This is a genomic window from Klebsiella sp. CTHL.F3a (assembly GCF_019890895.1).
GTDB lineage: Bacteria > Pseudomonadota > Gammaproteobacteria > Enterobacterales > Enterobacteriaceae > Klebsiella > Klebsiella grimontii.
Window position 1 is genome coordinate 1 of record NZ_CP082360.1, and the last position, 112,828, is coordinate 112,828.

Annotated in this window: 102 protein-coding genes, 1 tRNA gene, 3 pseudogenes and 1 other annotated feature (1 of these 107 cut by a window edge); of the genes and pseudogenes, 65 read left to right on the forward strand and 41 right to left on the reverse strand. The window is 56.5% G+C overall.

Going from position 1 to position 112,828, the window contains the following annotated elements; all coding sequences use genetic code 11:
* The 4 genes from dnaA to gyrB all read left to right on the forward strand — a co-directional run bounded on the left by dnaA (nt 1) and on the right by gyrB (nt 6,171).
* Nucleotides 1–1,401, forward strand: a complete 1,401-nt coding sequence (gene dnaA / locus K7H21_RS00005) for a chromosomal replication initiator protein DnaA (protein ID WP_004126950.1) — start codon at nt 1–3, stop codon at nt 1,399–1,401.
* Between the two features lie 4 nt (nt 1,402–1,405).
* Nucleotides 1,406–2,506, forward strand: coding sequence for a DNA polymerase III subunit beta (gene dnaN, locus K7H21_RS00010; RefSeq protein WP_004107206.1), 1,101 nt, complete (start codon nt 1,406–1,408; stop codon nt 2,504–2,506).
* A gap of 148 nt (nt 2,507–2,654) precedes the next feature.
* On the forward strand, nt 2,655–3,728 hold the full coding sequence (gene recF, locus K7H21_RS00015) for a DNA replication/repair protein RecF (protein WP_004126948.1): 1,074 nt from the start codon (nt 2,655–2,657) through the stop codon (nt 3,726–3,728).
* A gap of 28 nt (nt 3,729–3,756) precedes the next feature.
* Nucleotides 3,757–6,171, forward strand: coding sequence for a DNA topoisomerase (ATP-hydrolyzing) subunit B (gene gyrB, locus K7H21_RS00020; RefSeq protein WP_004126944.1), 2,415 nt, complete (start codon nt 3,757–3,759; stop codon nt 6,169–6,171).
* Between the two features lie 32 nt (nt 6,172–6,203).
* Here gyrB and K7H21_RS00025 read toward each other — a convergent pair whose 3' ends face one another.
* Nucleotides 6,204–7,139 (reverse strand): LysR family transcriptional regulator, encoded by a 936-nt coding sequence (locus K7H21_RS00025; RefSeq protein ID WP_049113428.1) that lies wholly within the window; start codon nt 7,137–7,139, stop codon nt 6,204–6,206.
* Between the two features lie 110 nt (nt 7,140–7,249).
* Between K7H21_RS00025 and K7H21_RS00030 the strand changes: the two genes are divergently transcribed.
* The 8 genes from K7H21_RS00030 to K7H21_RS00065 all read left to right on the forward strand — a co-directional run bounded on the left by K7H21_RS00030 (nt 7,250) and on the right by K7H21_RS00065 (nt 15,549).
* Nucleotides 7,250–8,275: a zinc-dependent alcohol dehydrogenase family protein gene (locus K7H21_RS00030; RefSeq protein ID WP_223035497.1), complete on the forward strand. Its 1,026-nt coding sequence runs from the start codon at nt 7,250–7,252 to the stop codon at nt 8,273–8,275.
* 115 nt (nt 8,276–8,390) lie between these two features.
* Nucleotides 8,391–9,203 (forward strand): sugar-phosphatase, encoded by an 813-nt coding sequence (gene yidA, locus K7H21_RS00035; RefSeq protein ID WP_004126934.1) that lies wholly within the window; start codon nt 8,391–8,393, stop codon nt 9,201–9,203.
* Nucleotides 9,204–9,446: 243 nt separating this feature from the next.
* Nucleotides 9,447–10,136 carry a D-galactonate utilization transcriptional regulator DgoR gene (gene dgoR / locus K7H21_RS00040; protein WP_004126932.1) on the forward strand — a complete coding sequence of 230 codons (690 nt, stop codon included), beginning with the start codon at nt 9,447–9,449 and terminating at the stop codon, nt 10,134–10,136.
* Nucleotides 10,133–11,008, forward strand: coding sequence for a 2-dehydro-3-deoxygalactonokinase (locus tag K7H21_RS00045; RefSeq protein ID WP_112167110.1), 876 nt, complete (start codon nt 10,133–10,135; stop codon nt 11,006–11,008). The genes dgoR and K7H21_RS00045 overlap by 4 nt, the downstream gene beginning before the upstream one ends.
* Nucleotides 10,992–11,609, forward strand: a complete 618-nt coding sequence (locus tag K7H21_RS00050; RefSeq protein WP_087828623.1) for a 2-dehydro-3-deoxy-6-phosphogalactonate aldolase — start codon at nt 10,992–10,994, stop codon at nt 11,607–11,609. The genes K7H21_RS00045 and K7H21_RS00050 overlap by 17 nt, the downstream gene beginning before the upstream one ends.
* Nucleotides 11,606–12,754, forward strand: coding sequence for a galactonate dehydratase (gene dgoD / locus K7H21_RS00055; protein ID WP_004126926.1), 1,149 nt, complete (start codon nt 11,606–11,608; stop codon nt 12,752–12,754). The genes K7H21_RS00050 and dgoD overlap by 4 nt, the downstream gene beginning before the upstream one ends.
* Nucleotides 12,755–12,933: 179 nt before the next feature.
* The gene (locus K7H21_RS00060; protein WP_157262005.1) at nt 12,934–14,271 is read left to right on the forward strand and encodes an MFS transporter; all 1,338 of its coding nucleotides are present in this window, start codon (nt 12,934–12,936) and stop codon (nt 14,269–14,271) included.
* Between the two features lie 51 nt (nt 14,272–14,322).
* Nucleotides 14,323–15,549 (forward strand): DUF3748 domain-containing protein, encoded by a 1,227-nt coding sequence (locus tag K7H21_RS00065; protein WP_004126922.1) that lies wholly within the window; start codon nt 14,323–14,325, stop codon nt 15,547–15,549.
* A 1-nt stretch (nt 15,550) separates the two neighbouring features.
* Here K7H21_RS00065 and K7H21_RS00070 read toward each other — a convergent pair whose 3' ends face one another.
* Nucleotides 15,551–15,883 carry a YceK/YidQ family lipoprotein gene (locus K7H21_RS00070; RefSeq protein WP_032742222.1) on the reverse strand — a complete coding sequence of 111 codons (333 nt, stop codon included), beginning with the start codon at nt 15,881–15,883 and terminating at the stop codon, nt 15,551–15,553.
* 298 nt (nt 15,884–16,181) lie between these two features.
* Nucleotides 16,182–16,257, forward strand: a sequence feature (ROSE (Repression Of Heat Shock gene Expression) occurs in the 5'-region of heat shock genes and acts as an RNA thermometer to modulate expression.).
* On the opposite strand from K7H21_RS00070, the gene ibpA reads away from it, so the two are divergent.
* The 4 genes and pseudogenes from ibpA to K7H21_RS00090 all read left to right on the forward strand — a co-directional run bounded on the left by ibpA (nt 16,251) and on the right by K7H21_RS00090 (nt 19,938).
* Entirely contained in the window at nt 16,251–16,664 is a 414-nt protein-coding gene (gene ibpA / locus K7H21_RS00075; protein ID WP_004126917.1) for a small heat shock chaperone IbpA, read from the forward strand. It overlaps the preceding feature by 7 nt.
* A gap of 118 nt (nt 16,665–16,782) precedes the next feature.
* Nucleotides 16,783–17,211 (forward strand): small heat shock chaperone IbpB, encoded by a 429-nt coding sequence (ibpB, locus tag K7H21_RS00080; RefSeq protein ID WP_004126915.1) that lies wholly within the window; start codon nt 16,783–16,785, stop codon nt 17,209–17,211.
* Between the two features lie 165 nt (nt 17,212–17,376).
* Nucleotides 17,377–18,178: pseudogene (gene dinD, locus K7H21_RS00085) on the forward strand (DNA damage-inducible protein D).
* 98 nt (nt 18,179–18,276) lie between these two features.
* Entirely contained in the window at nt 18,277–19,938 is a 1,662-nt protein-coding gene (locus K7H21_RS00090) for a putative transporter (RefSeq protein WP_004126911.1), read from the forward strand.
* On the opposite strand, the gene K7H21_RS00095 is transcribed toward K7H21_RS00090, so the two are convergent.
* On the reverse strand, nt 19,906–20,652 hold the full coding sequence (locus K7H21_RS00095) for a GntR family transcriptional regulator (protein WP_004126909.1): 747 nt from the start codon (nt 20,650–20,652) through the stop codon (nt 19,906–19,908). The genes K7H21_RS00090 and K7H21_RS00095 overlap by 33 nt on opposite strands.
* A 341-nt stretch (nt 20,653–20,993) precedes the next feature.
* Here K7H21_RS00095 and K7H21_RS00100 point away from each other — a divergent pair, with 341 nt between their 5' ends.
* On the forward strand, nt 20,994–22,616 hold the full coding sequence (locus K7H21_RS00100) for an alpha-glucoside-specific PTS transporter subunit IIBC (protein ID WP_004126906.1): 1,623 nt from the start codon (nt 20,994–20,996) through the stop codon (nt 22,614–22,616).
* Nucleotides 22,613–23,935 (forward strand): 6-phospho-alpha-glucosidase, encoded by a 1,323-nt coding sequence (locus K7H21_RS00105; protein ID WP_004126903.1) that lies wholly within the window; start codon nt 22,613–22,615, stop codon nt 23,933–23,935. Before K7H21_RS00100 ends, K7H21_RS00105 begins: the two co-directional genes overlap by 4 nt.
* Here K7H21_RS00105 and K7H21_RS00110 read toward each other — a convergent pair.
* Nucleotides 23,932–24,825 carry a helix-turn-helix transcriptional regulator gene (locus K7H21_RS00110; RefSeq protein ID WP_004126900.1) on the reverse strand — a complete coding sequence of 298 codons (894 nt, stop codon included), beginning with the start codon at nt 24,823–24,825 and terminating at the stop codon, nt 23,932–23,934. The two genes, K7H21_RS00105 and K7H21_RS00110, sit on opposite strands and share 4 nt — an antisense overlap.
* Before the next feature lie 175 nt (nt 24,826–25,000).
* Here K7H21_RS00110 and K7H21_RS00115 point away from each other — a divergent pair, with 175 nt between their 5' ends.
* The 5 genes from K7H21_RS00115 to K7H21_RS00135 all read left to right on the forward strand — a co-directional run bounded on the left by K7H21_RS00115 (nt 25,001) and on the right by K7H21_RS00135 (nt 29,669).
* Complete coding sequence (locus K7H21_RS00115; protein WP_004126885.1) at nt 25,001–26,716, forward strand: solute:sodium symporter family transporter; 1,716 nt, start codon at nt 25,001–25,003, stop codon at nt 26,714–26,716.
* Nucleotides 26,713–28,206 carry a sulfatase-like hydrolase/transferase gene (locus K7H21_RS00120; protein WP_223035498.1) on the forward strand — a complete coding sequence of 498 codons (1,494 nt, stop codon included), beginning with the start codon at nt 26,713–26,715 and terminating at the stop codon, nt 28,204–28,206. Before K7H21_RS00115 ends, K7H21_RS00120 begins: the two co-directional genes overlap by 4 nt.
* Nucleotides 28,207–28,442: 236 nt before the next feature.
* Complete coding sequence (locus K7H21_RS00125) at nt 28,443–28,790, forward strand: YidH family protein (RefSeq protein ID WP_004126880.1); 348 nt, start codon at nt 28,443–28,445, stop codon at nt 28,788–28,790.
* Nucleotides 28,780–29,142, forward strand: a complete 363-nt coding sequence (locus tag K7H21_RS00130; protein ID WP_004126877.1) for a DUF202 domain-containing protein — start codon at nt 28,780–28,782, stop codon at nt 29,140–29,142. The genes K7H21_RS00125 and K7H21_RS00130 overlap by 11 nt, the downstream gene beginning before the upstream one ends.
* Nucleotides 29,139–29,669 carry a radical SAM protein gene (locus tag K7H21_RS00135; RefSeq protein WP_049115575.1) on the forward strand — a complete coding sequence of 177 codons (531 nt, stop codon included), beginning with the start codon at nt 29,139–29,141 and terminating at the stop codon, nt 29,667–29,669. The genes K7H21_RS00130 and K7H21_RS00135 overlap by 4 nt, the downstream gene beginning before the upstream one ends.
* 53 nt (nt 29,670–29,722) lie before the next feature.
* On the opposite strand, the gene dsdA is transcribed toward K7H21_RS00135, so the two are convergent.
* Both dsdA and dsdX read right to left on the reverse strand, forming a co-directional pair.
* The gene (gene dsdA, locus K7H21_RS00140) at nt 29,723–31,051 is read right to left on the reverse strand and encodes a D-serine ammonia-lyase (protein WP_049115576.1); all 1,329 of its coding nucleotides are present in this window, start codon (nt 31,049–31,051) and stop codon (nt 29,723–29,725) included.
* Nucleotides 31,052–31,068: 17 nt separating this feature from the next.
* The gene (dsdX, locus tag K7H21_RS00145) at nt 31,069–32,406 is read right to left on the reverse strand and encodes a D-serine transporter DsdX (protein ID WP_004126868.1); all 1,338 of its coding nucleotides are present in this window, start codon (nt 32,404–32,406) and stop codon (nt 31,069–31,071) included.
* Nucleotides 32,407–32,629: 223 nt separating this feature from the next.
* On the opposite strand from dsdX, the gene dsdC reads away from it, so the two are divergent.
* Complete coding sequence (gene dsdC / locus K7H21_RS00150) at nt 32,630–33,559, forward strand: DNA-binding transcriptional regulator DsdC (protein WP_004126866.1); 930 nt, start codon at nt 32,630–32,632, stop codon at nt 33,557–33,559.
* Between the two features lie 125 nt (nt 33,560–33,684).
* Here the strand turns inward: dsdC and emrD are convergent, their stop codons facing one another.
* The 4 genes from emrD to tisB all read right to left on the reverse strand — a co-directional run bounded on the left by emrD (nt 33,685) and on the right by tisB (nt 36,694).
* A complete protein-coding gene (gene emrD / locus K7H21_RS00155) occupies nt 33,685–34,869 on the reverse strand; it encodes a multidrug efflux MFS transporter EmrD (protein WP_139529817.1) in 1,185 nt (394 codons plus the stop codon).
* A 314-nt stretch (nt 34,870–35,183) separates the two neighbouring features.
* Nucleotides 35,184–36,017: a DMT family transporter gene (locus tag K7H21_RS00160; protein ID WP_004126860.1), complete on the reverse strand. Its 834-nt coding sequence runs from the start codon at nt 36,015–36,017 to the stop codon at nt 35,184–35,186.
* Nucleotides 36,018–36,087: 70 nt separating this feature from the next.
* Nucleotides 36,088–36,534, reverse strand: coding sequence for a GNAT family N-acetyltransferase (locus K7H21_RS00165; RefSeq protein WP_142471528.1), 447 nt, complete (start codon nt 36,532–36,534; stop codon nt 36,088–36,090).
* Between the two features lie 70 nt (nt 36,535–36,604).
* A complete protein-coding gene (tisB, locus tag K7H21_RS00170; RefSeq protein WP_004107126.1) occupies nt 36,605–36,694 on the reverse strand; it encodes a type I toxin-antitoxin system toxin TisB in 90 nt (29 codons plus the stop codon).
* 587 nt (nt 36,695–37,281) lie between these two features.
* Between tisB and ivbL the strand changes: the two genes are divergently transcribed.
* From ivbL to ilvN, 3 genes are all read left to right on the forward strand, one after another.
* A complete protein-coding gene (ivbL, locus tag K7H21_RS00175; protein ID WP_004107123.1) occupies nt 37,282–37,377 on the forward strand; it encodes an ilvB operon leader peptide IvbL in 96 nt (31 codons plus the stop codon).
* A gap of 102 nt (nt 37,378–37,479) precedes the next feature.
* Nucleotides 37,480–39,168, forward strand: a complete 1,689-nt coding sequence (ilvB, locus tag K7H21_RS00180) for an acetolactate synthase large subunit (protein WP_049113098.1) — start codon at nt 37,480–37,482, stop codon at nt 39,166–39,168.
* 3 nt (nt 39,169–39,171) lie between these two features.
* The gene (gene ilvN / locus K7H21_RS00185) at nt 39,172–39,462 is read left to right on the forward strand and encodes an acetolactate synthase small subunit (RefSeq protein WP_004107116.1); all 291 of its coding nucleotides are present in this window, start codon (nt 39,172–39,174) and stop codon (nt 39,460–39,462) included.
* A gap of 51 nt (nt 39,463–39,513) precedes the next feature.
* Here the strand turns inward: ilvN and K7H21_RS00190 are convergent, their stop codons facing one another.
* On the reverse strand, nt 39,514–40,386 hold the full coding sequence (locus K7H21_RS00190) for a DUF6708 domain-containing protein (RefSeq protein WP_223035499.1): 873 nt from the start codon (nt 40,384–40,386) through the stop codon (nt 39,514–39,516).
* Nucleotides 40,387–40,713: 327 nt separating this feature from the next.
* Here K7H21_RS00190 and uhpA point away from each other — a divergent pair, with 327 nt between their 5' ends.
* The 5 genes from uhpA (at nt 40,714) to K7H21_RS00215 (ending at nt 46,302) form a co-directional block, all read left to right on the forward strand.
* Nucleotides 40,714–41,307, forward strand: coding sequence for a transcriptional regulator UhpA (gene uhpA, locus K7H21_RS00195; RefSeq protein WP_004126848.1), 594 nt, complete (start codon nt 40,714–40,716; stop codon nt 41,305–41,307).
* 17 nt (nt 41,308–41,324) lie between these two features.
* Nucleotides 41,325–42,806 (forward strand): signal transduction histidine-protein kinase/phosphatase UhpB, encoded by a 1,482-nt coding sequence (uhpB, locus tag K7H21_RS00200; RefSeq protein ID WP_162626104.1) that lies wholly within the window; start codon nt 41,325–41,327, stop codon nt 42,804–42,806.
* A gap of 9 nt (nt 42,807–42,815) precedes the next feature.
* The gene (uhpC, locus tag K7H21_RS00205; RefSeq protein WP_004126845.1) at nt 42,816–44,135 is read left to right on the forward strand and encodes an MFS transporter; all 1,320 of its coding nucleotides are present in this window, start codon (nt 42,816–42,818) and stop codon (nt 44,133–44,135) included.
* A gap of 145 nt (nt 44,136–44,280) precedes the next feature.
* Nucleotides 44,281–45,672 carry a hexose-6-phosphate:phosphate antiporter gene (uhpT, locus tag K7H21_RS00210; protein ID WP_004126843.1) on the forward strand — a complete coding sequence of 464 codons (1,392 nt, stop codon included), beginning with the start codon at nt 44,281–44,283 and terminating at the stop codon, nt 45,670–45,672.
* Nucleotides 45,673–45,849: 177 nt separating this feature from the next.
* Nucleotides 45,850–46,302: a DUF1198 domain-containing protein gene (locus K7H21_RS00215; RefSeq protein ID WP_004126841.1), complete on the forward strand. Its 453-nt coding sequence runs from the start codon at nt 45,850–45,852 to the stop codon at nt 46,300–46,302.
* Between the two features lie 82 nt (nt 46,303–46,384).
* Here K7H21_RS00215 and K7H21_RS00220 read toward each other — a convergent pair whose 3' ends face one another.
* Complete coding sequence (locus K7H21_RS00220) at nt 46,385–46,708, reverse strand: helix-turn-helix domain-containing protein (RefSeq protein WP_004126838.1); 324 nt, start codon at nt 46,706–46,708, stop codon at nt 46,385–46,387.
* Nucleotides 46,692–47,051 carry a type II toxin-antitoxin system RelE/ParE family toxin gene (locus K7H21_RS00225; RefSeq protein ID WP_049113103.1) on the reverse strand — a complete coding sequence of 120 codons (360 nt, stop codon included), beginning with the start codon at nt 47,049–47,051 and terminating at the stop codon, nt 46,692–46,694. Before K7H21_RS00225 ends, K7H21_RS00220 begins: the two co-directional genes overlap by 17 nt.
* A 213-nt stretch (nt 47,052–47,264) precedes the next feature.
* Between K7H21_RS00225 and nepI the strand changes: the two genes are divergently transcribed.
* Nucleotides 47,265–48,446: a purine ribonucleoside efflux pump NepI gene (gene nepI / locus K7H21_RS00230; protein WP_087828616.1), complete on the forward strand. Its 1,182-nt coding sequence runs from the start codon at nt 47,265–47,267 to the stop codon at nt 48,444–48,446.
* 120 nt (nt 48,447–48,566) lie between these two features.
* Here the strand turns inward: nepI and K7H21_RS00235 are convergent, their stop codons facing one another.
* The 4 genes from K7H21_RS00235 to K7H21_RS00250 all read right to left on the reverse strand — a co-directional run bounded on the left by K7H21_RS00235 (nt 48,567) and on the right by K7H21_RS00250 (nt 52,108).
* Nucleotides 48,567–49,946, reverse strand: coding sequence for a carbohydrate porin (locus K7H21_RS00235; protein ID WP_142471540.1), 1,380 nt, complete (start codon nt 49,944–49,946; stop codon nt 48,567–48,569).
* A gap of 102 nt (nt 49,947–50,048) precedes the next feature.
* Nucleotides 50,049–50,351, reverse strand: a complete 303-nt coding sequence (locus K7H21_RS00240) for a PTS lactose/cellobiose transporter subunit IIA (protein ID WP_004126831.1) — start codon at nt 50,349–50,351, stop codon at nt 50,049–50,051.
* Between the two features lie 108 nt (nt 50,352–50,459).
* A complete protein-coding gene (locus K7H21_RS00245; RefSeq protein WP_087828375.1) occupies nt 50,460–51,785 on the reverse strand; it encodes a PTS sugar transporter subunit IIC in 1,326 nt (441 codons plus the stop codon).
* A gap of 11 nt (nt 51,786–51,796) precedes the next feature.
* A complete protein-coding gene (locus K7H21_RS00250; RefSeq protein WP_004126827.1) occupies nt 51,797–52,108 on the reverse strand; it encodes a PTS sugar transporter subunit IIB in 312 nt (103 codons plus the stop codon).
* A 294-nt stretch (nt 52,109–52,402) separates the two neighbouring features.
* Here K7H21_RS00250 and K7H21_RS00255 point away from each other — a divergent pair, with 294 nt between their 5' ends.
* Nucleotides 52,403–53,344 carry a LacI family DNA-binding transcriptional regulator gene (locus K7H21_RS00255; protein ID WP_004126823.1) on the forward strand — a complete coding sequence of 314 codons (942 nt, stop codon included), beginning with the start codon at nt 52,403–52,405 and terminating at the stop codon, nt 53,342–53,344.
* A 22-nt stretch (nt 53,345–53,366) separates the two neighbouring features.
* Here the strand turns inward: K7H21_RS00255 and K7H21_RS00260 are convergent, their stop codons facing one another.
* Entirely contained in the window at nt 53,367–53,660 is a 294-nt protein-coding gene (locus tag K7H21_RS00260) for a YicS family protein (protein ID WP_004126821.1), read from the reverse strand.
* Nucleotides 53,661–53,870: 210 nt separating this feature from the next.
* On the opposite strand from K7H21_RS00260, the pseudogene K7H21_RS00265 reads away from it, so the two are divergent.
* Nucleotides 53,871–54,824: pseudogene (locus K7H21_RS00265) on the forward strand (Rpn family recombination-promoting nuclease/putative transposase).
* Nucleotides 54,824–55,081 (forward strand): hypothetical protein, encoded by a 258-nt coding sequence (locus K7H21_RS00270; RefSeq protein WP_004126815.1) that lies wholly within the window; start codon nt 54,824–54,826, stop codon nt 55,079–55,081. The pseudogene K7H21_RS00265 and the gene K7H21_RS00270 overlap by 1 nt, the downstream one beginning before the upstream one ends.
* Before the next feature lie 3 nt (nt 55,082–55,084).
* On the opposite strand, the gene K7H21_RS00275 is transcribed toward K7H21_RS00270, so the two are convergent.
* The 7 genes from K7H21_RS00275 to K7H21_RS00305 all read right to left on the reverse strand — a co-directional run bounded on the left by K7H21_RS00275 (nt 55,085) and on the right by K7H21_RS00305 (nt 65,577).
* Entirely contained in the window at nt 55,085–55,987 is a 903-nt protein-coding gene (locus K7H21_RS00275) for an EamA family transporter (protein WP_004126812.1), read from the reverse strand.
* Nucleotides 55,988–56,238: 251 nt separating this feature from the next.
* Nucleotides 56,239–57,672 carry a PTS N-acetylmuramic acid transporter subunit IIBC gene (murP, locus tag K7H21_RS00280; protein ID WP_112166081.1) on the reverse strand — a complete coding sequence of 478 codons (1,434 nt, stop codon included), beginning with the start codon at nt 57,670–57,672 and terminating at the stop codon, nt 56,239–56,241.
* A gap of 24 nt (nt 57,673–57,696) precedes the next feature.
* Nucleotides 57,697–58,599 (reverse strand): N-acetylmuramic acid 6-phosphate etherase, encoded by a 903-nt coding sequence (gene murQ, locus K7H21_RS00285; protein WP_004126810.1) that lies wholly within the window; start codon nt 58,597–58,599, stop codon nt 57,697–57,699.
* A 161-nt stretch (nt 58,600–58,760) separates the two neighbouring features.
* Nucleotides 58,761–59,927 carry a multidrug effflux MFS transporter gene (locus tag K7H21_RS00290; RefSeq protein WP_004126800.1) on the reverse strand — a complete coding sequence of 389 codons (1,167 nt, stop codon included), beginning with the start codon at nt 59,925–59,927 and terminating at the stop codon, nt 58,761–58,763.
* Between the two features lie 50 nt (nt 59,928–59,977).
* A complete protein-coding gene (locus tag K7H21_RS00295; protein ID WP_004126797.1) occupies nt 59,978–61,342 on the reverse strand; it encodes an efflux transporter outer membrane subunit in 1,365 nt (454 codons plus the stop codon).
* A 3-nt stretch (nt 61,343–61,345) separates the two neighbouring features.
* On the reverse strand, nt 61,346–64,453 hold the full coding sequence (gene eefB, locus K7H21_RS00300) for a multidrug efflux RND transporter permease subunit EefB (RefSeq protein ID WP_213223366.1): 3,108 nt from the start codon (nt 64,451–64,453) through the stop codon (nt 61,346–61,348).
* Nucleotides 64,453–65,577 (reverse strand): efflux RND transporter periplasmic adaptor subunit, encoded by a 1,125-nt coding sequence (locus K7H21_RS00305; protein ID WP_004126787.1) that lies wholly within the window; start codon nt 65,575–65,577, stop codon nt 64,453–64,455. The genes eefB and K7H21_RS00305 overlap by 1 nt, the downstream gene beginning before the upstream one ends.
* Nucleotides 65,578–66,028: 451 nt before the next feature.
* Between K7H21_RS00305 and K7H21_RS00310 the strand changes: the two genes are divergently transcribed.
* Complete coding sequence (locus K7H21_RS00310; RefSeq protein ID WP_123828636.1) at nt 66,029–66,445, forward strand: GNAT family N-acetyltransferase; 417 nt, start codon at nt 66,029–66,031, stop codon at nt 66,443–66,445.
* A gap of 216 nt (nt 66,446–66,661) precedes the next feature.
* On the opposite strand, the gene K7H21_RS00315 is transcribed toward K7H21_RS00310, so the two are convergent.
* Nucleotides 66,662–67,309, reverse strand: coding sequence for a TetR/AcrR family transcriptional regulator (locus K7H21_RS00315; RefSeq protein ID WP_004126785.1), 648 nt, complete (start codon nt 67,307–67,309; stop codon nt 66,662–66,664).
* A gap of 80 nt (nt 67,310–67,389) precedes the next feature.
* Between K7H21_RS00315 and K7H21_RS00320 the strand changes: the two genes are divergently transcribed.
* On the forward strand, nt 67,390–68,886 hold the full coding sequence (locus K7H21_RS00320) for an MDR family MFS transporter (protein WP_004126784.1): 1,497 nt from the start codon (nt 67,390–67,392) through the stop codon (nt 68,884–68,886).
* Here the strand turns inward: K7H21_RS00320 and K7H21_RS00325 are convergent.
* Nucleotides 68,883–69,797 (reverse strand): LysR family transcriptional regulator, encoded by a 915-nt coding sequence (locus K7H21_RS00325; RefSeq protein ID WP_112166077.1) that lies wholly within the window; start codon nt 69,795–69,797, stop codon nt 68,883–68,885. The genes K7H21_RS00320 and K7H21_RS00325 overlap by 4 nt on opposite strands.
* 102 nt (nt 69,798–69,899) lie before the next feature.
* On the opposite strand from K7H21_RS00325, the gene K7H21_RS00330 reads away from it, so the two are divergent.
* The 4 genes from K7H21_RS00330 (at nt 69,900) to K7H21_RS00345 (ending at nt 73,122) form a co-directional block, all read left to right on the forward strand.
* A complete protein-coding gene (locus K7H21_RS00330; protein ID WP_112166075.1) occupies nt 69,900–70,520 on the forward strand; it encodes a pyridoxamine 5'-phosphate oxidase family protein in 621 nt (206 codons plus the stop codon).
* Nucleotides 70,521–70,795: 275 nt separating this feature from the next.
* On the forward strand, nt 70,796–71,266 hold the full coding sequence (locus K7H21_RS00335) for a nuclear transport factor 2 family protein (RefSeq protein ID WP_049113163.1): 471 nt from the start codon (nt 70,796–70,798) through the stop codon (nt 71,264–71,266).
* A 161-nt stretch (nt 71,267–71,427) separates the two neighbouring features.
* The gene (gene nlpA, locus K7H21_RS00340; protein WP_032741986.1) at nt 71,428–72,237 is read left to right on the forward strand and encodes a lipoprotein NlpA; all 810 of its coding nucleotides are present in this window, start codon (nt 71,428–71,430) and stop codon (nt 72,235–72,237) included.
* A 24-nt stretch (nt 72,238–72,261) separates the two neighbouring features.
* Complete coding sequence (locus K7H21_RS00345) at nt 72,262–73,122, forward strand: DMT family transporter (RefSeq protein WP_004126758.1); 861 nt, start codon at nt 72,262–72,264, stop codon at nt 73,120–73,122.
* Here the strand turns inward: K7H21_RS00345 and K7H21_RS00350 are convergent.
* Nucleotides 73,114–73,668 carry an NUDIX hydrolase gene (locus K7H21_RS00350; RefSeq protein WP_112166073.1) on the reverse strand — a complete coding sequence of 185 codons (555 nt, stop codon included), beginning with the start codon at nt 73,666–73,668 and terminating at the stop codon, nt 73,114–73,116. The genes K7H21_RS00345 and K7H21_RS00350 overlap by 9 nt on opposite strands.
* Nucleotides 73,669–73,837: 169 nt before the next feature.
* Here K7H21_RS00350 and K7H21_RS00355 point away from each other — a divergent pair, with 169 nt between their 5' ends.
* Nucleotides 73,838–74,617 carry an MBL fold metallo-hydrolase gene (locus K7H21_RS00355; RefSeq protein WP_049113161.1) on the forward strand — a complete coding sequence of 260 codons (780 nt, stop codon included), beginning with the start codon at nt 73,838–73,840 and terminating at the stop codon, nt 74,615–74,617.
* Nucleotides 74,618–74,631: 14 nt separating this feature from the next.
* Nucleotides 74,632–75,585, forward strand: a complete 954-nt coding sequence (locus tag K7H21_RS00360) for a GlxA family transcriptional regulator (protein ID WP_004126752.1) — start codon at nt 74,632–74,634, stop codon at nt 75,583–75,585.
* On the opposite strand, the gene K7H21_RS00365 is transcribed toward K7H21_RS00360, so the two are convergent.
* The 4 genes and pseudogenes from K7H21_RS00365 to K7H21_RS00380 all read right to left on the reverse strand — a co-directional run.
* On the reverse strand, nt 75,582–76,631 hold the full coding sequence (locus tag K7H21_RS00365; RefSeq protein ID WP_004126751.1) for an NAD(P)-dependent alcohol dehydrogenase: 1,050 nt from the start codon (nt 76,629–76,631) through the stop codon (nt 75,582–75,584). The genes K7H21_RS00360 and K7H21_RS00365 overlap by 4 nt on opposite strands.
* A 160-nt stretch (nt 76,632–76,791) precedes the next feature.
* Nucleotides 76,792–77,094 (reverse strand): putative quinol monooxygenase, encoded by a 303-nt coding sequence (locus K7H21_RS00370; RefSeq protein WP_223035500.1) that lies wholly within the window; start codon nt 77,092–77,094, stop codon nt 76,792–76,794.
* A gap of 1 nt (nt 77,095) precedes the next feature.
* On the reverse strand, nt 77,096–78,103 hold the full coding sequence (locus K7H21_RS00375) for a zinc-binding alcohol dehydrogenase family protein (protein WP_223035501.1): 1,008 nt from the start codon (nt 78,101–78,103) through the stop codon (nt 77,096–77,098).
* Between the two features lie 112 nt (nt 78,104–78,215).
* A pseudogene (locus K7H21_RS00380) lies at nt 78,216–78,302 on the reverse strand (DUF3237 domain-containing protein); the annotation flags it as partial.
* A gap of 57 nt (nt 78,303–78,359) precedes the next feature.
* Here K7H21_RS00380 and K7H21_RS00385 point away from each other — a divergent pair.
* On the forward strand, nt 78,360–78,965 hold the full coding sequence (locus K7H21_RS00385) for a shikimate kinase (protein ID WP_123828639.1): 606 nt from the start codon (nt 78,360–78,362) through the stop codon (nt 78,963–78,965).
* Nucleotides 78,966–79,371: 406 nt separating this feature from the next.
* On the opposite strand, the gene K7H21_RS00390 is transcribed toward K7H21_RS00385, so the two are convergent.
* Nucleotides 79,372–79,466, reverse strand: a tRNA-Sec gene (locus K7H21_RS00390).
* 291 nt (nt 79,467–79,757) lie between these two features.
* On the opposite strand from K7H21_RS00390, the gene K7H21_RS00395 reads away from it, so the two are divergent.
* From K7H21_RS00395 to K7H21_RS00445, 11 genes are all read left to right on the forward strand, one after another.
* Nucleotides 79,758–81,152 carry a glycoside-pentoside-hexuronide family transporter gene (locus K7H21_RS00395; RefSeq protein ID WP_223035502.1) on the forward strand — a complete coding sequence of 465 codons (1,395 nt, stop codon included), beginning with the start codon at nt 79,758–79,760 and terminating at the stop codon, nt 81,150–81,152.
* A gap of 13 nt (nt 81,153–81,165) precedes the next feature.
* Nucleotides 81,166–83,484, forward strand: coding sequence for an alpha-xylosidase (gene yicI, locus K7H21_RS00400; RefSeq protein ID WP_049113155.1), 2,319 nt, complete (start codon nt 81,166–81,168; stop codon nt 83,482–83,484).
* A 795-nt stretch (nt 83,485–84,279) separates the two neighbouring features.
* Nucleotides 84,280–85,851 carry a BglG family transcription antiterminator gene (locus tag K7H21_RS00405; protein WP_004126745.1) on the forward strand — a complete coding sequence of 524 codons (1,572 nt, stop codon included), beginning with the start codon at nt 84,280–84,282 and terminating at the stop codon, nt 85,849–85,851.
* A gap of 10 nt (nt 85,852–85,861) precedes the next feature.
* Nucleotides 85,862–86,332 carry a PTS sugar transporter subunit IIA gene (locus K7H21_RS00410; protein WP_223035503.1) on the forward strand — a complete coding sequence of 157 codons (471 nt, stop codon included), beginning with the start codon at nt 85,862–85,864 and terminating at the stop codon, nt 86,330–86,332.
* A 21-nt stretch (nt 86,333–86,353) separates the two neighbouring features.
* Nucleotides 86,354–86,668, forward strand: a complete 315-nt coding sequence (locus K7H21_RS00415) for a PTS fructose transporter subunit IIB (RefSeq protein ID WP_087828387.1) — start codon at nt 86,354–86,356, stop codon at nt 86,666–86,668.
* 23 nt (nt 86,669–86,691) lie between these two features.
* The gene (locus tag K7H21_RS00420) at nt 86,692–87,783 is read left to right on the forward strand and encodes a PTS fructose transporter subunit IIC (RefSeq protein ID WP_004126739.1); all 1,092 of its coding nucleotides are present in this window, start codon (nt 86,692–86,694) and stop codon (nt 87,781–87,783) included.
* An 11-nt stretch (nt 87,784–87,794) separates the two neighbouring features.
* Nucleotides 87,795–88,646, forward strand: a complete 852-nt coding sequence (locus K7H21_RS00425; RefSeq protein WP_004126737.1) for a class II fructose-bisphosphate aldolase — start codon at nt 87,795–87,797, stop codon at nt 88,644–88,646.
* Nucleotides 88,647–88,726: 80 nt separating this feature from the next.
* A complete protein-coding gene (locus K7H21_RS00430; protein WP_004126736.1) occupies nt 88,727–89,587 on the forward strand; it encodes a ketose-bisphosphate aldolase in 861 nt (286 codons plus the stop codon).
* Between the two features lie 50 nt (nt 89,588–89,637).
* Entirely contained in the window at nt 89,638–90,570 is a 933-nt protein-coding gene (locus K7H21_RS00435) for an ROK family protein (RefSeq protein WP_004126734.1), read from the forward strand.
* Nucleotides 90,551–91,225: a D-lyxose/D-mannose family sugar isomerase gene (locus K7H21_RS00440; protein WP_142445870.1), complete on the forward strand. Its 675-nt coding sequence runs from the start codon at nt 90,551–90,553 to the stop codon at nt 91,223–91,225. Before K7H21_RS00435 ends, K7H21_RS00440 begins: the two co-directional genes overlap by 20 nt.
* Before the next feature lie 159 nt (nt 91,226–91,384).
* A complete protein-coding gene (locus K7H21_RS00445) occupies nt 91,385–92,116 on the forward strand; it encodes a MurR/RpiR family transcriptional regulator (RefSeq protein ID WP_004126732.1) in 732 nt (243 codons plus the stop codon).
* 91 nt (nt 92,117–92,207) lie between these two features.
* On the opposite strand, the gene K7H21_RS00450 is transcribed toward K7H21_RS00445, so the two are convergent.
* From K7H21_RS00450 to K7H21_RS00465, 4 genes are all read right to left on the reverse strand, one after another.
* The gene (locus K7H21_RS00450; protein WP_223035504.1) at nt 92,208–93,587 is read right to left on the reverse strand and encodes a family 4 glycosyl hydrolase; all 1,380 of its coding nucleotides are present in this window, start codon (nt 93,585–93,587) and stop codon (nt 92,208–92,210) included.
* Nucleotides 93,588–93,600: 13 nt separating this feature from the next.
* The gene (locus K7H21_RS00455) at nt 93,601–95,160 is read right to left on the reverse strand and encodes a PTS transporter subunit EIIC (RefSeq protein WP_004126730.1); all 1,560 of its coding nucleotides are present in this window, start codon (nt 95,158–95,160) and stop codon (nt 93,601–93,603) included.
* A gap of 194 nt (nt 95,161–95,354) precedes the next feature.
* Complete coding sequence (locus K7H21_RS00460; protein ID WP_223035505.1) at nt 95,355–97,070, reverse strand: AsmA family protein; 1,716 nt, start codon at nt 97,068–97,070, stop codon at nt 95,355–95,357.
* A 145-nt stretch (nt 97,071–97,215) separates the two neighbouring features.
* Nucleotides 97,216–98,607, reverse strand: a complete 1,392-nt coding sequence (locus K7H21_RS00465) for a nucleobase:cation symporter-2 family protein (RefSeq protein ID WP_004126728.1) — start codon at nt 98,605–98,607, stop codon at nt 97,216–97,218.
* A gap of 286 nt (nt 98,608–98,893) precedes the next feature.
* On the opposite strand from K7H21_RS00465, the gene gltS reads away from it, so the two are divergent.
* Nucleotides 98,894–100,096, forward strand: a complete 1,203-nt coding sequence (gene gltS / locus K7H21_RS00470; protein WP_004126725.1) for a sodium/glutamate symporter — start codon at nt 98,894–98,896, stop codon at nt 100,094–100,096.
* A gap of 217 nt (nt 100,097–100,313) precedes the next feature.
* Here gltS and glpK read toward each other — a convergent pair whose 3' ends face one another.
* Complete coding sequence (gene glpK / locus K7H21_RS00475; RefSeq protein WP_195322344.1) at nt 100,314–101,825, reverse strand: glycerol kinase GlpK; 1,512 nt, start codon at nt 101,823–101,825, stop codon at nt 100,314–100,316.
* Nucleotides 101,826–101,846: 21 nt separating this feature from the next.
* Entirely contained in the window at nt 101,847–102,698 is an 852-nt protein-coding gene (locus tag K7H21_RS00480) for an MIP/aquaporin family protein (RefSeq protein ID WP_004106970.1), read from the reverse strand.
* Between the two features lie 442 nt (nt 102,699–103,140).
* Here K7H21_RS00480 and zapB point away from each other — a divergent pair, with 442 nt between their 5' ends.
* The 8 genes from zapB (at nt 103,141) to K7H21_RS00520 (ending at nt 111,298) form a co-directional block, all read left to right on the forward strand.
* Nucleotides 103,141–103,386 carry a septal ring assembly protein ZapB gene (gene zapB, locus K7H21_RS00485; protein ID WP_009652751.1) on the forward strand — a complete coding sequence of 82 codons (246 nt, stop codon included), beginning with the start codon at nt 103,141–103,143 and terminating at the stop codon, nt 103,384–103,386.
* Nucleotides 103,387–103,537: 151 nt separating this feature from the next.
* Nucleotides 103,538–104,527 carry a sulfate ABC transporter substrate-binding protein gene (locus K7H21_RS00490; protein WP_004126718.1) on the forward strand — a complete coding sequence of 330 codons (990 nt, stop codon included), beginning with the start codon at nt 103,538–103,540 and terminating at the stop codon, nt 104,525–104,527.
* 202 nt (nt 104,528–104,729) lie between these two features.
* Nucleotides 104,730–105,491 (forward strand): CDP-diacylglycerol diphosphatase, encoded by a 762-nt coding sequence (locus K7H21_RS00495; protein WP_049123098.1) that lies wholly within the window; start codon nt 104,730–104,732, stop codon nt 105,489–105,491.
* Between the two features lie 264 nt (nt 105,492–105,755).
* On the forward strand, nt 105,756–107,090 hold the full coding sequence (locus K7H21_RS00500; RefSeq protein WP_004126712.1) for an MFS transporter: 1,335 nt from the start codon (nt 105,756–105,758) through the stop codon (nt 107,088–107,090).
* A gap of 10 nt (nt 107,091–107,100) precedes the next feature.
* Nucleotides 107,101–108,060, forward strand: a complete 960-nt coding sequence (locus K7H21_RS00505; protein WP_223035506.1) for an aminoimidazole riboside kinase — start codon at nt 107,101–107,103, stop codon at nt 108,058–108,060.
* Nucleotides 108,061–108,069: 9 nt separating this feature from the next.
* Nucleotides 108,070–109,110, forward strand: coding sequence for an ADP-ribosylglycohydrolase family protein (locus tag K7H21_RS00510; protein WP_004126707.1), 1,041 nt, complete (start codon nt 108,070–108,072; stop codon nt 109,108–109,110).
* Between the two features lie 62 nt (nt 109,111–109,172).
* Entirely contained in the window at nt 109,173–109,895 is a 723-nt protein-coding gene (locus K7H21_RS00515; protein WP_223035507.1) for a GntR family transcriptional regulator, read from the forward strand.
* A gap of 98 nt (nt 109,896–109,993) precedes the next feature.
* Complete coding sequence (locus tag K7H21_RS00520) at nt 109,994–111,298, forward strand: SLC13 family permease (protein WP_223035508.1); 1,305 nt, start codon at nt 109,994–109,996, stop codon at nt 111,296–111,298.
* A gap of 109 nt (nt 111,299–111,407) precedes the next feature.
* Here K7H21_RS00520 and tpiA read toward each other — a convergent pair whose 3' ends face one another.
* Both tpiA and K7H21_RS00530 read right to left on the reverse strand, forming a co-directional pair.
* Nucleotides 111,408–112,175 carry a triose-phosphate isomerase gene (gene tpiA, locus K7H21_RS00525; protein WP_004126701.1) on the reverse strand — a complete coding sequence of 256 codons (768 nt, stop codon included), beginning with the start codon at nt 112,173–112,175 and terminating at the stop codon, nt 111,408–111,410.
* 108 nt (nt 112,176–112,283) lie between these two features.
* Nucleotides 112,284–112,828: the 3' portion of a DUF1454 family protein gene (locus K7H21_RS00530; protein ID WP_004126697.1), read on the reverse strand. 55 nt of this gene lie beyond the right edge of the window; the window shows 545 of its 600 coding nt (coding positions 56–600); its start codon lies off the right edge, out of view; the stop codon is at nt 112,284–112,286.

Here is a 112,828-nt window from a genome sequence, read left to right on the forward strand (position 1 = left end):
GTGTCACTTTCGCTTTGGCAGCAGTGTCTTGCCCGATTGCAGGATGAGTTACCAGCCACAGAATTCAGCATGTGGATACGCCCTTTGCAGGCGGAATTGAGCGATAACACGCTGGCACTGTATGCGCCAAACCGTTTTGTGCTCGATTGGGTAAGGGATAAATACCTCAATAATATCAATGGACTCCTCAATGATTTTTGCGGTGCGGATGCCCCACAGCTGCGGTTTGAGGTAGGCGCTAAGCCAGCCGTTCAGATGCAGAGAGGTACGGTTAGCGTTGCGGCCGCAGCGCCCGCGCAGCCGATCCAGACGGCGCGCGTCGCGCCGACGATCGTGCGTCCGGGTTGGGATAACGTTCCGGCGCCGGCAGAACCGACCTACCGCTCTAACGTCAATGTAAAACACACGTTTGATAACTTCGTCGAAGGTAAATCCAACCAGCTGGCTCGCGCGGCGGCGCGTCAGGTTGCGGATAACCCCGGCGGCGCGTACAACCCACTGTTCCTTTATGGCGGTACCGGTTTGGGTAAAACCCACCTTTTACATGCGGTGGGTAACGGAATTGTGGCGCGTAAACCCAATGCGAAAGTGGTTTACATGCACTCAGAGCGTTTTGTACAGGACATGGTAAAAGCCCTGCAAAACAACGCTATTGAAGAATTTAAGCGCTATTACCGCTCCGTTGACGCCCTGTTGATCGATGACATTCAGTTTTTCGCTAATAAAGAGCGCTCGCAGGAAGAGTTTTTCCACACCTTTAACGCCCTGCTGGAAGGCAATCAGCAGATCATCCTGACGTCGGATCGCTATCCGAAGGAGATCAACGGGGTTGAGGATCGTCTGAAATCACGCTTCGGCTGGGGGCTGACGGTCGCGATCGAGCCGCCAGAGCTAGAAACCCGCGTGGCGATCCTGATGAAAAAAGCCGATGAAAACGACATTCGCCTGCCGGGCGAAGTCGCGTTCTTTATTGCTAAGCGCCTGCGCTCTAACGTACGTGAACTCGAAGGGGCACTGAACCGCGTTATTGCCAACGCCAACTTTACCGGCCGGGCGATCACCATCGATTTCGTGCGCGAAGCGCTGCGCGATCTGCTGGCTTTACAGGAAAAACTGGTCACCATCGACAATATTCAAAAGACGGTGGCGGAGTATTACAAAATTAAGGTAGCGGACCTGCTGTCTAAACGCCGCTCCCGTTCGGTGGCGCGCCCTCGGCAGATGGCGATGGCGCTGGCAAAAGAGCTGACCAACCACAGTCTGCCGGAAATCGGCGACGCGTTTGGCGGCCGCGACCATACCACCGTCCTGCACGCTTGCCGCAAGATTGAGCAACTGCGTGAAGAAAGCCACGATATCAAAGAAGATTTTTCCAATTTAATCAGAACATTATCCTCGTGACGCTATGAAATTTACCGTAGAACGTGAACATTTATTAAAACCGCTGCAACAGGTTAGCGGTCCTTTAGGTGGTCGTCCGACGCTACCGATTCTTGGCAACCTGCTCCTACAGGTTACCGATGGCGCGCTGTCGCTGACCGGTACCGATCTGGAAATGGAAATGGTCGCGCGCGTTGCGCTGATTCAGCCGCACGAAGCGGGAGCAACAACCGTTCCGGCGCGTAAATTTTTTGATATCTGCCGCGGCCTGCCTGAAGGCGCGGAGATCGCGGTCCAGCTGGAAGGCGAGCGCATGCTGGTGCGTTCCGGACGCAGCCGCTTTTCGCTGTCGACGCTGCCTGCGGCGGATTTCCCGAACCTCGATGACTGGCAGAGTGAAGTCGAATTCACCCTGCCGCAGGCGACCATGAAGCGTCTGATCGAAGCGACGCAGTTTTCAATGGCGCACCAGGACGTTCGCTATTACTTAAACGGTATGCTGTTTGAAACCGAGGGTAGCGAACTGCGCACCGTGGCGACCGACGGTCACCGCCTGGCGGTTTGCTCGATGCCGCTGGAAGAGTCGCTGCCCAATCATTCGGTGATCGTGCCGCGTAAAGGCGTGATTGAGCTGATGCGTATGCTCGACGGCGGCGATACCCCGCTGCGCGTGCAGATCGGCAGCAACAATATCCGCGCTCACGTTGGCGACTTTATCTTCACTTCTAAGCTGGTGGATGGACGTTTCCCTGACTATCGCCGCGTATTGCCGAAAAACCCGGATAAGCACCTGGATGCCGGCTGCGATATTCTCAAGCAGGCCTTTGCTCGCGCGGCGATTCTTTCTAACGAAAAATTCCGCGGCGTGCGACTGTACGTCAGTGAAAATCAGCTGAAAATCACCGCCAATAACCCGGAACAGGAAGAAGCGGAAGAAATTCTCGATGTCACCTATGCCGGGACCGAGATGGAAATCGGCTTTAACGTCAGCTATGTGCTGGACGTCCTGAACGCGCTGAAGTGTGAGAACGTGCGCATTCTGCTGACGGATTCCGTTTCGAGCGTGCAGATTGAGGATGCGGCCTCCCAATCCGCAGCCTACGTCGTCATGCCTATGCGATTGTAGAATCTGCAAAGGGGCTGGTTTACTTGCCATTTCGCCTTCCGGCAGTGCTCGAAATGCTCACGTACTTCGTGTACGCTCCGCTTTCTGCGCGCTGGCGGTAGACGAACTGGCTGCGACACCCACGCCCCTTGAATGATGACGAGCTGATATGTCGCTATCCCGACTCCTGATTAAAGATTTCCGCAATATTGAAAATGCGGATCTCGCCCTCTCTCCCGGCTTTAATTTCCTGGTTGGCGCCAACGGCAGCGGCAAAACCAGCGTACTTGAAGCTATCTACACGCTCGGCCACGGGCGGGCGTTTCGCAGTTTGCAGATTGGCCGCGTGATTCGTCACGAACAGGAGTCCTTTGTTCTGCACGGTCGCCTGCAGGGAGAAGAGCGAGAAGTATCTATCGGCCTGACGAAAGATAAGCAGGGCGACAGCAAGGTGCGTATCGACGGTACCGATGGGCATAAAGTGGCTGAGCTGGCTCATCTGATGCCGATGCAGCTGATTACCCCCGAGGGGTTTACTTTACTCAACGGCGGCCCCAAATACAGAAGAGCGTTCCTTGACTGGGGATGCTTTCACAACGAAGCCGGATTCTTTACCGCCTGGAGCAACCTGAAGCGTCTGGTGAAGCAGCGCAACGCCGCGCTGCGTCAGGTCAGCCGCTATGCCCAGCTGCGGCCATGGGATCTGGAGCTGATCCCGCTGGCGGAGCAAATCAGCCGCTGGCGGGCCGAATATAGCGCCGCTATCGTCGAAGACATGGCGGATACCTGTCGGCAGTTTTTGCCGGAGTTCGCTCTCACTTTTTCTTTCCAGCGCGGCTGGGAGAAAGAAACGGATTATGCCGAGGTGCTGGAGCGAAATTTCGAACGCGATCGCATGCTAACCTATACCGCCCACGGCCCGCACAAAGCGGATTTCCGCATTCGTGCCGATGGCGCGCCGGTAGAGGATACATTGTCACGCGGGCAGCTTAAGCTGCTGATGTGCGCCCTACGACTGGCGCAAGGCGAGTTTCTGACCCGCGAAAGCGGGCGGCGCTGCCTGTACCTGATAGATGATTTTGCCTCGGAACTTGACGACGCGCGGCGCGGGCTACTTGCCAGCCGCTTAAAAGCCACGCAGTCGCAGGTTTTCGTCAGCGCCATTAGCGCTGAACACGTTATGGACATGTCGGACGAAAATTCGAAGATGTTTACCGTGGAAAAGGGTAAAATAGCGGATTAACCTAAGATAAAATGAGCGAGAAACGTTGATGTCGAATTCTTATGACTCCTCCAGTATCAAAGTCCTGAAAGGGCTGGATGCGGTGCGTAAGCGCCCGGGTATGTATATCGGCGACACGGATGACGGCACCGGTCTGCACCACATGGTATTCGAGGTTGTGGATAACGCTATCGACGAAGCGCTCGCAGGTTACTGTAAAGACATCGTTGTTACTATCCACAGCGATAACTCCGTCTCCGTCCAGGATGACGGTCGCGGTATTCCGACTGGTATTCACCCCGAAGAGGGCGTGTCGGCGGCGGAAGTGATCATGACCGTTCTGCACGCGGGCGGTAAATTCGATGATAACTCCTATAAAGTTTCCGGTGGTCTGCACGGCGTAGGCGTTTCCGTGGTTAACGCCCTGTCGCAGAAACTGGAGCTGGTCATTCAGCGCGATAACAAAATTCACCGTCAGATTTACGCGCATGGCGTGCCGCAGGCGCCGCTCGCGGTTACCGGCGAAACCGAAAAAACCGGCACCATGGTGCGTTTCTGGCCGAGCTACGAAACCTTCACCAACGTGGTCGAATTCGAATACGAGATTCTGGCAAAACGCCTGCGCGAGCTGTCGTTCCTGAACTCCGGTGTGTCGATTCGCCTGCGCGATAAGCGCGACGGTAAAGAGGATCATTTCCACTACGAAGGCGGTATTAAAGCGTTCGTAGAATATCTGAATAAAAACAAAACGCCAATCCACCCGAATATCTTCTATTTCTCCACCGAAAAAGACGGCATCGGCGTTGAAGTTGCGCTGCAGTGGAACGATGGTTTCCAGGAAAACATCTACTGTTTTACCAACAACATTCCGCAGCGCGACGGCGGTACTCACCTTGCTGGCTTCCGTGCGGCGATGACCCGTACCCTGAACGCCTACATGGATAAAGAAGGCTACAGCAAAAAAGCGAAAGTCAGCGCCACCGGCGACGATGCCCGTGAAGGCCTGATCGCTGTGGTCTCCGTGAAGGTGCCGGATCCGAAGTTCTCCTCGCAGACCAAAGACAAGCTGGTCTCCTCTGAGGTGAAATCGGCGGTCGAACAGCAGATGAACGAACTGCTGAACGAATACCTGCTGGAAAATCCGTCTGACGCCAAAATCGTAGTCGGTAAAATCATCGACGCGGCGCGCGCGCGCGAAGCCGCACGTCGGGCGCGTGAAATGACCCGCCGTAAAGGCGCGCTGGACCTGGCGGGCCTGCCGGGCAAGCTGGCGGACTGTCAGGAACGCGACCCCGCGCACTCTGAATTGTACTTAGTGGAAGGGGACTCTGCGGGCGGCTCTGCGAAACAGGGGCGTAACCGTAAGAACCAGGCGATTCTGCCGCTGAAAGGTAAAATCCTTAACGTTGAGAAAGCGCGCTTTGACAAAATGCTCGCGTCTCAGGAAGTGGCGACGCTGATTACCGCGTTGGGCTGCGGCATTGGCCGTGATGAGTACAACCCGGACAAACTGCGCTACCACAGCATCATCATCATGACCGATGCGGACGTCGACGGCTCGCACATTCGTACGCTGCTGTTGACCTTCTTCTATCGTCAGATGCCGGAAATCGTTGAGCGCGGACACGTCTACATTGCCCAGCCGCCGCTGTACAAAGTGAAGAAAGGCAAGCAGGAACAGTACATTAAAGACGACGAAGCGATGGATCAGTACCAAATCTCCATCGCGCTGGATGGCGCCACTTTGCATACCAACGCCAACGCGCCGGCCTTAGCCGGCGAGCCGCTGGAGAGACTGGTTGCCGAGTATAACGCTACGCAGAAAATGATTACGCGTATGGAACGTCGTTATCCTAAAGCCCTGCTGAAAGAGCTTATCTATCAGCCGACGCTGGCAGAGGCCGACCTGGCGAACGAGCAGACCGTAACGCGCTGGATCAACGCCCTGGTGAGCGAGCTGAACGAGAAAGAGCAGCACGGCAGCCAGTGGAAATTTGATGTCCGCGAGAACGCCGAGTTGCAGCAGTTTGAGCCGATCGTTCGCGTCCGTACCCACGGCGTGGATACCGACTACCCGCTGGATCACGAGTTTGTCACCGGGCCGGAATACCACCGTATCTGCGCGCTGGGCGAAACGCTGCGCGGTCTGATTGAAGACGATGCCTTTATCGAGCGCGGCGAGCGTCGTCAGCCGGTGGCCAGCTTCGAACAGGCGCTGGACTGGCTGGTGAAAGAGTCCCGTCGCGGCCTTTCTATCCAGCGCTATAAAGGTCTTGGTGAGATGAACCCGGATCAGCTGTGGGAAACCACCATGGATCCGGACAGCCGCCGCATGCTGCGCGTGACCGTTAAGGACGCGATTGCCGCTGACCAGCTGTTCACGACCCTGATGGGGGACGCCGTTGAACCACGTCGCGCCTTTATCGAAGAGAACGCCCTCAAAGCGGCAAACATCGATATTTAATCGTCGTATACCGCCATACTCAGGCCGCGCATTTAGCGCGGCTTTTTTATGGGCGCAGGCCTATCCAGCGACATCACGGACGGTAAACGGCTGGCGAGCGTATCGACGGCAATTCTCACCCTCAGCGGCAGATGCGGCGTCTGTTGCCAGACCGCGTGAACGTCGAAGCGCACATCCGGTGCCTGCTTTAACAGCGGGATGAGTTTTCCCTCATGAATTTCTTTACTGACCATCCAGCAGGGCAGCCATGCAATACCGTGTCCGGCCAGCGCAGCGTCGCAGATCGCCTGCAAATCATCCATATTGAGCGATGAACGGGGAGTAAAGGTATGCGAGGCACCTTCGCTGTCCATCAGCTGCCAGGATAGCACTCTGCCTGCCTGCAGATAGTTAATGGCCGCATGATGGGGTAAATCATCAACGCTTTGCGGCGTCCCCTTCTTCTGCAGATAATCCGGCGCGGCGCACAGTACCATGCGGTGTTCTCCCAGCCTTCTGGCGACCAGAACGCTGCTGTCCTGAAGCGTGCCGTTACGTACCGCCATATCAAACCCTTCCTCGACGAGATCCACAACGCGGTCGCTGAATGACATCTCCAGCTCAAGGTCTGGATGTTCCTGCGCCAGCGCGATCAGCAGCGGGGCGACGCACTGGCGGCCAAACAGCACCGGCATGGCAACGCGCAGGCGGCCACTGACCTGCTGTTTCCCCGTTTCCAGTAGCGATTCTGCGCCCCGAATTTCCTCCAGCGCGCGCAGGCAGTGTTCATAAAAAAGGGCGCCGCTGTCGGTCAGGCTTTGGCTGCGGGTTGTACGTTGAAACAGACGTACCCCCAGTCGCTCCTCAAGGCGAGCGATGCTCTTTCCCACCGCCGAACGCGACAAATGCAAACGGATTGCGGCCTGCGCAAAACTGCCCGCCTCAACGGCGGCCACAAAAACGGGAATATCCTTCAGCGTATTGGACATAAATTGTTTCTTTTTTGGCGTCAATAGTGGGAAAAGTTATCGCCACTGGCGACTCTGAGTCAACGGTAGACTGTCGATACTGAAGCTTATTTGATTCCAGGAGAAAAAAGATGACAGAGACAATGCAACGCTGGTCGATGAACGCCCTAGGGCGCGAGAATCTCAAACTCACCCAGGCGCCCGTGCCGCAGCCCGGCCCGGGAGAAGTCCGCGTACGGGTGAATGCCGTTGCGCTCAACTACCGCGATAAAATGGTTATCGAAGGCTCCATGCCGATCGCGCTTTCCTTCCCGTTTACGCCGGCATCCGATATGGCGGGCGTGGTGGAAAGCACGGGAGAGGGCGTCACGCGTTTTAAACCCGGCGCTCGCGTCATCTCGACCTTTTTCCCGGAGTGGATCGACGGTAGGCCAACAGCGGACGCCCGCACTTTGCCCTATAAAACGACCGGCGGTTACTTTCAGGGGATGCTGGCTGAGTACGTGATTGTGAATGAAAACGGGTTGGTGGCCGCTCCGGAATCCCTGGATGACGCAGAGGCCAGCACGTTACCCTGCGCCGGGCTTACCGCATGGTTCGCGCTGGTGGAGCGCGGTCATTTGCGCGCCGGGCATTCGGTACTGGTGCAGGGCACGGGCGGTGTGGCGATATTCGCTTTGCAAATTGCCAAAGCGCAGGGGGCGGAGGTTTTTGTCACGTCGGGAAGCGATGAAAAACTGGCGCGGGCTAAGCAACTCGGCGCCGATTATGGCATCAACCGGCTTAAAGGTGACTGGGCTGAAGGAATATACGAACTGACGAGCGATCGCGGCATCGACCACATCATTGAAACCGTTGGCGGGGAGAACCTGAGGCATTCCCTGCGCGCCGTGGCGGTTCATGGGCGTATTTCGGTCATCGGCGTGCTGGCGGGCAGTGAAATCTCGCTGCCCGCGGGCGAACTGTTGCTGAAATCCCCGGTGATTCAGGGGATTGGCGTCGGGCACCGTCGTGCGCTGGAAGATTTCGTTCGCGCCGTTGACGTGACCGGGTTGAAGCCTGTGATTGAGCACCGTTACCGCTTTAACCAGCTTGAACAGGCGCTGGAACACCTCGATCGCGGGGCGTTTGGCAAAATTGTGCTCACCCGCGAGTAAGACTCCGTTCCCCGGATCTTGCCTAAAAGGGGGGATTCTGCTGCGCAATGTAGCTCTATTTTTGTGGGCTTAATCGCGTTAGCATGAGTAAGGACTCATCTTACCCGGGGATTTCATGGCTATTAAACTGATTGCAATCGATATGGACGGCACGCTCCTGCTGCCTGACCATACTATCTCTCCTGCGGTGAAAACCGCAATTGCCGCAGCCCGTGAACGCGGCGTTAACGTGGTGCTGACCACCGGCCGTCCTTACGCTGGCGTGCACAGTTATCTGAAAGAACTGCATATGGAGCAGCCTGGAGATTACTGCATCACCTATAACGGTGCTTTAGTGCAGAAGGCGAGCGACGGCAGTACCGTTGCGCAAACCGCGCTGGGCTACGACGACTACCGCTATCTGGAACAGCTGGCCCGCGATGTCGGCTCCCACTTCCACGCGCTCGACCGCAATACCCTGTATACCGCGAACCGCGATGTGAGCTATTACACGGTACATGAATCCTACGTGGCGACGATCCCGTTGGTCTTCTGTGAAGCAGAAAATATGGATCCGAATATTCAGCTGCTGAAAGTGATGATGATCGATGAGCCGGCGATTCTGGATCAGGCTATCGCCCGCATTCCGGCTGAAGTGAAAGAGAAATACACCGTGCTGAAAAGCGCGCCGTACTTCCTTGAAATTCTTGATAAACGCGTCACCAAAGGCACTGGCGTGAAATCGCTGGCCGATGCGTTGGGTATCAAAGCGGAAGAGGTGATGGCGATTGGCGATCAGGAAAACGACATCGCGATGATTGAATACGCCGGTGTCGGCGTAGCAATGGACAATGCGATTCCGGCAGTCAAAGAAGCGGCAAACTTTATCACCAAATCTAACCTGGAAGACGGTGTAGCGTATGCTATTGAAAAATATGTCTTAAACTAAAGGTCTCTTTCTGAAAAACCCGCGTTTATCGCGGGTTTTTTTATGCTCTAAGTTTACCCCGCTGCAAGATCTCCAAACCGAATTGTCGTTTTTGTGATCTAAATTGTAGTACAACATGTTTGTGTTGTACTACATTGTGTCCATGGAGATGACGAGTGGTATCACGTTAGTACTACAAAGTTGCGGTTAAATCCGCCTGTCGCGGTAAAGTAGAGGGAGACATCCAGAGCACAAGGACTCTCCATGACTCTCAATAAAACCGATCGCATTGTTATCACGCTGGGCAAGCAGATTGTCAGCGGCAAATACGTTCCCGGCTCTGCGCTGCCCGCGGAAGCCGACCTGTGTGAGGAGTTCGCCACCTCGCGCAATATCATTCGCGAAGTGTTCCGTTCGTTGATGGCTAAGCGGCTGATTGAAATGAAGCGCTATCGCGGCGCGTTCGTTGCGCCGCGTAACCAGTGGAATTATCTCGACACCGACGTTTTACAGTGGGTGCTGGAGAGTGATTACGACCCGCGGCTGATTAGCGCGATGAGCGAGGTACGTAACCTGGTTGAACCCGCGATTGCCCGCTGGGCGGCAGAGCGCGCGACGTCGAGCGATCTGGCGCAAATAGAAGAAGCGCTCAATGACATGATCGCCAACAACCAGGACAGAGAGGCGTTTAACGAGGCGGATATTCGCTATCACGAGGCGGTGCTGCAGTCGGTGCATAACCCGGTACTGCAACAGCTCAACGTAGCGATCAGCTCGCTGCAGCGGGCGGTATTTGAAAGAACGTGGATGGGCGATGAGGCCAACATGCCGAAAACGCTCCAGGAACATAAGGCGCTGTTTGACGCCATCCGGCATCAGGACAGCGAAGCGGCGGAGCAGGCGGCGCTCACCATGATCGCCAGCTCGACACGAAGGCTGAAGGAAATCACATGACATCTCGCTACATCGCAATTGACTGGGGATCGACCAACCTGCGCGCCTGGCTTTATCAGGACGACCAGTGCCTGGAGAGCAGGCAATCGGAAGCTGGCGTCACGCGCCTGAACGGACATTCCCCCGCAGCGGTGTTTAGCGAAATAACCACGGGCTGGCGCGACAGCGCTACCCCGGTAGTGATGGCGGGAATGGTCGGCAGTAACGTCGGCTGGAAGGTGGCGCCCTATTTGCCCGTTCCCGTTGATTTCTCCGCCATTGGCCAACAATTGACGTCCGTTGGCGACAAAGTCTGGATTATTCCCGGGCTCTGCGTCTCTCGAGACGATAACCAGAATGTGATGCGCGGCGAAGAGACTCAGCTCCTCGGCGCGCGGATGATTGCCCCTTCTTCCGTCTACGTGATGCCCGGCACCCACTGCAAATGGGTGCAGGCCGACCGCCAACAAATTAACGACTTTCGCACGGTGATGACCGGCGAACTGCATCATCTTCTGCTGCGCCACTCGCTGGTCGGCGCCGGGTTACCGGAGCAGGTCTCCGCCCCCGGTGCGTTTAACGCCGGGCTTGAGCGCGGCCTTCATTCGCCAGACATTCTGCCGCGGCTTTTTGAGGTGCGCGCTTCGCACGTGCTGGGGTCGCTGCCGCGCGAGCAGGTCAGCGAGTTTCTGTCGGGGCTGCTGATTGGCGCGGAAGTCGCCACCCTGAGCCAACGCTTTCACGACTCGCAGGTCGCCATTGTCGGCGGCGAGGCGCTAGCGAACCGCTATCAGCAGGCCCTGAGCGCCATTGGCCGTCAGACCACCGTGGTGTCGGGTGACAACGCATTTCAGACAGGAATAAGGAGCATCATCCATGCAGTGGCAAACTAACTTACCGCTTATCGCTATCCTGCGCGGGATCAAGCCGGAAGAGGCGCTGGCGCACGTGGGGGCGGTGATTGACGCCGGATTTGACGCCGTAGAAATTCCGCTCAACTCACCGCAGTGGGAAAAGAGTATTCCCGCCGTTGTTGAGGCTTATGGCGATAAAGCCCTGATTGGCGCAGGCACCGTGCTTAATACAGAACGGGTGGATCAGCTTGCCCAAATGGGCTGCAGGCTTATCGTCACGCCCAATATTCAGCCCGAGGTCATTCGCCGTGCGGTGAGCTACGGCATGACGGTCTGTCCGGGATGCGCGACGGCGACAGAAGCGTTCGCCGCGCTGGACGCCGGGTCTCAGGCGTTGAAAGTCTTCCCTTCTTCGGCTTTTGGCCCTGACTACATCAAAGCGTTAAAAGCCGTTTTGCCGCCGGAGGTGCCCGTTTTTGCGGTGGGCGGCGTGACGCCGGAAAATCTGGCTCAGTGGATAAAAGCAGGCTGTACCGGCGCCGGGTTGGGCAGCGATCTTTATCGCGCAGGCCAATCCGTAGAGCGTACCCAACGGCAGGCGACAGCATTTGTTAAAGCGTATCGAGAGGCAGTGCAATGAAAATAACCAAACTCACCACGTATCGTTTACCCCCGCGCTGGATGTTTTTAAAAATTGAGACCGACGAAGGCGTGGTTGGCTGGGGCGAGCCCGTGATTGAAGGGCGCGCGCGCACCGTAGAGGCGGCGGTGCATGAGCTCGGCGATTATCTGATAGGCCAGGATCCGGCGCGGATTAACGACCTGTGGCAGGTGATGTACCGCGCGGGCTTTTACCGCGGCGGTCCGATTTTAATGAGCGCCATCGCCGGTATCGATCAGGCGCTGTGGGATATTAAAGGCAAAGTGCTGAACGCGCCGGTCTGGCAGTTGATGGGCGGCCTGGTGCGCGACAAAATCAAAGCCTACAGCTGGGTTGGCGGAGATCGTCCGGCGGAGGTGATTGACGGTATCAAAAAGCTGCGCGGAATTGGTTTTGATACCTTTAAATTAAACGGCTGCGAAGAGCTGGGGCTTATCGATAACTCGCGCGCGGTGGATGCCGCGGTGAATACCGTCGCGCAAATTCGCGAAGCGTTCGGCAATGAAATTGAGTTCGGCCTCGATTTCCACGGTCGCGTTAGCGCGCCAATGGCGAAGGTGCTGATTAAAGAGCTGGAGCAATATCGCCCGCTGTTTATTGAAGAGCCGGTTCTTGCCGAACAGGCGGAATATTATCCGCGGCTGGCGGCGCAAACCTCGATTCCTATCGCGGCGGGCGAACGCATGTTCTCGCGCTTCGAGTTTAAACGCGTGCTGGAAGCGGGTGGGCTGGCCATTCTCCAACCCGATCTGTCGCACGCCGGTGGTATTACCGAGTGCTATAAAATCGCCGGAATGGCCGAAGCCTACGACGTGGCGCTGGCGCCGCACTGCCCGCTGGGACCTGTTGCGCTTGCCGCCTGCCTGCACGTCGACTTTGTCTCATATAACGCCGTCTTCCAGGAGCAGAGTATGGGTATTCACTATAACAAGGGCGCGGAATTACTCGACTTTGTGAAAAATAAAGAGGACTTCAATATGGAAGGCGGTTTCTTTAAACCATTAATGAAGCCCGGGCTTGGCGTAGAAATAGATGAAGCGCGGGTCGTGGAATTAAGTCAGAACGCGCCGGACTGGCGTAATCCGTTGTGGCGGCATGAGGATGGTAGCGTCGCCGAATGGTAAATGCGCGTCATACTTTGCGCTGCTGATGCGTTGGCTGCATTTTCTTATCCCAGTCACATACTAATGTATGCTCCTGGGAATGCGAAAATTTGCCGCCTTTCCCCAGCACAAATTATTTAGCGCATTACGGTTAAGTTATTAATAAAAAATTTAAATAAACCCTCTGTAAATTACCGGGCATGGTGAGCGGCCTCGCTATGCCCAAAATCTGGAGACAGATTGCGATGGATATTTCAGTTACAGCTGCAAAACCCGGGCGTCGTCGCTATTTGACGCTGATAATGATCTTTATTACCGTGGTGATTTGTTATGTTGACCGCGCTAACCTTGCCGTGGCATCGGCGCATATTCAGGAAGAGTTTGGTATTACCAAAGCGGAAATGGGATATGTATTTTCCGCTTTCGCGTGGCTGTATACGCTTTGCCAGATTCCCGGCGGCTGGTTCCTTGACCGCGTGGGCTCAAGGCTAACCTACTTTATCGCTATTTTTGGCTGGTCGGTGGCGACGCTGCTTCAGGGATTTGCCACCGGGCTTATGTCGTTGATTGGCCTGCGCGCAATTACCGGGATATTTGAAGCGCCGGCGTTTCCAACCAATAATCGCATGGTGACCAGCTGGTTTCCGGAACACGAGCGCGCATCAGCCGTCGGTTTTTACACCTCAGGACAGTTTGTCGGGCTGGCATTTCTGACCCCACTGTTAATCTGGATTCAGGAAATGCTGAGCTGGCACTGGGTATTTATCGTTACCGGCGCTATCGGGATTGTATGGTCATTTATTTGGATAAAGGTCTATCAACCGCCGCGCCTGACGAAAAGCATCAGCAAAGCCGAACTGGATTATATTCGCGACGGCGGTGGCCTGGTGGACGGCGATGCGCCCGTTAAAAAAGAGGCGCGCCAGCCGCTGACCAAAGCCGACTGGAAGCTGGTATTCCATCGCAAACTGATAGGTGTTTACCTGGGACAGTTTGCCGTGACCTCGACACTGTGGTTCTTCCTGACCTGGTTCCCCAACTATCTGACACAGGAAAAGGGGATTACGGCGCTGAAAGCGGGCTTTATGACCACGGTTCCGTTCCTTGCCGCCTTTGTTGGCGTGCTGCTCTCCGGCTGGCTGGCGGACAGGCTGGTAAGAAAAGGCTTCTCGTTAGGCGCCGCGCGTAAAACCCCGATTATCTGCGGCCTGCTGATCTCGACCTGCATCATGGGCGCAAACTATACCAACGATCCGGTGTGGATTATGGTCCTGATGGCGTTAGCGTTTTTCGGTAACGGCTTCGCTTCGATTACCTGGTCGCTGGTCTCTTCGCTTGCGCCAATGCGGCTTATTGGGCTGACGGGGGGGATGTTTAATTTCGTCGGCGGGCTGGGCGGTATCACCGTTCCGCTGGTAGTGGGCTATCTGGCTCAGGACTACGGTTTTGCGCCTGCGCTGGTTTATATTTCCGTTATTGCGCTGGTTGGCGCACTCTCTTACATCCTGCTGGTGGGGGATGTTAAACGAGTAGGCTAATCCTTTCCGATACTATACCCTGATGTGAAAGTCTCGCATCAGGGTATCTTTATGAAACAAGTCACCTTTGCTCTCCGTCATCATCAGCTTACCAACACCCGCACCTGGACGGCGGACAGCCGGTGGCTGGTTTTTGACGTTCGTCCCTCAGGCGCCTCCTTTACTGGCGAAACGATTGAGCGGGTAAATGTCGATACGGGAGAAGTTGAGATCCTCTACCGAACCGGACAAGGTGCGTACGTTGGCGTGGTGACCGTTCATCCATCGGAAGATAAATATGTCTTCATCCACGGCCCGGAAAACCCTGACGAGCGCTGGCATTACGATTTCCATCATCGTCGCGGCGTGGTGACGTATCAGGGGGAAACGCGCAACCTTGATGCGATGGATATCACTCCGCCCTATACCCCCGGCGCGCTGCGCGGCGGCAGCCATGTGCATGTTTTTAGCCCGAACGGCGAGCTCGTCAGCTTTACCTATAACGACCACGTGTTGCATGAACGCGATCCGGCGCTGGATTTGCGCAACGTTGGCGTGGCGGTTCCCTATGGCCCGGTAGTACCGCGTGGGGATCATCCGCGGCAATACGGCGGTAGCCACTGGTGCGTGCTGGTCAGCCACACAACGTCATCCCCCGTGCCGGGCAGCGACGAGATTAATCGTGCCTATGAAGAAGGCTGGGTCGGCGACCGGGCGCTGGCGTTTATTGGCGATACGCGAGCGATAAACGGCGACAAAGTGCCGGAGCTGTTTATTGTCGCGTTGCCGCAGAGCGAGCAGGGCTGGAAGCAGTCTGGCGATGCGCCGCTGGCAGGAACGCAAACCACGATGCCGGCGCCTCCTGCCGGCGTGGTTCAGCGTCGCTTAACGTTTACCCATGAACGTCGTTATCCGGGGCTGGTGACTACGCCCCGTCATTGGGTACGCGCCAATCCGCAGGCAACGGAGATTGCTTTTCTGATGCGCGATGAGGCCGGCGTGGTGCAAATGTGGCTTATCTCGCCTCAGGGTGACGGGCTGCGGCAGTTGACCCACAACCGCTCCGATATCCAGTCGGCGTTTAACTGGCATCCGTCGGGGAAATGGTTGGGCTTTGTGCTGGAAAACCGAATCGCGCTTTGTGATGCGCTGAGCGGGGAAATCCTCTTTTTGACCGACGGACATACCAATCCGCCATCGGCCGAAGCGATCGTCTTTTCGCCAGACGGCAAACAGCTTGCCTGGATGGAAGAGGTAGACGGTTACCGCCAGCTATGGGTAACCGCAACGGGGCGCTAAATTACTGATTAGTCATCCGCGCTGGCGGGATCACGGAGTTGGTCGCCAGCGTCTCTTTCTCACTCTTTTCGACGCGCGATTTGACCGAGCTGTCGGTGCGGAACATATCCCACGGCAGCAGCAGCGTGTCCATTACCGCCGTAAGGGGCATATCCAGCGCCACAAGGGATTTCGTTCCCCAGTTGGCATCGCTATCTCCCAGCATTTGCGCGCTGGCGCGCGTTCCCGGATAGGTTCCTTCCTTACCGCCGGTATGTGACATCACGCTGGAGCAACCGCCTACACTTATCATCCCGCTAAACAGGACCAGCTTTAACAGACCGTTTTTCATCATTTTTCCGTCATCGTTACGGGCGTTGATAGAACCTTCAATGTACAAAAAATTCAGAGCGCCGCCGGTAATGGCGCGGTCTGAAGAATGGCGTACATATCGGTTATATCGGGCCATTCCATGGATGCATAGTGCGATTGCGCCGCACTGTGGCAGGCGTCGCACTTTGCCTTTTGTGCTGTCACTCCAGTCTAAGCAATAGACCGCAAACTGCAAAAAAAATTGCCCTCTTCACCTTGAAAAGGGCATGGATATACCCATTTTAGGAATGTGTCACTCAGAGAATACGCCGAATGGGTATTCCGCTTAATAACGACCTGTCCATGATGGAAGGTCAGATAATTCTCGCTGATTTCAGGAGCTATGTATTATGCGTAATTTCGATCTCTCCCCGCTGTATCGTTCTGCTATTGGTTTCGACCGCCTTTTCAATCTGTTAGAAAATAATCAAAGCCAGAGTAATGGCGGCTACCCTCCGTACAACGTTGAGTTAGTAGACGAGAACAACTACCGCATCGCGATTGCCGTGGCCGGTTTTGCCGAGAGCGAACTGGAAATTACCGCTCAGGATAATCTGCTTATCGTGAAAGGCGCCCATGCCGCCGAACAGAAAGAGCGTACTTATCTTTATCAGGGTATCGCTGAACGCAATTTTGAGCGTAAATTCCAGCTGGCGGAAAATATCCATATTCGCGGCGCCAACCTGGTAAACGGCCTGCTGTATATCGACCTCGAGCGAGTGATTCCCGAAGCGAATAAACCGCGCCGTATCGAGATCAACTAATTTCCTCGGGCCGCCAACGCGGCCCGGTATTAATGTAAAAATCTGCCTGCCGTCAGGGGGCAAATGCGAATCCGCAGGATTTGCAGCTATCCACTCGCTTCTTAGAAGGAGAAACACAATGCGTAACTACGATTTATCCCCGCTGCTGCGTCAATGGATCGGTTTTGACAAACTGGCCAACGCGCTGCAAACCGCCGGTGAAAGCCAGACCTTCCCGCCTTATAACATCGAAAAAAGCGACGACAACCACTATCGCATTACCCTTGCGCTGGCCGGTTTCCGTCAGGAAGATTTGGATATCCAGCTTGAAGGCACGCGCCTGACGGTAAAAGGCGCGCCGCAGCAGCCGGAAAAAGAGACCAAATGGCTGCATCAGGGGCTGGTTAACCAGGCCTTTAGCCTGAGCTTTACGCTTGCCGAAAATATGGAAGTCTCCGGGGCTACCTTTACCAACGGCCTGCTGCATATCGATCTGACCCGTAACGAGCCGGAACAGATCGCACCGCAGCGCATCGCCATCAGCGAGCGCCCCGCGTTAGATAGCTAATTAAGCTAACCACCCATAAAGCCCCGATTTTCGGGGCTTTTTTGTGCGCGAGAGCGCATTAAATCCCCTTGCTGCAATAGATGTTTCAGTTTAAAAAATAATCAGGTTTTATAGGCTCACTGAAACAAAGGATATGTAATGAACGAACAGTAGCCGTTTGAAGCGATTAAAAATAGGGATGAGGCGGGAAGAGAGTACTGGTCTGCCCGGGCGTTAGCAAAACTGCTTGAATACTCGGAATATCGACACTTTAATCCCGTGATAATTAAGGCAACTGAAGCCTGTGCGAATAGTGGTCATGCTATTAGCGACCATTTCGAAGAGATCCTCGCTATGGTCAAGACAGGTTCGGGAGCGCAAAGAGAACTTAAGGATATTAAGCTCTCCCGCTATGCCTGCTATCTGGTTGTGCAAAATGGCGATCCATCGAAACCGGTGATTGCCGCAGGGCAAACCTACTTTGCTTTGCAAACTCGTCGCCAGGAGCTGGAAGACGATCAAACGTTTAAATCACTACGAGAGGATGAAAAGCGACTGTTTCTGCGCAATGAGCTTACTGAACATAATAAACATCTGGTTGAAACGGCCCAACAGGCAGGCGTGGAGACAACGCTGGATTTTGCCATCTTCCAGAACCATGGCTATAAAGGCCTCTATGGCGGACTGGATCAAAAAGCGATTCACGAGCGTAAGAAGCTGAAGAAAAGCCAAAAAATTCTCGACCATATGGAGTCTACTGAACTTGCAGACAACCTGTTTCGCGCTACTCAAACGGAAGAAAAACTACGCCGGGATGAGGTTGATACGAAGCAGTTGGCCAATCAAACCCATTATGAAGTAGGTACAAAAAGTACGCCAGACTATCAAAGAACTTGGCGGCACGATGCCGGAAGCGCTTCCTTCCCCGGAGAAAAGTATTCAGCAGCTAAAAATCGCCGCGAAAAAGAAATGTTCCCCTGAGTCGTAAACCTGATCCCGTGATTATTGTGCGCCAGGCGGCATACAGCCTGGTGAGTACCGGTCATAATCCTCATTGTGAGTAATGTTATACACAGGGAAGAGACGATGAGTGATATAGCATTGACCGTTAGCGTATTGGCGCTGGTGGCGGTCGTCGGATTGTGGATCGGCAATGTAAAAGTGCGCGGTGTCGGCTTCGGTATCGGAGGCGTGCTGTTTGGCGGCATCATCGTCGGCCACTTTGTGGACCAGGCGGGCATTACGCTCAGTAGCCCAATGCTGCACTTTATTCAGGAATTCGGCCTGATTCTCTTTGTGTATACCATCGGTATCCAGGTTGGGCCGGGCTTCTTCGCCTCGCTGCGCGTCTCCGGCCTGCGGCTGAACCTCTTCGCCATTCTGATCGTCATTCTCGGCGGCCTGGTCACCGCGGTCCTGCATAAACTGTTCGATATCCCTCTTCCCGTGGTGCTCGGTATCTTCTCCGGCGCGGTAACCAACACGCCTGCGCTGGGCGCCGGGCAGCAGATCCTGCGCGACCTTGGCGTACCGCTTGATACCGTCGATCAGATGGGGATGAGCTACGCCATGGCCTATCCGTTTGGCATCTGCGGCATTTTGCTGACCATGTGGCTGGTGCGACTGTTTTTCCGCATCAACGTCGAGAAAGAAGCCCAGCAGTTTGACGAGATCAGCGGCAACGGCCATGCGCATCTCCAGACCATCAACGTGCGGGTCGAAAACCCGAACCTGAACAATATGGCGATTCAGGATGTGCCGATGCTTAACAGCGACAAGCTGATCTGCTCGCGCCTCAAGCGTGAGGAGATGCTAATGGTGCCCGCGCCGAATACCCTGATTCAGCTTGGGGACCTGCTGCACTTGGTCGGGCGACCGGAGGATTTACACAATGCCCAGCTGGTGATTGGCAAGGAGGTTTCCACTTCGCTCTCCACGCGCGGCACCGATCTGAAAGTCGAGCGCGTGGTGGTCACTAACGAAAAAGTGTTAGGTAAAAGAATTCGCGATCTGCACTTTAAACAGCGCTACGACGTGGTGATTTCGCGCCTCAATCGCGCCGGGGTTGAACTGGTGGCCAGCAGCCATGCTAGCCTGCAGTTCGGTGATATTCTCAACCTGGTCGGCCGTCCGGAGGCGATTGACGCGGTGGCCGCTGAGCTTGGCAACGCCCAGCAAAAACTGCAGCAGGTGCAGATGTTGCCGGTATTCATCGGCATTGGCTTAGGCGTGCTGCTGGGCTCTATTCCGCTGTTTATTCCGGGGTTCCCGGCGGCGTTGAAGCTGGGTCTGGCCGGAGGGCCGCTGATAATGGCGCTGATCCTCGGGCGTATCGGCAGCATCGGTAAGCTGTACTGGTTTATGCCGCCCAGCGCCAACCTCGCGCTGCGCGAGCTGGGTATTGTGCTGTTCCTGGCGGTGGTTGGGCTGAAATCCGGCGGCGACTTTGTGGCGACGCTGATTGAAGGTGACGGCATGAGCTGGATTGTCTACGGCATCTTTATCACCGCTATCCCACTGCTGGCTGTCGGTATTCTGGCGCGGATGCTGGCGAAGATGAACTACCTGACCCTATGCGGCATGCTGGCCGGTTCAATGACCGATCCGCCCGCGCTGGCCTTTGCCAACAACCTGCATGCCACCAGCGGCGCGGCGGCGCTCTCTTACGCGACCGTTTATCCGCTGGTCATGTTCTTACGTATTATTACGCCGCAGCTACTGGCGGTGCTGTTCTGGGGGATAGGTTAACGGATTCTCCGCCTGGACACGCCGCAGGTGGTAGTCCACCTGATACTCGCTGGCGTTACGGAACATCACCGAGTAGTTAAGAAACTCGCCGCTGTCGCTGTAGGAAAGAGAGGTTATACGCAGCAGCGGCGTCTGTTCCGGCACGTTCATCGACTGCGCCAGCTGCCTGTCCGCCAGCACCGGCGACAGCGTTTCATAGTTACCGCTAATGGTTATTCCACACTCCTTCTCGATGTAATCGAACTTCGACCCTTCCAGATGCACCAGCGATAGATTGCGAAACAGCTTCACCGGCATATAGCTGTCTTCCAGCATTAGCGGCTTGCCATCGACATAGCGCACCCGGCGCGAGAAGTAGATCCGTTCATCAATTTGTATCCGCAGCAGGCTGGCGATAGCCGGGGGGGCGGGCATCACCTCAAAAACCAATACCCGGCTGACCACCTCTTTACCCTGCTTGCGCAGCACCTCGGCCAGACCGGTCAGATTGCTGGTTTCATGATGCAGGTCTTTACGGGCGACGTAGGTGCCGGAGCCGTGTCGACGCACCACCAGCCCCCAGGCGACCAGCAGATCTATCGCCTTGCGGATGGTCATGCGCGCGACGCCAAACTCTTCCGCCAGCTTTTTTTCGCCGGGAAGCGGGCTGCCGACCTCGAAATCGGAGGAGTTCAGCCGCAGACGTAGTCTGTCAGCGATAGATTTGTAGATCACCAGTAGACCTCTATTCATTCAGTTGAAAACGATAGTGCATGAATTATTCACTATAAAAATGCATTTAATACATGGGGATAAAGAGTATTCGTTATAGCGACTTAAACAGCGCAATTCATCATGTCTAATTTTTACTTAAAAAGTAGACAACATTGACGCAATTAAAACCATGAAAGCGATCACGAATCGCAACGGCGCCGCATGTTGTTGGAGGGGCAAATTTCTATTCTCATCTCAGGCCAGTACAAATAGTTACCCTGAATAATTCACCGCGGCAGGTGAAGCATGGCGGGTATGAATAAGGCCACTCACCCTATGAGTTGTTACATGAGGATTTTCAAATGCTCAGTCAAATACAACGCTTTGGCGGCGCCATGTTTACCCCGGTTTTACTCTTTCCTTTCGCCGGGATCGTGGTGGGTATCGCCATTATGTTGCGCAACCCGATGTTCGTCGGCGAAGCGCTCACAGCACCCGACAGTTTATTTGCTCAGATCGTTCACATTATTGAAGAGGGCGGCTGGACCGTCTTTCGTAATATGCCGCTGATTTTCGCCGTCGGTCTACCGATCGGCCTGGCGAAACAGGCCCAGGGCCGGGCCTGCCTGGCGGTGCTGGTTAGCTTCCTTACCTGGAACTACTTTATCAACGCCATGGGGATGACCTGGGGCCACTTCTTCGGCGTCGACTTTTCCGTTGAGCCAACGGCAGGCAGCGGCCTGACGATGATGGCCGGGATTAAAACGCTTGATACCAGCATTATCGGCGCGATCGTCATTTCCGGGCTGGTGACCGCCCTGCATAACCGCTATTTCGATAAACCGCTGCCGGTGTTTCTGGGGATCTTCCAGGGCTCCTCGTTTGTGGTCATTGTTGCCTTCCTGGCAATGATTCCCTGCGCCTGGCTGACCCTGCTTGGCTGGCCAAAGGTGCAGATGGGCATTGAATCGCTGCAGGCCTTTTTACGCTCCGCCGGAGCACTGGGCGTCTGGGTCTATATCTTCCTTGAACGTATCCTGATCCCGACCGGTTTACATCACTTCGTCTATGGACCGTTTATTTTCGGCCCGGCGGTAGTGGAAAGCGGTATTCAGGTTTACTGGGCGCAGCATTTACATGAGTTCAGCCAGAGTTCCGAGGCGCTGAAAACCCTGTTCCCGGAAGGCGGATTCGCGCTGCACGGTAACTCGAAGGTCTTTGGTTCCGTGGGTATCGCGCTGGCGCTCTACTACACCGCAGCACCGGAAAACCGCGTGAAAGTCGCCGGTCTGCTGATTCCTGCCACCTTAACCGCCGTACTGGTGGGAATAACCGAGCCGTTAGAGTTCACCTTCCTGTTTATCTCGCCGCTGCTGTTTGCCGTCCATGCGGTGCTGGCGGCCACTATGGCGACGGTGATGTATATCTGCGGCGTGGTAGGCAACTTTGGCGGCGGCCTGCTCGACCAGTTCCTGCCGCAAAACTGGATCCCGATGTTCCACAACCACGCGTCGATGATGTTTATCCAGATTGGCGTTGGCGTGTGCTTCACCGCACTCTACTTCGTCATTTTCCGCACGTTGATTCTGCGCCTGAACCTCAAAACGCCGGGCCGTGAAGAGAGTGAAATTAAGCTCTACAGCAAAGCGGATTACCAGGCCGCACGCGGTAAAACCAGCGCCGCCGGAGCAGCGGACACCAAACTGGGCCAGGCCGCCGGCTTCCTGCAGGCGCTGGGCGGAGCGGGCAATATCGAAAGCATCAATAACTGCGCCACCCGGCTGCGCATTGCGCTGGTCGATATGGCGAAGACCCAAAGCGACGACGTCTTTAAAGCGCTGGGCGCCCACGGCGTAGTCCGCCGCGGCAACGCAATTCAGGTCATCGTCGGCCTGCACGTTCCTCAGGTCCGCGACCAGCTGGAAACCCTGATAAAAGATTCTCTACAGACCGAACAAACCACCATGACGGAGGCAGTATCATGAAAAAATTCTCAGTTGTTATCGCAGGCGGCGGTAGTACCTTCACCCCGGGCATCGTGCTGATGCTGTTAGCGAACCAGGATCGCTTCCCGCTGCGGTCGCTGAAATTTTACGACAACGACGGCGCGCGTCAGGAGACCATCGCCGAGGCGTGCAAAGTCATTCTCAAAGAGCAGGCCCCGGAGATCGAGTTCAGCTACACCACCGACCCGCAGGCGGCGTTTACCGACGTCGATTTCGTGATGGCGCATATCCGCGTGGGCAAATACCCGATGCGTGAAAAAGATGAAAAAATTCCGCTGCGCCACGGCGTTCTGGGCCAGGAAACCTGCGGCCCAGGCGGGATCGCCTACGGTATGCGCTCCATTGGCGGCGTCCTGGAACTGGTGGACTATATGGAAAAATATTCACCAAACGCCTGGATGCTGAACTACTCCAACCCGGCGGCCATTGTGGCGGAAGCGACCCGCCGCCTGCGTCCGAACGCTAAAATTCTCAACATCTGTGATATGCCGATCGGTATTGAAGGTCGGATGGCGCAAATCGTCGGCCTTAAGGACCGTAAACAGATGCGCGTGCGCTACTACGGGCTGAACCACTTCGGCTGGTGGACCTCGATTGAAGATTTGCAGGGCAACGATCTGATGCCGAAACTGCGCGAACATGTCGCGAAATTCGGCTATGTGCCGCCATCAAACGATCCGCATACCGAAGCCAGCTGGAACGACACTTTCGCCAAGGCGAAAGACGTGCAGGCGTTGGATCCTGATACGATGCCGAATACCTATCTCAAGTATTATCTGTTCCCGGACTATGTGGTGGCGCACTCCAACCCGGAACGCACCCGCGCCAATGAGGTGATGGATCATCGTGAGAAAAACGTCTTTAGCGCCTGTCGGGCAATTATTGAGGCGGGTAAATCCTCCGCCGGCGATCTGGAAATTGACGAACACGCTTCCTACATCGTCGATCTGGCGGCGGCGATTGCCTTTAATACCCAGGAACGGATGCTGCTGATTGTGCCGAACAACGGCGCGATTCATAACTTTGACGCCGATGCGATGGTGGAAATTCCGTGCCTGGTGGGCCACAACGGACCGGAGCCGCTGACGGTTGGCGATATTCCGCACTTCCAGAAAGGGATGATGAGCCAGCAGGTCGCGGTGGAAAAACTGGTGGTGGATGCCTGGGAACAGCGCTCGTACCATAAGCTGTGGCAGGCCATCGCACTGTCGAAAACCGTACCGAGCGCATCGGTCGCCAAAGCGATTCTTGATGACCTGATCGCGGCCAACAAAGAGTACTGGCCGGAACTGCATTAATCCTGCTGACCGGCATCCATGGGGTGCCGGTCATTCATTTTTAACACCGCTGAGGGCGCGTAGCCGAACCGGCGTTTAAACGCCTTGCTAAAATGAAAGGAGTCAAAGAAGTTCAGCATTTCCGCCACCTTACCCACCGTATTCCCCTCCTGCTTTAATAGCGACTGCGCCAGCTCAAGCTGGGCGTTAAGGTAATACTCCTTTGGCGTTTTGCCGGTATAACGCAAAAAGAGGCGCCGCAGCCACGGTTCGCTGCACTGCATAGCATCAGCCATATCGGCTACGCTCCAGCGTTTTTGCGGATTAGCGTGTAGAGCGGCAATAAGATTCTCCAGCTTTTGCAGTTGACGATCTTTGTTGCCATTTTCGGCAATCAGGCAAATCCATTGATAAATGATTTTCGTGAGGTAGGCGACGGCCAGGTTATTCTTTAGCGGATCGCGGTCAGCAATCAGTAAGGCCACTTCATTGAGTTCCTTATTAAAAATATCGGCGTGATAAATAGTGCCGATTTGTAATACCGGAATAGGCATCAGCGTAGTAGGAATAAATTCCATCCAGTATTGTTCCCAGACCAATCCGGCGCAGTGATAGGATTTGATCTCTATGGGTTTTAGAAATATGACGCAGTTACCGTTTAACGTTATTTCAGTATGGTCTTTAAGATATATTTTCCCGCACCCCTGGAGTGTATATATCGCCACCCACGAGTTGGCGATAAGCGGTTTCTTTTTATCGCGCGGCCAGCTAACCCGGTAGCTTTCATCGGCCAGGGTATGCCACAGCGAGAGCAGGGAAATCCCGCTTGAGATCACATTTTCTTCCAGAACTAACGGAATGTTATACGTAGTTTCGTTTTTTACATGCGAAATTTGTATTTTTCCATTCATTTTAATTTCCCATCGGCCAATGATGCCTGCAACCTGATGAGGTGAATTTAGCAAGAAATAGCCTTGCAGGGATACATTACATCTCGTTTTATATAAATCATCGCCTTACCTGGATAAAACGCTATACCTTTGTACCTAATAGCGCCGGGATATAATGACAAATAAGGGCTTAAAGATGAATACTATACAAATTTTGAGCTTTGTCGGTTTTACATTGCTGGTGGCTATCATTACCTGGTTCAAGGTAAGAAAAGCGGATACCGGTTCGCAGCAGGGCTATTTTCTTGCCGGCCGTTCGCTGAAAGCGCCAGTCATCGCCGCCTCGCTGATGTTAACCAACTTATCGACCGAACAGCTGGTAGGATTATCGGGCCAGGCTTACAAAAGCGGCATGTCGGTCATGGGCTGGGAAGTGACATCGGCGGTGACGCTAATCTTCCTGGCGCTGATCTTTCTTCCCCGTTATTTGCAGCGCGGTATCGCCACCATCCCGGACTTTCTGGAAGAGCGGTACGATAAAACGACCCGCATTATTATCGACTTCTGCTTTCTTATCGCCACCGGTATCTGCTTTTTACCCATCGTGCTTTACTCCGGCGCGCTGGCGCTAAATAGCCTGTTTCATATCGGTGAGTCGCTGGGGCTGACCCAGGGCGCCGCCATCTGGTTACTGGTCATTTTGCTCGGTCTGGCCGGGATTTTATACGCGGTGATCGGCGGTATGCGCGCAATGGCAATCGCTGATTCCATTAACGGAATTGGCCTGGTGATTGGCGGTCTGATGGTACCGATTTTTGGCCTGATGGCGATGGGGAAGGGGAGCTTTTTACAGGGCATAGAGCAGCTGACGACGGTACATGCGGAGAAGCTGAACTCCATTGGCGGCAGCACTGACCCCTTACCGATTGGCGCGGCGTTTACCGGCCTGATTCTGGTGAACACCTTCTACTGGTGTACTAATCAGGGGATAGTTCAGCGAACCCTGGCGTCAAAAAGCCTGGCGGAGGGGCAGAAAGGGGCGCTGCTGACGGCAGTTCTCAAGATGCTCGATCCGTTGATTCTGGTTCTTCCCGGTTTAATTGCCTTTCACCTCTACCAGGATCTGCCGAGCGCGGATATGGCCTATCCGACGCTGGTCAATAAGGTGATGCCGCTCCCGTTAGTTGGGTTCTTCGGCGCGGTACTGTTTGGCGCGGTTATTAGCACCTTTAACGGTTTTTTAAACAGCGCCAGTACCCTGTTCAGCATGGGGATTTACCGGCGCATCATTAATCAAAACGCACAGCCGGAACAGCTGGTGCGCATTGGGCGGAAATTTGGCCTTTTTATTGCGGTGATATCGGTGATTGTCGCGCCGTGGATCGCCAATGCTCCGCAGGGACTGTATAGCTGGATGAAGCAGCTCAACGGTATTTATAACGTGCCGCTGGTAACCATCATCATTATGGGCTTCTTCTTTCCGCGTATCCCGGCGATCGCCGCCAAAGTGGCGATGGGGCTGGGGATTGTTAGCTACATCACGATTAACTACCTGGTGAAGTTCGATTTCCATTTCCTCTACGTGCTTGCCTGCACGTTCTGCATCAACGTGGTAGTCATGCTGGTTATCGGCGTCATTAAGCCGCGGGCGACGCCGTTTAAATTCCATGATGCGTTTGCCGTTGATATGCAGCCGTACCGGCACGTGAAAATTGCTTCGGTGGGGATCTTGTTCGCGATGATCGGCGTTTACGCGGGCCTCGCCGAATTTGGCGGCTACGGCACTCGCTGGCTGGCGGCGGTGAGCTACGCCATTACCGCAGCGGTCGTTATCTATCTGATTTACAGCAGCTGGCGGGAACGCCGCTCCGCTCCAGCTTCCTATGCTATCGACGTTAAGGAAAAATCATGAGTCGTCCCAATTTCCTGTTTATTATGACCGATACCCAGGCGACCAATATGGTGGGCTGCTACAGCGGTAAACCGCTGAATACCCATAATATTGATCGTCTGGCCGCCGAAGGTATCCGCTTTAATTCCGCCTATACCTGCTCGCCGGTATGCACTCCGGCGCGTGCCGGACTGTTTACCGGAATCTACGCCAGCCAGTCCGGCCCGTGGACCAATAACATCGCGCCGGGAAAAAACATCTCTACCATGGGGCGCTACTTTAAGGATGCAGGTTACCGCACCTGCTATATCGGCAAGTGGCATCTGGATGGTCACGACTACTTTGGTACCGGCGAGTGCCCGCCGGAGTGGGACGCTGACTACTGGTTCGACGGCGCAAATTACCTCGCGGAGCTGACCAAGGAGGAGATCAGCCTGTGGCGCAATGGCCTGAACTCGGTTGAAGATTTACAGCGACACGGTATCGACGAAACCTTTACCTGGGCGCACCGCATCAGCAATCGGGCGGTAGACTTCCTGCATCAACCCGCGCGCGCCGACGAGCCGTTCCTGATGGTGGTGTCCTATGACGAGCCGCACCATCCGTTTACCTGCCCGGTGGAGTATCTGGAGAAGTATCAGGACTTTTATTACGACCTCGGGCCGAAGGCTCATGATTCGTTGAGCAATAAACCGGAACACCATCGGCTATGGTCGCAGGCGATGCCCTCACCGGTAGGCGAGGATGGGCGCTATCATCATCCGCTCTACTTTGCCTGCAACGACTTTGTTGATGACCAGATTGGTCGGGTGATCGATGCCTTAACCCCGGAACAGCGGGATAATACCTGGGTGATATACACCTCCGATCACGGTGAGATGATGGGCGCGCATAAGCTCATCAGCAAAGGCGCGGCGATGTATGACGACATTACCCGTATCCCGTTGATTATGCGCCCGCCGCAGGGCAAACCCGCGCAGGTCGACACACCGGTCAGCCATATCGACCTGCTGCCGACGATGATGGCGCTGGCGGGCATCGATAAGCCGGATATCCTGCCGGGAGAAAATATTCTCGATGCTGAAACGCCGCGTGGCGTGATGGTCGAGTTCAATCGCTATGAAATCGAACACGACAGCTTTGGCGGTTTTATTCCGGTGCGATGCTGGGTGACGGATGAGTACAAACTGGTACTCAATCTGTTTACCAGTGATGAACTGTATGATCGGAAAAATGACCAGGATGAGCTACATAATCTGATCGATGTCCATGAATTCGCCGACGTTCGCTACCGGATGCACGATGCGCTGCTGGACTATATGGATAAAATCCGCGACCCATTCCGCACCTATCAATGGAGCCTGCGTCCGTGGCGGCCGGATGCCCAGCCGCGCTGGATGGGCGCTTTCCGCCCGCGTCCGCAGGATGGCTACTCGCCGGTCGTGCGCGACTATGACACCGGTCTGCCGACGCGGGGCGTGAAGGTAGAGGAGAAAAAACAGAAATTTTGACGAGTTCACAACGTTGGCAAAGGGCGCTCGTCAGGCATTGCCCGGTAGAAAGGCGGACGCACTGGGCCATCACTCTGAACGATATAGCCGCCAATCATCAGCCTGATAACCTGACGTTAAATGGTTATCAGGCCTGAACTTTTTCTGCAACGGGGCGATTATTGATGCCTTCCGCATTGGCTCTCAGGTAGAATCGCCGGTATTTTACGCAATCGGCAACCCATCAAGGAGTTATGATGAAAATATCCCGCCTTGGCGAAGCGCCGGATTACCGCTTCTCGCTGGCGAATGAACGTACCTTTCTGGCGTGGATCCGCACTTCGCTTGGCTTTTTAGCTGGCGGCGTCGGCCTGGACCAGCTGGCGCCGGATTTCGCGACGCCGCTGATCCGCGAAATTCTTGCTCTGCTGCTGTGCCTGTTTGCCGGCGGCCTGGCGATTTACGGTTATATACGCTGGCTGAGCAACGAAAAGGCAATGCGGCTTAAACAGGATCTTCCCTATACCCGCACCCTGCTGCTGATCAGTATTCTGCTGACTATCGTTATCGTGGTGGTCATGGCGCTGGTGCTCTATGCCGGATAATCGCCGGGCGCGCCGCGAGAACGACCCGGGCCTGCAACCGGAGCGCACGTCGCTGGCCTGGTTTCGCACTCTTTTAGGCTATGGCGCGCTGCTGGCGCTGGCGATTAAGCACCACTGGCATCAGGCAGGGCTTCCGTTCTGGATTTCGCTGTGCATATTGCCGTTTGTCGCTGTCATCCTCTGGCGCTATACCCGCAGCCGCAATGTGATGGATGTTGAGCACAGTGATTTTGTCCAGCGGCAGGCGGTTCGTGACAAATTTTTGATCGCATTCGCAGTACTTTCCCTGTCATTGTTGTTTGCTGTAACCCATATACGACAGGTGATTTTGTTTATTAAGGATCTGATATGACAGGATGTCAGGCCGATTACAGTGACGATCGGCACTGCGGTAACTGCCAGTCTCTGGCGAGCGATATCCCGGTATGGGAAGTGATTATCCATCGTCAGGAGTGTGAACGCCCCGAGCATGTCTATCATCAGCTGAGCGCTCAGGGGGCAGCGGCTATCAAGTTCATTCCCCATTTGCAACCTTCCGACGCCCGCCTGTGGGGGGATTTTCTCTGCGCGGTGTTCGCTATTTGGATCAAAGAAGACGCTAATCGCATCGTCGTGCCGCTGTTTGAGGCAACGCTGCGCGCCTGGCGCGGTGAGGCAGTATGTTATGAGAATAATCCGCCTGGGCCGGCCTGCGCCGGCTGCGCCTGGCTAAGATTATGCGGTGGCGGCTGCCCGCAGCTGCGACTGGAGGATGGCTCCAATGCGCTATGCGAGGGATACCGGCAGTTTTATAGCTGGAGCGCCCCCTATATGCGCGTCCTGCGCGATTTACTCAACCAGCACCGCTCGCCGGTTGAGCTCATGCATCTGCTGCGCTAAAAAAATGGCGACGAGAGGATCTTCGTCGCCATTGCGTTTACCTGTCTTAAAGTTTACCGCCCTTTTGCCAGATACTGCGCCATCTCCTCTTTCGGCACCATGCCGCCGCCGGTCGCCCACACCAGATGGGTCGCATTCTGCATCTGCTCCGCGGTGAAGCCGTGCATCAGCTGATATGCCTCGCTGGCGCAGACCCGCTGCGGCCCGGCCATACCGGCCAGGGCGGATGGCTCGAGGCGAATACCTTCTTCTTCGGCTAACCAACCCAGCATATCGTACATAGTCTGGTCATCGAGAGAGCAGAACCCATCCAGCAGGCGCTCCATTGCCCGACCCACGAAACCGGAAGCGCGGCCTACCGCCAGACCGTCGGCGGCGGTCAGATTATCGATCCCCAGATCCTGAACTGAAATCTGGTCATGCAGGCCGGTATAGACCCCCAGCAGCATGCAAGGGGAGTGGGTCGGCTCGGCGAAGAGGCAGTGGACGTGGTCGCCAAACGCCAGCTTCAGGCCAAACGCCACCCCGCCGGGGCCGCCGCCCACGCCGCACGGCAGATAAACAAACAGCGGATGAGCGGCGTCTACCACGCGCCCTTCCCGGGCAAACTGCGCCTTTAGCCGCTCGCCGGCCACGGAATAACCGAGGAACAGGGTGCGCGAGTTCTCATCATCGATAAAGAAGCAGTTTGGGTCAGATTCGGCGGCTTTGCGCCCCTGCTCAACCGCCACGCCGTAATCCTCTTCGTACTCCACCACCGTTACGCCATGGCTGCGCAGTTTGGCTTTTTTCCACGCCCGGGCGTCGGCGGACATATGGACCGTTACTTTGAAGCCGATGCGCGCGCTCATTATGCCAATCGACATCCCCAGATTGCCGGTGGAGCCGACGGCGATGCTGTACTGGCTAAAGAACCCCCTGAACTCGGGCGTCAGCAGCTTACGGTAGTCGTCGGCAGTGTTTAACAATCCCGCGCCTATCGCCAGTTTCTCCGCGTGGGTAAGCACCTCATAAATGCCGCCGCGAGCTTTGATCGAACCCGAAATCGGCAGATGGCTGTCTTTTTTCAGCAGCAGATCGCCGCTAATTGGCTGGCTAAAAGTTTTTTCCAACCGGGCCTTCATTGCCGGAATAGCCACCAGCTCAGACTCGATAATGCCGCCGGTGGCGGCGGTTTCCGGAAAGGCCTCCGCCAGATAAGGCGCAAAGCGATCGAGCCGGGCATGGGCGTCCTGAACGTCTTCTGTCGTCAGGCCAACATAGGGTAACCCTTCCGCCAGCGACGTCGTTGACGGGTTAAACCAGGTGGTTTCTTTCAGGGCTATCAGCTCCTCCAGGAGAGGAAACTGCGCGAGTAAAGTGGTCATGTCAGCGTTTTTCATATTACGTCTCTTTGCGCTCAGATGATGAAAGAAAGCAGGAATGTACCGGCCAGTGCAAGCAGCGAAGCGATAAAGGTCGCGGTGGTATAGTATTTGAACGTCTCGTTGAGGCTTGCGCCGCAGTACTGTTTAACCAGCCAGAACAGGGAATCCGTTACGATAGTGCAGCCAATCGCGCCGGAGCCGATGGCGATAGCGATGATTTCCGGGCTCACGCCGGGATAGAGCGGCAGCATCGGCGCGACGATGGCGGTTGCGCCCATCATGGCGACGGTGGCGGAACCGACCGCGGCATGCAGAATCAGCGCCACCAGCCAGGCCAGCAGAATCGGGTGCATATCGAGGTTCGACAGAATCACCGCCAGCGTATCGGCCAGGCCGCTGGTTTTCAGGATGGCGTTGAAGGCCCCGCCAGCGCCGATAATCAGCAGAATGTTGGCAATTGAACCGAAGCAGTTTTCCGTATGCGTCAGCAGGGTACTCATCCCCATATCCTGGCGGATACCCAGCACGTAGTAGGCCACGAAAACGGCGATAAACATGGCGGTGATCGGGTTGCCGATAAACTCCAGCAGCATATACAGCGTGCCGCCTTTGGTCATATTCAGTTCGGCGATGGTTTTGACCAGCATCAGGCCGATCGGCAGCAGCACCGTAAACAGGGTTGCGCCCAGTGACGGCAGGGTCTCTTCTTTGCGCACTTCGAGATTGGCAAATTCAGCCGGAACCGCTTTAAACGGCAGGCGGTTGCCGAGCAGCCGTAGGAACAGCGGGCCGCCGACCAGCGAAGCCAGCAGGCCCACCAGCAGACCGTATACGATCACCGTCCCGATATCCGCGCCCAGCTTGTTCGCGACAAACAGCGCCGCCGGATGCGGCGGCACCACGCAGTGCACCGCCATCAGCGCCGTACACAGCGGAATGGCCAGCTTGAGCAGCGACGTGTTGGTCTTCTTGGCAATGGAAAACGCCAGCGGGATCAGCAGCACCACGCCCACTTCAACGAATAGGGTGATCCCGCAAATCAGGCCCACCAGCACCATAATAACGTCGGCGGACAGCCAGCGGCAGCGCTGGAGCGTCAGGCCAATACGTTCCGCTGCGCCGGAGACCTCCATCATTTTGCCGAGAATCGTCCCCAGCCCAATCACCGCCGCCAGGAAGCCCAGCGTACCGCCAATCCCGCTCTCTATGGCGTTAACCATATCCAGCGGGCTCATTCCCATCATGGCGCCGACGAAAAAGCTGGCCAGCAGTAGCGCCAGAAACGGGTGAAACTTTAGTTTGACGATAGTTAACACAATCAACACGATGCTAATCAGCAGCGTGCTCACAACCCAGATCTGAGATTCCATACCCCACCTCGCCTGTGAATAATCTACGGGTATTGAACAGAAAAACGGCACGCGCTGACAAACGATATAAACGGCTCTTCAGGTGAATCAGATTGAATCAAAAAGGTGATTTCGCTCTAATATTGCCTGTTTATTGTGCTATGAATCACTTTTTTTCATCTTTAAGCGGTCAGCAGGGCGATAATTTTCTTACACTCGGCGGGGAAAATTAAAGGAGTAGGTGATGGAGACGCTAAAAGATCTGGGTAACAGGCTACTCAACGGCTGGCAGCTTTCGAAGCTGTATACTTTTGAAGTCGCCGCCCGTCATGAGTCGTTCGCCCTGGCGGCGGAGGAACTATCGCTGACGCCTAGCGCGGTGAGCCACCGTATCAATCAGCTTGAAGAAGAGCTGGGGATCCAGCTGTTTGTGCGCTCGCACCGCAAGGTGGAGCTGACGCATGAGGGCAAACGGGTGTTCTGGGCGCTGAAGTCCTCGCTGGACAGCCTGAACCAGGAGATTCTGGATATTAAAAACCAGGAGCTGTCGGGAACGTTAACGGTCTATTCGCGCCCGTCAATCGCCCAGTGCTGGCTGGTGCCCGCGCTCGGCGATTTTACCCGCCGCTATCCCTCGATCTCGCTTACCGTGCTGACCGGCAACGATAACGTCAACATGCAGCGTGCGGGCATCGACCTGGCGATCTACTTTGATGACGCGCCTTCCTCACAGCTTAGCCATCATTTTTTGATGGATGAGGCTATCGTGCCGGTTTGCACGGCGGAATACGCGCGCCAGCATCATCTGCGGCAGAATCCCGGCAACCTTCGTCACTGCACGCTGCTGCACGATCGTCAGGCCTGGAGCAACGATTCCGGTACCGACGAGTGGTTCAGTTGGGCGCAGAAATTTAGCATCGATTTGCCGCAATCGTCAGGAATTGGCTTCGATCGTTCGGATTTGGCGGTCATTGCGGCGATGAACCACGTCGGCGTGGCGATGGGGCGTAAGCGGCTGGTGCAAAAGCGCCTGGAGAGCGGCGAGCTGATCGCGCCGTTCGGCGAGATGACCCTGAAGTGCCATCAGCACTATTACGTAACGACCCTGCCGGGTCGTCAATGGCCGAAAATCGATGCCTTTATCAACTGGCTGCAGAGTCAGGCACAATTATGATGACCGGCTTAGTTTCATCCCGGCTTGCGCTGCGCTTAGCCGGGCTACGGGTTCATCGGCGTCCGTCATTTTGTAGCCCGGGTAAGACGCGCCGCGTCGCGACCCGGGGAACCCGCAATGAAGCCTTAAACCGGCTGCTGGTGTTGATGAAAGCGCGACGCCAGCGGCAGCCAGCACAGCAGAATCAGTAACCCCATCAGCATCATCAGCAGGCCAAGACTACCCTGGCCTGTTTGCGGCATCATCGCCGACAGCCACGCCAGCACGCCGGAACCGATATTCTGCAGCCCACCCACCAGTGCCCCGGCGGTGCCGGCGAGGAACGGGAAGGGCTCCATCGCGCCGCTGGTCGCCAGCGGGAACAGCATCCCGGCGCCAAAAAAGAACAGCGCGGCAGGAGCTAGTAGGGTCCAGACGGTCATCACGCCCAGCAGGCCAGGGATCCACATCAGCACGCCCGCCAGCAGGCAGCAAATCACCGATTGCCACATCAGCGTCGGAAAGCGTTTGTTCGGCCGTCCGGCAAACCAGGCGCCGAAGAACGCCGCCGGGATCGGCAGAATAAACAGAATGCTGACCGACATGCTGCTTAGACCCAGCACTGCGCCCATCAGCACGCCGGAACAGGCTTCGAATACGGCAATGCCCGCCAGGCCGCCGATCAGCATCAACAGATAGCAGTTGAACGCGCCGGTACTGAACAGCGTTTTATAGTTGGTAATGAGCCGGGTACGCGGCGCGCCGGTGGGCCGGGTTTCCGGCATCCAGCGCGCCATGCTGAAGGTGACGCCGGCGCAAAGCACCAGCAGGAACACGAAACAGGCCCGCCAGTTCCATAGAGTATCGAGAATGCCGCCAATCAGCGGAGCCAGCAGCGGGCTGACCAGAATCCCCATATTCAGCAGACTATTGGCATGCCTGAGTTGCGCGCCTTCATACAAATCGCGCGGCAGGGTGCGCGCCATGACGCCGCCGACGCCGGTGCCCATTCCCTGCATCGCACTGGCGGCAATCAGCACCGGCAGGCTATGAGTGGTGATGGCAACCAGCGTCGCCAGCATAAAAATAGACATCCCAACGAGGATCACCGGGCGGCGGCCAACGCGATCGGAGAGCGGGCCGTAGAAAAGCTGTGAGACGCCGTAGGTCAGTAGATAAGCGGCCATCACGCTCTGCACCGCGCCTTCGCGAACGTTTAGCGATACCGCCATATCGGCAATCGCCGGAATATAAATGGTCTGCGCCATCTGGCCTACGGCCACCAGCAGTACCAGCATCAACAACAAATTGAAGTTCTTATGGCGTTTCATGTCGATGAATACTTTGTATAAAGTTGAGTATAGAGAATATGTGACTGGCACATCCGCAAAACGATGGAGGAATCTACCACATAATAATGACAGGACAACCACGTGACGGTGATTGTGGGAGGATTTTCAGGCAGGTTTTGTAAACAACAATCGGCAACTAATGTTGCCATGTATATACCCGTCATACTTCAAGTTGCAGATGCGTTGGCTGCGGATTACTCGGCCTAAGGCCTCGCCCCTTACGGGGCCAGCGCAAGCGCCGTTCAAAACGGTTAACCGTTTTGTCCTGCAACTCGAATTATTTAGGGTATAGATTAAGACAGCCGCAGCAAAATCGCCCCAGCGGCGATACCGCAGGCGGCAACGATACGCAATGGAACCATTTTCTCTTTCAACAGGATAAACGCGATAACCGCGCCGAAAAGAATCGAAGTTTCGCGCAGGGCGGCAACCACAGCCAGCGGCGCCTGAGTCATTGCCCACAGCGCCAGACCATAGGAGCCCATGGTGCCGACGCCACCCACCATGCCTTTCTTCCAGTGCTGGCGCAGATAGCGACTGGCCTGCGGGCGTCGGGCAATCATCGCCCAGCCCAGCAGGCAGAAGCCGTTCATAAAAAAGGTCCACAGGGTATAGCCCAGCGCGGTTTCTGAAAGCCGTACCCCGGTCCCGTCAACCAGCGTGTAGCCGGCAATGAAGCAGGCGTTGATTAGCGCCAGTACGATACCCTGGCTTGAACTGGCGCGGCCGTTAAAAGCCATCGCCAGAATCGCCAGGCAGATGACGCCGATGCCCAGCCATGCCAGCGGGGAGAGATGGTCGCCAAGGAAGATGACGCTGATTATCGCCACCAGTAGCGGCGCGGTCCCGCGCATCAGCGGATAGGTCTGGCTCATATCCGAGACCTGATAGGTTTTTGCCACCAGCACCGTATACACCACCTGCAGCGCGCAGGAGACGGCAAGAAACGGCACGCTGGCCAGCGTCGGCTGGGGGGAAAAGGGGAGCATAACCAGCGCGATGAGCGACGCTGAGCCGCTAACGCCGACCGCCGCGTACAGTTTATCACCGCTGGCTTTTACGATAGCGTTCCAGCTGGCGTGAAGCAGGGCGGCAAACAGCAAAATAGAGAATACGGTAATGGTCATTACGGCCTGGCGCTGAGGAAAAAATCGTCACTGGACTGTAACATGCGCGCTTGTCGTCAGCCAGCTGCGGCTAGAGCGAACAAAACAGGCGATGGGTGACCCGCGGTTCATCATGCACCGGGCGAAACCCCAGATTTTCATAAAACGACCAGGCAGTTGACGGCGCATGGGTGTTGAGAAAATCAAAGCTGGCGCCGGAGTGGGTGATAACCGAGACCAGCAGCTGATGCCCGATCCCCTGTCGACGGTGGCTTTCACCGATGTATAAATGGCGGATGCGCCCGGTCCGCACCTGCTGGCTAAAAGGGTCGATATTCAGTCCGCAAACGCCGACCAGCTGCCCATGCGCAAAGGCCCCCAGCAGCTTTTCTCCCGGTGCGTCAAAGCGGTTTTTCCCACTCTGCCAGTTCTCAGCCAGGCGGCCAAGCATATTCAGATTTTGCGCCAGGCTTTCGGCGCGCAACGCCGAAAAACCGGGTTCGTCCGGGGTGATGGCGGCAATCAACAAGGGTGCCATAATTTTCTCCGTCAGGTTAGCCTGTAGAGGGGCGGTTTCCCGCCCCTCCCAGGTGCGACTTGAACCTGAATCAGCGGAACTGTTTCAGGACTGCATCAAGTAGTTGCAACACGGCAACCATGAGTTTCAGGATGAGAACAACGATATCCACTCCGCCCATACGCGTCTCCTCTGGTTCAGGAGCACAACCGGCTGGCGTACCTTTCCGCCGCCTGTTGCCAGCCAGGGTATACCCGTCATATTCAGACGCCACCTGCCGGTGGCGGACTCAATAATTCGGGGTATTTGTTGACGTAACACAGTGTGCTCTTCTGGGGTTAAGGCGCTGACGGCACCACCCGTTTCAGCCAGGACTTTTTTTTGCGCCGGTAAAAGTGCGGCCCCAGATTCACCCTGCGTACCCCCTCAGTATAGAATGAATACTGTATGCATGAACAGTATTTTTTTGGACAAATTTGCCTACGCGATCCATACTCTACATCAGCAAAAACCGTCGTGAAAATTGCGCCTTCTTCGCCGATCGCGTATACTTTTTTCGTTGACGTAATACAGTGTGCTTGCGGCTACCAACCGTAAAAACACCGAGCAAAAAACCTCGCCGCGGCGGGGTTTTTGTTTTTCATCTCTCCTCCGCAAATTAATGTGATCTTCCGCGCAGTTTTCCCTGGTTGAAAATAAATCCATTGTGAAATGACAAAAGCTGTGTTTGTATAAATTCATTCCCTTTTTTGAGACAACAGGTCCCTAATGAACGCTACCACGCTGACTTCGACCCTACTACTAACCGCGCCTGCCGCGGTGGTCGTCGTGTCTGTGGTGGTCGTCGTCGGCAACGCGCCGTAGGGTCCGGAACAACACGAATTCCAAACCCCGCCGGCGCAAACCGAGCGGGGTTTTTCGTTTCATGCCCCTCGGTAAGTCGGCTCAGAATAAAAGGACTGGAGCATGGCAAGTTCGGGCACAACATCAGAAAAAATGCGCTTCACTGGCGCGCAGTTAGTCGTTCATTTACTGGAGCGTCAGGGGATCACCACGGTCAGCGGCATTCCGGGCGGCTCCATCCTTCCCATTTACGATGCGTTAAGCCAAAGCACGCAGATCCGCCATATTCTGGCGCGTCACGAGCAGGGGGCGGGATTCATCGCCCAGGGCATGGCGCGTACCGAAGGCAAACCCGCCGTGTGTATGGCCTGTAGCGGCCCGGGAGCCACTAACTTGATCACCGCTATCGCCGACGCCCGTCTGGATTCGATTCCGCTGGTGTGCATTACCGGCCAGGTTCCGGCCTCAATGATCGGCACCGACGCTTTCCAGGAAGTCGACACCTACGGTATCTCTATCCCCATCACCAAACATAACTATCTGGTCCGCAACATTGCTGAGCTGCCGCAGGTGATAAGCGACGCGTTTCGCATCGCGCAGTCCGGGCGACCAGGGCCGGTGTGGATAGATATTCCTAAGGATGTTCAGGCGGCGACCATTGAGCTCGACGCCCTGCCGGAACCCGGCGCCCGCATGGCAGCCCCGGAATTCGATAGCGCCAGCGTGCGCGAAGCGGCGGCAATGATTAACGCGGCGCAGCGTCCGGTACTCTATTTGGGTGGTGGGGTCATCAACGCTCCTGAGCAGATTCGCCAGCTGGCGGAGAAAGCTAATCTGCCGACTACCCTGACCTTAATGGCGTTGGGGATGCTGCCGAAAGCGCACCCGCTGTCGCTGGGCATGCTGGGGATGCACGGTGCGCGCAGTACCAACTTTATTCTTCAAGAGGCTGATTTACTGATTGTTTTAGGTGCTCGTTTTGATGACCGGGCGATTGGTAAAACCGAGCAGTTCTGCCCGAACGCGAAAATTATCCACGTTGATATCGACCGCTCAGAGCTGGGTAAAATCAAGCAGCCGCACGTGGCGATTCAGGGCGACGTTGGCGAAGTGCTGGAGCAGCTGATCCCGCAGGTCGAGGCGCAGCCGCGCAGCGCATGGCTGCAGCTGGTGGCAGATTTGCAGCGCGAGTTCCCCAGCACCATTCCGCAGGAGAAAGACCCGCTCTCCCATTACGGCCTGATTAACGCCGTGGCCGCCTGCGTGGATGATGAAGCGATCATCACTACCGACGTTGGCCAGCATCAGATGTGGACCGCTCAGGCTTATCCGCTGAACCGTCCGCGCCAGTGGCTGACCTCCGGCGGGTTGGGTACGATGGGTTTTGGCTTACCTGCCGCGGTGGGTGCGGCGCTGGCGAACCCGCAGCGCAAGGTTATCTGCTTCTCCGGCGACGGCAGCCTGATGATGAATATTCAGGAGATGGCGACGGCGGCGGAAAATCAGCTGGATGTGAAAATCATCTTGATGAATAACGAAGCGCTGGGGCTGGTGCATCAACAGCAAAGCATGTTCTATAAGCAGGGCGTGTTTGCCGCCACCTATCCTGGCATGGTCAACTTTATGCAGATCGCCGCTGGTTTTGGTCTGCAAACCTGTGATTTAAATAACGAAGCCGACCCGCAGGCGGCGCTGCAGGCGATTATCGACCGCCCAGGCCCGGCGCTGATCCACGTGCGTATCGATGCCGAAGAAAAAGTGTATCCAATGGTACCGCCGGGTGCGGCCAATACTGAAATGGTGGGGGAATAAGCCATGCAACAAGCGACTCATGAAAACGTTATTCTACAGCTCACCGTGCGCAACCACCCTGGTGTGATGACCCACGTTTGCGGCCTGTTTGCCCGCCGCGCTTTCAACGTGGAAGGCATTCTTTGTCTGCCGATTCAGGACAGCAACCAGAGCCGCATCTGGCTGCTTGTCAACGACGATCAGCGCCTCGGGCAGATGATTAGCCAGATCGAAAAGCTGGAAGACGTTGAGAAGGTGGTACGCAACCAGTCAGACCCGTCCATGTTCAGCAAAATTGCGGTCTTTTTTGAGTAACTAATTTTTCCGCTGGACATATTCCTGCCGGGAAGAAAATCTGCTCTGGATTTATTCAGAGCAGATTCTTCTGTACTCATCTAAAGAGAACGCTTTCGATTTTTTATCTATATCATCAGGCCACTTTACTTCGCGGCCATAAATGCCAACTTGCGTATTAACGGATGTGTCTAATAACCGATCGTTGAAACTCATATAGTTACAGATCCATAGCCACAGCTTGTAGTTAGGCATTAATAGCGCGTCCGTACCTGCGTCGGTCGATATCAGGTTAAAGGCATCGATCATAGTAGTGCTAATACTGGAGTCATAAACGATACAGCGAATGGTGGAGTATGATGAGTGCTTATTGTGTGAATATATACTGATGGCTTGTATCTGACTCCAGTCATACTCTTTGCATTCAGGTCTTGTTCTCTTATAAAAAGGGTAATACCACCAGAAAGTATAAGTTAATTTATAAGTAATACTATACATAACGTGATCGTAAACATAAACCTTGCCTGTTTTCCGATTAAAACGAACGGGATAGTGACGAGGGGCGAAGATAAAGTAATTTACGACGGCTGCGAAAACAAAAGTCATAAAAAATATAATAACAACTGCGAAATGCATTAAAAGTTGATCGTCTGCTCTGGACTGCCAGGTTTCAACATATCGCGCATAATTAAATATCGCATCATAGAAAAAAAATAAAACAGCACCAAAGCATAAAATAGCAACAGGTAAGAAAAGCACCACGCCCAGGATGTTCATCCCATAAAATGAAGTGTAGTTACGCGTAATCTCACAGTAGTTATCATTGATATAAGCCAATTTACCGCTATGCGACAGCTTATCCGTTTTGCTCTGTGTTGTTTTATTTAGCTTATTGAGCTGGTGCTCATCGATCGTTTGCTTTGCTAAGTGAGGCCGTTGCTGCATATATTTTTCCTTGCTGATATCAAAGAGACAATATCACGCTGGTTACTCTCTGTACATAATGGCCGCATGGCATTCTGCCTGTCATAATATATAAATCATTCTCGGCATGAATAATTTATAGCGTTACACTGCGATTACTCAAATAAGACAAAAATTTTAAATTGTTCGTCTGCAGTCAAAGGGCTTACCGACTGTCCAGCCCATTGCGTAACTGCTTACTACCCTGTTCAGCAAAATCGCGGTGTTGTTCGAATAATCGCTCGAGGCTTGAACCACTGCGCGCTTATCGTTAAGGTAAGCGCGTTTTTTAACCCGCCAGGAATCGCCATGACCACAATCGCCCTTATTGACGATCACCTTATCGTCCGATCCGGCTTTGCCCAACTGCTGGGGCTGGAAGCCGATTTTCAGGTCGTCGCCGAATTCGGTTCCGGGCGCGAGGCGCTGGCGGGGCTGCCCGGTCGCGGCGTGCAGGTCTGCATCTGCGATATCTCGATGCCGGATATCTCCGGGCTTGAATTATTAAACCAGCTGCCGAAAGGGATGGCGATCGTCATGCTGTCGGTGCATGACAGCCCGGCGCTGGTGGAGCAGGCGCTGAACGCCGGGGCGCGCGGTTTTCTCTCTAAGCGCTGCAGTCCGGATGAGCTGATCGCCGCCGTGCGCACCGTGGCGGCTGGCGGCTGTTATCTGACGCCGGATATCGCCATGAAGCTGGCGGCCGGACGACGGGACCCGCTGACCAGGCGCGAACGCGAGGTGGCGGAAAAGCTGGCGCAGGGGATGGCGGTAAAAGAGATTGCCGCCGAGCTGGGCCTGTCGCCGAAAACCGTCCACGTTCATCGCGCCAACCTGCTCGAAAAGCTGGGCGTCAGCAACGACGTCGAGCTGGCGCGCCGCATGTTCGATAGCTGGCAATGAAAGCCTTTTTCTCGCGGCTGCTCTCGGTCGTCGGCTGTTGCTTTATCTTTTCCGCCGCGTGGTTTTGCCTGTGGAGCATCAGCCTGCACCTGGTGGAGCGCCCCGACCTTGCGGTGTTGCTTTTCCCCTTTGGCCTGCGGCTTGGCCTGATGCTGCAGTGCCCGCGCGGCTACTGGCCGGTTCTGCTGGGCGCGGAGTGGCTGCTGATCCTCTGGCTGGCGCAGGAAGTGGCGCTGGCGCACCCGATAATATTGATGACTGGAAGCCTGTTGACCCTGCTGCCGGTGGCGCTGATATCGCGCTATCGTCATCAGCGTGACTGGCTGACGTTGTTGCGCCAGGGCGCAGCGCTGATTGCCGCCGCGCTGCTGCAATCGCTACCCTGGCTGGCGGAAGGTAAAGAGGGGCTGAATGCGCTGCTGCTGACTCTGACCGGCGGCCTGACGCTGGCGCCCACCTGTCTGGTTATCTGGCACTACCTTACCAGCACCGTCTGGCGGCCGCTGGGGCCATCGCTGGTCTCGCAGCCGGTGAACTGGCGCGGGCGGCATCTTATCTGGTACCTGCTGCTGTTCAGCGTCAGCCTCTGGCTCCAACTGGGGCTGCCCGCCGAGCTCTCACGATTTACGCCCTTCTGCCTGGCGCTGCCGATTATCGCTCTGGCCTGGCATTACGGCTGGCAGGGGGCGCTGATCGCGACCCTGATGAACGCCATCGCGCTGATTGCCAGCCAGACCTGGCACGATCATCCGGTGGATTTACTGCTTTCGCTGCTGGCGCAAAGCTTGACCGGCCTGCTGCTGGGCGCCGGAATACAGCGGCTGCGCGAGCTGAATCAGTCGCTGCAAAAGGAGCTGGTGCGTAACCAGCGGCTGGCGGAGCGCCTGCTGGAAACCGAGGAGAGCGTGCGCCGCGAGGTGGCCCGCGAGCTGCACGATGATATCGGGCAGACCATCACCGCAATTCGTACCCAGGCGGGGATCGTTCAGCGGCTGGCGCCCAACAGCGCCAGCGTCAGGCAGAGCGGTCAGCTGATTGAGCAGCTCTCGCTCGGCGTCTACGATTCCGTGCGCCGTCTGCTGGGGCGCTTGCGTCCACGCCAGCTGGACGACCTGACGCTTGAACAGGCGGTACGTTCGCTGATGCGCGAAATGGAGCTGGAGGATCGCGGTATGGTCAGCCATCTGGCGTGGCGTATCGATGAGTCGCTGCTGAGCGAAAACCAGCGCGTCACCCTGTTCCGCGTCTGCCAGGAGGGGCTGAATAATATCGTCAAACACGCCAGCGCCAGTGCCGTCACGCTGCAAGGCTGGCAGCAGGAGCAGCGGCTGATGCTGGTGATCGAGGACGACGGCTGCGGCCTGCCGCCGGGCTCCGGTCAGCAGGGCTTTGGCCTCACCGGCATGCGCGAGCGCGTCACCGCCCTGGGCGGCACCCTGACCATCTCCTGCACCCACGGCACTCGCGTTTGCGTCAGCCTGCCGCTGCGTTACGCCTGAGGAACGATAATGTTTGCCTTTTTAAAATCCCCGCCCGATGCTCCGCCGATTACCGACAAACAGGCGCTGGACGAGCGCTACCGCTACTGGCGTCGGCATATTCTGCTGACCATCTGGCTGGGCTATGCGCTGTTTTACTTCACCCGTAAAAGCTTTAACGCCGCGGTGCCGGAAATTCTCGCCAGCAACGTTTTGACCCGCAGCGATATCGGTCTGCTGGCGACGCTGTTCTACATCACCTATGGGCTATCGAAATTTTTCTCCGGTATCGTCAGCGATCGCTCTAACGCCCGCTATTTTATGGGCATCGGCCTGGTCGCTACCGGCGTGGTGAATATTCTGTTTGGCTTTTCCACTTCCCTGTGGGCCTTCGCGCTGCTGTGGGCGCTGAACGCCTTCTTCCAGGGATGGGGCTCGCCGGTATGCGCCCGCCTGCTGACGGCCTGGTATTCGCGTACCGAGCGCGGCGGCTGGTGGGCGCTATGGAACACGGCGCATAACGTCGGCGGGGCGCTGATTCCGATGGTGGTTGGCGCGGCGGCGCTGCACTACGGCTGGCGAACGGGGATGATGATTGCCGGGATGCTGGCGATCCTCGCTGGGCTGTTTCTCTGCTGGCGGCTGCGCGACCGGCCGCAGGCGGTCGGCCTGCCCGCAGTGGGCGACTGGCGGCACGATGAGCTGGAGATTGCTCAGCAGCAGGAGGGCGCTGGCCTGACTCGCAAAGAGATCCTCACCAAATACGTGCTGCTGAATCCCTATATCTGGCTGCTCTCGCTGTGCTACGTGTTGGTATACGTGGTGCGCGCGGCAATTAACGATTGGGGCAACCTGTACATGTCGGAAACGCTCGGCGTCGATCTGGTCACGGCGAATTCGGCGGTCACCATGTTCGAAGTGGGCGGTTTTATCGGCGCGCTGGTGGCGGGCTGGGGCTCGGATAAGCTCTTCAACGGCAACCGCGGGCCGATGAACCTGATTTTCGCCGCCGGGATTTTGTTGTCGGTTGGCGGGCTGTGGCTGATGCCGTTCGCCAGCTACGTGATGCAGGCGGCCTGCTTCTTTACCGCCGGCTTTTTCGTTTTTGGCCCGCAGATGCTGATCGGCATGGCGGCGGCGGAGTGCTCGCACAAAGAGGCGGCTGGGGCGGCAACCGGCTTTGTTGGCCTGTTTGCCTATCTTGGCGCATCGCTCTCCGGCTGGCCGCTGGCGCAGGTGATGGAGATCTGGCACTGGAGCGGATTTTTCGTGGTTATTGCCATTGCCGCCGGTATTTCCGCCCTGCTGCTGCTGCCGTTTTTAAACGCCCAGGCGCCGCGAGAAGCGTGACCGACTTCACCTTTCTTCGCCGAATGGCGTAAAACTAAGAAATTTTCCCGGTTTCGCCTGGACGCTGTCTCAGGCGAGTCTCCCGGCTGATTTTTACAATGCCTGCCATTCGCAGGTACTAAATCAGCTCAGGAGTCACCCAATCATGCTGGCCTTCTTAAACCAGGTGCGCAAGCCAACCCTGGACCTGCCGCTCGAAGCGCGGCGCAAAATGTGGTTCAAACCGTTCATGCAGTCGTATCTGGTGGTTTTCATCGGCTATCTGACCATGTATCTGATCCGCAAAAACTTTAATATCGCGCAGAACGACATGATCTCCACCTACGGGTTGAGCATGACGCAGCTGGGGATGATCGGCCTCGGCTTTTCTATCACCTACGGCGTGGGGAAAACGCTGGTCTCCTACTACGCAGACGGTAAGAACACCAAGCAGTTTCTGCCGTTTATGCTGATTCTCTCGGCCATCTGTATGCTCGGCTTCAGCGCCAGCATGGGCGCGGGGTCGACCAGCCTGTTCCTGATGATCGCCTTCTACGCTCTGAGCGGCTTCTTCCAGAGCACCGGCGGCTCGTGCAGCTATTCGACCATTACCAAGTGGACGCCTCGCCGTAAGCGCGGCACCTTCCTCGGCTTCTGGAATATCTCTCACAACCTCGGCGGCGCCGGCGCGGCGGGCGTGGCGCTGTTTGGCGCCAACTACCTGTTTGACGGCCACGTGATCGGGATGTTTATCTTCCCGTCGATTATTGCGTTAATCGTCGGTTTTATCGGCCTGCGCTTCGGCAGCGACTCCCCGGAATCCTACGGTCTCGGTAACGCCGAAGAGCTGTTTGGCGAAGAGATCAGCGAAGAGGATAAAGAGACGGAAGAGAATGCCATGACCAAATGGCAGATCTTCGTCGAATACGTGCTGAAGAACAAAGTTATCTGGCTGCTGTGCTTCTCCAACATCTTCCTGTACGTGGTACGCATCGGCATCGATCAGTGGTCCACCGTTTACGCTTTCCAGGAGCTGAAGCTCTCCAAAGAGGTGGCGATTCAGGGCTTTACCCTGTTTGAAGTGGGCGCGCTGGTTGGCACGCTGCTGTGGGGATGGCTGTCGGATCTGGCAAACGGACGCCGCGCGCTGGTGGCCTGCGTTGCGCTGGCGCTGATTATCGCCACGCTAGGGGTTTATCAGCATGCCAGCAATCAATACGTTTATCTCGCATCGCTGTTTGCGCTGGGTTTCCTGGTGTTTGGCCCGCAGCTGCTGATCGGCGTCGCCGCGGTAGGCTTCGTGCCGAAAAAAGCGATTGGCGCTGCCGACGGGATCAAGGGCACCTTCGCCTATCTGATCGGCGACAGCTTTGCCAAGCTGGGACTCGGGATGATTGCCGACGGTACGCCAATTTTCGGCCTCACCGGCTGGGCGGGCACCTTTGCGGCGCTGGATGCGGCGGCAATTGGCTGCATCTGCCTGATGGCCATCGTCGCGGTCTTTGAGGAACGTAAAATCCGCCGCCAGAAAAAGACACAAACTTTGCAGACTGCCTGAGTCATTGGGTGTGAGTTACGTTGCCCGGCCTCTGCGCCGGGCTTTTTTATGCCTCTTGCCGGGCGGTTTGATGATAGCGATACGGGGCCGCGATAAGTCACATTATGGTACTTCCGGCAGTCGACAGCGGGCAATTTCCCATTATGATAGTGGGGCTGCGATTGAATGAGAGGATGCATGATCTGGTTAGGACTGGCCACGCTGATAGTGGTATTTGTTGTGGGATTTCGGGTGCTTACCTCTGATTCACGCCGTGCGATTCGCCGTCTGAGCGAACGGTTAGGCATTACGCCGGTACCGCTGGAATCGATGATCGATCAGCTGGGAAAAACCGCCGGCAACGAGTATCTGCGCTACCTGGAGCGGCCGAATGAAGCGCATTTGCAAAATGCCGCGCAGGTGCTGCTGGTCTGGCAGGTCGCTATCGTCGACGGCAGCGAGCAGAACCTGCACTACTGGTATCGGCTGATGAAAAAGTCCCGCCTCGCGGCGCCGATTACCGAAGCGCAAATCCGCCTGGCACAAGGTTTTCTTCGCGAGCTGGAGCCGGAAGTGAGTGAGCTGCACGCTTTGCAGGAGCGCTATAACGCGCTGTTTTTGCCGGAGGATGGCGTCCACTGGCTGCACTGATATCACTTCCCGGTGCACTGTTGGCTTCGTTAAACGTCACGCCGACGAGGCCACCGGTGCAAAAGTCATCGCAACAAAGCCATCATGCCAGTACCTCTAACCCATGTTTTTGCACGATGGTGAGTAATTTCAGTGCCAGCCCACCGGGGCGTTTTGCCCCGCTTTCCCATTTTTGGACCGTGGAAACGCTGGTGTTCAGATAGCGGGCAAAAACCGGCTGACTGACGTTGAGTTGGTCACGTAGAGCCTTAATTTCACCAGGTTGGAAATCGCTTACGCGGCTGATGCATGTTTCATCAAAGCTGCGCATTGTCTCCTGCGCGATCGCATCAACACTGTATAAACCTGCTGCAGCGCTATGGATAGCTTCAAAGGCGGGGCTTTTGAATTTAGTTTTTGCAGTCATGACAAATCTCCACCAATTCTTTTCTCTTAACCAATGCCGCCATTTTCTCCTCGCTGAGAAGGGAATAATGCCTGGCTAACTCACGGAACGCCGCGAGTTCTCGGTTATCGATATTGGCGATATCCTGTTTGGCGTATAAAAATGTGTAAAACCAATGCTCAGCGCCCTTTGCCAGAATAATTGCGCGATCGCGATTTTTATTGAGGCGTTTTTTGTAAACGCCGCCACCAAGGTTATCTGCTTTTCCCAGGAGAGTGGCTTCAATCGCTTTGCAGAGTTCGCCATCATCAATCGCATGGGCCCGGGCTTCCCTGGTAAACCATTTCGTTTTAAAAACACGCATTGGCTGACATCCTGTAACCATAAATATAGCACCAAGTGCTATGTTATTTCTTCCTCTTACTGTTCTGAAATACCTAAGAACGTGATTTTCCGGTTATGCGAGCAGCTACGCAGGAGCTTTGCAAGGCCTGAAAAGTTGTCAAAACGTTAAATTCGTCACATTTAAAATGTTACACTGCGCGGCTTCCCCGTCGTTCAACCATGCAGGTAACTTATGACCCCTTCGAATGCCACTTCGCCCCAGGCTAATCAGTCAGCGCGACCCAACTGGTCGGCTGTTTTTGCGGTGGCCTTCTGCGTTGCCTGCCTGATTACCGTTGAGTTCCTGCCGGTAAGCCTGCTCACGCCGATGGCGCAGGATTTGGGCATCTCCGAAGGCGTTGCCGGGCAGTCGGTTACCACTACGGCGTTCGTGGCGATGTTTGCCAGCCTGTTTATCACCTCAATTATCCGCAGTACCGATCGCCGCTACGTGGTGATCCTGTTTTCGGTTCTGCTGACCCTTTCCTGCCTGTTGGTCTCGTTTGCCAACAGCTTTTCGTTATTGCTGCTGGGCCGCGCGTGCCTTGGTCTGGCGCTGGGCGGCTTTTGGGCGATGTCGGCGTCGCTCACCATGCGGCTGGTGCCGATGCGCGTGGTGCCCAAAGCGCTATCGGTTATTTTCGGCGCGGTATCGATAGCGCTGGTGATCGCCGCGCCGCTGGGCAGCTTCCTTGGCGGTATTATCGGCTGGCGTAACGTCTTTAACGGCGCGGCGGTCATGGGCGTGATCTGTACGATTTGGGTGCTGAAGGCGCTGCCGTCTCTGCCGGGCGAGTCGACCTCGGCGCAGCAAAACATGTTCGGCCTGCTGAAGCGGCCCGGCGTGATGGCCGGGATGTGCGCCATCTTTATGGCCTTCGCTGGCCAGTTTGCTTTCTTTACCTATATCCGCCCGGTGTATATGACGCTGGCGGGCTTTGACGTCGACGGTTTGACGCTGGTACTGCTCAGCTTCGGCATCGCCAGCTTTGTCGGCACCTCGCTCTCCTCAATGCTGCTCAAGCGCTCGGTGAAAGCGGCGCTGGCGATTGCCCCAGTAGTGCTGGCTATCAGCGCCGCGGTGCTGGTGCTGTGGGGAGAGAGTAAAATCGTGGCGTCGACGGTGGCGGTAATCTGGGGCTTTGCCTTCGCGTTGATACCGGTAGGCTGGTCAACGTGGATCACCCGCTCCCTGTCCGATCAGGCGGAAAAAGCCGGGTCGATTCAGGTGGCGGTGATCCAGTTGGCTAACACCTGCGGCGCAGCGATTGGCGGCGTGGCGCTGGATCACCTCGGTTTGCTCTCGCCGCTGGTCCTCTCCGGTACGTTGATGCTGATTACCGGCCTGCTGGTGGCGACGAAAGTGCGGGTGTAATGGGGCTACGGGTTCACCGCAGCCTGCGGTTAGGTCGCCCGGACAGGCGCGCAGCGCCGCCTCCGGGAATGCGCACCCGGGTCAGGCTCTTACACCGTGACCCCGGGCGATTTCACTCTCTTAGAACCACGCTTCAAACATGCCGCCGACGTTCAGCGAATCCAGCTGTTCGTCTTTGGTGCCGTTGACCTTCGCAGTGCGCTTGTTATCCACCTGGCCGCCGGTCACGTAGAAGCGCAGCATCGGACGGAACTCCGGCCCCATACCGATGGCGATATTCTGCGACAGCGTCAGCTTCCAGCCGTGGTTATCGCCGCCCTGGTCGTAATCGACGCGCTGGTAGCCCGCTTCCAGCCAGGTGGAGTGCACGTCGTTCCAGAAGTACATCGGACGGACGATGGCGCCGTAGTTTTTGCGGTTATCGGTGTTGTCCTTGCCGTTATCATAGTCGTGGAAGGCCAGCAGATATTCGATCTGCGCCTGCCGGGTAAATTTATGCAGCCCTTCAAAGCTGGCGTAGATAGCGGTCAGGTCATCGGTTTTGTTGTAGACGCTGTTATCCGAGTTATCGGAGTAGCGCAGGATCACTTTATTGACGCCGCTGTCGTTGGTGTGGCTCAGCACCAGCCCGCCCTGCCAGGCGTCGAGACGCTCGTCGCTGTCCACCGCTTTCGAATCAAAACCGTAGTTGGCGTATACCTCAACGTCGATCGGCCCGGCCTTGATGTTGTGGGTTTTGGTGGTCAGGGCGTAGTGGCCGTTATCGCCGGTACCGGAGCCGCCGGTACAGGTGATGCGCGACGGGTTGGCCTCATCGGCCATCACTTCCGGGCTACAGGACTCCACCTGCGACACCCCCGCCACGTCAAACTGCACGCCGCCGATCTCAAAGTTTTTCACCCCGGCGCCCTGGCCATCGTGGTTCATCCAGAAGTAGTCGTTGATCCCCTGCTGCGGACGCTGATGGAAGTCGCGGCCTGCCCAGATATAAGCGTTGGGGTTAGATTCCAGCACGTTGGTGACGCCGACGTAGGCTTTTTTCAGGTTAACTTCATCGCTCCAGTGGTCAAACATGACGTTGATATCCCAGATCGCGCCTTTATTGCTCTTGAAGGCTTTGGTTATCTGGAATTCGCCGCCGTTACCTTCGTTGCCTAAACGACCGATCGCCGAGGCGCCGTTATAGGAGCCATCCACGCCGACAAACTTCTGATCGCCGGTCTGGAACTGCGCGCCGTAGCGGGCGTAGCCGCTGAACTTGAGGCCGAAGGGGATCGCCATATCCGGCGTGGCCGCGGTGGTCTGCGGGTTGGTAATGACGTCCACTTTTTTATCGGCGGCGGCGTCGATTTTTGCCTGGCGCTCGGCCAGAGCTTTATCGACGGCTTTCGCCACAATGGCGTCGATCTGTTCTTGAGTAAATTCTTGCGCGAATACGGAAATTGGGCACAGCGCGGCGACGACCGCCATGGTTAATGGCAGCATTTTTACAGTTTTCATCATTATCTCGCTTTTAATAATTCATATATTCAGATAATAGCTATCCCGCCAGGATAAGCTGGTATATTTAGTTCGGGTACTGTTGTTAAATATTTATATAAATTAACGCTGATATAAATGAATTAACTCTTCCGAAAATTCACGGGCGAGCAGCGAATTCATTAAGTGATCCTGAGCATGGACCATAATTAACGTCATCGGCTGGCGCGCTTCGCCGGCATCCTGTTCGATAAGCTGGGTCTGCATCTGATGCGCCCGACGGGCGTAGCCATCGGCTTCATTCAGAAGCAAGCGCGCTTCATCTATATTACCGTTGCGGGCGCAATGGAGTGCTTCAAAACACAATGAGCGTGACTGTCCCGCATTAACGATAATTTCCATTACCGCATCTTCTAATTCAATCATGATAGGTCCTGAGGTCATTAACTTTATTATTTAAAGTAATGCAGCAAAATCCCTTTTCCGCATTATTTATGCCGTCATCTAAAATATAATATTAAATATATTGATTCATTATTGGCTGACCGTTTCGGCAACCGGAACCGCGGCTTTTGCTTTTTCAACTTCAGTTTTCATTAACGAGCGTTCATAGGCGCGCAGGAATGGCAGATAGATTAGCGCCGACATCACCATACAAATCAGGCACATGACCAGTGGGCTTAGCGTCCAGTTTGCAGCCCATGATGCGCCGATAGGCGCCGGCGTCGTCCACGGCGTCAGCGAAACCACCTGGCTGAGCCAGCCGAGACGCGTCGCGCCATAAGCCAGAACGGCGTTGATCATCGGGACAAAGACGAACGGGATAAACATCATCGGGTTCATGATAATCGGCGCGCCGAACAGGATCGGTTCGTTGATATTAAAGAAGCTTGGCACAATGCCCATTTTACCGATGGTACGCAGATGGGTTACGCGGCTACGCAGCAGCAGGAACGCCAGCGGTAGCGTGGAACCGACGCCGCCTATGAGCAGATAGTGATCCCAGAAACCTTGCAGATAGACATGCGGCAGGGCCACACCGGCCGCCAGCGCGGCCTGGTTTGCCGACAGGTTGGCCATCCAGAAGGGGTTCATAATACCGGTCACGATCAGCGAACCGTGGATTCCGGCGAACCAGAAAATCTGGCACATCAGGACGGAAAGCAGAATCGCCGGCAGGGAGTCAGAGGCGGAAACCAGGGGCTCCAGCAGGTGCATAATCGCCTGCGGTAGAATCATACCGGTCTGCGCTTCGATAAACAGATTCAGCGGATGCAGGGTCGCGATCACCACCAGTACCGGGATAAGAATTTCAAACGAGCGGGCCACGCCGGTCGGCACCTCTTTTGGCAGGCGAATCGTAATATTGTTCTGCTTTAACCAGGCGTAAACGCGGGTGGAGTAGATGGCGGTGATCAAAGCGGTAAAAATGCCCTGACCGGAGAGGTACTGGGTGGAGATTTTGCCATCGGCGTACGGCGCGGCAACCAGTAAGAAGGCCATGAACGCCAGCAGACCGGACATTACCGGGTCGAGCTGGAACTGACGTCCGAGGCTGGCGCCGATTCCCACCGAAATAAAAAACGTCATTACGCCCATGCTGAGGTTAAACGGCAGCATCAGCTGTTCACGGTATTGCTGGGAGAAATCCAGCCAGCCGCGGGCGAAACCATTCGTGGTATCTGGGGAGAAAGGTGGAAAGATAAATACCAGCATGAATGAGCCGATGATCATAAACGGCAATGCGGCAGTGAAGCCATCGCGAATCGCGATAACGTATTTCTGCTGCCCAAGGCGTCCTGCCAGCGGGGTAATTGATTGCTCGATCACGGCAATCATGGACTGATACAGAGAACTCATTTGCACACCTCTTAATGCGCTGCAATCAGCGACAGGGCATAATCCAGGACGTTATCTCCCCGCTGCATTCCGTAATCCATGGTGTTAATCGCCTGGACCGGAATATTCAGGGGAGCGGCTTTCTCAGATAAGTTTTTCAGCATGTATTTCACCTGTGGCCCAAGAAGCACCACCTGGTATTGCGGAAACTGCATGTCAAATTCGGAAACTCCGTAGGCGTCAATCTGCACTGGCAGATTACGTTCCTTCGCGGCATCAACCATCTTTCTGACCAGCAGACTGGTGGACATTCCGGCAGAGCAGCACAGCATAATCTTGTACATCGACATTCGTCCTCAAAATGTAAAAAGTTATTGCGTGGATGATTTGATATCAGACGGAAACCGGTTTCCATTTATAAAAAACAGAACTGTGATAATCATCAAGATCTGTCAGTCAAAGGGGCTGTTAATTAGATTTTGCTCACAAATTTTCCTGGTTTTTGCTACGATTTTCCATGAAACGGAAAATCGGTTTCCAAATAAAAAGGGAAACGGATATACTGCCGCTGGTGATTATTGAAGCGATTCAGGTTTAAGGATTTACAGGGATCGGATTGGCCCTGTCAGGGGAAAATAATGTCTACAATCAACGATGTATCGCGGTTGGCTGGGGTGTCTAAAGCCACAGTCTCTCGGGTGTTGAGCGGTTCGCGCGGCGTAAAGGAAGCCAGCCGACAGGCGGTACTGCAGGCGGCGGAAGAGCTTAACTACCGGCCGAATATGATAGCGCAATCTTTGCTGAGTCAGACCACTGGCTGCATCGGCGTCATTTGCGCCCAGGACAACATAAATCAAACCACCAGCTATCTCTACGCGCTGGAAAAACAGCTCAGCCAGCACCAGAAGCATCTGCTGCTGCGTTTTGCCAACAGCCGCGACAGAGTGCTGCATTCGCTGGAAGAGTTGACCTGCGGCCTTTGCGATAATGTGTTAATCATCGGCGCGCGGTTTCCGCTCAATATCGACCGGCCCGACGTGGTACTGATTGACTGCCTGGAAAGCGACGGAACGAATAGCATTCAGTTTGACCACGCCTTCGCGGCGGAAACGGCCTGCAACTATCTGATAAGCCAGGGGCGGCGCCAGATTGCGCTAATCCATCCCCAGGCCAGCGGCTTTGCTGACCAGGTTCTGCTGGGCTATAAGCATGCGCTGGAAAAGAATTTTCTGCCGTTCAATCGCAACCTGGTTTTTCTCGACAGTCATTCGCCATCCGTGGCGGTGCAGGAGCTGATAAACAACGCAACTACCCTGAATTTTAATGCATTATTGGTGGCCAACGAGCAGCAGGCGCAACTGGTGGTGCCGCAGCTCCAGGCGTTTAATCGTGCGGTGCCGGAAAAAGTCATGGTGTTCAGCCTTGCGGGCTCGTTACAGCTGCCCGGTATTCCGACTATTCCGGCGATAGAATATTCAATGGACGCGATGGCCAGCCAGATCGTTAACTGGCTGACCGAGAAGACGCAAATGCTCGGCAGCAGCCCGCTGCGCGGGGATTTGATCATTCCGAACCGTTGATGGCGCTCCCCCGCAACCGGCGCTAGGGCATGGGGCAAGTAATGCCGCTAATGGCCTTCTGGTAAGCGGCGCTGTTGTTTTTATCCAGCGCCCGCGTCGCGCTTTGTACGGCAGTCTTATTTTCCGCTGATTCCAGTACGCGGTTAGCAAACTGCGTATCGTCCAGCGCGCTGCTGGCAGGGCAGTTTTTCCTCACATCCTTCACTATCTGCTGCTTTTGCTGTTCAAACTTCAGCCCGGAGAGCGGTGCGGCTGTCGCCACGCTGGGGAGCACCAGACAGACGGCCAGCGAAAGCGCAATTTTCATTCTCGTCATCACGGATATCCTTATTTTTATTAAAGCGTTCCTCTAACTATAGACGCATTCCTGAATCAACATTTTTGCGTGTCGCTTTCCGCAGGAATGTATCTGTTTCAGTCGCTGAAATTTATCTTCCGTAGCGGCAAGCAAAGCCGTTGATGCGCAGATGCCCGGCGTCGCGATGATGGATATATTCCAGCCATCGCGTTTCAGGGATGGCGGACCATGACGAAAAAAGGAACGACCTCGACGCCGCACGATGCGGTTTTTAAATAGTTTTTATCGCATCCCGAGTGCGCAAGGGATTTTATCGAGATTCATCTTCCCGCTTCGCTGCGCCAGCTGTGCGACCTGCAAACGCTTAAGCTGGAGTCCGGCAGCTTTATTGAGGCCGATTTGCGCGCAAGCTACTCCGACGTACTGTGGTCGCTGAAAACCCGCGACGGTGACGGCTATATCTACGTGGTAATTGAACATCAGAGCACGCCGGAAGCGCATATGGCATTCAGGCTGATGCGCTACGCGCTGGCGGCGATGCAGCGTCATCTGGACGCCGGGCACAAAACGCTGCCGCTGGTGGTGCCGATGCTGTTCTATCACGGCGCGAAAAGCCCCTATCCTTTCTCGCTGTGCTGGCTGGATGAGTTTGCCGATACGGAGGCCGCGCGGCGGATCTATGCCGCCGCTTTCCCGCTGGTGGATATTACGGTGGTGCCGGATGACGAGATCATGCAGCACCGGCGTGTGGCGCTGCTGGAGCTGATTCAAAAGCACATTCGCCAGCGCGATTTACTTGGCCTGGTGGAGCGATTAGCAGAGCTGTTGGTTAAAGGTTGCGCTAATGACAGCCAGTTGAAAGCGCTGTTTAATTACATGCTGCAGTGTGGCGATGCGCCTCATTTTGGTGAATTTCTTCACGAGGTCGAGCGGCGCGTTCCTCAACATAAGGAGGTATTCATGACGATTGCGGAAAGGCTACGGCAGGAAGGGAGACAAGAAGGCAAGTTGGAGGGCAAGTTAGAAGGTAAACAAGAGGGTAGACAAGAAGAAGCGTTGCGTATTGCCCGTTCACTTCTGGAGCAGGGGTTTGAGCGCGAGCTGGTACGGATGACTATTGGGCTCTCGGATGATGATCTGAATGCATTCCAGGATGCATCCCTCAAGATGGGGGAAAATTAATGACGATTGTAGAGAGACTACCGCTGGAAGAGATACCACAGGAGTTACAACCTGAGTATTTACTGGGATATCTGTTGGAATTATACCTGGAGTTTTATGAAGGATTTCAGGAAGGTAAACGAGAAGAGGCATTGCGTATTGCTCGTTCATGTCTGGAACAGGGATTTGAGCGCGAGCTGGTGCAGGTGGTTTGTGAGCTGTCGGATGACGACCTGAAGATGCTGCAAACGCAGGTCGCAGCATCTCCTGCCCGATAATCCTCAGGCCGTTTTAACCCGCCGCCGCGAATCCATGGCGATCAGCACCACCGACGAGAGAATCAGCAGCGTGCCTAGCCAGTCCGGGAGGGTAAAGGTGATGCCGAGCAGCAGCAGAGAGAGCAGAGCGCTGCTCAACGGCTCCGCGCAGCTGAGGATCCCCGCCTTCGCGCCGCCAATCTTCTGCGCGCCGTTCAGGTAGAGGCTAAAGGTCAGCGAGGTGCCGATGACCACCAGGTAGAAAAAGGCCAGCAGCAGGCCGCCGGTCACCACAAAATGGTTGCCCTGTCCGGCGTAGAACGGCAGCAGCATCGCGCCGCCGAGCAGCATGCTCCAGCCGACAATCGGCAGCGTACCGTAGCGGGCAATCAGCGTCGAAGGGTAAGTCGTATAAAAAGCAGCGGCAAACGCTGAAGCAATCCCCCAGAACAGCGCCGTGGGGGAAATCGACAGCGTCGTTGGGTTGCCGTGGGTCACCAGCAGAAAAGTGCCCGCCAGCGAGGTGCCGATGGCCGCGAGCACCAGCGGGCTGGGGCGCGTTTTGCGGGCGATGGCAAACCAGGCGACGATAATCGTCGGCGACAGAAACTGCAGCACCGTCGCGGTGGCGGCGTTGGATTGCTCGATAGTCATCAGAAAGGTGTACTGCACGGTGAGCGCGCCGAATAGCGAAAAGATCAGCAGACTGACGGCGTCTTTACGGTTTTGCAGGACGCGGAAGATCTTATCGCCGTGGAAGAACGAGAGCATCAGAAGGATCAGGCCGGCGAACAACAGGCGCGTCATGGTCAGAAACGGCGATGACATCTGGCTTTGCTGCATAATATATTGCGCGCAGACGCCGGAACTGCCCCACAGCACGGCGGCGATCAGTACGTTCAGCATCCCTTTTTTGCTGGAGCCCATCTTTCCCTCAGGTGAAAATAGTGCGAAAGCAGTATCATAGCATGAGCACGTGTGGGAAGCGGGGCAGGAAATAGTCGCTGGATCCTTTATCAGATGTGTACCCTGGCCGACGTTGCCCGGCGGCGGCTAGCGCCTGACCGGGCAGACAGAAACGCGGCGCCACGTGCAAAAAATATTCAGCATGGGGCGTCATTGCCTCCCGCCATGTGGCGAATAAACTCACGTTTACCGCCGTGCGCCAGACGCGCCTCTTAGCTCAAATCAACGTTTTTACTGCCGAACAGCCAGGTCAGAGCGAAGCCGCACAGATAAGAGACCGCCAGCCCTGCGGCATACACCGCCATTCCGGCGTAGATCCCGCTGTTGGAGGTCATCAGCGGCAGTGCCACCAGCCCGGAAGGGCCAAATACCGTATTCAGGCCGACCGGTAGCCCCAGCCAGGCGATAAGCCCGAGAAAGAAACCGCCGCAGGCGCCGCCGAGGCAGGCGGTGATAAACGGCTTCATGCGCGGCAGCGTGACGCCATAAATCAGCGGTTCGCCGATGCCGAGGAAGCCGGGGATAATCGCCCCTTTAATCTGCGTACGCAGCAGAGAGCCGTGCTTCGCCCGCCAGAACAGCGCCAGCGCCGCGCCGACCTGTCCGGCCCCGGCCATCGCCAGAATCGGAAACAGCGAGTTAAACCCCTGCGCATCCACCAGCGCAAAATAGACCGGCACGAAGCCCTGATGGACGCCGAACATCACCGCCAGCAGGAACAGGCCGGCCAGCACCGCAGAGCCGAACGGGTTACCGTTAAGGTGCAGGAATAGCCATGACATTCCGGTAAACAGCCAGCCGCCGATAGGCATTATGACGGTAAAGGTGATCGCGCCCATGATCAGCAGCGTCACCGCCGAGGTGAGGATCATATCGAGGTTGGCAGGCATGATGCGGCGTACCTGTCGTTCCACCCATGCGCCGATAATCGCGGCGATAAGCACGCCGATAATATTGCCGCGCGGGTCGATACCGTGGCCGAAGAAGGTCGAAATTCCGGAATAGAAGCCGCTGGTAGCCTCCGGGTTATAGCCGAGGACAAACAGCGCAGCGATGATGGCCCCGTTGACCCCGGAGCCGCCGAAGGCTTTCTGGGCGTTATAGCCGATCAGGATGCTCAGGAAGGTAAACATCCCCTTGCTGAACACTTTCATGTAGCCGATCAGCGCCACCATCGTCGCGTTCGGATGCGCGTTTTCGAGGACAAATATCTGCTCCGCCAGGGTGGCGAACCCTAACAGCAGGCCGACGGCGATAAAACCGGGGATCAGCGGGGTGAAGATGGTGGCGAATTTAGCGAGGAATTTTTGGATGCCGCTGGTTTGCTTGTTCTTCAGCGCCTGCTTCTTCTCGGCGGCGACATCGGCCAGCGATGGCGCATCCGGCGGGGCATCTTCCAGTAACGCATTCATCATTTCAGCCGCGGTTTGCGCCTTGCCGGGGCCGAGCACGACCTGGAACTGCTCATCGCTGACGATAACCCCCATTACGCCCTCAATCTGACGGATGGCGGCGCTATCGGCCCGTGATTCATCGCGCAAAGTCAGGCGTAGCCGGGTCATACAGTTGCCCGCCTGCGCGACGTTACCGGCGCCGCCAACGTGTCGAAGGATCCGCGCTATCATCTCTTTATTTATTTTTGCCATTGCAGATTACCTGTTGGTCAGCGGTCAGGAGTGGCTCAGCGCCTTGCGAATGTAGCCGTTATTTTTTGCCAGCAGCGCCTGGGCCTCGGCGGCGCTTAAATCAGCCAGCACCATCACAATCGCCGTTTTGCAGTGGCGACCGCAGGCCTCCAGCGCGCTCTGGGCGGTTGCGCGATCGCATTCGGTCGCTTCCATGACGATGGACACCTGGCGCTCGATAAGCTTGGCGTTGGTCGCTTCAACATCCACCATCAGGTTACTGTAGACCTTACCGATGCGGATCATCGCCCCGGTGGAGATCATATTCAGCACCAGCTTCTGCGCTGTGCCTGCCTTCAGCCGCGTTGAGCCGGTAACGACTTCCGGGCCGACCACCGGCGTAATGGCGACGTCCGCCAGCTGGGCCATTTCCCCGTGCGGGTTGCAGCTGACGATGGCGACGAAAGCGTTCTGGCTGTGGGCATACTCCATGGCGCCGATGACGAACGGCGTGCGTCCGCTGGCCGCGAGCCCCACCAGCACATCGCGGCTGCTAAAATTAATATTCTGCAGATCCATTGCCCCTTGCGCTTTGTTATCTTCAACGTTCTCTACGGCGCTCAGAATCGCTTTATGGCCGCCCGCGATGATGCCCACTACCTGTTCGGGGCGAGTGCCAAAGGTCGGCGGACACTCGCTGGCGTCAAGGATCCCCAGACGACCAGAGGTCCCCGCGCCGATATAAATCAGTCGACCGCCCGCCTGCAGTGCCGCCGCGACCTTATCCACCACCTGGGCAATTTGCGCCAGATAAGGGGTGATGGCGTGAGCCACCTGCTGGTCTTCCTGGTTAATCACCGTCAGCATCTCTTCGGTGGAAAGGGTGTCAATGTTGGCGCTATTGGCGTTGCGGCGCTCGGTCAGCAGTTTACTCAGGTCGATACTCATAAGAACCTCTTCATTCACAGTGGCGGGCAGTATAAGGAATTAATTATTCCTTTCATGTGAAGGCTATCACGATTGGTGTTGAATGGATAATAGGAGATTTCAGCATTGGCGGGAAATATGGTGGTAATAAAATTGGAATATTTTATTACCACCGGAGGAGATTATGCGACAGAACGCGGTTTTTTCAGGCCAATCAGCAGCGCGGCCAGATAGCAAAGGGTCATCGCCAGGCTCATTTTGAGCATCGTTTCGCCGCCGAGTCCGGCCAGCGGCGCGGCAATCCCGCCGAACACAAACATCAGCGTGCCCATCAGGGCGGAAGCGGTGCCGGACTGGCTGGCGTTAATAGCATTCATCGCTTCCGAGCCGGCAATGGTACTGATGCCGCTCATCATGGAAACGGTAAAAAACAGGCCGACCAGCGCCAGCGTCGGCTGCGGTAGCCAGGCGAAGAGCAGGGTGATGGCGGCAAACGCCACCGCCAGCAATTGACCGCCGCGCAGCAGAGATTCGGCGCTGAAGCGGCGCGCCAGGCGGGAAAAGATCAGCGCCGCGATAATCAGCCCGATACCGTTAAGGCCGAACAGCAGGCTGAACTGCATCGCGCTCATGGCATATTCGCTCTGGATAACGAACGAAGACGAGCCGATATAGGAGAACAGCCCGGCCATCATAAACGCCTGAATCAGGCAGTAGCGCATAAAGCGGCGATTTTTCAGCACCGGAGTTTCATCCTGCCGCTGCGCAACCGATGCGGCGCTTTTTCCCGGCAGCGTTTCGTGCAGCACCGTCAGGCTGAGCAGCAGTAACACTACGCCGATCGCCGCCATCGCCCAGAACAGGATACGCCAGTCGAAGGCGGTAATGATCCAACCGCCAAGTACCGGTGAAAGCACCGGCGCGATGCCGTTTACGGTCATCAGCAGGGCGAAAAACTGGGTCAGCAGGGTGCCCTGATAGCGGTCTCGGGCGATGGATCGCGATAGCACCGAGCCGCCCGCGCCGGCGAAGCCCTGCAGAAATCGCCAGGCGATCAGCAGGTGAATGTCGTAGGTTATCGCGCACATCGCCGAGGAGAAGATAAACAGCAGCAGAGAGAGCGCCAGCGGCTTTTTACGACCAATGCGGTCGCTCAGCGGACCGAAAAACAGCTGCCCAAGGCCGAGGCCGATCAGCGCCGCGGTCAGCGAGAGCTGGGTCTGCGTGCCGGTAGCGCTAAGCTGCTGGGTAATTTCCGGCAGCGCGGGAAGATAGAAATCGGTACACAGCGGCCCAATGGCGCTGAGCAAACCGAGAACCACGACCCAGGAAAGGGAAATTCGGGACATACAAGCGAGCTCCTTGTCATCAAACCGGGCGCTGTCGCCCGGTAAAGGCGTTAGCTGGCGCCGCCTCCCAGCGACTGCCAGAGGGTGATGCGGTTTTCCAGGTCCGTTTGCTGGAGGGATATCAGGGTGGCCTGCGCCGACCACAGCGTTCGCTGGGCGGTCAGCACCGACAGATAATCTCCGACCCCGGCCTGATAGCTCTTCAGCGCGATATTCAGCGATTTCTGTTCCGCCGCGACGTATTTATTCTGCGCGTCCAGCTGTTCGCTGAGGGTTTCCCGCCGCGCCAGCGCGTCGGCGACATCTTTGAAAGCGCTCTGAATCGTTTTCTCATAGGTGGCGATCAGCCCCTTTTTCTCCGCTTCAGCGTAGCGTAGCTGCGCCAGGTTGCTACCGCCGGTAAACAGCGGCAGGCTGATGGACGGCGCGAATGACCATACCTGCATACCGTGGCTGAACAGCGACGAGAGCGAGTCGCTGCCGACCCCGGCGCTGGCGGTCAGCGAGATGGACGGGAAGAAATTGGCCCGCGCAGCGCCGATATCGGCGTTAGCGCTCTTCAGATTATGCTCCGCTTCCTGGATATCCGGGCGGCGCAGCAGTACCGATGAAGAGACGCCCGCCGGCACCAGGGTGATGCTGCGATCGCCAAGGCTTTCCAGCGTGCCGGGCAGCAAGCTATCCGGCACGGTTTCTCCGGCTAGCAGGTTGAGCGCATTTTTGTCCTGCGCCACCAGAGTGCGGTAGCTGGCGACGCTGGCGCGCGCCTGCTGGTACACGCTTTCGGCATCGCTCAGGTCGCCTGCCGAGGCGGTGCCGACTTCCATCTGGCGGGTGACGATGCGGCGCGAGTTCTCCGCGCTGGCCATGGTGTCCTGCGCCAGCGCCAGATTGCTGTTGTCCGCGGCGAGAGTTATCCATGCGGTGGTCAGATCGGCGATCATCGTCAGACGTGTATTCTGGGCGGTGAATTCGCTGGCAAGCCAGGTTTCCCGCGCGGCGCGCGTCAGGCTTTGATTCTTGCCAAACAGATCCAGTTCGAAGCTGGAGACCGCGCCGTCGGCTTCCGCTGCCGACGACAGGCCGCTGGCTACCGTTTTACTGCGGGTATGGCTCAGCTCGGCGTCGAGGGTCGGAAACAGCGAGGCGCGGGTTTCGCCAAACTGGGCGCGCGCGGCTTCGATATCGGCCAGCGCTTTCTGCACGTCGCGGTTGCTGGTCAACGCGATGTTCACCACTTTTTTGAGGCGGGCGTCATTCACCACCTGCTGCCAGTCGCTGACTACCGCAGTTGCCTCGCCGTGGCTGCCCGGCAGGGTCGCCGGGACCGGCGCGGCTGGACGTTCATAGTGCGGGTCGAGAGAGACGCAGCCCGCCGTCAGGAGCGCAACAAAAATTAAGGTAAAACGAAACATAACTTACTCCTGGGAAGAACGATGGCGGGTGAAGAAACGTTTCACCAGCACAAAGAACAGCGGCACGAAGAACACCGCCAGCAGCGTTGCGGTCAGGGTGCCGCCGATAATCCCGGTACCGATCGCCACGCGGCTGTTGGCCCCGGCTCCGGTGGCGATCGCCAGCGGCAGTACCCCGGCGATAAACGCCAGCGAGGTCATCACAATAGGGCGTAAACGGGTCTGCGCGGCGCGCATGGCGGCGCGCGAGAGGGAATAGCCCTCTTCCACCGCCGATTCGGCGAATTCAACGATCAGGATGGCGTTCTTTGACGACAGGCCGATGGTGGTTAATAGCGCCACCTGGAAGTAAACGTCATTGCTCAGACCGCGCATCCACGCCGCCAGCGCCGCGCCGAGCAGCCCAAGCGGGATCACCATGATCACCGAGAACGGCACCGACCAGCTCTCATACAGCGCCGCGAGGCACAGGAAGACCACCAGAATCGAGATAGCGTAGAGGCTCATCGCCTGGCCGCTGGCGAGTTTTTCCTGCAGCGACATGCCGCTCCACGCCCAGGTGGTGCCGGCGGGCAGGTTATTGGCTAAGGCCTCCATCTTGTCCATTGCCGCGCCGGAGCTGAAGCCGCTGGCGTTTTCGCCCTGGATTTCGAAGGCGGCGGAACCGTTGTAGCGCACCAGGCTTTCCGGGCCGTATTGCCAGCGGGTGGTGGCGAAGGCGGAGAACGGCGTCATGCTGTCGTCACTGCCGCGCACGAACCATTTACCGAGGTCAGACGGCACGGCGCGGGCGTCACTTTCGCCCTGGATATAGACCTTCTTCACGCGACCGCGATCGATAAAATCGTTAACGTAGGTTCCTCCCCAGGCGCTGGAGAGGGTATCGGTAACATCGCTTAGCGACAGCCCGAGCGACACGGCTTTGTTGTTATCAATATCCACCTGCAGCTGCGGCATTTGCGGCAGATCGTTGGCGCGAACTGACTGCAGCTCGGTACTTTGATTCGCCGCCGCCAGCAGCTGGCTGCGCATTTTCATCAGGCTATCGCGATCGGTACCGCCGCTGGCCATCAGTTCGAAGGTGAAACCGTTACTCTGCCCCAGGCCATCTACCGACGGCGGAGTCATGGCGAACAGGGTGGCGTCGCGAATGCTGCTGAGCTCTTTGGTGGCGCGCAGGGCGATGGCCTGAGCGGTATTTTCTTCGCCTTTACGTTCGGACCAGTTTTTCAGCGACACGAAGGCCATCCCGGCGTTTTGTCCGCTGCCGCTAAAGCTAAAGCCGTCGACGGTAAAGATCACGTCGGTATTGGCTTTCTCTTTCGTCAGGAACCAGTCGGTGACCTGGCGGCGAACCTCGGCGGTACGTACCGCCGTCGCCCCGGCGGGCAGCGTGTACTGGACCATGATTTCACCTTGATCTTCCGTCGGCAGGAAGCTGCCGGGTAGTTTCCACATTGCCAGCGCCATGCCGCCGCAAATCAGGACAAAAGCGCCCATCATCATTGCCGAGCGGCGCAGGCCGCCGACAACACGATGCTGATAGCCCTGCTCGGTGCGGCCCCACAGGCGGTTAAAGGCGCCGAAGAAGCCTTTGGTATGCGGTTTAGAATGGCTCAGCAGCGCGCCGCACAGCGCCGGGGTTAAGGTTAAGGCGACCACCACGGAGAGCATCATCGCCGAGATAATGGTCACCGAGAACTGGCGATAAATCACCCCGGTTGAGCCGCCGAAGAAGGCCATCGGCAGGAACACTGCCGAGAGCACCAGAGCAATGGCGATCAGCGCGCCGGAGATTTCGCCCATCGATTTTTCGGTGGCTTCCCGGGCGGGCAGCCCTTCGTCGCGCATGATACGCTCGACGTTTTCCACCACCACGATGGCGTCATCCACCAGCAAGCCTATCGCCAGCACCATCGCAAACAGCGTCAGGGTGTTAATGGAGTAGCCGAACAGCGCCAGCACGCCGAAGGTGCCCAGCAGCACGACCGGCACCGCCACCGCCGGGATCAGCGTGGCGCGGAAGTTTTGTAGGAACAGATACATCACGCAGACCACGAGGATAATCGCTTCGAACAGCGTCTGAATCACATCCTCCACCGAGATTTTGATGAATTCGGTGCTGTCTTTAGGGTAGGCGATATCGTAGCCCTGCGGCATCTGGCGCTGGAACTCGGCAATCTTGTTTTTCACCAGCGTCGCGGTATTCAGGGCGTTAGCGCCCGGCGCCATCATCACCGCGATCCCCGCAGCCGGGTGGTCGTTGAGATTGGCGGAGGCGGTGTAATCTTCGCTGCCCATCTCCACGCGGGCGACGTCGCTCAGGCGCACCACCGACCCGTCGCTCTTGCTCTTGACGATAATCTCTTTGAACTGGGCGACGGTTTGCAGTCGCGACTGGGCACGGACGGTGGCGGTCAGCTGCTGCGCGTTGGCGGCGGGCAGGGCGCCGATTTTACCGGCGGACACCTGCACGTTCTGCGCCTCTATCGCCGATTGCACATCGGATGGCATCAGCGAATAGGAGGCCAGTTTGGTCGGGTCCATCCAGATGCGCATGGCGTACTCCGCGCCGAACACCTGCAGGCTGCCGACGCCTTCAATACGCGCCATCGGGTCCTGCATATTGCTGACCAGCCAGTCGGAGATATCGGAGCTGGTGGCTTTGTTGTTTTTGTCATACACCGCGAGGATCAGCAGGAAGCTGCTCTGCGATTTCTCCACCGTCACGCCGGATTGCTGAACTTCGCTCGGCAGGCGCGACTCCGCCTGCTGCACTTTGTTCTGCACCTGAACCTGGGCGGTATCCGGATCGGTACCCTGCTCAAAGGTGACGGTAATGCTGACCGAGCCGTCGGAACTGCTGGTGGACGTAAAGTAGAGCAGGTTGTCCAGTCCGGTGAGCTGCTGCTCGATAACCTGGGTGACGCTGTTTTCCAGGGTTTCCGCAGAAGCCCCGGTGTAGGTAGCGGAGATTTTTATCGCCGGCGGGGCGACGTCAGGATACTGGGCGACCGGCAGGGTGCGGATAGCCAGAATCCCGGCGAGCATAATCAGAATGGCGATAACCCAGGCGAAGACCGGGCGGCGCACGAAGAAACGGGAAAACATCAGGCATTGCCTCCGTCATTTTTGACTTCGGCGGCTTTTACCTGCTGGCCGGGCGCGACTTTGCTGGTCCCTTCGACAATCAGCCGGTCGCCGCTCTTCAGGCCGTTGACGATAAGCCATTTGTCGCCGTAGGTTTCGCCGGTTTCCACGCTGCGCTGTTCAACCTTGTTATTAGCGTCAACCACCAGCGCGGTGGCATCGCCTTTGGCATCGCGGGTGATGCCCTGCTGCGGGGCGAGAATCGCACCGTTCATGATGCCTTCGTCTATGCGGGCGCGAACGAACATCCCCGGCAGCAGCACGTGCTGCGGATTGGGAAAGACCGCGCGCAGCGTGACCGAACCGGTCGATTCATCTACCGCCACTTCGGTCAGCGCCAGGCGACCTTTTTCGCTATAGGTGCTGCCATCTTCAAGAGTCAGGGTGACGTTAAGGGTATCGCTGTTGCTCGCCAGGCTTTGCTTACGCAGGCGCAGCAGATCGACGCTGGATCGGGTGAGATCGACGTACATCGTATCCAGTCCGCGGATCGTCGCCAGCGCGGTATCCTGATCGGCGGACACCAGCGCGCCCGGGGTGACGGAAGAGATGCCGATGCGCCCGGCAATCGGTGCGGTCACGGTGGTCCAGTTCAGGTTGATGCGCGCGCTTTCCAGCGCCGCTTTTTTCGACTCGACGCTGGCCTTATCCTGATTACAGGTCGCTATCGCGTCATCGGCGTCCTGACGGGAGACGCCGTTATCTTTGACCAGCACCGCGTAGCGCTGGGCTTTTTGGCAGTCGGCGATGACCAGCGCCTGGGCCTGTTTCAGCGAGGCGGCGGCTTCGTTAAACGTCGCGCGATAGCTTGACGGATCGATTTGGTATAGCGCCTGCCCGGCTTTGACCATGTCACCCTCGGTAAACAGGCGTTTTTGCACGATACCGCCCACCTGCGGGCGCACTTCGGCGCTAAGCGAGGCGGTGGTGCGTCCGGTCAGGCTGCTCACCACCGGGACAGGCTGGCTTTGCAGGGTCACGACGCCGACTTCCTGCGTCATCGGCTGCGGGGAAGCGTTTTGCGCATTATCGCACCCGCTAAGGAGAAATAATGCTGCTGCGATGGGGGCTAAAGTATATTTCATTATATTTTCTCAGGATGAACGACGTCCGCCCCGCAAATTTACTGGCGGGGTGATGGGCCGGGCGATGATGCATCTCCGGGCAAGCACAAATAACCAAATGGGAAGTAAATATTCCTGTTTGCAGTAAATGACCCTGCGAATACCGATATTAATTAAACGGTTTTTCCGACAGTTTCCCGTGCGGCGAATACGGTATCAGACGGCGGTTACAGGCTCTGAACCGAGGAGTGACGCCAGCTACAGGGCATTTTCATGGGATTCTCCATGGTTTGTGTTTTTGAGAATGATCGTTCTCATTTTTCCCATTATACGTCTGAACCGAATGATGGGAAGATTTTTTACACAAAATTTAGTGCAGGGAATTTAGTCAGGAAATAATGGAGAAAAAAAGGATATTTTGTGAAAGTAGGATGGTGAGTGGTCTATGAAAAATAAAAGATGGAGATAATCAATGACATTAATAATAACAGAGAAGATTAATCCCGCCGATCAGGAAGAGCTGCTGACGGGGCTGCGGGAATTCAATCTGCGCTTTCTGGACCCGGCCCAGTTCGGCGAGCTGGGCGTTTATTCACGCGATGCTGCTGGCGAGATGCGCGGGGGATTGATTGCCAAACGCAAGGGCAGCTGGCTGTGTATTGAATATCTGTGGGTCAGCGAAACGTCGCGCGGCAGCGGCCTTGGCAGCGAGCTGATGTATGAAGCGGAAAACCAGGCGCGGGAGCGCGGCTGCAGCCATATGCTGGTGGATACGTTCAGCTTCCAGGCGCTGCCGTTTTATCAGAAGCTGGGCTATCAGCTGCAGATGTCGCTGCCGGACTTCCCGCACGCGGGTATGCAGCGCCATTATTTATCGAAAGTATTGTAAAGCAGGCCCAGGAGATCCTCCCGGAGGCGGCGCTATGCGCCTGTCCGGGCAATCCGAACGCAGGCGGCTGTGAAGCGGGTTGTATCTCCCGGATGGCGGCTGTCGCCTTATCCGGGCTACCCGAACGCAGGCGGTTGTGAACCGGATTGTATTCCCCGGATTGCAGACGGCTGTGCACCTGTAGCCCGGCTAAGCGCAGCGCGAGCCGGGGGGGATTCAGCCGCCGATCCCGCTGCTTATCAGCGCCAGGGCGTGGCTGACAATCATTTGCCTGTCCACCGATTGCAACCGCGGATCGGTGTGGGTGCGGGAAAAAGGTACCAGCACCAGGCTTATCAGGGTGGTAAACAGCAGCTCCGGGGAGAGTGCCGGATTAAGCTTGCCCTCCCGCTGCCAGCGGCGCACCGTCTCCAGCATCTTGTGGTACTTCTCATCGCCAAAACGCGCGTGCATATGCTGGCGCAGCACCGGCATCTCGCCGATGATCTCCTGCATCCACAGCGGCGCGAACCACGCGTTTTTCTCCGCCATCATCGCCAGGGATTCGATCAGCAGCGTAAAAGCGGTGACCGGATCGTCGCCGTGCGCGACAAAAATTTGTCCGATCTCGCTGCGTAGCGGCATAAAGCGCTCTTCGACCAGCTTTTCCACCAGCGCTTCGCGCGAGCTGAAGTAGTAGTGCAGCATCGCGGGCGTTACCCCCGCCTCTTTGGCAATGGCGTTCAGCGAAATGCGGGCGATCCCGTGGCGGGCAAACAGCGCCAGGGCAATATCCATCAGCTGTTCGCGGTTGGCGGGGCCGGATTTCTGCCCGCGAGGGCGACCGGGCCGACGCGGGGCTTCATTGTCTTTTTGTGCTGACATCGTGTGGCGATCCCTTGACCAGATTCATCATTTCCCTAAATATTAATTATGCATTTAATTAATTTCAAGCGAGTCATGCTATGACAACTGAAATCGCCAGCCAACCGGCGGTCCCCTCAATCCGCCTGCTCTTCAGCGCCCTGCTGCTGGTGATGCTGCTCTCGGCGCTGGATCAGACTATTGTCTCCACCGCGCTGCCGACCATCGTCGGCGAGCTCGGCGGACTGGATAAGCTCTCCTGGGTGGTCACCGCCTACATCCTGAGTTCGACCATCGCGGTGCCGCTGTACGGCAAATTCGGCGATCTCTTCGGGCGCAAAATCGTCTTGCAGGTAGCGATTGTGCTGTTTCTTGCCGGTTCCGCCCTCTGCGGGCTGGCGCAAAATATGACTCAACTGGTGCTGATGCGCGCTCTGCAGGGGCTCGGCGGCGGCGGCCTGATGGTGATCAGCATGGCGGCGGTGGCTGACGTCATCCCGCCGGCGCATCGCGGCCGCTATCAGGGCCTGTTCGGCGGCGTCTTTGGCCTGGCGACGGTAATTGGGCCGTTAATCGGCGGCTTCCTGGTGCAGCACGCCTCCTGGCGCTGGATTTTTTACATCAACCTGCCGCTTGGGCTGTTTGCGCTGCTGGTGATCGGCGCGGTCTTTCACAGCAGCAACAAACGCAGCCAGCATCAGATCGACTGGCTGGGGGCGATTTACCTCAGCATGGCGCTGCTGTGTATCATCCTGTTTACCTCCGAGGGCGGCAGCGTCCGCGCGTGGAGCGACCCGCAGCTGTGGTGCATCCTGGCGTTCGGCCTGGTCGGGATTATCGGCTTTATTCATGAAGAGCGGCTGGCCAGCGAGCCGATTATTCCGCTCTCCTTGTTCCGCAACCGCAGCTTTTTGCTATGCAGCCTGATTGGCTTTGTTATCGGCATGGCGCTGTTCGGCTCGGTGACCTTTCTGCCGCTCTATTTACAGGTGGTTAAAGAAGCGACGCCGACCGAGGCGGGCCTGCAGCTGATTCCGCTGATGGGCGGCCTGCTGCTGACGTCAATCATCAGCGGGCGCATTATCAGCCGTACCGGTAAGTATCGGGTGTTTCCGATTATCGGCACCCTGCTGGGGGTGGTCGGCATGGTGCTGCTGACGCGCATTACCATCCACTCCGCGATGTGGCAGCTCTATCTGTTTACCGGGGTACTAGGAGCGGGTTTGGGACTGGTGATGCAGGTGCTGGTGCTGGCAGTGCAGAACGCGATGCCCGCGCAGATGTACGGGGTGGCGACCTCCGGGGTCACGCTGTTTCGATCGATTGGCGGCTCCATCGGCGTGGCGCTGTTCGGGGCGGTATTTACCCACGTGCTGCAAAGCAATCTTCAGCGCCTGCTACCTGAGGGGGCACAGTTGCCGAGGGCGCTGAACCCGGCGGCGGTACAGAATCTCCCGGCGGAGATCCGCCTCGATTATCTGGACGCCTTCGGATCCGCTATCCATGCGGCGTTTCTGATGGCGGCCTGCATTATGGCGGTGGCGTTTGCCCTCTCCTGGCTACTGAAAGAAGCGCCGCTGAAAACCAGCGTGCGCTAGACGGCGGCGGCGATACGCAACAGCGCCTGACGCAGAGCCGGCGCGGCGAAATCGATGAATTTACGCAGCTTAAGCGGAGCCAGATCCCGGGAGGTGTACAGCAGGTGCACCGGCGCAGGTTCCGGTTCCATCGCCTGCAGGAAAAGCGTCAGTTCGCCGCAGGCCAGACCGTCAATCGCCTGGTAGTGCAGCAGGCGCGCCACGCCTGCCCCCAGACGGGCGGCGTCGGCGGCGCTCTCCGGCGTGGTCAGCGACAGCACCGGCTGCAGCGCCACCAGCCGGTCCTCCGCCTCTTCGGCGTTAAAGCGCCAGCCGCGATAAGGCATTGGCGATTCAATACGAATGATCGGTAGCGCGGCCAGTTCGCGCGGGCGTTCAGGTATGCCGTGTTTTTCCAGCAAAGCCGGGTGCGCACAGGTGACGATGCGCATCTCGCCCAGCCGGGTGGCCACCATCCCGCTGTCCGGCAGGGTGCCGATCCGTACCGCTAAATCAATATGATCGCCCACCAGATCGGCGTTGCGGTCGCTAAGCAGTAAACGGACGCGAATCTGCGGGTAACGGGCGAGAAAATCCGTCACCACCGGTAAAACATGCTGACGGCCAAACATGGTCGGCGCCGAGAGAACCAGCTCGCCTTTTGGCTCCTGATATTCGCCCGCCGCCTGGCGCTCGGCGTTCTCCACCTCTTCGAGAATGCGCCGCGCGGCGGCGACATAATCGACGCCGGCATCGGTCAGCGTCAGCTTGCGGGTGGTGCGGATCATCAGGCGCACGCCGAGGGTATTTTCCAGTTCGCCAACCTGGCGGCTAACGGTGGTCAGCGGCATATTCAACGCCCGCGCCGCCGCCGACATGCTGCCGAGCTCGGTAATTTTCACCAGCAGCGCCATCGCGCTGAGTCGGTCCATAATTATCCCGTTTTACGGAAAGATGATTGTCATATTCCCACTATTATCTTTTCTGCCAGCACAGTCCATGATGAGTTACGCCGCAACGCATCGGGAGGAACTATGCCAGCAGAATTTCTTGATATCGCCATGACGCCGGACGTGATGGCTGTCCAGCATGAAATGGGCAGCAATGAGCTGTGGCAGTCGCCGCATCGCCAGCGCCGGGGTGAGCGCTTCGGCGCCAGCGAGGAGGCGATGATTGCCACCCGCGACAGCTTCTATCTGGCCACTCTTTCGCAAACCGGCTGGCCCTATATTCAGCATCGCGGCGGTCCGGTGGGCTTTCTGCATCTGCTGGATGAAACCACCCTGGCGATGGCGGATTTTTCCGGTAATCGCCAGTACATCACCACCGGCAACCTGCGCGGCAGCGATCGGGCCTGCCTGTTTTTGATGGATTACCCGCGCCGTGCCAGGCTGAAAATCTACGCCACCGTAGAGGTGACGGCGGCGGATGCCGACCCGCAGCTGCTGGCGCGGGTCGCGCCGGAGAACTATCGGGCCCGGATTGAGCGTATTTACCGTTTTCATTTGCAGGCTTTTGACTGGAACTGCCCCCAGCATATTACTCCCCGCTACACCGCTCAGCAGGTGGCGGAGTATAGCCAGACGCTGCAACAGCGTATTGACGAACTGGAGCGGGAAAATCAGCGCCTGCAGCAGCTTATATACCCCAAATAATTCGAGTTGCTTAAAGGCGGCAAGGGAGTGACAAATTCGTCGGGAACGAATTTGACCAGCCGAAGGCTGGCCTCCGGTGAGAGGCAGGAGCCTTTTATTAATCCCCAGGAGCATAGATAACTATGTGACTGGGGGGAACGACAAATCTGCCGGGAGCAGATTTGAACGTCGCTTGCGACGGCCCGTGAGGGCGAGGCCCATGGATGGGCCGAGTAATCCATAGCCAACACATAAGCAACTTGAAGTATGAAGGGTATTCATACAGGAGATTCATGATGACCGAACAACGTCCGCCTCTGCCGCCGTTCACCCGCGAGAGCGCCGCGCAAAAAGTCCGTGCCGCAGAAGATGGCTGGAACAGCCGCGATGCCGCTAAGGTCGCCCTGGCCTATACCGTCGATAGCGAATGGCGTAACCGCAGCGAATTTGTTCACGGCAGAACGCAGATTATCGACTTCCTGCAGCGCAAATGGCGTAGAGAGCAGGAGTACCGGCTGATTAAGGAGCTGTGGGCATGGAGCGATAACCGTATTGCGGTACGCTTTGCCTATGAGTGGCAAGATGACAGCGGCAACTGGTTTCGCTCTTACGGCAACGAGAACTGGGAGTTTGATCGGCACGGACTGATGCATACGCGCTACGCCTGCATTAACGATCTGCCCATCACCGAGAGCGAGCGTCTGTTTCACTGGCCCCAGGGCCGCCGCCCGGACGATTACCCGGGATTGAGTGAGCTGGGGCTGTAAGGCGCGTCCCCGTTCTGCGCAGCGAGCCGCCCCCCGGGAGAAAGGGGGAAGATGATTTTATTTCCGGTTGCGGTTTTTGCGTTTAAAACCTCGCCATAAAGTCGTTATAGTTTCAGACGAAAAATAATAACGATTTTCTATGGACTGATGGGGTTATAACAATGAAATTGCGTTTACGGACAGCCGCCGCCGTGGTGCTGGCGGGCCTGCTGCTGGCGGGCTGCGACCAGAAGGGCAGCGATGCGAAGCACATTAAAGTCGGCGTCATTAACGGCGCGGAACAGGATGTGGCGGAAGTGGCGAAGAAAGTGGCCAAAGAGAAATATGGTCTCGACGTGGAGCTGGTGGGCTTTAGCGGCTCGCTGCTGCCGAATGAGTCCACCAACGCTGGCGATCTGGACGCCAACGTCTTTCAGCACCGCCCGTTCCTCGAACAGGATAATAAAGCCCACAACTATCGTCTGGTGGCGGTGGGCAACACCTTCGTCTTCCCGATGGCGGGCTACTCGCGCAAAATAAAATCCGTCGCCGAGCTGAAAGACGGCGCGACCATCGCTATTCCGAACGACCCGACCAACCTGGGCCGCGCGCTGCTTCTGCTGCAGCAGGAAAAGCTGATTACCCTTAAAGCGGGCACTGGCCTGCTGCCGACGGCGGTCGATATCACCGATAACCCGCATAACCTGAAAATTATGGAGCTGGAAGGGGCGCAGCTGCCGCGCGTCATCGACGACCCGAAAGTTGACGTGGCGATCATCAGCACCACCTACCTGCAGCAGACCGGCCTTTCACCGGTGCGCGACGGTATCTTTATTGAAGATAAAAACTCGCCCTATGTGAACATCATCGTGACCCGTGAAGACAACAAAGACGCGGAAAACGTCAAAGCGTTTATCCACTCCTACCAGTCGCCGGAAGTGGCGAAGGCGGCGGAGACCATCTTCAACGGCGGCGCGGTGCCCGGCTGGTAATGACTGACACAAGGAGACGTGGCGATGACCCGGCAACGCCAGGCTGATTTGCTGCTCATAGCCGCGACGGTTATCGCCGCCTGCGGATGGATTTTTTCCCGGGAAGCGATTGCCGGCATGCCGGTTTTCGCTTTCCTCGGCCTGCGTTTTTTCTTCGCCGCGCTGCTGCTGCTACCTTTCTGCCGCGGCCTGCGCGTCGAGAGGCAGCAGTGGCCGCGCATGATTATCAGCGGCCTGTGGTTTGCGCTAAACCTGTGCCTGTGGATCTATTCGGTATCGACGACCCCGTCGCTGGGCGAAGGGGCGTTTATCATGAGCCTGTCGATGCTGTTCGTGCCGCTTACCGCATGGGTGATGATGAAGGCGCGGCCGGCGCGGGCCTACTGGGAGTGCCTGCCGATTGCCATTGTCGGCCTCGGATTGCTCAGCCTGCATATGCCGATTGCGTTTCACCCCAGCCAGGGCTGGTTTCTGCTGACCGCGCTGGTGCAGTCGATCTGGTTTTGCTACACCAGCAAAAGCGCCCGCGAGGTGCCGCTGATCCCGCTGACTACCGTGCAGCTAGGCATCACCGGGATTGTCGGGCTGGGGATTTCCGCCGCCGTTGAAAGCTGGACTCAGCCGTTTACCCTGCCGACCTTCGGCTGGCTGCTCGCCAGCATCGTTATCGCCACCAGCCTGCGCTTCGGCCTGCAAATGAAGGGGCAGAAGTACGCGGCGGTCGCCAGCGCGGCGATTATAATGGTGCTGGAACCGCTGCTGACGGTGATTGCCGCCGCGCTGTGGTACGGCGAACAGCTGCCGTTGCAGAAGATTATCGGCGGTGTGCTGATCCTCGTCGCCCAGCTGTGGTTTCGCTGGCGGATGCTGAAACCGTTACGCTAAACCGGTGCGCCGTTGCGCCATCAGATGCAGCAGCGGCACCAGCGATAGCCCGTCCGGCATCTCGCCGCGGGCGATCAGCTGGCCAATCTCTTCGAGGGTAAACCAGCCCGTTTCCATCACCTCATCCTGATCTTCATCCATCCCCACCCAGGTTAAATCACTGGCAAGCCAGGTGATAAACAGCTGGTCGCTGCTGCCATAGGATGGGTTATAGCGGATGATTTCGTCGGCGCGCTGCGCCTGCCAGCCGGTCTCTTCCCGCAGCTCGCGCAGGGCCGCCTCGCGCGGGTCTTCCTCTTCATCAACGCCGCCTGAAGGAACGGCCCACACCACCCGATCGATCAGGTAACGGTAGTGGCGAATCAGCAGCACTTTGTCATCCTGCATCGCCACAATCCCCACCGCCGGGCGAGGATAGTGAATGGAGTAAAAATCCCGCCGATCGCCGGGCGCCATATCAATTCCGACCTTGCGCATGCTGAACCATGGGGTGTCTGCCAGAACTTCAACATCGTGCATATCGGCGGAAGTGAGTTTCTTTTTCATCGTAGCTACTGTTCCTCAACGTTGAGCGTTCAGCACATCATAGCCGGGAGCCAATGGCAACCGTCGCAGATTGGCCCGATTTCATCGTTCATTGCCCAAACGCCCATATTGCGCCAGGCTTGTGGGACGTACGATGTTCGCCAGATAACCGCGAAGAGGAATGAACATCATGAAAATCACCCATGTGCGTAATGCTACCCAGCTTATTGAATATGCGGGTAAAAAGTTTCTGATTGACCCGATGCTTTCAGCCAGGGGCGCCTGGGCGGGTTTCGCCGGTACCGCGCGCAGCGAGTTGCGTAACCCACTAGTGGAATTACCTTTTTCCATTGAAGCGATCGTTGACGTGGATGCCGTTATCGTCACCCACACCCATGATGATCACTGGGACGAGGCGGCGATCGCCGCGATCCCCAAAACCCTGCCGGTTTACGTCCAGCATGACGCCGACGCTCAGCTGCTGGGCGGCCAGGGCTTTCGCGATATTCGTCTGCTCTCTGAGGGCAGCGCGTTTGCTGACGTTGCGCTGGTGAAAACCACCTCGGGCCAGCACGGCAGCGATCGCACCTATGCGGTGCCGGCAATGGCCGAGCGCCTGGGCGAAGCCTGCGGCGTGGTGCTGCGCCATCCGCAGGAGAAAACCCTGTGGCTGGTGGGGGACACCATCTGGCGCGATGAAGTGGAAGCCGACATGCTCAGGCTGCGCCCTGACGTAGTGGTGTTGAATGCCGGGTATGCGCACGTCATCGGTTTTGGGCCGATCATCATGGGCAAAGAGGATGTGCTGAAGGCGCACTTCACCCTACCGGAAGCCAAAATTGTCGCCAGCCATCTGGAGGCGGTGAACCACTGTCTGCTCAGCCGCGATGAGCTACGCCAGTACGTGGCTGACAATCAGATTGCCGAGGCGGTCAGCATCCCGCAGGATGGGGAAAGTATGGTCTTTTAAAAGCGGAGCGGGCGATGAAACTCACGGAAGTGGCGATTGTAGCGGTGGACGGGTTTAGCCCGTTCCACTACTCGGTGCCCTGTATGCTGTTTGGCGATACGGTCTCGGAAACCAAACGCTTTAACCTGCATATTTGCGCCGAACGGCCCGGGCTGCTGAGCGCCCGCGACGGCTTCGCGCTGAACGCCAGCGGCGATTTTTCTCTTCTGGAGCAGGCGGATATCGTGGTGGTGCCTTACTGGGGGGCGGTAAATCAGCGTCCTCCGCAGTCGCTGCTGGACGGTCTGGTTCGCGCGCGCAATAACGGCGCGCAGATCGTCGGCCTGTGCCTCGGGGCGTTTGTACTCGGCTACGCCGGGCTGCTGGACAACAGGCGCGCGGCGACCCACTGGGAGTTCGAACAGGATTTTCAGCGCCTGTTTCCGCAGGTGCGGCTGGATATCAACGCGCTGTACGTTGACGATGAAGGGGTAATCACCTCGGCGGGTACCGCGGCGGCGCTCGACTGCTGCCTGTATCTCATTCGCCAGCGTTTTGGCAGCCTTGTCGCCAATCAGATCGCCCGGCGAATGATCGTCCCACCGCACCGTGAGGGCGGCCAGGCGCAGTTTATCGCCCAGCCGGTACCGAAAAACACCCGCGACGCGCGGATTAACGGCCTGCTTGAGTATCTCCAGCAGCACATCCGCGAACCGCATAATCTTGACTCCCTGGCGCAGGTTGCAGCGATGAGCCGCCGGACCCTGACCCGCCATTTCGCCAAAGCGACCGGGATGGGTATCGCCGACTGGCTGGCCGCCGAGCGCCTGCGGCGCAGCCAGATCCTGCTGGAGGCGGGGGATTTACCGGTCGGACAGGTGGCGGAGGAAGTGGGCTATCGCTCCGCCGTAACCTGGCGCCAGCAGTTTAAAGCGCGCTTTGGCGTCAGCCCGGCGGAGTGGCGGCGCACCTTTCGCCGCGGGGCTTAATCGCCGAGCGTGGCGCTGTCGACGACGAAGCGGTATTTCACGTCGCCTTTAATCATCCGCTCCCAGGCCTCGTTAATCTGGTCGCCGCGAATCAGCTCTATATCGGCGACGATGCCGTGCTCGGCGCAGAAATCGAGCATCTCCTGGGTTTCCGGAATGCCGCCGATCATCGACCCGGCAATTGACCGGCGGCGGAAGATTAGATTAAACACTTCCGGCGAGGGATGCGGCGTGGCGGGGGCGCCCACCAGCGTCATGGTGCCGTCGCGCTTGAGCAGGGTGGTGAAGGCATCGAGGTTATGCGGCGCCGCCACGGTGTTGAGAATAAAGTCGAAGCTTTTCAGGTGGGCGGCCATTTCGTTTTCGTTGCGAGAGACCACCACTTCGTCCGCGCCCAGCTCGCGCGCCGCGTCACGCTTGGATTCCGAGGTGGTGAAGGCCACCACGTGGGCGCCCATGGCGTGGGCCAACTTGATGCCCATATGCCCCAGTCCGCCGATGCCAACGATGCCGACTTTCTTACCCGGCCCGACGTTCCAGTGGCGCAGCGGCGAGTACGTCGTGATGCCCGCGCACAGCAGCGGCGCGACGGCGGCCAACTGCTCTTTGGGATGGCGGACGCGCAGCACGTAGCGCTGATGAACGACGATCTGCTGGGAGTAACCGCCTAAAGTGTGGCCGGGCGCGTCCTGCGTCGGGCCGTTATAGGTGAGCACCATATGGTCGCAATAGTTTTCCAGCCCATCCCGGCACTCCTCGCACTCTTTACAGCTGTCGACCATACAGCCGACGCCCACCAGATCGCCCACGGCGTGACCGGAGACCCGACTGCCCACGGCGGTCACCCGGCCGACGATTTCATGGCCCGGTACGCAGGGATAGAGCGTTCCGGCCCATTCGGCGCGGGCCTGATGTACATCCGAGTGGCAGACGCCGCAATAATCAATGGCGATCTGCACATCGTCCGGCCCCGGTTCGCGGCGGGTGATGGCCATTGACCCCAGCGGCTGGCTGGCCGAGTTCGTTCCAATAGCGTTGATCTGCATAGCAAAACCTCTTCTACATAACGGCGTTGAATAAAACGGAGGGGGGAGAGCGTTTTTTTGAGCGGCAGGATCAAGCCTGGCCTGGTTGAGGCGGGTTGGGAGGGGGAGAGCTCAAAGGGTCAAAGATGGGCTCACCCCCGTAAACGGAGTGCAGAAAATATCAGGGCGCGACGGGCGTCAGGTAATCCAGCCGCAGCGGTTCGGCAAGCAGGTCATTCATCTGCGCGATAAAATTCTGGAAGTGCGGCAGGGCGACATGCGCTTCCAGCGCTTCCTGACTACGCCAGGATTCGCGCATATAGAACGTATCCGGCGCATCGCGCAACTGAAACAGGGCGTAATCGAGGTTGCCTGGCTCCTGACGCGTCGGCAGCAGCAGCGCCTGCAGGGCTTGCCGCAGCGCATCTTTCTGCCTCGGCTTTGCCTTCAGCACCGCGATAATCGAGATCGCTTCGTGGCTCATCTTAAAAGTCCTCCAGCACGATTTTGCCCACCGAACGCCCGGTTTCCAGCTGCGCGTGCGCTTTTTGCAGGTTGGCGGCGGTGATGGCGCCGTAGTGCTCGCCGAGGGTGGTCTTAATGGTGTTGTCGTCTATCAACGCCGCCACGCGGGTCAGCAGCTGATGCTGGGCGATCATATCCGGCGTTGCGAACATCGAGCGGGTAAACATAAATTCCCAGTGCAGGGAGATGCTTTTCGCCTTCAGCGGCACCACATCGAGGGTTTCCGGGTCGTCAATAAGCGCCAGCTTGCCCTGCGGTGCGAGAGCGGCGATCAGCTGCGGATAGTGCTGGTCGGTATTGGTCAGGCTGGCGACATGGGTCACTGCTTTAACGCCAATCCGCGCCAGCTCGTCGGCGAGCGGTTTGCTGTGATCGATAACATGATGTGCCCCCGCTTCTCGTACCCATTTCTGGCTTTCCGGACGCGAGGCGGTGCCAATGACCGTCATGCCGGTCAGCTTGCTGGCGAGCTGGGTCAGTATTGAACCGACGCCGCCTGCCGCGCCGACGATCAGCAGCGTTTCGCCCGCGTTGCCGCCTTCCTTTACGCCAAGGCGGTGGAACAGCAGCTCCCAGGCGGTTATGGCGGTGAGCGGTAGCGCGGCGGCGGAGGCGTTGTCCAGCGAACGGGGTTTGCGGGCGACGATGCGCTCATCCACTAACTGAAATTCGCTGTTGCTGCCCGGACGGCCCAGCGCGCCGGCGTACCATACTTCATCTCCCGCGGCGAACAGCGTCACCGCGCTGCCGACGGCTTTCACCACGCCGACCGCGTCCCAGCCCAGCACGCGCGGGGTATCGGCGTTAAACCCGGCGCGGACTTTGGTATCCACCGGGTTGACGGAAATGGCCTTCACTTCAACCAGCAGGTCATGCCCCTCGGCAACCGGCTGCGGCAGCTCAATGTCGGTTAAAAAAGGAATATTGCTGCCTTCGGTCGCTGCGCGAGTAATGGCGATCGCTTTCATACACTCTCCGGTTTTGAATAAGGTTCATCGTTTGACTGTACTGAGGATAGACCGCGGCAGGCGGGGGAAAAATGGCCCGACGGCGATAACAGTTATATTGAAAAAGTGAAAATCAGCGGACGCGATAAAAATCGAGCATCACGCCGTGCTGCGTGCGGCCACCGGAACAGATAAACAGCGAGGTGGTTATCCAGCACAGTGTTCTTTGCCATATTCTGATGAAATGACATTTTTACAAGGATGCGGGAAATCAAAGATGAATACGCTGTTTCTGATTGGCCCTGGCGGGGTGGGGAAAAGCACGGTTGGAGCGCTGCTGGCGCAGGCGATGAGCTACCGGCTTATCGATCTCGATAGCGAATTTTGCGAGCAGATTTTAAATATTCGCCAATATATTCAGCGCGATGGATACGAGCGCTATGTGCGTGAGAACGCCGCGCTATGCTCTCGCCTGCTGGCGGAGAATCCGCATGAAAAACGAGTGGTGGTGCTCTCCTCGGGATTTCTTGCCACCGATGTCTGCCCGGAGATCGTTGCCAGCAACCGACTGCTTGTGCGGCAGGTCGGGTATTCCATACTGCTACTGCCGTCAGAGGATATTGATATCGCAACGCGCATCGTGGTCGCGCGCCAGCTGATGCGCGGCTTTGGTCTGGTCAGAGAAAAAGAAGAGATGAAGTTCCGCCAGCGCTTTAGGGAGTATTGTACGTTAGACGATTGCCGGGTGGTTTCGTCTGAGGAGCCGGAGAGGGTGGCGGAACGGGTGCGGGAGAAGGTGGCTGCGGAACAGCGGAAACAAAAAAGCCTGGAGGCGATGCGTGAGCTGAGTGAACTATCACAGAAGCTGGGGCTGTATAACTAAACGCCATGCAGCGCAGCCCTGTGGGAATTACACAGGCCCAAAGATAATCCCGGATCGCGTAGGCCGGGCAAGGCGCCGTCCGGCAGAAAGGCGCGAAAAACACATAAAAAGTGAAATATATCAGTCACTTAATTTATAGCGCAATTTAGACGTTACTTAATGCTCTGCCTACACTTTGGGAGGATTGATGAAGTTGCAGTAATACGGCCTGATGTCAGGGATGCAAAATCTGCATAGAAAACAAAATCAACTCGTTGAAGGAATAGCTGGATACCGTGGCAGCGGAAGAAGGGGGGAATTTTACGAGCTGGTTTAAAGAACTGGCGAGAAGCGCGCTAAAAGCGAAAGGTATTGAACCGAAAGGCTGATTTTCTGGATAAGTTCACATGGATAAAAATGATTGAACTGGCGGAAGATCACAGGAGTTGAACCTGCCCGGGACCGCTGGCGGCCCCAACTGGATTTGAAGTCCAGCCACCTCACCGGAGATGACGATCTTCCGCGCCTCGATTGCTACATGGAGGCGGGGCGCATTATAGCTACTTTCCTGCATTAACCACATACCCAAACGCACTTTTTTACTGTTAAAACTGGACTTTACAGAACCTTCTTAAACAATTCCTTGCAAAATCCGTGGCTTACACTTTTAAACACTCTTTCAGGCTACCGGGATCACATAAAACAAGAAACGTAATTTGAATATGAGATATCGCAATTCATCTTACTGCGCGGATGGTTTACAAAGCATGTAACCGGTACCAACCCGCGGCAGCGCTGAGAGAAGAGTGTGCGATGAAAGATCATATTTTGTCCGTCAAAGAGAAGATTGGCTACGGCATGGGCGATGCCGCAAGCCACATCATTTTTGATAACGTCATGTTGTATATGATGTTTTTCTATACCGATATTTTTGGTATTCCTGCCGGCTATGTCGGCACCATGTTCCTGCTGGCCCGCGCGCTGGATGCGATATCCGACCCCTGCATGGGGCTGCTGGCCGACCGTACCCGCAGCCGCTGGGGGAAATTCCGCCCGTGGATCCTGTTCGGCGCGATTCCGTTCGGCCTCGTCTGCGTACTGGCCTATAGCTCGCCGGACCTGAGTCATAACGGCAAGCTGATTTACGCCGCGGTCACCTACACGCTGCTGACCCTGCTCTACACCGTCGTTAACATCCCGTACTGCGCGCTGGGCGGGGTTATCACCGACAACCCAACGCAGCGCATCTCCCTGCAGTCCTGGCGCTTTGTGCTGGCGACGGCGGGCGGCATGCTCTCCACCGTGCTGATGATGCCGCTGGTGAACTTTATCGGTGGCGAAGACAAAGCCTTTGGTTTCCAGGGCGGCATCGCGGTGCTCTCGGCGATCGCGTTCCTGATGCTGGCGTTTTGCTTCTTCACCACCAAAGAGCGCGTCGAAGCGCCGCCGAGCTCAACCTCAATGCGGGAAGACCTGCGCGATATCTGGCGCAACGATCAGTGGCGTGTCGTTGGTCTGCTGACCATCCTCAACATCCTCGCGGTCTGCGTTCGCGGCGGCGCGATGATGTACTACACCACCTGGATCATGGGATCTGCGGGTCTGTTCACCGCCTTTCTCACCACCTACTGCGTCGGCAACCTGATTGGCTCGGCGCTGGCGAAGCCGCTCACCGACTGGAAATGCAAAGTCAGCGTCTTCTGGTGGACCAATGCTCTGCTTGCGGCGCTGAGCGTGGCGATGTTCTTCGTGCCGATGGACGCCGAAATCACCATGTTCGCCTTTATCTTCGTGATTGGCGTGCTGCACCAGCTGGTGACGCCGATTCAGTGGGTGATGATGTCCGACACCGTCGATTACGGCGAATGGTGTAACGGCAAACGCCTGACCGGCATCAGCTTTGCGGGCACCCTGTTCGTGCTCAAGCTGGGCCTGGCGCTGGGTGGCGCGCTGATTGGCTGGATGCTGGCAGGCGGCGGTTACGATGCTGCGGCCAAAACCCAGAACAGCGCCACTATCACCATCATTATCTCATTATTTACCCTCGCTCCGGCGGTCTGCTATCTGCTGAGCGCGGTCATTGCTAAACGCTACTACACCCTGAAAACGCCGTTCCTGAAAAAGATGATGACGGAGCTGGCTCAGGGGGCACGGCGCAACGAACACGACTTCACTTCAGCGCCGATCGACAAAGAATGGCAAAACTAAAAGGAAGATATTGATGAAAATCAGTGATGGAAACTGGCTTGTCCAACCCGGACTCAATCTGATCCAACCCGTACAAGTATACGAGGTTGAGCAACAGGGTAACGACATGGTGGTCTATGTCGCGTCGCGCGAAGTGCGCGAGCGCGCCGCCCAGCTGGACGTTCCGCTCTTTACCGTGCGCTTCTTCTCTCCGCAGGAAGGGGTGATCGGCGTACGCATGGAGCATTTTCAGGGCGCGCTGAACAACGGCCCGCATTATCCGCTGAACGTTGTAAAAGATGTGAAGGTGGAGATTCACAACGGCGCTGAATTTGCCGAGCTGAAGAGCGGCAATTTGACCGCACGCGTCACGAAAGGCGACTTCTGGTCGTTGGATTTCCTGCGCGACGGCGTGCGGATTACCGGTAGCCAGCTGAAAAACGACGGCTACGTGCAGGATACGAAAACCAACCGCAACTATATGTTCGAGCGCCTGGATCTCGGCGTCGGCGACACCGTTTATGGCCTCGGCGAGCGCTTTACCGCGCTGGTGCGCAACGGTCAGACGGTCGACACCTGGAACGAAGACGGCGGCACCAGCACCGAACAGTCGTACAAAAATATCCCGTTCTATCTGACTAACCGCGGCTACGGCGTGCTGGTTAATCATCCGGAGCGCGTCTCTTTCGAAATCGGCTCCGAGAAAGTCTCTAAGGTGCAGTTCAGCGTCGAAGGTGAATACCTGGAGTACTTCGTGATCGACGGCCCGACCCCGAAAGAGGTGCTGAACCGCTATACCCGGTTTACCGGGCGTCCGGCGCTGCCGCCGGCCTGGTCTTTCGGCCTGTGGCTGACCACCTCGTTCACGACCAACTACGATGAAGCGACGGTTAACCGCTTTATCGACGGCATGGCGGAGCGCAACCTGCCGCTGCACGTGTTCCACTTTGACTGCTTCTGGATGAAGGCTTTCCAGTGGTGCGATTTTGAATGGGATCCGGTGACCTTCCCGGACCCGGAAGGCATGATTAAGCGCCTGAAAGAGAAAGGGCTGAAGGTCTGCGTGTGGATTAACCCCTATATCGGCCAGCGTTCGCCGGTGTTTAAAGAGCTGCAGGAGAAAGGCTATCTGCTGAAACGTCCGGACGGTTCGCTGTGGCAGTGGGATAAATGGCAGCCGGGGCTGGCGATTTATGATTTCACTAATCCGCAAGCTTGCCAGTGGTATGCCGACAAGCTGAAAGGCCTGGTGGCGATGGGCGTTGACTGCTTCAAGACCGACTTCGGCGAGCGTATCCCGACCGACGTGCAGTGGTTTGATGGTTCCGATCCGCAAAAAATGCACAACCACTACGCCTTCATCTATAACGAGCTGGTGTGGAACGTGCTGAAAGAGACCGTCGGCGAGAAAGAAGCGGTGCTGTTCGCGCGTTCCGCCTCGGTGGGCGCGCAGCAGTTCCCGGTGCACTGGGGCGGCGACTGCTACGCCAACTATGAATCGATGGCGGAAAGCCTGCGCGGCGGCCTGTCGATCGGCATGTCCGGCTTTGGGTTCTGGAGCCACGATATCGGCGGCTTCGAAAACACCGCGCCCGCCCACGTCTACAAGCGCTGGTGCGCCTTCGGCCTGCTGTCGAGCCACAGCCGGCTGCACGGCAGCAAATCCTATCGCGTGCCGTGGGCCTACGATGACGAGTCCTGCGACGTGGTGCGCCACTTCACGCAGCTGAAATGCCGCATGATGCCGTATCTGTACCGGCAGGCGGCGCTGGCCAATGAGTTCGGTACGCCGATGCTGCGTTCGATGATGCTGGAGTTCCCGCACGACCCGGCCTGCGACTATCTGGATCGGCAGTACATGCTGGGGGATTCCGTGCTGGTGGCGCCAGTGTTTAGCGAAGCGGGAGACGTGCAGTTCTGGCTGCCGGAAGGCCGCTGGACTCATCTGTGGCGTAATGATGAAGCACAGGGTAGCCGCTGGCATAAGCAGAATCACGATGTGCTGAGCCTGCCGGTGTACGTGCGTGATAACACTCTGCTGGCATTGGGTAACAATGACCAGAAGCCAGACTACGCGTGGAACGAAGGTACCGCCTTCCAGCTGTTTAGCCTCGACGATGGTCGCGAAGCCGTCTGCCAGGTGCCAGCCGCGGACGGGTCGGTGGTCTTTACCCTGACGGCAAAACGCCAGGGCAATGTCATCACCGTCAGCGGTGACGGCGAGGCCGGCGGCTGGACGCTATGCCTGCGCAATATCCAGCACGTTGCCGGCGTGCAGGGCGGCGCGCAGGCGGGTAGCGAGCTGGGCGTGGTGGTGACCGCGCAGGACAATGCGTTGACGATTACGCTGTAAGCGCTTTGTAGCCGGACAGGCGCATCAGGCGCCGCCTCCCGGGTTAGAGGCGCAATGCAGCCTCCGCTTTTCCCCGGCTCGCGCTACGCTTAGCCGGGCTACAGGCTCCCCATCGTCTGCGGGCCAGTAGCCCGGACAAGGCGCGTCAAGCGCCGCCTCCGGGGAAACAACGCGCAATGTAACCTCCGCTTTTCCCCGGCTCGCGCAGCGCTTAGCGGGTTTACAGGCTCCCCATCGTCTGCGGGCCAGTAGCCCGGACAAGGCGCGTCAAGCGCCGCCTCCGGGGAAACAACGCGCAATGCAGCCTCCACTTTTCCCCGGCTCGCGCTACGCTTAGCCGGGCTACAGGCCCCCCATCGTCTGCGGGCCAGTAGCCCGGACAAGGCGCGTCAAGCGCCGCCTCCGGGGAAACAACGCGCAATCTAACCTCCGCTTTTCCCCGGCTCGCGCAGCGCTTAGCGGGTTTACAGGCTCCCCATCGTCTGCACGCCGGTAGCCCGGACAAGGCGCATCAAGCACCGGCTCCGGGAATGCTGTCTGGCTAAAGGCGGTCCGGATATATTCTTATGATGAATTGAGATCGCTATCACGTATATTTCTTCCTGAAATGTGATCTGAATTATAATTATTCCCTAATCCCTTTCTTCGTTTTATTTCTGTCCGGATGTCTGGACAAAATTTAGTATTGTTGTTTACGCCTCAGCTACTTATATTTATCCTCAATGATTTATGTAGCGCTCGCGTGGTATCGCGCTGGCCTCCAGGCATTAATCTGGTATGCAAAAAGGGTAAATAATGCAAATGATTACCTCACGACAGAACAGATTATTGAAATTTCTCCTGCCCCGCAGAGAATACGTTACGCTGATGAAAATTGCTGAATATTTAAATGTATCAGAAAAAACGGTTCAGCGTGATTTACGCTTTTTAGAACAGTGGTTATCTGAGTGGAAAATGACTATCGATAAACGCTCAGGTACCGGCGTGATGCTGATCGCTGATAATGTCGCGGACCTGCTGCAATTAGACCAATTACTCGGTAACGAGGGGGAGGACAGCGATGTCATGATGAATAACTCCCGGCGCGTGAAAATTGCTTCGCAGCTGTTAAGTGAGACGCCGCGGGAGACATCAATAAATAAGCTCTCTGAGCGTTATTTTATCAGTAGCGCTTCTATCGTTAATGACCTGAAAATTATTGAATCATGGATTGCTCCGCTCGGCTTAGCGCTGATTCGTAGCCAGAGCGGGACGCATATTGAAGGCAGCGAAAACAGCGTCCGTCAGGCGATGGCGTCATTAATTAATGGGGTGATTAATCATAATGAGCCCGGTTGTATTATCCATTCCCGACTGGACTCAGGAAGCTATAAAGCGCTGGTGCATTATTTTGGTGAGGATGACGTTTTATTTGTTCAGTCATTATTACAGGAAATGGAGCGCAAGCTGTGCTGGTCATTAGGCGAACCGTATTATGTGAATATTTTTACCCATATCCTGATTATGATGTATCGCATTACCCGTGGGAATGCCTTACCGCGGCGTGAACAGGGGCAGCAGATTTTTGATGAGACGATATTTAGCGTTGCCCAGAATATGCTGCGAAAAATTGAACACCGTATTGATCATTCGCTGCCGGAAGATGAAGTCTGGTTTATTTATCAGTACATCATCTCATCTGGCGTTGTGGTGGAAGAGCGTGATGACGTCAGTATGGCGCGCTATATGCATTCTAGCGATGAGGCCCGACAAATTACCGATCGCCTGATTAGCGCTTTTTCCACCATGATTGATCTCGATTTAACCGCCGATCGCGCGTTATACGATGGTCTGCTCATTCATATTAAGCCGCTCATTAATCGCCTAAATTTTCGGATTTATATTCGTAACCCTCTGCTGGAGGATATCAAGGGCGAGCTGACGGACGTGTGGCCGCTCACCCAGCGGGCGGTCAATCAGGTTTTTAGCAGCTGGGGCGAGCATGCGGTTTCCGACGACGAGATTGGCTATCTCACCGTTCATTTCCAGGCGGCGATGGAAAGACAGGTCGCCAGCAAGCGCGTTCTGCTGGTTTGTTCTACCGGAATCGGCACATCTCACCTGTTGAAAAGTAGAGTGTTGAGAGCGTTTCCTGACTGGACCATCGTCGGCGTAGTTTCAGCAAGCAGTCTGCATACCCTTCAACCGCAGGACAAGATTGAACTGGTTATTTCGACGATTAATCTGCCGGAAATAGCTTTGCCGGTAGTCTATGTTAGCGCTTTTTTTAATGATGCCGATATCCGACGGGTTACGGAAAAAATTGTTACCGACAAATTACATCGCGCGGCAATATCTGCTGTAGATAATGAAGTTTTATATCCATGAGGTAAAGAATATGGACATAACCAGGATTTTAAACACCAAACGCGTTTTGTTAGATATGCACGCTACGAATAAAGCGGAAGCCATCGAAGAGTTAACCGACTTATTACAAAAAGACGGGGCGATAAGCTGTCGTGAAACCTTTATTCAGGATGTCTGGCAGCGTGAGTCGGAAGGCTCAACGGGGTTTGAAAATCATATTGCGATCCCGCATGGAAAGTCTTCCGCCGTTGTTAATACTACCCTTGCCATTGGCCGCACCCGGCAGGATATCGCCTGGGAAACGCTGGACGGCAGCCAGGTACGCTGCATTATTTTATTTGCCGTTCGTCTGGAAGATCAAAATACCACCCATATTCGCCTGTTGTCCCAGGTCGCTGGAGCGCTGGCGGATGATGACATTATTGAACAACTGCTCAAAGAAACCAGTCCGCAGAGGATTATTGATCTGTTTAACCAATATGCCGAGTCGGACATTCACTAACAATAACTAGCGGAGTCCGAGATGAATATTGTCTGTGTTGCTGCCTGTACCGCAGGTATTGCTCATACTTATATTGCACGTGAGAAGCTGATTAAAGGCGCGAGAGCGCTGGGCCATAATGTCAAAGTCGAAACTCAGGGAACCATTGGAACTGAAAATGAACTGGCGGCGGAAGATATTGACGCTGCGGATGTCGTTATTCTTGCCATTGATGTGAAAATCAAAGGCGAAGAGCGTTTTAAAAATAAACGGATTGTCAGAGTAAAAACGGAAGTCGTGATTAAGTCGCCGATTCAGTTTATCGAAAAGGTCGAAAAATCCTTAGCGAATGCCTGATCCTTAATCTGGAGGGATCTACCATGAGTGAGAATAAAACTCCCGTCTCACAGGAAATTAAGAAGCATCTATTAACCGGTATTTCATGGATGATACCGCTGATCGTCGCCGCCGGGATCTGTATCGCGCTGGGACAAGTCCTTGGCGGGACGAACGTAGGCGAGAAAACCGGCACCATTCCGTGGATGTTAAACCAAATCGGCGGCTGGGGAATGGGGCTGATTGTGCCCTTGATCTGCGCCGCTATCGCTTACTCCATTGCCGATCGTCCTGGATTTGCTCCGGGTTTGATCGTGGGCTTTGTCTGCGGGCAAATTCATACCGGTTTTATTGGCGGCATGCTGGGCGGCTTCCTCGTGGGCTACACGGTACTGGCGCTGAAGCACTATATCCGGCTGCCGAAGTCGATGCAGGGGCTGATGCCGATTATGGTGCTGCCGGTATTAAGTACCATCATTAGCGGTTTGCTGATGATGACCCTGATCGGCAAGCCCATTGCCTGGCTGCAAGAAGCGCTGATTCACCTGCTGGAGTCGATGCAGGGCGGCTCGCGTTTCCTGCTGGGCGCCATCCTTGGCGCCATGGCGACCTTCGACTTTGGCGGCCCGGTGAATAAAACCATGTCGCTGTTTGCTGATGGTCTGCTGGTCAGCGGCGTTTATGGCCCGGAAGCGGTGAAGTTTGTGGGTTCGATCATCCCGCCGTTCGGCATCACCCTCTCGTTCCTGCTGACCCGGCATAAATATACCCGTGCCGAACGCGAAGCTCTGAAGGCCGCGTTCCCGATGGGGATCTGCATGATCACCGAAGGGGTGATCCCCATCGCCGCCCGCGATCTGCTGCGCGTCGTGGGATCCTGCGTGGTGGCGTCAGCGGTGGCCGGTGGCCTGATCATGACCTGGGGCGTGGAGAGTCCGGTGCCGCACGGTGGGATGTTCGTGGTGCCGCTCTTTACGCATCCCCTGCTGTTCTGCCTCTCTCTGGCGATTGGCACCGTGATTTGCGGTGTGATGCTCTCGCTGTGGAAAAAGCCGGTTACCGAGCGTGATGAAGAGTTTGATGAGCTGAACGACCAAAAGGTCAAAGACGACGAAATCACCTTTACCCTCGAATAAACGGAGGCCCTATGTTTGCCGATATGAAAAGTATGGTGATCAAAGCCTGGCGTGAACGGTATGCCCTGCTGGCGATTAACTGCATGAACCTGGAAAGCGCACGCGCGGCGGTGCGCGTGGCGGAAAAACATCGCGCGCCGATTATTCTCAACCTGTATCAGGGGCATCTGTCGCACTTTCCGGCGACCACGGCGGCGGCGGTAGTCAGGGTACTGGCGGAGGAGGCGAGCGTACCCGTGACGTTAAGTCTCGATCACGGCAAAGACCCGATAAAAATACGTCAGGCTTTCCGCGCCGGATTTAGCGGGTTAATGATCGATGCTTCGGCGTTCGCGCTGGCGGAGAACATCCGCCAGACCCGAGAGGTCGTTGAACTGGCCGCCAGCGTCGGGCTGTGCGTGGAGGGCGAACTGGGGCACCTGGCGGATGCGCCGCGCTACGACCAGGCCAGCAATGCCGATTTAATGACTCAGCCGGAGGACGTCCCTCCCTTTATCGAACAGACCGGGATTGACCTGCTGGCGGTCTCCGTGGGAACCGCCCACGGTATGTACGCTCCCGGTGTAAAACCAATGCTCGATTTCGACCGCCTGGCGCAGATACAGCGCGCGTCATCCGTGCCACTGGCGCTGCACGGCGGGAGCGGTACGCCGTTCGAGCAGCTGCAACGTTGCCCGGAATTCGGGGTCGCAAAAATCAACGTTGGGGCGGCGGTATTTGAAGCGGGGAAAGCGGCGCTGCTGCACACCCTGTGCCACGACAGCACCATTGAGCTGGCCGATGCGCTATCGGTGATGGAGCAGGCCAGCGCTGACGCCATCGTTCCCTATTTACGCGCATCCGGCTCAATCAACAAAGCCTGATTAAATCTCAGTAAGGCCTTCCATGCCAGCGCCCGTATGCCCTGGCAGGGCTTACCACACCCTGAAACTGGAGAATAACGATGTTAGTTTCAATGCACGAATTACTTAAACCCACCCGTGAACATGGTTTTGCTATCGGCGCATTTAACGTGGCGGATAGCTGTTTTATTCGCGCCGTGGTGGAAGAGGCGGAAGCGACAAATACGCCGGCGATTATTTCCATTCACCCCAGCGAGCACGATTTTGTTGGCGACGCGTTTTTTAGCTACGTGCGGGATATCACCCAGCGCAGCCGCGTGCCTTTCACCCTGCATCTGGATCATGGTGCATCGGTGGAACATGTTCTGCGCGCCATTCAGTGTGGCTTCACCTCGGTCATGATCGATGGTTCGTTACTGCCTTATGAAGAAAACGTCGCCCTGACCCACGAAGTGGTGCAGCTGGCGCACGCGGTGGGCGTGTCGGTGGAAGGTGAGCTGGGAACCATCGGCCAGACCGGGACTTCCGTGGAAGGCGGCGTGTCAGAAGTCACCTATACCGACCCGGCACAGGCGGAAGATTTCGTCGCCCGTACCGGCGTAGATACGCTGGCGGTAGCGATTGGCACCGCACACGGTATCTATCCGAAGGGGATGCAGCCGGAGCTGCAGATGCACATTCTGCGCGATATCGCCGGGCGTCTGTCGATTCCGCTGGTGCTGCACGGCGGCTCGGCTAATCCGGATGCGGAAATTGCGGAATCCGTTACGCTTGGCGTTGGCAAAATCAATATTTCCAGCGATATGAAATATGCCTATTTCCAGAAAGTGCGCGAAATTCTGACAAAAGAGACATGGTGGGATCCGAATGTCATTTATCCGGAACCGATTGACGCCGCGCGGAAGGTGATTCGCCACAAAATGAAGCTCTTTGGCTCCACCGGCAAGGCCAGCCTGTACTAATCCCCCGGCGGGGCGGGGAAACCTGCCTCGCTATCAATAAGGAGGCCGGTATGAAGTATTTGGGGCTGGATATCGGCGGGAGCAAAATCGCCGCCGTGGTGATGGATGAACAAGGCCATGAATGGAGGCGTTTTCGCGTTGAAACGCGAAAACAGACCCGGCAGCAGTTTATTGCAACGCTGGTGGCGTTAATCACCGCGATTGGTGATGAGCTGGCTCAGCCTTTGGCTATCGGTATCGCTCTGCCGGGAAGTATCTCCCCGCAGACCGGCAAGATCCGCAATGCCAATATTCAGGTCATCAACGGCTGCCGCTTACAGGATGAGCTTGAGCAGCGCCTGGGCCAGCCGGTTGTGCTGGCGAACGATGGCAACTGTTTCGCTTTATCAGAGGCCTGCGATGGAGCAGGTGCCGATTATTCGCTGGTATTTGGCATGACGCTGGGGACCGGATGCGGGGGCGGTATTGCGCTTAATCGCCAGATTTTCTCCGGCGCGTCAGGGATTGCGGCGGAGTGCGGGCATATCACGCTGCCGGGATATCAGGAGGTCAACGATGGGCCGCCCGCGCGCTGTTATTGCGGAAAATATAATTGCGTCGAGTCCTTTATTTCCGGCACCGGGCTGAGCGCGCGCTATCGTTTGCTGACCCGGGAGGCGCTCAGCAGTCAGGCTATTATCGCCCGGGCGCTGGAGGGCGAGCATGCCGCCTGCGAGCAGGTGCTGCGCTTTCGCCAGCAGCTGGCGCGGACGCTGGCGACGGTGGTGAATCTTATCGATCCCGGCGTGATTGTTCTCGGCGGCGGTCTGTCTAACGTGGCGCTGCTGGTGAACGACCTGGAGGCGGATGTTGCCCCGCTGGTGTTTACCGACCATTTCATCACCCCCATCGTGCCTGCCCGACATGGCGACAGTAGCGGTATGCGCGGCGCAGCCTGGCTGGCCGTCCGAAGCGGAGTCGAAAATGAAACGTTCACAGATTAACTACGCGATTGATAAAGCGCACGCTATCGCCGAGTCCTTTCGCATTTGTTTACCCGAGTTTGCCTGCTTTACCGCCGATATCTGGGCGAAAAAGCGGATTGAAGAGTGGCGAGAAGTTCGGGATCTACAGCTTGGCTGGGATATTACCGATTTTGGCAGCGGCCGTTTTCAGGAAACCGGACTGACGCTGTTGACCCTGCGTAATGGCGCGCCGGGCGATTCGCGCTATCCCAAACCCTACGCCGAGAAAATGTTGCAGATTCAGCAAGATCAGCAAACCCCCTGGCATTTTCATTATCACAAAATGGAAGATATTCTGAACCGCGGCGGCGGCCGGCTCTGTCTGCAGCTGGCATGGGCGACAGAGGATGAACGGCTGGATATGCAGCGCAGCGTGAGCGTCGCGGTTGATGGCCGCCAGCGCACGCTGAAACCGACAGAAACCCTGGTTCTTAACCCCGGGCAAGGTGTTTGCTTGCCGCCTACGCTGTACCACCGTTTTTGGGCTGAAAACGCGCTGGTGATGGGCTGGGAAATTTCGATGGTGAATGATGATAAGCGCGATAACCGTTTTCTGGAAGATAGCGGGCGTTTCCCGATGATTCAGGAAGATGAACCGAAAAAATGGTTATTGTGCAGTGAGTACGAGCGCTGAAAAGAGATAGACGTTGCTGAATCCATCACCCTCTTTACCGGAGGGTTTTTTTATTCCATTTTATCTAAAAAAGTAATGTTCATTTCATTCTGGTGATTAATGCCACAGACGCCAGCGCCGCCGGGTGATAGCGTAGTTTAGCGCTGAGAGGAGCCCGGTATGGATTTAGAAAACATCTTTCGTGACGTTAAGCTAAGCAAAACGGAAATGACCGTGCTGCGTTTTATTCAGAACGATCCTGAGCAATGCGTTCGTGAGGGGATCCGCGCCGTGGCGGAGCACTGTTATAGTAATCCCTCTTCGCTGGTACGCCTGGCGAAGAAGCTGAAATTCAGCGGCTGGCTGGAGCTGGTCTATTTTATTAAATTCAATATCACTATGCCCAAACTCGATGTGACCAACGACATCGATTATATGAGCATTCAGCCGGCGGAGCGGATAGCTCCGCTGCTGGAAAGCCTGCAACATCACCGCATTTTGATTCACGGCAGCGGCTTTTCGCAGCTGATCGCCCAGTATATTTACAATAAATTTTTGGTAACCGGGGTGAATGCCAGCCTGGCGCTGTGGCCGGATTACGAAATCCTCGAGCAGAAGAACGCCGCCAAATTTGATTCGATCTGGATTATTTCCAAATCCGGACGCAGCAGTTCGGCGCTGAACTGGGTGAAAGCGCTGGAAGGCAAGGAGATTAACCTGGTCTGCTTTACCGGCGATTATCAAAGCCCGCTGGCGCAGGCGGCGGATACGGCGTTTATCATTCATGACCCGCAGAAGTTTGATGACGATATTTACTGGAGCAATCCATTCTTCGGCTACTGCATACTCGGCTTTGAGCGGCTACTGAAGATGTGGTTTATGCAGGCGGGCCTTCCCGGAGGCGGCGCCTGAGGCGCCTGTCCGGGCTACCGGCCCGCAGTTGGCGATGAACCTGTAGCCCGGATAAGGCGTTAGCCGCTATCCGGGGGATTTCTCCGGGCGTTTATCGCCAGTCGGCGAACTGCTTATCGTCGAGATAGGCTTCAACCAACGTTTTCGCCAGCGAATACGAGCCGACCAGCGGATGCGCCATCAGAGCCCGTATCGCCAGCGATTTATCGCGCTGCAGAATCGCCGCCACCGCCAGCCGCTCATACTCCTTCACGCTGGCGATCATGTTTTTCTGCGCCGTCGGCACATGCTTCGGCGTCACCGGCTTCAGGCCGTCTTTACTCAGGTCGCAGCTGATCTCAATCACATCATCCGGGCGCAGGAAGTCCAGCGTGCCGTTGTTCGACATCGACACCACGATACGCTTGGTGGTGGTGCTGTTGACCGCTTCCAGAATATCCAGCGCCACGCCAGCGTAACCGCCGGTATCCGGCTCCTCGATAAACTGCTTTAAGGTCAACGGCTCGCGGGTATGGAATTTTTCCTGCTGCGACTCGTTCTGCATATAGCTATTTTCCCGGCGCAGATAGTGCTTCATCCAGAGGGTAAACGCCGCTTCCGGGTTGGCTTTCACATCCACAGTTCGCAGCTCTTCGCGCATATCGTGATTGATACGGGCAATCTGCTCGCCGCGGGTTTCCGGCGCGTTCTGAATCGCTTTTAAGGCCACTTCGCGATAATAGTAGTAATAAAGATATTCATTCAGCAGCTGCTTATCGCACAGCTGTACCAGCTCCGGTGAAAAGTACTGCATTGCCGTCTTGCGATACAAGTCCGGGCTGGCGATCAGACGCTCGGTGACATCCTCGCCGCGCACGGTGAAGTGGGTAAACCAGGAGAAGTGGTTCAGCCCGTAGCACTCGACGCCGAGATCGCGCTCGTCGCAGCCGAGGATCTCGGGCAGCTCGCGAATCAGCTCCGACGGCGCGTCGCAGATGCCATACACCCGACGCTTAAAGCCGGATTTGATAATCGCCTCGGTGACCAGGCCCGACGGGTTGGTGAAGTTAAACAAAATGGCATCTTCGGCGGCATGCTCTTCAATCAGGCGGCAGTAGTTGAGAATCGCCGGAATGGAGCGCATCGCCATGGCGAATCCGCCCGCCCCGGTGGTCTCCTGGCCCAGCGTATTGTGCTCCAGGGCGATACGCTCGTCGCGGATCCGGCTCTCATCGCCGCCGACCCGCAGGGTGGTGATTATATAGTGGCTATTTTTCAGCGCGGGCACCGGGTCGCTGGTTACGCTGAAGTGAATATCCGGGCGAATAGCATTAAACACATAGCGGGCAATCTCGCCGAATATCGCCAGGTTCTCAGCGGAGCTGTCGAGAAATACCACTTCCGTTAACCCAATGCGGTGCGCGTTATATGCCAGAGATTTTGCCAAAAACGCAGAGCGAACGCCGCCCCCGCCTAATACGGTTAATTTCATAAATCACTCCTAATTAATTTTCTGCTAGCCAGCTATCAACCCGGGAACGAACCTGTCCCACTTTGACGCCGTAAATAACCTGAACTTCATTTCGATTTCGTACTACGCCATTTGCGCCGGTGCTTTTTAATATCGTATCGTCAACCAGATCCATATTATGAATAGCGACGCGCAGGCGGGTGAAACAGTTATCGACGGAAATAATGTTTTCTTTACCGCCCAAGCCATTGATAATTTCGTTAGTCACCGACTGCGGTTCGCCCATTTTTTTACGATAATCCGCCTTGCTATATAACTTCACGTTTTCATCGTCTTCACGACCCGGTGTTTTGAGATTCAACTTAATGACAAGGGTGCGGAAGATAACGTAGTAGACGGCGAACTGACCGAGCCCGATAAGCACGTAGCCGGGCCAGCGCGTCAGGGAGACCGGCAGCGGCAGGTTGTAAATCAGGAACTCAATCAGCCCGGAAGCGCCCCAGGGACGCACGGTGAAGATGTCGCAAATCGCCTGCGAGGCCGCGGTTAAGGTGGCGTGGATCACCCACAGCAGCGGCGAAACGAACAGGAAGGTAAACTCAATCGGCTCGGTGATGCCGGTGAGCATGGAGGTGATAATGGCCGGCAGCAGAATCGCTTTGGCCATCATTTTTTTCTCCGGTTTCGCCGTGTGGTAGAACGCCAGTGAGGCGCCGGCCAGGCCGAAGATGGTGGTCATTCCCTGCTGCGAGAAACGCAGCGCCTCGTTCATCACCGGGGTTAAATCCGGGTGGCGCATATAGGCGAGGAAAATCGCCTGGGTGCCGGAGACGACCTGGCCGTCGACGCTCAGCGTCCCGCCGATTTGGGTGAGCTGGAACGGCGACCAGACGAAGTGGTGCAGGCCGGTGGGGATGAGGAATTTTTCAAAGAAGCCATAGACGAAGACCCCGGCCACGCCGGCGTTTTTCATAAAGCCGGTCAGCGCCGCGATGCCGTGGGTCATAAACGGCCAGATCCAGGTAAAGGCGATAGCGTAGAGAATGACGATCGGCGTCATCGCCACCAGCGTCAGCTTGGCTCCACCGTACATGGAGAGCGCGCCGGGCAGTTCAATCGTCGAGACTTTGTTATGCACCCAGGCGATGGTGCAGCCGAGAATAATCCCGAGGAAGACCCCCATATCGACTACCACAAACCCCAGCAGCTGAGTCTGCCCGGTACCGTAATATTCGCCGTTAATTTTTTCCGCGAGTCCGTGGGTATGTTCCAGCCACGAGTGGTTAGCGCCAAGAAACATGATAAAACACATTACCGAAACCAGCGCCACTTCGGTTTTTTTATCTTTTGCCAGGCCATAGCTGATACCGACGCAAAAGAGTAATCCCAGATTGCCAAATAATGGCCAGAAGGTATCGCCGAGGAGCTGTCCGAGCTGGTGTAAAAAACTGGTCTCCGAAATTAATGTTGGGTTAGTTAAGACTGAACTGAGTGCCAAAATTAAGCCAATGACCGGCAAGAACAATACTGCACCGATCATTGCTCTGGAGAATTTTTGCATATTCTCCAGAATACGCTGACGTATTACAGACATGGTCGTTCCTTTATTTTTGTAGGTTCAGGGACTTTAATTATTTTTTTAACTTCCAGTATTTTTGTTATAGCAAGTCCGCTATTTGAAAGGAACAGGTTGCGGGAAATAGGTACAAACAGCCGCTTAATGGCAACAGGTTTCGCGAATGGAACAGGCCCCTCTCCCGTGGGGAGAGGGGAGAGGGTGAGGGAAAGTCAGGGAGTCGTTGTCGCCGGCGCTGAAGGGGTCGGGGCGTTGATGATCTCCCCGTTGCGCATCACCTGCGCCACCTGCTGTTTTTCCATATTTATCGCGCTAAGCTGCCCGTTGACGGTCGGCTTCAGCGGCGCATCCGCCAGCATGCTGCCGGTCGCCGTCAGCTGAAAGTTACCATCGCCGGAAACCGGCAGCGCGGGCCAGCTCCACGCCTGCAAAATATTCAGCGGCACGCCGCGACCGTTGAGACTCAGGTTGACCAGGCGCTGCGGGAGCTGCGACACCGCTGCGGTGGCTTGCAGGATCCCTCGTTCGGTAAAGGCGCTGAGCTCGTTAACGTTCACCGTTGAGGCGTTGGCGCTCAGCTTCAGCGACGGGCGGCGGACGTCAATCCGGTTAAACGTCGCGGCGGCGGCGTTCAGCGTCGCGCTACCGCTCCACACGCCCCAGCTGCGGTTTTTCACCAGCTGCAGCTCGCCGCCGTAGCCGTCGAGCGCGGTGATTTGCCACGGGAACGCCGGTTCAATATCGATAATCAGGTTGCGGCTGGCGCTGAACTTTCTCAGCGTCAGGCTTTGCAGCCAGTCGGGCAGCGGAGCCATCCACAGCTGCTTCCAGTTGTCCGGCAGGGTGTATTCCAGCCCGGCAAACGCCGCGTCATCCAGCACCAGGGCGTGACCGGCACGCAGCCAGTTACCGGACGTGCGCACCATGCCGCCCTCCCAGCGTGAGGTGAACTGGCGCAGCGCGATGCCCTGCGGTGAGAACCCGGCGTTAAGGATCGGGTCGAGGAAATGCAGCGAGCCGTAAATGAACTCGTTGGCGTTCATCGACAGCGTACCCTCCTGGCTTTGCCAGTCGCCGTGGCTCAGGGTGAGGTTGCGCAGATTAAGGTCGAGACCGGCGATCGCCCAGTCAGGCCCCTGCAGGCTGGCGTCGGTGACATCAAGGCGGCCAATCTCTAGCGAAGGCAGGGTAGTCAGCGGCGCGAAAAAGTCGGCGAGGGATTTATCGCTTTGCAGGCGGATTTCGCTGAGGCGCAAATTATCGACCTGCCAGCCGCCGTCGGCGCTGCGTTTCGCCGTGCCGGTGAGCGTACCGCGGGCGACGTCCGCTCCAATGGTCGAGAGGGACACTTCGCCGTTATCAATATTCCCCTGAATCAGCACGTTGCTGGCTTCAATACCGTTGAGCGTCATCGACCCGGCGCTGATCTGAATCTGCGTTTTCTTACCTAGCACGTTGCCCGCTTCCGGCGCCCACGGGCTGACGCCGCCGGTGACGCGCTGCGCGCTCAGATCCCAGTCGCTCTCCGGGCTGTTGAACGCCATATTGCGCAGCTGCAGACGGTCGGCGGCGAATGGCAGCGCCGCAGAGGAAGGGGAAAAGTTTAGCGTGCCGTCGCTGAGGACGATTTCGTCGGCATGCAGCGGGTCGCTAAACTGGCGGCTGCTAAAACCAATATCCACCGTTTGCGCCACCAGCGTGGCGGGTTTGCCGTCGCGGCCGAGGGTGACGTTTTGCAGCTGCAGGTGCATCGGCGAGGAGAAATTATGGTTCATCTTGTTGAAAGAGACCTTCCAACCGGTGCCGTCGCTTAGCCAGGCGCTGGCCTGGCGCCCACCCCACTGGGTTTGCAACAGGAAGTAAGCGGCAATAATCACCACCAGCAGGGCAATCAGCAGCCAGAGAATCAGCTTTCTGAGAAATTTCATGGTCTTCGATCCTGAGCGAGGCACATAAGGCTGTTATGCCCGAATTATGCGCAATCCTCAAGACAGGAATTGTGTAATGAGATGATGTGAGGTTGATGATGCAGACGCCCCGACCAGCATTGCGCGGCCGGAGCGTCACAGAGGATCAGTTTTTCTCTGGCGGGAAAATCAGATTCAGAACAATCGCCGTGATACCGCCGGCAGCGATACCCGAGGAGAGCAGGTTCTTCAGCCAGTCAGGGGCGAACTGCAGGATCAGCGGCTGCTGGGAGACGCCAAGGCCGACGGCAAGCGACAGGGCGATAATCAGGATCGCCCGGCGGTTCAGCGGCTCGCGGGAGACGATGCGCACGCCGGAAGCGGCAATGGTGCCGAACATGACCAGCGTCGCGCCGCCGAGCACCGGCTCAGGAATATGCTGCACAAAGCCGCTCACCGCCGGGAACAGGCCGAGCACGATCAGCATCAGCGCGACCACGAAACCGACATAGCGGCTGGCGACGCCGGTCAGCTGGATCACGCCGTTGTTCTGACCAAAGCAGGAGTTCGGGAAGGTATTGAATACCGCCGAAACAAAGGAGTTCAGGCCGTTAGCCAGCACGCCGCCCTTCAGACGCTTCATATATACCGGGCCGGAAACCGGCTGCTCGGAGACGTCAGAGGTGGCGGTAATATCGCCGATGGTTTCCAGCGAGGTAATCATAAACACTAGCATCAGCGGCAGCAGCAGGTTCCAGTCGATGCCCAGCCCGTAGTAAAGCGGCGTAGGCACCATAATCAGGCTGCTTTCCGTCGGCGTGGTATTGGCCGGCAGCATATCGAGCAACCATGCCGCCAGATAGCCGGCCGCCATCGCGATTACCAGCGAAGCGATGCGCAGGTACGGGTTACGCTGGCGGTTAAGGATAATAATCAGCGCCAGCACGATCCCTGCCAGCAGCAGGTTTTTCGGCGCGCCGAAGGTGTGATCGGCCATGGCCGCATAGCCGCCGCCGATGGAGGTCAGGCCAACCTGGATCAGCGACAGGCCGATAATCATCACCACCACGCCGGAGACCAGCGGGGTAATAATGCGGCGGGCGAGATGCAGGACGCGGGAGAGAACCATCTCCGTGCAGCTGGCCAACATCAGGGTGCCGAACAGCGCGGCCATCATGGTCGGAACATCGGCGCCGCCGGTTTTCAGCGCGGTGCCGCCCATAATCAGCGGTGCGACGAAGTTAAAGCTGGTGCCCTGAATCGAGAGCAGACCAGATCCCACCGGGCCCCAGGCTTTAATTTGAATGATGGAGGCCACGCCGGAGGCGAAAAGGGACATGCTGATGATGTGTTGCGTATCCTGAGCCGGAAGGCCCAGCGCCTGGCAAATTAACAGCGCCGGAGTGATAACCGCGACAAACATCGCCAGCAGGTGCTGGAAAGCGGCGAACAAGGTTTGCGGTAGCGGCGGGCGGTCTTCGAGGCGGTAGATTAATTCGCTGGTTTGCATGTGCGCAACCGGTTGCGCATTTTCTGACTCTGCGGTGTTAACGGACATCACAACAATCCCAAAGGTGGCAAAGCGGGGATTTTATCGGACTGTAGACCAAAAGCAAACGTTTGCCACTCTTTAGCGGCAAATATTTAAGCATGGAATAAGTGTCAAATATTTATTAACATTTTGTATGCTTGATCGCATCATTATCCCTACAAAATATCTTTTCCTGTCCTTTTTTCCGTACTTCTGCTTAAAATCCCTTCCCGATTACTCATGATGAGAAGCAATCGACACCGGGAATACCGTCGCGTGTGAATGGATCATGCGCCTATAAGGAGCTCTTTTTATGTTTCATCTCGATACCTTATCGACGCTCGTTGCCGCAACACTCGTGTTGCTACTGGGTAGAAAACTCGTTCAAATCGTCCCTTTCCTCAAGAAATACACCATTCCTGAACCCGTTGCGGGCGGCCTGCTGGTCGCGCTGGCGCTGCTGGTATTAAAGAAAAGCATGGATATCGAAATCGATTTCGATATGAGCCTGAAAGATCCGCTGATGCTGGCTTTCTTTGCGACTATCGGCCTCAACGCCAACCTCGCCAGCCTGCGCTCCGGCGGCAAAGTGGTGGGGACGTTCCTGATTGTGGTGGTGGGACTGCTGCTGCTGCAAAACGCGCTCGGAATCGGCATGGCGAAGCTGCTGGGCCTCGACCCGCTGATGGGGCTGCTGGCCGGTTCGATTACCCTTTCCGGCGGCCACGGCACCGGCGCGGCGTGGAGTAAGTTGTTTGTTGAGCGCTATGGTTTTGCCAACGCCACCGAAGTGGCGATGGCTTGCGCAACCTTCGGTCTTGTCCTTGGCGGCCTGATCGGCGGACCGGTGGCGCGCTATCTGGTTAAACACTCTTCCTCCCCGGACGGTACGCCGGACGATCAGCTCGCGCCGACCGCGTTTGAAAAGCCGGATATGGGGCGCATGATCACCTCGTTGGTGCTGATTGAGAGCATCGCGCTGATCGCCATCTGTTTGACGGTAGGGAAGATCGTTGCGCAACTGCTGGCGGGAACCATATTTGAACTGCCCACCTTCGTTTGCGTATTGTTTATCGGCGTGATCCTGAGCAACAGCCTGTCGGCGCTGGGGCTGTACCGCGTGTTCGACCGCGCGGTGTCGGTGCTGGGTAACGTCAGCCTGTCGCTGTTCCTGGCGATGGCGCTGATGAGCCTGAAGCTGTGGGAGCTGGCTTCGCTGGCGCTGCCGATGATTATTATTCTGGCGGTTCAGGCAGTGGCCATGGCGCTGTATGCAGTGTTTGTGACCTACCGGATGATGGGCAAAAACTACGATGCCGCGGTGCTGGCCGCCGGCCACTGTGGTTTCGGCCTCGGCGCGACGCCGACGGCGATTGCCAATATGCAGGCGATTACCGACCGTTTCGGCCCGTCGCACATGGCGTTTCTGGTGGTGCCGATGGTGGGTGCGTTCTTTATTGATATCGTTAACGCGCTAGTGATTAAGCTCTATCTGCTGCTGCCGGTATTTGGCTGATTAAAACCCGGCGGCGCTGCGCTACGGGGTTGTGCGGTCTGCGGGCAGTAGCCCGGGTAAGGCGTTTACGCCGCAACCCCGGGATACCCCGGGTTTTATACATCGGCGCGGTTTCTCCCCGGCTCGCGCTGCGCTTAGCCGGACTACGGGGGGGCGGTCTGCGGGTTGTAGCCCGGCTAAGGCGTTTACGCCGTCAGCCGGGAATACCTCAACAATCTTACGCTTCGTCGTGTTCTTCCCACGCCAGCGCGCGTTTTACCGCTTTCTTCCAGCCGCTGTAGCGATAGTTACGCTCGGTGGTTTCAATTCCTGGACGGAACTCGCGCTCGATAACGGCTTTCTCCTGCAGCTCATCCAGATTCTGCCAGAAACCGACCGCCAGACCGGCCAGATAAGCTGCGCCCAAAGCGGTGACTTCACGGACTTCCGGGCGCTCCACGCGGGTGCCGAGAATATCCGACTGGAACTGCATCAGGAAGTTGTTGGCGACCGCGCCGCCGTCAACGCGCAGGGCGTGCAGACGGATCCCGGAGTCAGCCTGCATCGCTTCCAGTACGTCGCGGGTCTGATAGGCGATCGACTCTAGCGTGGCGCGAATAATATGGTTGGAGTTCACGCCGCGGGTCAGGCCAAAAATTGCGCCGCGGGCATAGGGATCCCAATACGGTGCGCCGAGGCCGGTAAAGGCCGGAACGACGTACACGCCGTTGGTATCCTTCACTTTGGTGGCGAAATATTCGGAATCGAACGCGTCGCTAATCAGCTTCATCTCATCGCGCAGCCACTGGATGGAAGCGCCCGCCATAAACACCGCGCCTTCCAGCGCATAGTTCACCTCACCGCGCGGGCCGCAGGCGATAGTCGTCAACAGGCCGTGCGTTGATGTCACCGCTTTCTCGCCGGTATTCATCAGCATAAAGCAGCCTGTACCGTAGGTGTTTTTCGCCATCCCCTCTTTAACGCACAGCTGGCCGAACAGCGCAGCCTGCTGGTCGCCGGCGATACCGGCGATCGGAATACGCGTCCCGCCTTTACCGCCGATGTTGGTCTGGCCGTACACTTCGGACGACTTGCGCACTTCCGGCAGCATGGCGCGCGGGATATCCAGCGCATCGAGCATTTTGTCGTCCCAGTCCAGCTCGTGGATATTAAACAGCATGGTACGCGAGGCGTTGGTGTAGTCGGTCACGTGAACGCGTCCCTGGGTCATTTTCCAGATAAGCCAGGTGTCTACGGTGCCGAACAGCAGCTCGCCGCGTTTAGCGCGTTCGCGCGCGCCTTCGACGTGGTCGAGGATCCACTTCACTTTGGTGCCGGAGAAGTACGGGTCAACCACCAGGCCGGTGGCCTTGCGGATGTAATCTTCCATGCCGTCGCGCTTGAGCTGCTCGCAGATCTCGGCGGTACGGCGGCACTGCCAGACGATAGCGTTATAAATCGGCTTGCCGGTTTCACGCTCCCAGACGATGGCGGTTTCACGCTGGTTGGTGATACCGATCGCCGCGATTTCATCGGAGCTGATATCGGCTTTTGCCAGCACTTCGACCAGCGTAGAGCTTTGCGATGCCCAGATCTCCATCGGGTCGTGTTCAACCCAGCCTGGGCGCGGATAAATTTGTTCGAATTCTCGCTGAGAGACGCTGACGATATTGGCATCGTGATCCATTACCACGGCGCGGGAGCTGGTGGTGCCCTGGTCGAGCGCTACGATATATTTTTTGTCGGTCATAGTATGAGTCCCGTAGTCAGATTACAGCGAAGCTTTGTGTTGCGTCGTAGAGGGAGATGCGGCTTCTTTCTCTTCAACAACGCAGGTGTCGCAAGGCAGGTGGCGGCCAATCAGCTTGCGGTAGCAGAATGCGCCCAGCGCAGCACCGACGATTGGCGCACACAGCGGCACCAGGAAATAAGGAATATCTTTGCCGCCGGTGAAGGCGACGTTGCCCCAGCCTGCCAGCCAGGCGAAGGCTTTCGGTCCGATATCACGCGCCGGGTTCATGGCGAAGCCGGTCAGCGGGCCCATGGATGCGCCAATGACGGCGATCAGCAGACCAATCAGCAGCGGCGCCAGCGGGCCACGCGGCACGCCGTTGCCATCGTCGGTCAGCGCCAGAATGACGCCCATCAGGATAGCGGTAATCACCATTTCTACCGCGAAGGCCTGCACAAAATTGATATGCGGGTTCGGGTAAGTAGAGAAAATGCCAGCCAGCTCGAGACTTTCGACGCTACCGCGCACCATATTGTGGGTATGTTCGAAATCGAAGAAAAGATTGTAATAAAGCCCGTAAACTAAAGCCGCAGCGCAAAAGGCGCCAGCGAATTGCGCAATGATAAAAGGAACAACTTTACGACCGTCAAAGCAGGCGAATAGCCACAGCGCGATGGTGACCGCTGGGTTAAGATGCGCACCGGAAACCCCTGCGGTCAGGTAAATCGCCATGGCGACGCCCAGACCCCAGATGATGCTGATTTCCCATTGACCGAAGCTGGCTCCCGCGACCTTAAGCGCAGCGACGCACCCAACGCCGAAAAAGATCAACAACCCGGTACCGAGGAACTCTGCGATGCACTGGCCTTTTAGTGTTGATGTTTGGCTCATAATCGAATCCTGAAGCGTAGTGATGATTATTGTAAGTGTGAAGGTCGCAGGCGACCATGCTGCCATGTAGGCATAGTGTTAATTTATCGTTAACGAACAAAAACGAGAAATATCGAAATTCAAATGTGTGTACCACGTCAAGAAAATGAGCGTTTTCGCGCCATAAACGCGTATTCGGCCGTTTGCGGGAGCGTTTCACCGCTCATTTTTTTACGTCTTGATTAACAATTACGAAAAAGTAACGGGTAAAAGCGGCGAACGGACCAGGTAAAGGCTGAAAAGTGTTGCAAACCGCAATCTACGCGGGTTGTCGCTGGACAGGGGAGGCGGGGCTTCATACAATCGACTACATCACCACTGTAGTGCGCTAATTTTCGTTAAGGCGTCAACGCGTATACGAAACGGACGGTTTCTATCAACGCCTTGCAAGTTCAGGAGAGGTATGACGATGTCATTAGAAGTGTTTGAGAAATTAGAATCTAAAGTTCAGCAGGCGATTGATACCATCACTCTGTTACAGATGGAAATCGAAGAGCTGAAAGAGAAGAACAACACGCTGGCGCAGGAAGTACAGAGCGCACAGCACAGCCGTGAAGAGCTTGAGCGTGAAAACGGTCAGCTGAAAGAACAGCAGCAGGGCTGGCAAGATCGTCTGCAGGCGCTGCTGGGCCGCATGGAAGAAGTCTGATGCTTCCTGCTCCCTCCCGTTCGGGAGGGGGCAAACTCTCCCCCGTTCTATATACTCGCAAGTTATAGCCAATCTTTTTTTATTCTTTAATCATCAGTCCGCTTTCTGGCACGCTTAATCCATCACAACACGACATAAAGAGAGCGGTGCGATGAATAAGTGGGGCGTAGGGTTAACTCTGTTGCTGGCATCCGCCAGCGTTCTGGCAAAAGACATTCAACTATTAAACGTTTCTTACGATCCGACGCGCGAGCTGTACGAACAGTACAATAAAGCCTTTAGCGCCCACTGGAAGCAAGAAACCGGCGACAACGTGGTGATTCGTCAATCCCACGGCGGCTCCGGCAAACAGGCGACCTCGGTGATCAACGGCATTGAAGCCGACGTGGTGACCCTTGCGCTGGCCTATGACGTCGATGCGATTGCCGAACGCGGCCGAATCGACAAAAACTGGCTGAAACGTCTGCCGGATAACTCTGCGCCGTATACCTCCACCATCGTGTTCCTCGTACGCAAAGGCAACCCGAAGCAGATTCACGACTGGAACGACCTGATTAAACCGGGCGTGTCGGTGATTACCCCGAACCCGAAAAGCTCCGGCGGCGCGCGCTGGAACTATCTGGCGGCATGGGGCTACGCCCTGCACCAGAACAATGGCGACCAGGCGAAGGCGCAAGAGTTCGTAAAAGCGCTGTTTAAGAACGTCGAAGTGCTGGATTCCGGCGCCCGGGGCGCGACTAACACCTTCGTAGAGCGCGGGATCGGCGATGTGCTGATTGCCTGGGAAAACGAAGCCCTGCTGGCGACCAACGAACTGGGTAAAGACAAATTTGAGATCGTGACCCCGAGCGAATCGATTCTCGCCGAGCCGACGGTTTCCGTGGTGGATAAAGTGGTCGACAAGAAGGGCACTCGCCAGGTGGCGGAAGCGTATCTGAAGTATCTCTACTCGCCGGAAGGCCAGGAGATTGCGGCGAAGAACTTCTATCGCCCGCGCGATCCTGAAATTGCGAAAAAATACGCGAATGAGTTCCCGAAACTGAAGCTGTTCACCATTGATGATGTGTTTGGCGGCTGGACGAAAGCGCAGAAAGAGCACTTCTCCAACGGCGGCACCTTCGACCAGATTAACCAGCGTTAAATAGCCTCTCCTTATCCCCGCTCGCGCTGCGCGTAGCGGGGCTACAACTCTTGTAGCCAGGGTAAGCCGCGACCCGGGGCAGAGTAGCCCGGTCAGGCGCGTTAAGCGCCGCCTCGGGCAAAACTCAATGCACCACCTCCCGTTTTCATTTAGTCATCAAACTGCGTTACTCTTCCGTTTCTGGCTGAGACAGGAAAATAGAATGCGAAGAGTACGATACCTTTTATTAGCGCTGCTGGTGGCGGTTGTGGCGGCGATGGCCGGCGGCTACTACTGGCTCCATTCCGGCAACCCTGACGCGTTGCGCAAAATTGTTCTGCAGCAGTGCGTCCCCAACCAACAGCAGAATCAGGATCCCGCACCCTGTGCGGAAGTGAACCTGAAGGGCGGCTATGTGCTGTTTAAAGACCGCAATGGCCCGCTGCAGTATCTGCTGATGCCGACCTACCGTATTAACGGCACCGAAAGCCCGCTGCTGCTCAATCCCCTGACGCCGAACTTCTTCTGGCAGGCCTGGCAGGGGCGCGAAATCATGAGCCAGCATCGTGGTTCCGCTGTATCGGATGACGCGGTCTCCTTGACCATCAACTCGCGCAGCGGACGCACGCAAAATCATTTCCATATCCATATCTCCTGCCTGCGTCCCGATGTCCGTACTCAGCTGGACAAGGAAGCGCCCGCTATCAGCAGTCGCTGGTTGCCGCTGCCCGGTGGACTACTGGGCCACGAATATCTGGCGCGCCGGGTCACCGAAACGGAGCTGGCGCAGCGCAGCCCGTTCCTGATGCTGGCCGAAGAGGTACCGGAAGCACGTGAACATATGGGCCGTTTTGCGCTGGCGATGGCGAAGCAGAGCGATGGTTCGCTGGTGCTGCTGGCGACCGAGCGTAACCTGTTGACGCTGAATCGCGCATCGGCGGAAGAGATTCAGGACCATAGCTGCGCCATTCTGGAATCCCGTTAATTTTCTTTACGTTCCCGCCATTTATTATCTCCTTGATTCTTATCCCGGTTTAACGCCGGGGTAGGATCGGGTGCATAAAAATATGTGAAACCGATCAAAAGATATAAAGGTATACCTTTATATCTTTTTGAGTGTGGTTACACTCTCTTCATCGCCTCCATAAATTTCTGGCGGCGGCTTATATATAAAAACGTTTTTATTTCATGTAGTGACATCATTAATTGCTCACCCTATTTGCGCTGTTAAGCGTAAAGGAATATCAACATGAAACTTTCTATTGTGGAAAAGATCGGCTTCGGCGCAGGAGACATGGCGATAAACGTTGTGATTATCGCCATGCAGCTGCTGCTCGCCTATTTCTATACCGATATCTATGGCCTGAGCGCCGCTGATGTTGGCGTACTGTTCGTGGTTGTACGGATGATCGATGCGATTATCGATCCCGCCATGGGGGTTCTTACCGATAAGCTGAATACGCGCTGGGGACGTTATCGCCCGTGGCTGTTGTGGTTTGCAATCCCTTTTGGCTTCGCCGTTTATTTGATGTTTATCACGCCTGATATGGCCTATATGGCCAAACTGGCATGGGCCTACGGCACCTATATTCTGATGACTCTGGTCTATACCGCCATAACCATTCCTTATATTTCGATGATTGGCGTAATCACCAGCGACCCTGTCGAACGCTTAAGCGCAAACGGCTATCGCTTTGTGATGACTAAGATTGCCGCTTTTCTGGTAACTATCGTTGTGCCGATGCTCGCCGTCTGGCTGGGGCAGGGCAACAAGGCGCTGGGCTATCAGTTTTCAATGGGGCTGATGGGCGCGATGGGCGCCGTGCTGTTTATCTTCTGTTTTCTCACCACGCGTGAACGCAGCGAGCCGGAAATTACCTCGCTCTCGGTGGGGAAGCAGTTTAAGTATCTGTTACGTAACGATCAGTGGATTATTCTCGGCGTTGTTATTTTACTGCTGATGTGCGGCTATGTTATTCGTGGTTCCGTCGCGGCTTATTATGCTAAGTATTATCTGAACGGTGGCGATAGCCTGATTTCACCCTTCCTGACCACCGGCGTCATCGCTTCTATTTTGGCGATGATCGCCACCACATGGATAACCAAGTTCTGGGATAAAATTAAGATGTTCCGCTACACCCAGATTATTACTTTTATCCTGAGCGCGCTGATGTATTTCTCCGTCGGGCGTGAAAACCTTGTCCTGGCGTTTGCGTTCTATTTTCTTATTAATTTCTTCTGCGATATGCAAATGCCGGTGTTCTGGTCCTCTATCGCTGAAGCGGTAGATTACGGAGAAAAGAAAACCGGGCTGCGCGTTTCCGGACTCGCGTTTGGCGGCATCCTCTTCTTCCAGAAGTTTGGTATGGGCATTGCGGGAGGCATTCTTGGATTTCTGCTGAGCCACTTCGGCTATCAGGCCGATGTTGAACAGAGCGCACGTTCTCTCACCGGCATTGCGCTGATGATGACGCTCATTCCTGCCCTGTTCCACCTTGCGGTGGGGCTGCTTATGAAAAAATATCTGATTAATAACGAATATTACCGTGATATTCAGCTCGCCCTCGCGCAGAAAAAGGCATAAGGAGGCGCAAATGGACACCATCAATAAAGTTTGGGTTATCGGTGACGCCTCCGTTGACCTGGTGCCGGAAAAACAAAATAGCTACCTGAAATGTCCCGGTGGAGCATCGGCCAACGTGGGAGTGTGCGTGGCCAGGCTGGGCGGAGAATGCGGTTTTATCGGCTGTCTTGGCGACGATGATGCCGGGCGTTTTCTGCGCCAGGTATTCCAGGACAATGGCGTAGATGTCTCATTTCTTAGGCTGGACGCGAGCCTGACCAGCGCGGTGCTGATCGTCAATCTGACGGCTGACGGCGAGCGCAGCTTTACCTATCTGGTGCATCCAGGAGCCGACACCTACGTTTCGCCGCAGGATCTGCCGCCGTTCAGGAAACACGAATGGTTTTACTTTAGTTCGATAGGCCTCACCGACAGCCCCGCCCGCGAGGCGTGCCTTGAGGGGGCGAGACGTATGCGTGAGGCCGGCGGCTACGTTCTTTTTGACGTCAACTTACGCAGCAAGATGTGGCGCGATGCTACGGAGATCCCTGATCTGATCGCCCGATCTGCCGCGCTTGCCTCTATCTGCAAAGTCTCAGTAGATGAGCTTTGTCAGCTGAGCGGCGCCAGCCGCTGGCAGGATGCGCGTTATTACCTGCGCGATCTGGGCTGTGAGACCACCATTATTTCTCTGGGTGCCGATGGCGCGCTGCTCATTACCGCCGAGGGGGAGTTCCTTTTTCCTGCTCCGCGCGTTGACGTCGTCGATACCACCGGAGCAGGCGATGCCTTTGTTGGCGGCCTGCTGTTCACGCTTTCCCGTGCAAACGGCTGGTCTCATGCCCTGCTGGCGGAGGCTATCGGTAATGCCAACGCCTGTGGTGCGATGGCGGTGACGGCAAAAGGTGCGATGACGGCCCTGCCGTTTCCCGACCAGCTAAACACTTTTCTGGCCAGCCATTCGCTGGCACAAGCTATGACCATGAAATAAGGAGTCATCATGCACGTTGATCAAAACAAAATACTGGGATGCCTGGTTGGCGCCGCCGCCGCGGACGCGATGGGAGCGGCAACGGAAGTTCGGACTCAGCAGCAAATTAAGGACTATTTTGGCGGCTGGGTGACAACCTTTCAAAAACCGCCGGCGGATACGTTTGGCCGCTGCAATGAAGCGGGCATGTGCACCGATGATTTTATTCAGGCTAAGTACATTATGGACGCGCTGCTGTGCCATCAGCGCCAGGTCAGCGACGAAGCGATGCGCGAGGCGTTCCAGCAGTGGCTGGATTATCCTTACTACGCCAACTTTACCGGTCCGACGACGCGCGCGGCGATGAAAGCGATCTTCAATGACAACCGCGCCTCTTTGCAGGGCGAGCTGGAAGGTGAAAAACAGTCGGTACAGATTATTAATAAAGGAAACGCGGAAGCCACGAACGGCGCGGCGATGAAGATTTGGCCAGCGGCGGTGCTGCACCCCGGCAATATCGACGCGGCAATTGAATGTGCGCTGCAGATTTGCCGCTTTACGCACAACAATGTGCTGGCGATGTCCGGCGCGGCGGCGATGGCCGCGGCAACCAGCGAGGCGTTAAGATCGCAGACCAATGCAGACAGCATTATTGCCGCCGGTGTTTACGGCGCTCAAAAGGGCTATCTGCTGGCGCAGGAGCAAGGAGCGATGATGGTTGCAGGCCCTTCCGTTGCCCGGCGCATTGAGCTGGCGGTGGAGATCGGTAAACGTCATCGCCATTGGGAAACCGCGGTAGTGGAAATCGCCGATATTATTGGTTCCGGGCTGCACGTAAGTGAAGCAGTGCCTGCGGCCTTCGGTCTGTTCGCGTGTTGTCCGAATTCTGCCGTAGATGCTATTATCTCCGGCGTTAATATCGGCAATGATACTGATACTGTCGCCACCATGGTTGGGGCGATCTCCGGCGCATTTCATGGTGCGGATGCTTTCCCCGCCGATTATTTAACGACCGTGGATCGTATGAATCATTTCGATTTGGCAGAACTGGCCAGGCAAATCGCAGGGTAGCGAATTCACCCTGCCGGGGACGGTGAAACGTCCCCTGCTGGCGAAGACGTGAGGTGCGCAGTTTGCAGGTTGATAAAACGAGCTTTACTCCGCTTTATAAGCAACTATTTTTTATCATCTGTCAGCAGATCCAAAACGGGTCTTTGCCTTTAGGCAGCCAGCTGCCGACGCAAAAAGAGGTCGCCAGAGCCTACAACGTCTCGTTGATTGTGGTGAAGCAGGCCTGGAGCGAATTAATCAATGCCGGCATTATTTCGTCCCAGCGCGGAAGCGGCTCGGTAGTATGTTCCGTGCCGGAAGGCGTGAGCTATGGCCATACGTTTCGCGGAATTACCAGCGATCTTCAGGATGCCAGCGTCGAGATTGAGAACCGTATTCTGGAAATCGCTCCGCGCCGCGCGCGCGATGCTCAGGCAGATGGCTTGAGCCTTCCTGCCCATCATCATTATCTTTATATCTCGCGTATTCGTTGCCTGAATAACCGCCCGTTCAACCATGAAAAAATATATCTCGATCTTAGCTTCTTTCCCGGCCTGGAATTGACCCCGTGGTCGCTGGAACATACGTCGCTTTATTCGTTATTAAACGTTACAAGCGACTCGGCGATTGAAAAAGTTGAGGCGATTTTACCTTCCCCCGAGTTATGTGAAAAACTGCAGATTGCTGAGAATAAACCGCTGCTATCCGTCGCCAGACAGACGTTTCAGGCCGGACACGATAGTCCTTTTGAATATTGCCGTTATTACGTGCTGTCTGAATACTTTGGTGAGATCCATTATCACTAAACTGCCTGTATCCATCCCGTAATAACCCCACCATATCTGGCGTTTACCTGTCTTATTGTCCGTCGTATTCTTGCTGAAAAAAACGACAGGAGACAGGTATGTCGCTCTGGTTTTCCCACCCTCTGTTCCTTCCCTCTATCATCGTCGGCATCACTATTCTCCTCTGGGCGACCTCGCTACTGCCGGAGTTTATGACCGCGCTGCTGTTTTTTGCCGCGGCGATGATCGCCAAAATCGCGCCGCCGGAGGTGATTTTCGGCGGCTTTGCCTCATCGGCGTTCTGGCTGGTGTTCAGCGGCTTTGTGCTGGGGATCGCTATACGCAAAACCGGGCTGGCGGACAGGGGGGCCCGGTCGCTCTCGTCGCGGCTAACCGACTCCTGGCCGCTGATGGTCGGCAGCGTGGTGCTGCTCAGCTATGCGCTGGCGTTTGTGATGCCGTCCAATATGGGACGTATCGCGCTGCTGATGCCGATTGTGGCGGCAATGGCCAGGCGTGCCGGTATCGAAGAGGGGACGCGCCCGTGGTTTGGCCTGGCGCTGGCGGTGGGGTTCGGGACCTTCCAGCTGTCTGCCACCATCCTGCCCGCTAACGTCCCGAATCTGGTGATGAGCGGCGCGGCGGAGGGGTCATTCGGCATCCACCTGAATTACCTGCCCTATTTACTGCTGCATACGCCGGTACTCGGCTGGCTCAAAGGGGCTGTGCTGATCGCCTTGATATGCTGGCTGTTTCCCGGAAAACCGCACCCGCCGCGCGACATGACGCCGCTGCCGCCGATGAGCCGCGATGAGAAGCGCCTGGCGTGGCTGCTGGTGGTGGTGCTGACGCTCTGGGTGACGGAGAGCTGGCACGGCGTGGGGCCGGCCTGGACAGGGCTGGCGGCGGCGGTGATAACGCTGCTGCCGCGGGTCGGTTTTATCAGCGGCGAGGAGTTTTCCAGCGGCGTGAATATCCGCACCTGTATTTACGTCGCCGGAATTTTGGGACTGGCGATCACCGTGACGCAAACCGGTATCGGCGGCGTGGTGGGGAATGCCCTGCTGCAGATTATGCCGCTGGATAAAGAGAGTCCGTTCACCAGCTTTCTCGCATTGACCGGCATTACCAGCGCGCTGAACTTTATCATGACCGCTAACGGCGTACCGGCGCTGTATACCACCTTCGCGCAGAGCTTCTCCGATGCCACCGGCTTCCCGCTGCTGAGCGTGATTATGATTCAGGTGCTGGGGTACTCCACGCCGCTGCTGCCGTATCAGGCGTCACCGATTGTCGTGGCGATGGGGCTAGGGAAAGTGCCTGCGCGGGCGGGAATGCTGCTGTGTATCGCGCTAGCGGCGGTGAGCTATTTGATTCTGCTGCCGCTGGACTATCTGTGGTATCAGGCGCTGGGGAAACTGTAGCGGTGTAAAAAACCCGGCTTGCGCTGCGCTGAGCCGGGCTACAAATATTGCAGATTTCTGGTCAGTAGCCCCGGTTGCGAAGCGCGACCGGGATAGCCTTTAAAGCGAATTACGCTTTTTTCGCGGCTTCTGCTGCTTTAACGATCACCGCGAAAGCGTCAGCTTTCAGGGATGCGCCGCCAACCAGCGCGCCGTCGATGTCCGGCTGGGTAAACAGCTCTGCTGCGTTGCCCGCGTTAACGGAACCGCCGTACTGGATGATCACTTGTTCAGCCACTTTCGCATCGGCTTTCGCGATGTGGTCGCGAATAAATTTGTGTACTGCCTGAGCCTGAGCCGGGGTAGCGGATTTGCCGGTACCGATCGCCCATACGGGTTCGTAAGCGATAACCACGCCTTCGAAGGCCGCCGCGCCCTGAGTTTTCAGAACGGCGTCGATTTGACGGGCGCACACTTCTTCCGTTTTGCCCGCTTCGTTTTCCGCTTCGGTTTCACCGATGCACAGAACCGGGATCAGACCCTGCTCTTTCAGTACCGCGAATTTTTTAGCGATGAGCTCGTCGGACTCTTTATGGTAGGTACGACGCTCGGAGTGGCCGATGATGATGTACTGAGCGCCGATGTCTTTCAGCATTTCAGCAGAGGTTTCGCCGGTGAATGCGCCGGACAGGTTCAGGTCAACGTTCTGCGCGCCCAGGTGAATGTGGCTGCCGGCAGCGGCTTGTTTCGCCAGGTCGATGTACATTTCAGGCGGAGCAATTGCAACTGCACAGCCGGTCACGCCAGCCAGTTCGGTACGCAGGTTCGCGACCAGTTCGTTTACCATGTGGCGGCTGCCGTTCAGTTTCCAGTTACCCATCACTAAAGGATGTCGCATTTTTATTCTCCACGCTTCAAAGCGAATTAAGGAATATAGCCGCCCCCGAGGGCAGCATGGTCTGTGAAACAGTATAGAGATTCATCACTGGAAAGGCTTTGCTTTTTGTCATTTATTGTTGTTTTCCAGCGTTTCAGATAGCGCCAGCTTAATCGGTTCAACAGCGAAGGTCAGCCCCTTTTCGCCGTTGTCCGCCACCACATAGCGTACCGCGCCTTCGGTTTCGCTGAAGTAACGTTTACCTTTTCCGGCGGTCAGCAATTTTTGCAATTTTTGCTGGCTTTGCGTCTGGCTCAGGGTGGGCACAAAAGCGCGCATCACGGCGCTCATATACTCCTGAGCCCTGGCTTTCGCCGCTTTCTGCTGCGGCCCCTGAATCGGTAGCCAGGTTATTTGCATCGATTTAATTTTGAGGGTTCCACGTTCAAGCGCGGTCGACGCGTAGAGGTTCTCATTGATCTTGGTGGCGGCGCGGGTCAGGTTCGCCTGGTCTTTGCTGGCGGCGACGGCGCGAAATTCATTGAGCGTTAGCTTCGGGTTATCGCGATTGAATTTTTCCCGAAACTCGCTGATGGAAATATCAAAGACCGGCGCGCCGGAGAGAAGATAGGGTGCCGTAGCACCGGCGTCTGACTCGGCGGACAACGCCTTTT

What these genes read in the sequence shown, in the direction of transcription:
- dnaN (WP_004107206.1), top strand. Translation starts at nt 1,406, where the DNA reads ATGAAATTTACCGTAGAACGTGAACATTTATTAAAACCGCTGCAACAG.
- recF (WP_004126948.1), top strand. Translation starts at nt 2,655, where the DNA reads ATGTCGCTATCCCGACTCCTGATTAAAGATTTCCGCAATATTGAAAAT.
- gyrB (WP_004126944.1), top strand. Translation starts at nt 3,757, where the DNA reads ATGTCGAATTCTTATGACTCCTCCAGTATCAAAGTCCTGAAAGGGCTG.
- K7H21_RS00025 (WP_049113428.1), bottom strand. Translation starts at nt 7,139, where the DNA reads ATGTCCAATACGCTGAAGGATATTCCCGTTTTTGTGGCCGCCGTTGAG.
- K7H21_RS00030 (WP_223035497.1), top strand. Translation starts at nt 7,250, where the DNA reads ATGACAGAGACAATGCAACGCTGGTCGATGAACGCCCTAGGGCGCGAG.
- yidA (WP_004126934.1), top strand. Translation starts at nt 8,391, where the DNA reads ATGGCTATTAAACTGATTGCAATCGATATGGACGGCACGCTCCTGCTG.
- dgoR (WP_004126932.1), top strand. Translation starts at nt 9,447, where the DNA reads ATGACTCTCAATAAAACCGATCGCATTGTTATCACGCTGGGCAAGCAG.
- K7H21_RS00045 (WP_112167110.1), top strand. Translation starts at nt 10,133, where the DNA reads ATGACATCTCGCTACATCGCAATTGACTGGGGATCGACCAACCTGCGC.
- K7H21_RS00050 (WP_087828623.1), top strand. Translation starts at nt 10,992, where the DNA reads ATGCAGTGGCAAACTAACTTACCGCTTATCGCTATCCTGCGCGGGATC.
- dgoD (WP_004126926.1), top strand. Translation starts at nt 11,606, where the DNA reads ATGAAAATAACCAAACTCACCACGTATCGTTTACCCCCGCGCTGGATG.
- K7H21_RS00060 (WP_157262005.1), top strand. Translation starts at nt 12,934, where the DNA reads ATGGTGAGCGGCCTCGCTATGCCCAAAATCTGGAGACAGATTGCGATG.
- K7H21_RS00065 (WP_004126922.1), top strand. Translation starts at nt 14,323, where the DNA reads ATGAAACAAGTCACCTTTGCTCTCCGTCATCATCAGCTTACCAACACC.
- K7H21_RS00070 (WP_032742222.1), bottom strand. Translation starts at nt 15,883, where the DNA reads ATGATGAAAAACGGTCTGTTAAAGCTGGTCCTGTTTAGCGGGATGATA.
- ibpA (WP_004126917.1), top strand. Translation starts at nt 16,251, where the DNA reads ATGCGTAATTTCGATCTCTCCCCGCTGTATCGTTCTGCTATTGGTTTC.
- ibpB (WP_004126915.1), top strand. Translation starts at nt 16,783, where the DNA reads ATGCGTAACTACGATTTATCCCCGCTGCTGCGTCAATGGATCGGTTTT.
- K7H21_RS00090 (WP_004126911.1), top strand. Translation starts at nt 18,277, where the DNA reads ATGAGTGATATAGCATTGACCGTTAGCGTATTGGCGCTGGTGGCGGTC.
- K7H21_RS00100 (WP_004126906.1), top strand. Translation starts at nt 20,994, where the DNA reads ATGCTCAGTCAAATACAACGCTTTGGCGGCGCCATGTTTACCCCGGTT.
- K7H21_RS00105 (WP_004126903.1), top strand. Translation starts at nt 22,613, where the DNA reads ATGAAAAAATTCTCAGTTGTTATCGCAGGCGGCGGTAGTACCTTCACC.
- K7H21_RS00110 (WP_004126900.1), bottom strand. Translation starts at nt 24,825, where the DNA reads ATGAATGGAAAAATACAAATTTCGCATGTAAAAAACGAAACTACGTAT.
- K7H21_RS00115 (WP_004126885.1), top strand. Translation starts at nt 25,001, where the DNA reads ATGAATACTATACAAATTTTGAGCTTTGTCGGTTTTACATTGCTGGTG.
- K7H21_RS00120 (WP_223035498.1), top strand. Translation starts at nt 26,713, where the DNA reads ATGAGTCGTCCCAATTTCCTGTTTATTATGACCGATACCCAGGCGACC.
- K7H21_RS00125 (WP_004126880.1), top strand. Translation starts at nt 28,443, where the DNA reads ATGAAAATATCCCGCCTTGGCGAAGCGCCGGATTACCGCTTCTCGCTG.
- K7H21_RS00130 (WP_004126877.1), top strand. Translation starts at nt 28,780, where the DNA reads ATGCCGGATAATCGCCGGGCGCGCCGCGAGAACGACCCGGGCCTGCAA.
- K7H21_RS00135 (WP_049115575.1), top strand. Translation starts at nt 29,139, where the DNA reads ATGACAGGATGTCAGGCCGATTACAGTGACGATCGGCACTGCGGTAAC.
- dsdA (WP_049115576.1), bottom strand. Translation starts at nt 31,051, where the DNA reads ATGAAAAACGCTGACATGACCACTTTACTCGCGCAGTTTCCTCTCCTG.
- dsdX (WP_004126868.1), bottom strand. Translation starts at nt 32,406, where the DNA reads ATGGAATCTCAGATCTGGGTTGTGAGCACGCTGCTGATTAGCATCGTG.
- dsdC (WP_004126866.1), top strand. Translation starts at nt 32,630, where the DNA reads ATGGAGACGCTAAAAGATCTGGGTAACAGGCTACTCAACGGCTGGCAG.
- emrD (WP_139529817.1), bottom strand. Translation starts at nt 34,869, where the DNA reads ATGAAACGCCATAAGAACTTCAATTTGTTGTTGATGCTGGTACTGCTG.
- K7H21_RS00160 (WP_004126860.1), bottom strand. Translation starts at nt 36,017, where the DNA reads ATGACCATTACCGTATTCTCTATTTTGCTGTTTGCCGCCCTGCTTCAC.
- K7H21_RS00165 (WP_142471528.1), bottom strand. Translation starts at nt 36,534, where the DNA reads ATGGCACCCTTGTTGATTGCCGCCATCACCCCGGACGAACCCGGTTTT.
- tisB (WP_004107126.1), bottom strand. Translation starts at nt 36,694, where the DNA reads ATGGGCGGAGTGGATATCGTTGTTCTCATCCTGAAACTCATGGTTGCC.
- ivbL (WP_004107123.1), top strand. Translation starts at nt 37,282, where the DNA reads ATGAACGCTACCACGCTGACTTCGACCCTACTACTAACCGCGCCTGCC.
- ilvB (WP_049113098.1), top strand. Translation starts at nt 37,480, where the DNA reads ATGGCAAGTTCGGGCACAACATCAGAAAAAATGCGCTTCACTGGCGCG.
- ilvN (WP_004107116.1), top strand. Translation starts at nt 39,172, where the DNA reads ATGCAACAAGCGACTCATGAAAACGTTATTCTACAGCTCACCGTGCGC.
- K7H21_RS00190 (WP_223035499.1), bottom strand. Translation starts at nt 40,386, where the DNA reads ATGCAGCAACGGCCTCACTTAGCAAAGCAAACGATCGATGAGCACCAG.
- uhpA (WP_004126848.1), top strand. Translation starts at nt 40,714, where the DNA reads ATGACCACAATCGCCCTTATTGACGATCACCTTATCGTCCGATCCGGC.
- uhpC (WP_004126845.1), top strand. Translation starts at nt 42,816, where the DNA reads ATGTTTGCCTTTTTAAAATCCCCGCCCGATGCTCCGCCGATTACCGAC.
- uhpT (WP_004126843.1), top strand. Translation starts at nt 44,281, where the DNA reads ATGCTGGCCTTCTTAAACCAGGTGCGCAAGCCAACCCTGGACCTGCCG.
- K7H21_RS00215 (WP_004126841.1), top strand. Translation starts at nt 45,850, where the DNA reads ATGATCTGGTTAGGACTGGCCACGCTGATAGTGGTATTTGTTGTGGGA.
- K7H21_RS00220 (WP_004126838.1), bottom strand. Translation starts at nt 46,708, where the DNA reads ATGACTGCAAAAACTAAATTCAAAAGCCCCGCCTTTGAAGCTATCCAT.
- K7H21_RS00225 (WP_049113103.1), bottom strand. Translation starts at nt 47,051, where the DNA reads ATGCGTGTTTTTAAAACGAAATGGTTTACCAGGGAAGCCCGGGCCCAT.
- nepI (WP_087828616.1), top strand. Translation starts at nt 47,265, where the DNA reads ATGACCCCTTCGAATGCCACTTCGCCCCAGGCTAATCAGTCAGCGCGA.
- K7H21_RS00235 (WP_142471540.1), bottom strand. Translation starts at nt 49,946, where the DNA reads ATGAAAACTGTAAAAATGCTGCCATTAACCATGGCGGTCGTCGCCGCG.
- K7H21_RS00240 (WP_004126831.1), bottom strand. Translation starts at nt 50,351, where the DNA reads ATGATTGAATTAGAAGATGCGGTAATGGAAATTATCGTTAATGCGGGA.
- K7H21_RS00245 (WP_087828375.1), bottom strand. Translation starts at nt 51,785, where the DNA reads ATGAGTTCTCTGTATCAGTCCATGATTGCCGTGATCGAGCAATCAATT.
- K7H21_RS00250 (WP_004126827.1), bottom strand. Translation starts at nt 52,108, where the DNA reads ATGTACAAGATTATGCTGTGCTGCTCTGCCGGAATGTCCACCAGTCTG.
- K7H21_RS00255 (WP_004126823.1), top strand. Translation starts at nt 52,403, where the DNA reads ATGTCTACAATCAACGATGTATCGCGGTTGGCTGGGGTGTCTAAAGCC.
- K7H21_RS00260 (WP_004126821.1), bottom strand. Translation starts at nt 53,660, where the DNA reads ATGACGAGAATGAAAATTGCGCTTTCGCTGGCCGTCTGTCTGGTGCTC.
- K7H21_RS00270 (WP_004126815.1), top strand. Translation starts at nt 54,824, where the DNA reads ATGACGATTGTAGAGAGACTACCGCTGGAAGAGATACCACAGGAGTTA.
- K7H21_RS00275 (WP_004126812.1), bottom strand. Translation starts at nt 55,987, where the DNA reads ATGGGCTCCAGCAAAAAAGGGATGCTGAACGTACTGATCGCCGCCGTG.
- murP (WP_112166081.1), bottom strand. Translation starts at nt 57,672, where the DNA reads ATGGCAAAAATAAATAAAGAGATGATAGCGCGGATCCTTCGACACGTT.
- murQ (WP_004126810.1), bottom strand. Translation starts at nt 58,599, where the DNA reads ATGAGTATCGACCTGAGTAAACTGCTGACCGAGCGCCGCAACGCCAAT.
- K7H21_RS00290 (WP_004126800.1), bottom strand. Translation starts at nt 59,927, where the DNA reads ATGTCCCGAATTTCCCTTTCCTGGGTCGTGGTTCTCGGTTTGCTCAGC.
- K7H21_RS00295 (WP_004126797.1), bottom strand. Translation starts at nt 61,342, where the DNA reads ATGTTTCGTTTTACCTTAATTTTTGTTGCGCTCCTGACGGCGGGCTGC.
- eefB (WP_213223366.1), bottom strand. Translation starts at nt 64,453, where the DNA reads ATGTTTTCCCGTTTCTTCGTGCGCCGCCCGGTCTTCGCCTGGGTTATC.
- K7H21_RS00305 (WP_004126787.1), bottom strand. Translation starts at nt 65,577, where the DNA reads ATGAAATATACTTTAGCCCCCATCGCAGCAGCATTATTTCTCCTTAGC.
- K7H21_RS00310 (WP_123828636.1), top strand. Translation starts at nt 66,029, where the DNA reads ATGACATTAATAATAACAGAGAAGATTAATCCCGCCGATCAGGAAGAG.
- K7H21_RS00315 (WP_004126785.1), bottom strand. Translation starts at nt 67,309, where the DNA reads ATGTCAGCACAAAAAGACAATGAAGCCCCGCGTCGGCCCGGTCGCCCT.
- K7H21_RS00320 (WP_004126784.1), top strand. Translation starts at nt 67,390, where the DNA reads ATGACAACTGAAATCGCCAGCCAACCGGCGGTCCCCTCAATCCGCCTG.
- K7H21_RS00325 (WP_112166077.1), bottom strand. Translation starts at nt 69,797, where the DNA reads ATGGACCGACTCAGCGCGATGGCGCTGCTGGTGAAAATTACCGAGCTC.
- K7H21_RS00330 (WP_112166075.1), top strand. Translation starts at nt 69,900, where the DNA reads ATGCCAGCAGAATTTCTTGATATCGCCATGACGCCGGACGTGATGGCT.
- K7H21_RS00335 (WP_049113163.1), top strand. Translation starts at nt 70,796, where the DNA reads ATGACCGAACAACGTCCGCCTCTGCCGCCGTTCACCCGCGAGAGCGCC.
- nlpA (WP_032741986.1), top strand. Translation starts at nt 71,428, where the DNA reads ATGAAATTGCGTTTACGGACAGCCGCCGCCGTGGTGCTGGCGGGCCTG.
- K7H21_RS00345 (WP_004126758.1), top strand. Translation starts at nt 72,262, where the DNA reads ATGACCCGGCAACGCCAGGCTGATTTGCTGCTCATAGCCGCGACGGTT.
- K7H21_RS00350 (WP_112166073.1), bottom strand. Translation starts at nt 73,668, where the DNA reads ATGAAAAAGAAACTCACTTCCGCCGATATGCACGATGTTGAAGTTCTG.
- K7H21_RS00355 (WP_049113161.1), top strand. Translation starts at nt 73,838, where the DNA reads ATGAAAATCACCCATGTGCGTAATGCTACCCAGCTTATTGAATATGCG.
- K7H21_RS00360 (WP_004126752.1), top strand. Translation starts at nt 74,632, where the DNA reads ATGAAACTCACGGAAGTGGCGATTGTAGCGGTGGACGGGTTTAGCCCG.
- K7H21_RS00365 (WP_004126751.1), bottom strand. Translation starts at nt 76,631, where the DNA reads ATGCAGATCAACGCTATTGGAACGAACTCGGCCAGCCAGCCGCTGGGG.
- K7H21_RS00370 (WP_223035500.1), bottom strand. Translation starts at nt 77,094, where the DNA reads ATGAGCCACGAAGCGATCTCGATTATCGCGGTGCTGAAGGCAAAGCCG.
- K7H21_RS00375 (WP_223035501.1), bottom strand. Translation starts at nt 78,103, where the DNA reads ATGAAAGCGATCGCCATTACTCGCGCAGCGACCGAAGGCAGCAATATT.
- K7H21_RS00385 (WP_123828639.1), top strand. Translation starts at nt 78,360, where the DNA reads ATGAATACGCTGTTTCTGATTGGCCCTGGCGGGGTGGGGAAAAGCACG.
- K7H21_RS00395 (WP_223035502.1), top strand. Translation starts at nt 79,758, where the DNA reads ATGAAAGATCATATTTTGTCCGTCAAAGAGAAGATTGGCTACGGCATG.
- yicI (WP_049113155.1), top strand. Translation starts at nt 81,166, where the DNA reads ATGAAAATCAGTGATGGAAACTGGCTTGTCCAACCCGGACTCAATCTG.
- K7H21_RS00405 (WP_004126745.1), top strand. Translation starts at nt 84,280, where the DNA reads ATGCAAATGATTACCTCACGACAGAACAGATTATTGAAATTTCTCCTG.
- K7H21_RS00410 (WP_223035503.1), top strand. Translation starts at nt 85,862, where the DNA reads ATGGACATAACCAGGATTTTAAACACCAAACGCGTTTTGTTAGATATG.
- K7H21_RS00415 (WP_087828387.1), top strand. Translation starts at nt 86,354, where the DNA reads ATGAATATTGTCTGTGTTGCTGCCTGTACCGCAGGTATTGCTCATACT.
- K7H21_RS00420 (WP_004126739.1), top strand. Translation starts at nt 86,692, where the DNA reads ATGAGTGAGAATAAAACTCCCGTCTCACAGGAAATTAAGAAGCATCTA.
- K7H21_RS00425 (WP_004126737.1), top strand. Translation starts at nt 87,795, where the DNA reads ATGTTTGCCGATATGAAAAGTATGGTGATCAAAGCCTGGCGTGAACGG.
- K7H21_RS00430 (WP_004126736.1), top strand. Translation starts at nt 88,727, where the DNA reads ATGTTAGTTTCAATGCACGAATTACTTAAACCCACCCGTGAACATGGT.
- K7H21_RS00435 (WP_004126734.1), top strand. Translation starts at nt 89,638, where the DNA reads ATGAAGTATTTGGGGCTGGATATCGGCGGGAGCAAAATCGCCGCCGTG.
- K7H21_RS00440 (WP_142445870.1), top strand. Translation starts at nt 90,551, where the DNA reads ATGAAACGTTCACAGATTAACTACGCGATTGATAAAGCGCACGCTATC.
- K7H21_RS00445 (WP_004126732.1), top strand. Translation starts at nt 91,385, where the DNA reads ATGGATTTAGAAAACATCTTTCGTGACGTTAAGCTAAGCAAAACGGAA.
- K7H21_RS00450 (WP_223035504.1), bottom strand. Translation starts at nt 93,587, where the DNA reads ATGAAATTAACCGTATTAGGCGGGGGCGGCGTTCGCTCTGCGTTTTTG.
- K7H21_RS00455 (WP_004126730.1), bottom strand. Translation starts at nt 95,160, where the DNA reads ATGTCTGTAATACGTCAGCGTATTCTGGAGAATATGCAAAAATTCTCC.
- K7H21_RS00460 (WP_223035505.1), bottom strand. Translation starts at nt 97,070, where the DNA reads ATGAAATTTCTCAGAAAGCTGATTCTCTGGCTGCTGATTGCCCTGCTG.
- K7H21_RS00465 (WP_004126728.1), bottom strand. Translation starts at nt 98,607, where the DNA reads ATGTCCGTTAACACCGCAGAGTCAGAAAATGCGCAACCGGTTGCGCAC.
- gltS (WP_004126725.1), top strand. Translation starts at nt 98,894, where the DNA reads ATGTTTCATCTCGATACCTTATCGACGCTCGTTGCCGCAACACTCGTG.
- glpK (WP_195322344.1), bottom strand. Translation starts at nt 101,825, where the DNA reads ATGACCGACAAAAAATATATCGTAGCGCTCGACCAGGGCACCACCAGC.
- K7H21_RS00480 (WP_004106970.1), bottom strand. Translation starts at nt 102,698, where the DNA reads ATGAGCCAAACATCAACACTAAAAGGCCAGTGCATCGCAGAGTTCCTC.
- zapB (WP_009652751.1), top strand. Translation starts at nt 103,141, where the DNA reads ATGACGATGTCATTAGAAGTGTTTGAGAAATTAGAATCTAAAGTTCAG.
- K7H21_RS00490 (WP_004126718.1), top strand. Translation starts at nt 103,538, where the DNA reads ATGAATAAGTGGGGCGTAGGGTTAACTCTGTTGCTGGCATCCGCCAGC.
- K7H21_RS00495 (WP_049123098.1), top strand. Translation starts at nt 104,730, where the DNA reads ATGCGAAGAGTACGATACCTTTTATTAGCGCTGCTGGTGGCGGTTGTG.
- K7H21_RS00500 (WP_004126712.1), top strand. Translation starts at nt 105,756, where the DNA reads ATGAAACTTTCTATTGTGGAAAAGATCGGCTTCGGCGCAGGAGACATG.
- K7H21_RS00505 (WP_223035506.1), top strand. Translation starts at nt 107,101, where the DNA reads ATGGACACCATCAATAAAGTTTGGGTTATCGGTGACGCCTCCGTTGAC.
- K7H21_RS00510 (WP_004126707.1), top strand. Translation starts at nt 108,070, where the DNA reads ATGCACGTTGATCAAAACAAAATACTGGGATGCCTGGTTGGCGCCGCC.
- K7H21_RS00520 (WP_223035508.1), top strand. Translation starts at nt 109,994, where the DNA reads ATGTCGCTCTGGTTTTCCCACCCTCTGTTCCTTCCCTCTATCATCGTC.
- tpiA (WP_004126701.1), bottom strand. Translation starts at nt 112,175, where the DNA reads ATGCGACATCCTTTAGTGATGGGTAACTGGAAACTGAACGGCAGCCGC.